Annotated in this window: 87 protein-coding genes, 9 pseudogenes and 1 riboswitch; of the genes and pseudogenes, 44 read left to right on the forward strand and 52 right to left on the reverse strand. The window is 69.3% G+C overall.

All coding sequences use genetic code 11. The features are described 5' to 3' along the window. Window positions 1-302 precede the first annotated feature (302 nt). Complete coding sequence (locus tag V2J85_RS23810; protein WP_330822663.1) at window positions 303-527, reverse strand: hypothetical protein; 225 nt, start codon at window positions 525-527, stop codon at window positions 303-305. Between the two features lie 391 nt (window positions 528-918). Here V2J85_RS23810 and V2J85_RS23815 point away from each other — a divergent pair, with 391 nt between their 5' ends. Further along, a complete protein-coding gene (locus V2J85_RS23815) occupies window positions 919-2994 on the forward strand; it encodes a HelD family protein (protein WP_261956196.1) in 2076 nt (691 codons plus the stop codon). 76 nt (window positions 2995-3070) lie between these two features. On the opposite strand, the gene V2J85_RS23820 is transcribed toward V2J85_RS23815, so the two are convergent. Then, entirely contained in the window at window positions 3071-3451 is a 381-nt protein-coding gene (locus tag V2J85_RS23820; protein ID WP_330822664.1) for an ArsR/SmtB family transcription factor, read from the reverse strand. Window positions 3452-3640: 189 nt separating this feature from the next. Here V2J85_RS23820 and V2J85_RS23825 point away from each other — a divergent pair, with 189 nt between their 5' ends. Next, entirely contained in the window at window positions 3641-4909 is a 1269-nt protein-coding gene (locus V2J85_RS23825) for an MFS transporter (protein WP_330822665.1), read from the forward strand. A gap of 168 nt (window positions 4910-5077) precedes the next feature. Here V2J85_RS23825 and V2J85_RS23830 read toward each other — a convergent pair whose 3' ends face one another. After that, window positions 5078-5806: a copper homeostasis protein CutC gene (locus V2J85_RS23830; RefSeq protein WP_330822666.1), complete on the reverse strand. Its 729-nt coding sequence runs from the start codon at window positions 5804-5806 to the stop codon at window positions 5078-5080. Window positions 5807-5924: 118 nt separating this feature from the next. On the opposite strand from V2J85_RS23830, the gene V2J85_RS23835 reads away from it, so the two are divergent. Beyond that, window positions 5925-6632 carry an HD domain-containing protein gene (locus V2J85_RS23835; protein ID WP_330822667.1) on the forward strand — a complete coding sequence of 236 codons (708 nt, stop codon included), beginning with the start codon at window positions 5925-5927 and terminating at the stop codon, window positions 6630-6632. Between the two features lie 141 nt (window positions 6633-6773). Beyond that, window positions 6774-8099: a Cmx/CmrA family chloramphenicol efflux MFS transporter gene (locus V2J85_RS23840; protein ID WP_330822668.1), complete on the forward strand. Its 1326-nt coding sequence runs from the start codon at window positions 6774-6776 to the stop codon at window positions 8097-8099. Window positions 8100-8305: 206 nt separating this feature from the next. On the opposite strand, the gene V2J85_RS23845 is transcribed toward V2J85_RS23840, so the two are convergent. Then, window positions 8306-8581, reverse strand: coding sequence for a DUF4031 domain-containing protein (locus tag V2J85_RS23845; RefSeq protein WP_030810488.1), 276 nt, complete (start codon window positions 8579-8581; stop codon window positions 8306-8308). An 8-nt stretch (window positions 8582-8589) separates the two neighbouring features. Then, window positions 8590-8952, reverse strand: coding sequence for a hypothetical protein (locus V2J85_RS23850; RefSeq protein WP_261956202.1), 363 nt, complete (start codon window positions 8950-8952; stop codon window positions 8590-8592). A gap of 132 nt (window positions 8953-9084) precedes the next feature. On the opposite strand from V2J85_RS23850, the gene V2J85_RS23855 reads away from it, so the two are divergent. Genes V2J85_RS23855 through V2J85_RS23865 form a run of 3 tightly spaced genes read left to right on the forward strand, consistent with a single transcriptional unit; the run spans window position 9085 to window position 12733 of the window. After that, a complete protein-coding gene (locus V2J85_RS23855; RefSeq protein WP_030810494.1) occupies window positions 9085-10017 on the forward strand; it encodes a MurR/RpiR family transcriptional regulator in 933 nt (310 codons plus the stop codon). A 56-nt stretch (window positions 10018-10073) separates the two neighbouring features. Further along, the gene (gene murQ / locus V2J85_RS23860) at window positions 10074-11021 is read left to right on the forward strand and encodes an N-acetylmuramic acid 6-phosphate etherase (protein ID WP_261956203.1); all 948 of its coding nucleotides are present in this window, start codon (window positions 10074-10076) and stop codon (window positions 11019-11021) included. Between the two features lie 38 nt (window positions 11022-11059). Then, on the forward strand, window positions 11060-12733 hold the full coding sequence (locus V2J85_RS23865) for a PTS transporter subunit EIIC (RefSeq protein WP_330822669.1): 1674 nt from the start codon (window positions 11060-11062) through the stop codon (window positions 12731-12733). On the opposite strand, the gene V2J85_RS23870 is transcribed toward V2J85_RS23865, so the two are convergent. The 6 genes from V2J85_RS23870 to thrC all read right to left on the reverse strand — a co-directional run bounded on the left by V2J85_RS23870 (window position 12730) and on the right by thrC (window position 18753). Continuing rightward, on the reverse strand, window positions 12730-13008 hold the full coding sequence (locus V2J85_RS23870; protein WP_330822670.1) for a hypothetical protein: 279 nt from the start codon (window positions 13006-13008) through the stop codon (window positions 12730-12732). The two genes, V2J85_RS23865 and V2J85_RS23870, sit on opposite strands and share 4 nt — an antisense overlap. 357 nt (window positions 13009-13365) lie before the next feature. After that, window positions 13366-14064, reverse strand: a complete 699-nt coding sequence (locus V2J85_RS23875; protein ID WP_330822671.1) for a DUF998 domain-containing protein — start codon at window positions 14062-14064, stop codon at window positions 13366-13368. A gap of 417 nt (window positions 14065-14481) precedes the next feature. Continuing rightward, window positions 14482-16104, reverse strand: coding sequence for a chaperonin GroEL (gene groL / locus V2J85_RS23880; protein ID WP_030810521.1), 1623 nt, complete (start codon window positions 16102-16104; stop codon window positions 14482-14484). A 320-nt stretch (window positions 16105-16424) separates the two neighbouring features. Continuing rightward, the gene (locus V2J85_RS23885) at window positions 16425-16628 is read right to left on the reverse strand and encodes a cold-shock protein (RefSeq protein ID WP_003986833.1); all 204 of its coding nucleotides are present in this window, start codon (window positions 16626-16628) and stop codon (window positions 16425-16427) included. A gap of 499 nt (window positions 16629-17127) precedes the next feature. Then, window positions 17128-17406: a MoaD/ThiS family protein gene (locus V2J85_RS23890; protein WP_261956207.1), complete on the reverse strand. Its 279-nt coding sequence runs from the start codon at window positions 17404-17406 to the stop codon at window positions 17128-17130. Between the two features lie 54 nt (window positions 17407-17460). Next, window positions 17461-18753 carry a threonine synthase gene (gene thrC / locus V2J85_RS23895; RefSeq protein WP_261956208.1) on the reverse strand — a complete coding sequence of 431 codons (1293 nt, stop codon included), beginning with the start codon at window positions 18751-18753 and terminating at the stop codon, window positions 17461-17463. 17 nt (window positions 18754-18770) lie between these two features. Then, window positions 18771-18915: riboswitch (SAM riboswitch) on the reverse strand. Between the two features lie 186 nt (window positions 18916-19101). Here thrC and V2J85_RS23900 point away from each other — a divergent pair. The 4 genes and pseudogenes from V2J85_RS23900 to V2J85_RS23915 form a co-directional block, all read left to right on the forward strand. Next, a complete protein-coding gene (locus V2J85_RS23900) occupies window positions 19102-20064 on the forward strand; it encodes a glucosyl-3-phosphoglycerate synthase (protein WP_330822672.1) in 963 nt (320 codons plus the stop codon). Between the two features lie 47 nt (window positions 20065-20111). Then, window positions 20112-21554, forward strand: coding sequence for an alpha,alpha-trehalose-phosphate synthase (UDP-forming) (locus tag V2J85_RS23905; RefSeq protein ID WP_330822673.1), 1443 nt, complete (start codon window positions 20112-20114; stop codon window positions 21552-21554). 117 nt (window positions 21555-21671) lie between these two features. Next, window positions 21672-22358 (forward strand): hypothetical protein, encoded by a 687-nt coding sequence (locus V2J85_RS23910; RefSeq protein ID WP_261956211.1) that lies wholly within the window; start codon window positions 21672-21674, stop codon window positions 22356-22358. 154 nt (window positions 22359-22512) lie between these two features. Next, window positions 22513-22734, forward strand: a pseudogene (locus V2J85_RS23915) (leucine zipper domain-containing protein); the annotation flags it as partial. Here V2J85_RS23915 and V2J85_RS23920 read toward each other — a convergent pair. The 3 genes and pseudogenes from V2J85_RS23920 to V2J85_RS23930 all read right to left on the reverse strand — a co-directional run. Beyond that, a pseudogene (locus V2J85_RS23920) lies at window positions 22696-23190 on the reverse strand (IS701 family transposase); the annotation flags it as partial. The pseudogenes V2J85_RS23915 and V2J85_RS23920 overlap by 39 nt on opposite strands. A gap of 23 nt (window positions 23191-23213) precedes the next feature. Continuing rightward, window positions 23214-24854 carry an ISAzo13 family transposase gene (locus V2J85_RS23925; protein WP_419836826.1) on the reverse strand — a complete coding sequence of 547 codons (1641 nt, stop codon included), beginning with the start codon at window positions 24852-24854 and terminating at the stop codon, window positions 23214-23216. A gap of 85 nt (window positions 24855-24939) precedes the next feature. Further along, a pseudogene (locus V2J85_RS23930) lies at window positions 24940-25311 on the reverse strand (transposase); the annotation flags it as partial. Between the two features lie 2 nt (window positions 25312-25313). On the opposite strand from V2J85_RS23930, the pseudogene V2J85_RS41405 reads away from it, so the two are divergent. Further along, a pseudogene (locus V2J85_RS41405) lies at window positions 25314-25918 on the forward strand (IS701 family transposase); the annotation flags it as partial. Between the two features lie 134 nt (window positions 25919-26052). Here V2J85_RS41405 and V2J85_RS23935 read toward each other — a convergent pair. Next, window positions 26053-27591: a hypothetical protein gene (locus V2J85_RS23935; protein ID WP_330822674.1), complete on the reverse strand. Its 1539-nt coding sequence runs from the start codon at window positions 27589-27591 to the stop codon at window positions 26053-26055. Then, window positions 27591-28772, reverse strand: a complete 1182-nt coding sequence (locus V2J85_RS23940) for an FAD-dependent monooxygenase (RefSeq protein ID WP_261953860.1) — start codon at window positions 28770-28772, stop codon at window positions 27591-27593. Before V2J85_RS23940 ends, V2J85_RS23935 begins: the two co-directional genes overlap by 1 nt. Window positions 28773-29473: 701 nt before the next feature. On the opposite strand from V2J85_RS23940, the gene V2J85_RS23945 reads away from it, so the two are divergent. Together V2J85_RS23945 and V2J85_RS23950 are read left to right on the forward strand one after the other, a co-directional pair. Continuing rightward, window positions 29474-29815: a DUF6191 domain-containing protein gene (locus tag V2J85_RS23945; protein WP_330822675.1), complete on the forward strand. Its 342-nt coding sequence runs from the start codon at window positions 29474-29476 to the stop codon at window positions 29813-29815. A gap of 59 nt (window positions 29816-29874) precedes the next feature. Beyond that, the gene (locus V2J85_RS23950) at window positions 29875-30321 is read left to right on the forward strand and encodes a DUF3995 domain-containing protein (protein WP_330822676.1); all 447 of its coding nucleotides are present in this window, start codon (window positions 29875-29877) and stop codon (window positions 30319-30321) included. Between the two features lie 503 nt (window positions 30322-30824). Here V2J85_RS23950 and V2J85_RS23955 read toward each other — a convergent pair. Then, entirely contained in the window at window positions 30825-31361 is a 537-nt protein-coding gene (locus V2J85_RS23955) for a helix-turn-helix domain-containing protein (RefSeq protein ID WP_261953856.1), read from the reverse strand. Window positions 31362-31460: 99 nt separating this feature from the next. Between V2J85_RS23955 and V2J85_RS23960 the strand changes: the two genes are divergently transcribed. The 3 genes and pseudogenes from V2J85_RS23960 to V2J85_RS23970 form a co-directional block, all read left to right on the forward strand. After that, entirely contained in the window at window positions 31461-32141 is a 681-nt protein-coding gene (locus V2J85_RS23960) for an AzlC family ABC transporter permease (RefSeq protein WP_330822677.1), read from the forward strand. Continuing rightward, window positions 32138-32473, forward strand: a complete 336-nt coding sequence (locus V2J85_RS23965) for an AzlD domain-containing protein (RefSeq protein WP_330822678.1) — start codon at window positions 32138-32140, stop codon at window positions 32471-32473. Before V2J85_RS23960 ends, V2J85_RS23965 begins: the two co-directional genes overlap by 4 nt. Before the next feature lie 31 nt (window positions 32474-32504). Continuing rightward, window positions 32505-32791 (forward strand): annotated as a pseudogene (locus V2J85_RS23970) (VOC family protein); the annotation flags it as partial. A 7-nt stretch (window positions 32792-32798) separates the two neighbouring features. Here V2J85_RS23970 and V2J85_RS23975 read toward each other — a convergent pair. Then, window positions 32799-32948: a hypothetical protein gene (locus V2J85_RS23975; protein WP_261953853.1), complete on the reverse strand. Its 150-nt coding sequence runs from the start codon at window positions 32946-32948 to the stop codon at window positions 32799-32801. Window positions 32949-32986: 38 nt separating this feature from the next. After that, a pseudogene (locus V2J85_RS23980) lies at window positions 32987-33226 on the reverse strand (IS5 family transposase); the annotation flags it as partial. 352 nt (window positions 33227-33578) lie between these two features. On the opposite strand from V2J85_RS23980, the gene V2J85_RS23985 reads away from it, so the two are divergent. Together V2J85_RS23985 and V2J85_RS23990 are read left to right on the forward strand one after the other, a co-directional pair. Continuing rightward, entirely contained in the window at window positions 33579-34025 is a 447-nt protein-coding gene (locus tag V2J85_RS23985) for a hypothetical protein (protein ID WP_261953852.1), read from the forward strand. Window positions 34026-34561: 536 nt separating this feature from the next. Then, window positions 34562-36502, forward strand: a complete 1941-nt coding sequence (locus tag V2J85_RS23990; RefSeq protein WP_474064968.1) for a tetratricopeptide repeat protein — start codon at window positions 34562-34564, stop codon at window positions 36500-36502. Between the two features lie 182 nt (window positions 36503-36684). Here the strand turns inward: V2J85_RS23990 and V2J85_RS23995 are convergent, their stop codons facing one another. Beyond that, entirely contained in the window at window positions 36685-37551 is an 867-nt protein-coding gene (locus tag V2J85_RS23995; RefSeq protein WP_330822679.1) for a LysR family transcriptional regulator, read from the reverse strand. A gap of 149 nt (window positions 37552-37700) precedes the next feature. Between V2J85_RS23995 and V2J85_RS24000 the strand changes: the two genes are divergently transcribed. After that, a complete protein-coding gene (locus tag V2J85_RS24000) occupies window positions 37701-38528 on the forward strand; it encodes an EamA family transporter (protein ID WP_330822730.1) in 828 nt (275 codons plus the stop codon). A gap of 612 nt (window positions 38529-39140) precedes the next feature. Here the strand turns inward: V2J85_RS24000 and V2J85_RS24005 are convergent. The 3 genes from V2J85_RS24005 to V2J85_RS24015 form a co-directional block, all read right to left on the reverse strand. After that, entirely contained in the window at window positions 39141-40427 is a 1287-nt protein-coding gene (locus tag V2J85_RS24005; RefSeq protein ID WP_330822680.1) for an MFS transporter, read from the reverse strand. Further along, window positions 40424-40963: an ArsR/SmtB family transcription factor gene (locus tag V2J85_RS24010; RefSeq protein ID WP_330822681.1), complete on the reverse strand. Its 540-nt coding sequence runs from the start codon at window positions 40961-40963 to the stop codon at window positions 40424-40426. Before V2J85_RS24010 ends, V2J85_RS24005 begins: the two co-directional genes overlap by 4 nt. 99 nt (window positions 40964-41062) lie before the next feature. After that, window positions 41063-41380, reverse strand: a complete 318-nt coding sequence (locus V2J85_RS24015; RefSeq protein ID WP_261953846.1) for a phage terminase small subunit — start codon at window positions 41378-41380, stop codon at window positions 41063-41065. Window positions 41381-42306: 926 nt separating this feature from the next. Here V2J85_RS24015 and V2J85_RS24020 point away from each other — a divergent pair. Next, a pseudogene (locus V2J85_RS24020) lies at window positions 42307-42517 on the forward strand (TraM recognition domain-containing protein); the annotation flags it as partial. Here the strand turns inward: V2J85_RS24020 and V2J85_RS24025 are convergent. The 6 genes and pseudogenes from V2J85_RS24025 to V2J85_RS24045 form a co-directional block, all read right to left on the reverse strand. Beyond that, window positions 42515-42739, reverse strand: a pseudogene (locus V2J85_RS24025) (transposase); the annotation flags it as partial. The pseudogenes V2J85_RS24020 and V2J85_RS24025 overlap by 3 nt on opposite strands. Before the next feature lie 1070 nt (window positions 42740-43809). Then, a complete protein-coding gene (locus V2J85_RS41410; RefSeq protein ID WP_419836827.1) occupies window positions 43810-43968 on the reverse strand; it encodes a DUF7196 family protein in 159 nt (52 codons plus the stop codon). Window positions 43969-44822: 854 nt separating this feature from the next. Then, complete coding sequence (locus V2J85_RS24030) at window positions 44823-46337, reverse strand: ice-binding family protein (RefSeq protein ID WP_261953845.1); 1515 nt, start codon at window positions 46335-46337, stop codon at window positions 44823-44825. Between the two features lie 1524 nt (window positions 46338-47861). Next, entirely contained in the window at window positions 47862-48452 is a 591-nt protein-coding gene (locus tag V2J85_RS24035; protein WP_330822682.1) for a DUF5994 family protein, read from the reverse strand. Between the two features lie 289 nt (window positions 48453-48741). After that, window positions 48742-49107 (reverse strand): YjbQ family protein, encoded by a 366-nt coding sequence (locus V2J85_RS24040; protein WP_330822683.1) that lies wholly within the window; start codon window positions 49105-49107, stop codon window positions 48742-48744. A gap of 162 nt (window positions 49108-49269) precedes the next feature. Then, window positions 49270-49821: a GNAT family N-acetyltransferase gene (locus V2J85_RS24045; RefSeq protein WP_261953842.1), complete on the reverse strand. Its 552-nt coding sequence runs from the start codon at window positions 49819-49821 to the stop codon at window positions 49270-49272. A gap of 210 nt (window positions 49822-50031) precedes the next feature. On the opposite strand from V2J85_RS24045, the gene V2J85_RS24050 reads away from it, so the two are divergent. Then, complete coding sequence (locus V2J85_RS24050; RefSeq protein WP_261953841.1) at window positions 50032-52668, forward strand: NACHT domain-containing protein; 2637 nt, start codon at window positions 50032-50034, stop codon at window positions 52666-52668. A 676-nt stretch (window positions 52669-53344) separates the two neighbouring features. Here the strand turns inward: V2J85_RS24050 and V2J85_RS24055 are convergent. The 3 genes from V2J85_RS24055 to V2J85_RS24065 all read right to left on the reverse strand — a co-directional run bounded on the left by V2J85_RS24055 (window position 53345) and on the right by V2J85_RS24065 (window position 55245). Continuing rightward, the gene (locus V2J85_RS24055; RefSeq protein WP_261953840.1) at window positions 53345-53683 is read right to left on the reverse strand and encodes a hypothetical protein; all 339 of its coding nucleotides are present in this window, start codon (window positions 53681-53683) and stop codon (window positions 53345-53347) included. A gap of 139 nt (window positions 53684-53822) precedes the next feature. Then, complete coding sequence (locus V2J85_RS24060; RefSeq protein WP_330822684.1) at window positions 53823-54497, reverse strand: SDR family NAD(P)-dependent oxidoreductase; 675 nt, start codon at window positions 54495-54497, stop codon at window positions 53823-53825. 274 nt (window positions 54498-54771) lie between these two features. Further along, window positions 54772-55245 carry a cupin domain-containing protein gene (locus V2J85_RS24065; RefSeq protein WP_330822685.1) on the reverse strand — a complete coding sequence of 158 codons (474 nt, stop codon included), beginning with the start codon at window positions 55243-55245 and terminating at the stop codon, window positions 54772-54774. Window positions 55246-55311: 66 nt separating this feature from the next. On the opposite strand from V2J85_RS24065, the gene V2J85_RS24070 reads away from it, so the two are divergent. After that, window positions 55312-56271, forward strand: a complete 960-nt coding sequence (locus tag V2J85_RS24070; RefSeq protein WP_330822686.1) for a DUF5937 family protein — start codon at window positions 55312-55314, stop codon at window positions 56269-56271. A 158-nt stretch (window positions 56272-56429) separates the two neighbouring features. Here the strand turns inward: V2J85_RS24070 and V2J85_RS24075 are convergent, their stop codons facing one another. Further along, window positions 56430-56903, reverse strand: a complete 474-nt coding sequence (locus tag V2J85_RS24075) for a MarR family winged helix-turn-helix transcriptional regulator (protein WP_261953836.1) — start codon at window positions 56901-56903, stop codon at window positions 56430-56432. Window positions 56904-56978: 75 nt separating this feature from the next. Here V2J85_RS24075 and V2J85_RS24080 point away from each other — a divergent pair, with 75 nt between their 5' ends. Then, the gene (locus V2J85_RS24080; protein WP_330822687.1) at window positions 56979-57791 is read left to right on the forward strand and encodes an alpha/beta fold hydrolase; all 813 of its coding nucleotides are present in this window, start codon (window positions 56979-56981) and stop codon (window positions 57789-57791) included. On the opposite strand, the pseudogene V2J85_RS24085 reads toward V2J85_RS24080, so the two are convergent. Beyond that, window positions 57779-57928: pseudogene (locus V2J85_RS24085) on the reverse strand (IS5/IS1182 family transposase); the annotation flags it as partial. The gene V2J85_RS24080 and the pseudogene V2J85_RS24085 overlap by 13 nt on opposite strands. Before the next feature lie 143 nt (window positions 57929-58071). Here V2J85_RS24085 and V2J85_RS24090 point away from each other — a divergent pair. Further along, complete coding sequence (locus V2J85_RS24090) at window positions 58072-58383, forward strand: hypothetical protein (RefSeq protein WP_261953834.1); 312 nt, start codon at window positions 58072-58074, stop codon at window positions 58381-58383. After that, window positions 58373-58900: a hypothetical protein gene (locus V2J85_RS24095; RefSeq protein ID WP_330822688.1), complete on the forward strand. Its 528-nt coding sequence runs from the start codon at window positions 58373-58375 to the stop codon at window positions 58898-58900. The genes V2J85_RS24090 and V2J85_RS24095 overlap by 11 nt, the downstream gene beginning before the upstream one ends. Window positions 58901-58927: 27 nt before the next feature. Here V2J85_RS24095 and V2J85_RS24100 read toward each other — a convergent pair whose 3' ends face one another. The 4 genes from V2J85_RS24100 to V2J85_RS24115 are packed head-to-tail and all read right to left on the reverse strand — an operon-like array spanning window position 58928 to window position 62521. Beyond that, window positions 58928-60124 (reverse strand): ABC transporter permease, encoded by a 1197-nt coding sequence (locus V2J85_RS24100; protein ID WP_330822689.1) that lies wholly within the window; start codon window positions 60122-60124, stop codon window positions 58928-58930. Beyond that, window positions 60121-60807, reverse strand: coding sequence for an ABC transporter ATP-binding protein (locus V2J85_RS24105; RefSeq protein WP_330822690.1), 687 nt, complete (start codon window positions 60805-60807; stop codon window positions 60121-60123). Before V2J85_RS24105 ends, V2J85_RS24100 begins: the two co-directional genes overlap by 4 nt. Next, window positions 60804-61883, reverse strand: coding sequence for an efflux RND transporter periplasmic adaptor subunit (locus tag V2J85_RS24110; protein ID WP_419836828.1), 1080 nt, complete (start codon window positions 61881-61883; stop codon window positions 60804-60806). Before V2J85_RS24110 ends, V2J85_RS24105 begins: the two co-directional genes overlap by 4 nt. After that, window positions 61880-62521 carry a hypothetical protein gene (locus V2J85_RS24115; protein ID WP_330822692.1) on the reverse strand — a complete coding sequence of 214 codons (642 nt, stop codon included), beginning with the start codon at window positions 62519-62521 and terminating at the stop codon, window positions 61880-61882. The genes V2J85_RS24110 and V2J85_RS24115 overlap by 4 nt, the downstream gene beginning before the upstream one ends. Window positions 62522-62655: 134 nt before the next feature. Between V2J85_RS24115 and V2J85_RS24120 the strand changes: the two genes are divergently transcribed. Genes V2J85_RS24120 through V2J85_RS24130 form a run of 3 tightly spaced genes read left to right on the forward strand, consistent with a single transcriptional unit; the run spans window position 62656 to window position 65277 of the window. Continuing rightward, on the forward strand, window positions 62656-63345 hold the full coding sequence (locus V2J85_RS24120; RefSeq protein WP_330822693.1) for a response regulator transcription factor: 690 nt from the start codon (window positions 62656-62658) through the stop codon (window positions 63343-63345). Between the two features lie 7 nt (window positions 63346-63352). Beyond that, window positions 63353-64783, forward strand: coding sequence for an ATP-binding protein (locus tag V2J85_RS24125; RefSeq protein WP_261953827.1), 1431 nt, complete (start codon window positions 63353-63355; stop codon window positions 64781-64783). Then, window positions 64780-65277 carry a hypothetical protein gene (locus V2J85_RS24130; protein ID WP_261953826.1) on the forward strand — a complete coding sequence of 166 codons (498 nt, stop codon included), beginning with the start codon at window positions 64780-64782 and terminating at the stop codon, window positions 65275-65277. Before V2J85_RS24125 ends, V2J85_RS24130 begins: the two co-directional genes overlap by 4 nt. Window positions 65278-65423: 146 nt before the next feature. On the opposite strand, the gene wrbA is transcribed toward V2J85_RS24130, so the two are convergent. Next, window positions 65424-66035 carry an NAD(P)H:quinone oxidoreductase gene (gene wrbA / locus V2J85_RS24135; protein WP_330822731.1) on the reverse strand — a complete coding sequence of 204 codons (612 nt, stop codon included), beginning with the start codon at window positions 66033-66035 and terminating at the stop codon, window positions 65424-65426. 278 nt (window positions 66036-66313) lie between these two features. Here wrbA and sigJ point away from each other — a divergent pair, with 278 nt between their 5' ends. Next, on the forward strand, window positions 66314-67297 hold the full coding sequence (gene sigJ / locus V2J85_RS24140) for an RNA polymerase sigma factor SigJ (RefSeq protein WP_261953825.1): 984 nt from the start codon (window positions 66314-66316) through the stop codon (window positions 67295-67297). 121 nt (window positions 67298-67418) lie between these two features. On the opposite strand, the gene V2J85_RS24145 is transcribed toward sigJ, so the two are convergent. The 3 genes from V2J85_RS24145 to V2J85_RS24155 form a co-directional block, all read right to left on the reverse strand. Then, window positions 67419-67694: a helix-turn-helix domain-containing protein gene (locus V2J85_RS24145; RefSeq protein WP_261953824.1), complete on the reverse strand. Its 276-nt coding sequence runs from the start codon at window positions 67692-67694 to the stop codon at window positions 67419-67421. Between the two features lie 49 nt (window positions 67695-67743). After that, on the reverse strand, window positions 67744-68088 hold the full coding sequence (locus tag V2J85_RS24150; RefSeq protein ID WP_330822694.1) for a hypothetical protein: 345 nt from the start codon (window positions 68086-68088) through the stop codon (window positions 67744-67746). Between the two features lie 416 nt (window positions 68089-68504). Next, complete coding sequence (locus tag V2J85_RS24155; protein WP_261953822.1) at window positions 68505-69242, reverse strand: VOC family protein; 738 nt, start codon at window positions 69240-69242, stop codon at window positions 68505-68507. A 502-nt stretch (window positions 69243-69744) separates the two neighbouring features. Between V2J85_RS24155 and V2J85_RS24165 the strand changes: the two genes are divergently transcribed. Next, the gene (locus V2J85_RS24165) at window positions 69745-70188 is read left to right on the forward strand and encodes an SMI1/KNR4 family protein (protein WP_261953821.1); all 444 of its coding nucleotides are present in this window, start codon (window positions 69745-69747) and stop codon (window positions 70186-70188) included. Between the two features lie 20 nt (window positions 70189-70208). On the opposite strand, the gene V2J85_RS24170 is transcribed toward V2J85_RS24165, so the two are convergent. Together V2J85_RS24170 and V2J85_RS24175 are read right to left on the reverse strand one after the other, a co-directional pair. Further along, a complete protein-coding gene (locus tag V2J85_RS24170) occupies window positions 70209-71852 on the reverse strand; it encodes a pentapeptide repeat-containing protein (RefSeq protein WP_330822695.1) in 1644 nt (547 codons plus the stop codon). Between the two features lie 442 nt (window positions 71853-72294). Then, window positions 72295-73962 (reverse strand): NACHT domain-containing protein, encoded by a 1668-nt coding sequence (locus tag V2J85_RS24175; protein ID WP_330822696.1) that lies wholly within the window; start codon window positions 73960-73962, stop codon window positions 72295-72297. A gap of 27 nt (window positions 73963-73989) precedes the next feature. Between V2J85_RS24175 and V2J85_RS24180 the strand changes: the two genes are divergently transcribed. The 4 genes from V2J85_RS24180 (at window position 73990) to V2J85_RS24195 (ending at window position 78666) form a co-directional block, all read left to right on the forward strand. Continuing rightward, window positions 73990-74238 carry a helix-turn-helix transcriptional regulator gene (locus V2J85_RS24180; protein ID WP_330822697.1) on the forward strand — a complete coding sequence of 83 codons (249 nt, stop codon included), beginning with the start codon at window positions 73990-73992 and terminating at the stop codon, window positions 74236-74238. Beyond that, entirely contained in the window at window positions 74235-74399 is a 165-nt protein-coding gene (locus V2J85_RS24185) for a hypothetical protein (protein WP_330822698.1), read from the forward strand. Before V2J85_RS24180 ends, V2J85_RS24185 begins: the two co-directional genes overlap by 4 nt. Window positions 74400-74994: 595 nt before the next feature. After that, entirely contained in the window at window positions 74995-75798 is an 804-nt protein-coding gene (locus V2J85_RS24190) for a hypothetical protein (protein WP_330822699.1), read from the forward strand. Window positions 75799-76014: 216 nt separating this feature from the next. Beyond that, the gene (locus tag V2J85_RS24195; protein ID WP_330822700.1) at window positions 76015-78666 is read left to right on the forward strand and encodes a KAP family P-loop NTPase fold protein; all 2652 of its coding nucleotides are present in this window, start codon (window positions 76015-76017) and stop codon (window positions 78664-78666) included. A 34-nt stretch (window positions 78667-78700) separates the two neighbouring features. Here the strand turns inward: V2J85_RS24195 and V2J85_RS24200 are convergent, their stop codons facing one another. The 3 genes from V2J85_RS24200 to V2J85_RS24210 all read right to left on the reverse strand — a co-directional run bounded on the left by V2J85_RS24200 (window position 78701) and on the right by V2J85_RS24210 (window position 98774). Next, window positions 78701-88555 (reverse strand): Tc toxin subunit A-related protein, encoded by a 9855-nt coding sequence (locus V2J85_RS24200; RefSeq protein WP_330822701.1) that lies wholly within the window; start codon window positions 88553-88555, stop codon window positions 78701-78703. A gap of 88 nt (window positions 88556-88643) precedes the next feature. Next, window positions 88644-96188: a SpvB/TcaC N-terminal domain-containing protein gene (locus V2J85_RS24205; protein ID WP_330822702.1), complete on the reverse strand. Its 7545-nt coding sequence runs from the start codon at window positions 96186-96188 to the stop codon at window positions 88644-88646. Between the two features lie 561 nt (window positions 96189-96749). After that, a complete protein-coding gene (locus V2J85_RS24210; RefSeq protein ID WP_330822703.1) occupies window positions 96750-98774 on the reverse strand; it encodes a phosphocholine-specific phospholipase C in 2025 nt (674 codons plus the stop codon). 330 nt (window positions 98775-99104) lie between these two features. Here V2J85_RS24210 and V2J85_RS24215 point away from each other — a divergent pair, with 330 nt between their 5' ends. Together V2J85_RS24215 and V2J85_RS24220 are read left to right on the forward strand one after the other, a co-directional pair. After that, window positions 99105-99665 (forward strand): hypothetical protein, encoded by a 561-nt coding sequence (locus V2J85_RS24215; RefSeq protein ID WP_261953811.1) that lies wholly within the window; start codon window positions 99105-99107, stop codon window positions 99663-99665. Between the two features lie 112 nt (window positions 99666-99777). Next, window positions 99778-100356 carry a hypothetical protein gene (locus V2J85_RS24220; protein ID WP_261953810.1) on the forward strand — a complete coding sequence of 193 codons (579 nt, stop codon included), beginning with the start codon at window positions 99778-99780 and terminating at the stop codon, window positions 100354-100356. A 289-nt stretch (window positions 100357-100645) separates the two neighbouring features. Here V2J85_RS24220 and V2J85_RS24225 read toward each other — a convergent pair whose 3' ends face one another. After that, a complete protein-coding gene (locus V2J85_RS24225; protein WP_330822704.1) occupies window positions 100646-101923 on the reverse strand; it encodes an MFS transporter in 1278 nt (425 codons plus the stop codon). Between the two features lie 55 nt (window positions 101924-101978). Between V2J85_RS24225 and V2J85_RS24230 the strand changes: the two genes are divergently transcribed. Then, on the forward strand, window positions 101979-102989 hold the full coding sequence (locus V2J85_RS24230; protein WP_330822705.1) for an ArsR/SmtB family transcription factor: 1011 nt from the start codon (window positions 101979-101981) through the stop codon (window positions 102987-102989). Window positions 102990-103442: 453 nt separating this feature from the next. Here the strand turns inward: V2J85_RS24230 and V2J85_RS24235 are convergent, their stop codons facing one another. Continuing rightward, window positions 103443-103925 carry a hypothetical protein gene (locus tag V2J85_RS24235; RefSeq protein WP_261953807.1) on the reverse strand — a complete coding sequence of 161 codons (483 nt, stop codon included), beginning with the start codon at window positions 103923-103925 and terminating at the stop codon, window positions 103443-103445. Window positions 103926-104608: 683 nt separating this feature from the next. Here V2J85_RS24235 and V2J85_RS24240 point away from each other — a divergent pair. Beyond that, window positions 104609-105739: a hypothetical protein gene (locus V2J85_RS24240; protein ID WP_330822706.1), complete on the forward strand. Its 1131-nt coding sequence runs from the start codon at window positions 104609-104611 to the stop codon at window positions 105737-105739. 257 nt (window positions 105740-105996) lie between these two features. Here the strand turns inward: V2J85_RS24240 and V2J85_RS24245 are convergent, their stop codons facing one another. Beyond that, on the reverse strand, window positions 105997-106641 hold the full coding sequence (locus tag V2J85_RS24245) for a hypothetical protein (RefSeq protein ID WP_261953805.1): 645 nt from the start codon (window positions 106639-106641) through the stop codon (window positions 105997-105999). A gap of 418 nt (window positions 106642-107059) precedes the next feature. On the opposite strand from V2J85_RS24245, the gene V2J85_RS24250 reads away from it, so the two are divergent. Both V2J85_RS24250 and V2J85_RS24255 read left to right on the forward strand, forming a co-directional pair. After that, window positions 107060-108010: a C40 family peptidase gene (locus V2J85_RS24250; RefSeq protein WP_330822707.1), complete on the forward strand. Its 951-nt coding sequence runs from the start codon at window positions 107060-107062 to the stop codon at window positions 108008-108010. A 194-nt stretch (window positions 108011-108204) separates the two neighbouring features. Next, window positions 108205-109377: a hypothetical protein gene (locus V2J85_RS24255; RefSeq protein WP_330822708.1), complete on the forward strand. Its 1173-nt coding sequence runs from the start codon at window positions 108205-108207 to the stop codon at window positions 109375-109377. Between the two features lie 914 nt (window positions 109378-110291). Here V2J85_RS24255 and V2J85_RS24260 read toward each other — a convergent pair. Further along, on the reverse strand, window positions 110292-111464 hold the full coding sequence (locus tag V2J85_RS24260; protein ID WP_261953801.1) for an epoxide hydrolase family protein: 1173 nt from the start codon (window positions 111462-111464) through the stop codon (window positions 110292-110294). 103 nt (window positions 111465-111567) lie between these two features. On the opposite strand from V2J85_RS24260, the gene V2J85_RS24265 reads away from it, so the two are divergent. Further along, a complete protein-coding gene (locus V2J85_RS24265; RefSeq protein WP_330822709.1) occupies window positions 111568-112143 on the forward strand; it encodes a CGNR zinc finger domain-containing protein in 576 nt (191 codons plus the stop codon). Between the two features lie 148 nt (window positions 112144-112291). Here V2J85_RS24265 and V2J85_RS24270 read toward each other — a convergent pair whose 3' ends face one another. Continuing rightward, entirely contained in the window at window positions 112292-113257 is a 966-nt protein-coding gene (locus V2J85_RS24270) for a phosphotransferase family protein (protein WP_261953799.1), read from the reverse strand. A gap of 210 nt (window positions 113258-113467) precedes the next feature. Here V2J85_RS24270 and V2J85_RS24275 point away from each other — a divergent pair, with 210 nt between their 5' ends. After that, window positions 113468-113839 carry a hypothetical protein gene (locus V2J85_RS24275; RefSeq protein WP_330822710.1) on the forward strand — a complete coding sequence of 124 codons (372 nt, stop codon included), beginning with the start codon at window positions 113468-113470 and terminating at the stop codon, window positions 113837-113839. Window positions 113840-113908: 69 nt separating this feature from the next. Beyond that, window positions 113909-115096 carry an FAD-dependent oxidoreductase gene (locus V2J85_RS24280; protein WP_330822711.1) on the forward strand — a complete coding sequence of 396 codons (1188 nt, stop codon included), beginning with the start codon at window positions 113909-113911 and terminating at the stop codon, window positions 115094-115096. Window positions 115097-115343: the final 247 nt, after the last annotated feature.

Below are 115343 nucleotides of genomic sequence, written 5' to 3' on the forward strand. Positions count from 1 at the left end.
GGTGGGGGTGGGGGTGGTAGGGCTTGGGTTGGGGGTAGGGGGCGGGGTTTCGTCGGTTCTGGTTCGGGGGCCCCTCCCCCACCCCCGCCCCTCCCCCTTCGTTTCGGTCTCTTCGCTCCCCGTCCGCGTACCGTCGGCGGAAGACACCCCGTTGACCCCTCTCGTCGCCTCGCCTCGCTGAGCGCGCACTCCGCGCCGACGCTAGTCGATCGGGACCGGCAGGCCGTAACGGTTTCCGGTCATCCGGATGTCGCCACGGCGTCCACCAGGACCAGCCCCGGCCGCGGCTCGGCCCACGGGGCTCAGCCCTCGGCCCGGCGGCCGTCCGCGTACTCGCCGAGGACGGCGACGCTGAAGGCCGCGGCGGCGAAGACCCTTATCGCGCGAAGGGCGTTGCCCACGGGGTGTCGGCGCCCGGGAGCCGAGGCGGCGCCGGGGGCCGGGGCGCCCTTGGCCGGGTGGAGAGGGGCGGAGGCGAGGGAGGAGAAGGACGGGACGGATGCGGGTGGAATCGTTGCGCTGGTCATGGGTCCATGATGAATTTCACGCGATTGCCGCACATCGGTCCACGGGTCGATCCTCGGCGGGGCCGGCGTCAGCCTCCAGACCCACTCCAACCCCTACGGGAGACCCACAGTTGTAGGGGTCGTCAACCCGGAGTACGGCGCGGACCGCCCGCGGCCCCGGCCTCGCCCCGACCCCGCCGATAATTCGTTGGCGCCGCCATCCACCCCTGACTACAATCGCGCGTCTTCCTGCCTCCCGCCGAGGAGTGCCGCCGACCGGTCGGAAACCGGCCGGCCTCCGCTTCACGCCGCTGACCCGCGCATCGCATGACCTGCGCTACGCACCGACACCGGCCCGCCGCGCCCGCGACCATGGCGCGTCCGCCGCAGTACCGCCACCGGAGGCAACGCCGTGCCCTCGCACGCCCACGACCTGTCCGACGACGAGCCCCTCCAGCGCGAACGCGCCCATCTCGCCGCTTCCCGCGCCGCGCTCCGCGCCATGCGCGCCGACGCCGAGGCGCTGAACATCGCGGACGTCACCGCGAACTGGGTCAACGCCGAGGTGCTCCAGGGCGAGATCGAAGCCCGGATCAAGGCGCTCGCCGATCTCTCCCACACCCCGTTGTTCTTCGGCCGCCTCGACTACCTCCACGCCCCGGGCCTCGACCTCGCCGAGGGGGCGGACGGGGAGAACTTCTACATCGGCCGGCGGCACGTCCACGACGCCGACGGTGACCCGATGGTCATCGACTGGCGCGCGCCCGTCTCCCAGCCGTTCTACCGGGCCTCCAAGAAGGACCCGATGGACCTCAGGCTGCGCCGCCGCTTCGGTTACACCGGCGGCGAGTTGACCGCCTACGAGGACGAGCACCTCACCGACCCGGCAGAACTGGAGCGGACCAGCCGGCTCCTGCAGTCGGAGATCGAGCGGCCGCGCGTCGGCCCGATGCGGGACATCGTCGCGACGATCCAGCCCGAGCAGGACGAGATCGTGCGCGCCGGCATCGCCGGTTCGGTGTGTGTGCAGGGGGCGCCGGGCACCGGAAAGACGGCGGTCGGTCTGCACCGGGTGGCGTATCTGCTGTACGCGCACCGCGAGCGGCTGGCGCGGGCGGGCACCCTCGTCATCGGGCCGAACCGTTCCTTCCTGCAGTACATCGAGCAGGTGCTGCCGGCGCTGGGCGAGCTGGAGGTCAAGCAGGCCACGGTCGACGACCTGGTGGGGCACGTCGAGGTGCGCGGTACGGACGAGGCGGCCGCGGCGACGGTCAAGGGCGATGCGCGGCTGGCGGAGGTCCTGCGGCGGGCCGTCCGCTCGCACATCACGCTGCCGCAGGAGCCCTGCGTGGTGGTCCGCGGCTCCCGCCGCTGGCGCGTACCGGCGTACGAACTGCAGGAGATCGTGCAGGAGTTGATGGCGCGCGACATCCGTTACGGCGCGGCCCGCGAGGCGCTTCCGCAGCGGATCGCGCACGCCGTCCTGGTGCGGATGGAGCAGGCCGGGGAGGCGCCGGACGACCGGGTGCAGAACGCGGTGGCCCGGAACGCGGCCGTGAAGGCCGTGGTCAAGGAGGTCTGGCCGCCGGTCGATCCGGCGAAGCTGGTGCTGCGGCTGCTGGGCGACGCCGAGTTCCTCGCCGAGCAGGCCGAGGGGATCCTGTCGCCCGAGGAGCAGAAGACGATCCTGTGGGCCAAACCGGCGCGCAGTGTGAAGAGCGCCAAGTGGTCGGCGGCGGATGCGGTGTTGATCGACGAGGCGACGGACCTGGTGGAGCGCACGCATTCGCTCGGCCATGTGGTGCTGGACGAGGCGCAGGACCTCTCCCCGATGCAGTACCGGGCGGTCGGGCGGCGCTGCACGACGGGTTCGGCGACGATCCTCGGCGACATCGCCCAGGGGACGACGCCGTGGGCGACCGACACCTGGGAGGAGGCGCTGGCCCATCTGGGCAAGCCGGGGGCGGCGGTCGAGGAGCTCACGCAGGGCTTCCGGGTGCCGCGCGAGGTGATCGGGTACGCGTCCCGGCTGCTGCCGGCGATCGCGCCGGATCTGACGGAGGCGACCTCGATCCGTGAGTCGGCGGGCGATTTCGCGATCCGCCGGGTCGAGGTCGGGGAGCTGACCGCGGCGACCCTCGCGGCCTGCGACGATGCGCTGACGAAGGAGGGCTCGATCGGTCTGATCGCGGCGGAGGCCCGTATTCCGGAGCTGCGTGCGGCCCTGGAGGCGGCCGGGGTGACCGTGCTGGCCCCGGGTGAGGAGACCTCGGCGGGGTCCCGGCTGACGCTGGTGCCGGCCACGCTCGCCAAGGGTCTGGAGTACGACTACGTGGTGCTGGACGAGCCGGCCGCGATCGTCGACGGTGAACCGGACGAGCGGACCGGCCTGCGTCGCCTGTACGTCTGCCTGACCCGCCCGGTCTCCGGCCTGACGGTGGTCCATGCGGCGCCGCTGCCGGAGCAGCTGACGGACGGGCCGGCCTGAGCCCGCCCGGTGGCCGGCCCGGCGGCGATCCGCGGGGCCGGCCTCCGCAGTACCGACGATCCCCCGCGCCTCCCGGTCAGGCCCCGTCGCCGCCCGACCCCAACAGGTCCTCCCCCTCGACGGAGTTGAGCAGCGCGTCCAGGAGGCCGGGGAAGCGCGCGTCGAGGTCGGCGCGGCGTAGTTGCACATAGCGGTTGCGGCCGACGACCGAGGTGGAGGTGATCCCGGCCTCGCGCATGGTCCGCATGTGGTGCGAGACGGTCGACTTGTGCAGATGGCCGAGGCCCAGCCGTTCCGACGAGCAGTCGTACTGCTGCCCGCTCGCGTAGATCCGCAGCAGATGCAGCCGGGTCGGGTCCCCGAGCGCATGCAGCACCTTCACCAGCTGGATGTCCGCGGTCTCCGGCTGCGCCAGCAGCGCGCCGTCACCGCCGTCCGTACCGACGCCACTCTCCACGGCCGTCCGGCCTCCTTCCGTCGCTCGCTCACGCCCCACTGTATTTCCCCGCGGAAACTGTTTGACATCCACCAAACAATCCATATTGTTTGACGTACATCAAACACACACCGCACCCGCGTCCCAACGAGGTGCGGCTGCTGCGTAGTTGCGCCTCACCCGTCCCCGCTCGTACCGGGAAGGACACCCGTGCGTCTCCGCCTGCTCCTGCTCGCCCTCGGCACCTTCGCCATGGGCACCGATTCCATGGTGATGGCCGGCATCCTCGGACTGATCGCCCGTGACCTGGGCGTTTCCGTACCGGCCGCCGGCCAGATGGTCACCGTCTTCGCCCTTTCCTACGCCGTGCTCGCCCCCGTGCTCGCCACCGCCGCCGCCCGGTGGCCGCGCCGCCGCGTGCTGCTGACCGCGCTCACCGTCTTCACCGCCGCCAACGCGCTGAGCGCCCTGGCGCCCAACTACCCGCTCCTGCTGGCCACTCGGGTGCTGGCCGCGGCCGGCGCCGCCCTGTACACCCCGACCGCCAACGCCGTGGCCACCACGCTCGTACCCGCCGAGCGGCGCGGCCGGGCGCTGGCGACCGTGCTCGGCGGCATGACGGTGGCCACCGCGCTCGGCGTCCCCCTCGGCACCTACATAGGGCGGACGGACTGGCGGCTGACCATGTGGCTGGTGGTCGCACTGGGCGCCGCGGCGTTCCTGGGCCTCGCCCTGCTGCTGCGCGACCTGCCGGCGCCGGCCACCGCGCCCGGCCTGCGCGCCCGCCTCGCACCGCTGCGCAACACCAGCGTGCTGGCCGCCGCGGCCACCACGCTGGTGTTCTTCCTGGCCGTCAACACGGTCTACATCTATCTCGGCACGGCGGTACGCCCCGCCACCGGAGGCGATGCGGGCCGGCTCAGCCTGATCATGCTGGTGTCCGGCCTCGCCTCGATCGCGGGCAGCTGGCTGGGCGGCCGGGCGGTCGACCGGCTGGGCGTCCGGGCCGTGCTGCTGGCCGGTGGCTCACTGGCCGCCCTCGCCTTCCTCGCGCTGCCCTGGATCTCGGCGACGATGCCCGGCGCGCTGGCGTACGCGGCGCTCTCCCCGCTCGCCGGATGGGCGGTCGCGGTGGCGCTGCCGCACCGTCTCGCCTCTCTGGATCCGCGCAGCGCGCCGCTGCTGATCTCCCTCAACAGCAGCGCGCTCTATCTGGGCATGGCCGCCGCGGGCGGCGTCGGCAGTCTCGCCCTCACCGTGCTCGGCGACCGCTGGTTCCCGCTCACCTCGACCGCACTGAGCCTGGTGGCGATCGCCCTGGCGGCGGTCACGACCCGCCGGCGGCCGGCCGGGGCGGCCGGAACGGCCGGCATGACTGGATCGGCCGGCATGACTGGAACGGCCGGCGCGGCCGCGTCCGCTCCGTCCCCCGGTTCCGCCCTCGTATCGGAGGCGGGGGCTCCGGCGGCACGCCCCTGAGGGCCACGCCCGCAAGGGATACACCCCTGAGCGGCACGCCCGCACGGCCGCACGCCCGTAAGAGGCACATCCACGAGGGGCACGCCCGTAAGGGACACGTCCGTAAGGGACACGTCCGCAAGGGGCACGTCCGTAAGGGGCACGTCCGCTCGCCCCGCCCCCCTCCGGTCACCCCAGCGGAACCGGCCGCTCCGCCTCCTGGTCCAGCGCCTCGCGCCACCGCCGTACCGCGGCCGCGTCCACCGGTGCGGACCAGCCGTCGGGGCGGGCGGCGGCGCCGATGTGGAAGGCGTCGAGGCCGGCCGCCCGCAGCGCCGGGACGTGGTCGAGGCCGAGGCCGCCGCCCACCAGGATGCGCGGCGCGTACCCGGGCTCGCCCGCGGCCGTACGGGCCTGCTCGGCCACCAGGACCGCCCGGCCGGCCGCCACGCCCCGGGGATCACCGGCGGTCAGATACGTGTCGAGCCCGGCGCTCGTCATGCCGGCCAGCTCCTTGCGCAGCGCGTCCCGGTCGGCGGCCCGGTCGATGGCCCGGTGGAAGGTCCAGGAGCAGCCGTCGATCACGTCGGCCAGCGCCGTCACCGCGGCGAGGTCCGGCCGCCCGTCCGGGGTCAGGAACCCGAGGACGAACTCCTCGGCCCCCGCCTCCCGCAGGGCCGCCGCCCGGCCGCAGAGCGCCGGGAGATCGCCGGCCGCGAACCCGTCGGCGGACCGCAGCATCACCCGCAGCGGCAGATCGACCGCCGCCCGGATCGCCGCGAAGGTGGCCGTCGCGGGCGTGAGCCCGTCGGCCGCCATGTCGGTGACGAGCTCCAGACGGTCGGCACCGCCTTCCTGGGCGGCGACCGCGTCCTGCGGGCCGAGCGCGATCACCTCCAGGAGCGCGCGCTTGCTCATATGACCCCAATCCTTCGGCGACAAGTGGCGCGGAAGCCCTGCATCCGCACACCACCAACAGGTCTAGTCCAATATTCCCAGCCTACGGGGTCGCCAGGCGCAAGGCACAATGATTCGCATGACGTCCGTGTCCCGTACGGCAGGCAGCACCATCGACCCGGTACCGGAGCTGCGCACACGCTGGGCCGCCACGGTCGCCGCGGCCCGCGGCACGAGGAGGTCCGCCGCGCCCGGAGGCTCCCCGGCCCCCGACCCCGCCCCGTATGCGGAAGACCTGCTCTCCCGTTGGAGCGAACCGCAGCGGCGGTACCACACCGTCGCGCACCTGGCCGCGGTCCTCGACCGGATCGACGAACTCGCCGAGCACGCCGATGACGTACCCGTCGTCCAGTTGGCGGCGTGGTTCCACGACGCGGTCTACCGTCCGGACCGCTCGGAGAACGAGGAGCGCAGCGCGGCCCTGGCCGAGCGGGCCCTGCCCGAACTGGGCGTCGGCGCGGCCCGTACGGCCGAGGTGGCCCGGCTGGTGCGGCTCACCGTCACCCACGACCCGGCGCCCGACGACCCGGACGGCGAGGTCCTGTGTGACGCCGATCTCGCGGTGCTCGCCGGTTCGCCCGACGCGTACGCCGCCTACGCCGCCTCGGTCCGCGACGAGTACGCCTTCGTGCCCGACGCGGACTTCGCGGCCGGCCGCTCCGCCGTCCTGCGCCAACTCCTGGCGCTGCCACGCCTGTTCAGGACCCCTCAGGGCTACGACCGGTGGGAGCACCTGGCCCGCCGCAACCTGGCGACGGAGCTGGACCTGCTGTCCGGCGGCGGCTGACCGGACGGGCGCCGCGGCGCCGGCAGGCTGCCAGTCAGCCGATCACCGACAACGGGCATGCATCGACAACGGGAACGCACCGGTGGCGGGAATGTACCGGTGGCGGGAATGTAAGGCGTCCTATCGCTGTTAGTAGCTGACATGCCAGCTCCCGCACCATCCGACCGTGCCCGTCTGCCCGTCGCCGTCTACGTCCTCGGCCTCTCCGTCTTCGCCCTCGGCACGTCCGAGTTCATGCTGTCCGGGATCCTCCAGCCGCTGGCCCGTGATCTGCGGGTCTCCATTCCGCAGGCCGGGCTCCTGGTGTCCGCCTTCGCGATCGGCATGGTGGTGGGCGCGCCCGTGCTCGCCGCGGCCACCCTCCGCCTGCCGCGCCGTACGACGCTGATCGCGCTGCTCGCGGTCTTCGGCCTCGGCCAGGTGGCGGGCGCGCTGGCCCCGTCGTACGGCGTGCTGTTCGCCTCCCGGGTGGTCAGCGCGCTCGCCTGCGCGGGCTTCTGGGCGGTCGGTGCGGCGGTGGCCGTCTCGCTGGTGCCGGTGACCGCGCGGGCCCGGGCGATGGCCGTGATGGTCGGCGGGCTGAGCATCGCCAACATCGCGGGCGTCCCGGCCGGCGCCCTGCTCGGGCAGCACGCCGGCTGGCGGGCGGCCTTCTGGGCCGTGGCCGGGCTCGCCGCAATTGGGCTGCTGGGTGTCGTCGCGCTGGTGCCGCGGACGAGCGTGCCGACCGGCGACGACCGCCCGCAGCTGCGCCGCGAGCTGACCATCTACAAGGACAAGCAGGTATGGCTGGCGCTGACCGCGACGGCCATGAACGCAGCCGCGGTCTTCGCGCTGTTCTCCTACCTCTCGCCGCTGCTGACCGACACCGCCGGGCTCGCCGAGAGCTGGGTGCCCACGGTGCTGGCGCTGTTCGGCGTCGGCGCGCTGATCGGCACCTTCATCGGCGGCCGGATCGCCGATGCGCATCTCTTCGGGACGCTCTTCGGCGGCATCTCCGCATCCACGGTCGTCCTGGCCGTACTGGCGCTGACCGCCCACAGCCCGGTGGCCGCGATCGCGCTGTCGCTGATGCTCGGGGTGACCGCGTTCACCACGGCCCCGGCCCTGAACGCGCGGATGTTCAACGTGGCGAACGCCGCGCCCACGCTGGCCGGCGCGACCACCACCGCCGCCTTCAACATCGGCAACACCGTCGGCCCCTGGCTCGGCGGCCTGGCCATCGGCGCGGGCTGGGGCTACCCGTCCGTGGCCTGGACCGGTGCGGTGCTGGCCGCGGTCGCGGTCCTCACCACCGCCGTCGCCTTCCGGCTGCACCGCACGACGAACCGCTCGCGACTGATCGCGTCGTCCGGCACGACGGGCACATCCGGCGCGGCGGGCACATCCGGCGCGGCGGGCACGTCCGGCGCGGCGGGCACGGCGGCCGTCACGACGACCGCGCCGGAGACCGCCAAGCGGCTCTAGGCACGGCGAAGCAGCCCTGAGGACAGCGAGGCAGCTCCGGATACCGCAAGGCGACTCCGGAGACCGCGAGAAAACTCCCGACATCTGCGGCAACGGCCCGGCGCACCGGCAGGCGCGCCGGGCCGTTGCCGCAGCGGCTCGCGTCCGTACGGGTCACGTCCGTACGCCTCGCGTCCCTACGGCTCGTGTCCGTACGGGTCACGTCCCTACGGCATGCGCGCCGGCCGGTGCTTGGGCCGGCGCAGGCCGGCGGCCGTCAGCCGGCGCAGCAATTCCTTGCTGCCGACCTCCACGGCCCCGGCGCGCACCGCATCGCCGTACCGCTCGGCCGGCAGGTCGTAGTGGTCGCGCTCGAAGGCGCCCCGGGGCACGCCGATGCGCGCGGCGAAGGCGTGCAACTCGGCGAAGGACACATCGCTGACCAGGTGCGACCACATACGGCCGTGCCCCGGCCAGATCGGCGGGTCTATGTAGATCGCCAACGGCCACCTCAGCCTTCCGCCGGGGCACGGAGCCGGCCGACGCGGGCGACCGCGACCGCCGTCTTGGGGCAGACCCAGTGCGGGTCGGGCCCCAACTCCGGCTCCACATCGAGGGCATGGGGGTCGCCCGACTCCGTACACACCGGGCACAACGGCCAGCGGCCGTACCGCTCCAGGAGGGCGTCCTGGACGTCCTGCGCTATCAGTCCCGCGACGAACGCCGCGCCTTCAGGCCATTGCTCCACCCACCACCGGCGGTGGACGACCGCGTCCTCCACGAGCGAGACGATGTCGGCGTCGGCCACCTCGTCCGCCATCAGGTCGGCGAGCACCAGCGCCCGCGCGGCGTGCAATGCCTGTTCCAGCTCCATGCCCCCCATTGTCTCCCGCGCGCCGGACGCCGCTCGACGTTGTCCACAGGCCCGGCGGCGGAGGCCGTGCGTTGTCCACAGCCCTCACGGAGGGTATTGACGCGACACCGGCGATGAAATTACTTTTCAAGCGTGAGCAGCAGCCTGAAGGAAACTTTCAAGGACGTGGCCGTCGAGACCCGACCGGCCCCGGCCCCACCCGCCCCCGCGGCGCTGGCCGCCAAGGTCCGCACCCTCGCGCCGACGATGACCCGCTCCATGCAGCGGGTCGCCGAGACCGTCGCGAGCGACCCGGCCGGCTGCGCCGCACTGACCGTCACCGGCCTCGCGGAGCGCACCGGCACCAGCGAAGCCACCGTCGTACGCACGTCGAGACTGCTCGGCTATCCGGGCTACCGCGACCTCCGACTGGCGCTCGCCGCGCTCGCCGCGCAGCAGGCGGCCGGCGGCGCGCCCGCGGTGACGGCCGACATAGCGGTCGACGACTCCCTGGTCGACGTCGTCGCCAAGCTGGCCCAGGAGGAGCAGCAGTGCCTGGCCGACACCGCGGCCGCGCTGGACGTCACCCAGCTCGAAGCGGCGGTCGCCGCGCTCGCGTCCGCCCGCCGGATCGATGTGTACGGCATCGGCGCGTCCAACCTCGTCGGCCAGGACCTCGCCCAGAAGCTGCTGCGCATCGGCCTGATCGCGCATGCGCACGCCGACCCCCACCTCGCGGTGACGAACGCCGTGCAGATGCGGACCGGTGACGTCGCCCTCGCGATCACCCACTCCGGCCGCACCACCGACGTCATAGAGCCGCTGCGGGTGGCCTTCGACCACGGCGCGACGACCATCGCCATCACCGGCCGCCCGGACGGCGAGATCGCCGCGTACGCCGACCACATCCTGACCACCTCCACCGCGCGTGAGAGCGAGCTGCGCCCGGCCGCGATGTCCTCCCGGACGAGCCAACTGCTGGTCGTGGACTGCCTGTTCATAGGCGTCGCGCAGCGGACGTACGAGACCGCCGCCCCCGCCCTCTCCGCCTCCTACGAGGCGCTGGCCCACCGCCACCAGCCCTGACCGCCGCCCGCCGCACGGGGGCGGCGTGCGCCCGACCCGGAAAGAGCCGCCGAGCCATGACCTCCACCGCCGACCACCCCCACTACGCCGATCTGCGCGCCGAGTTGGACGGCCTCACCACCGAGGCGTTCCGTCCCGACCTCGCCGAGATCGACCGCCGCGCCACCCTCGACATCGCCCGCACGATGAACGACGAGGACGCCACCGTGCCCGCCGCGGTCGCCCGGCGGCTCCCCGAGATCGCCGCCGCCATCGACGCCACCGCCGCCCGGATGGCCCGTGGCGGCCGGCTGGTCTACGCCGGCGCCGGCACGGCCGGCCGGCTCGGGGTGCTGGACGCCAGCGAATGCCCGCCGACCTTCAACACCGACCCCTCCGAGGTCCTCGGCCTGATCGCCGGCGGCCCGTCCGCGCTGGTCACAGCCGTCGAAGGGGCCGAGGACAGCAAGGAGTTCGCGGCCGAGGACCTGACCGCGATCGGGCTGACCGAACGGGACACCGTCGTCGGCGTCTCGGCCTCCGGCCGCACCCCCTACGCGATCGGCGCGGTCGAGCACGCCCGGGCCCGCGGCGCACTGACCATCGGCCTGTCCTGCAACGCCGGTTCGGCCCTGGCCGCGGCCGCCGAGCACGGCATCGAGATCGTCGTCGGCCCCGAGCTGCTGACCGGCTCGACCCGGCTCAAGGCGGGCACCGCGCAGAAGCTTGTGCTCAACATGCTCTCGACCATCACCATGATCCGGCTGGGCAAGACCTACGGGAACCTGATGGTCGACGTCCGCGCCTCCAACGACAAGCTGCGGGCCCGCTCGCGGCGGATCGTCGCGCTCGCCACCGGCGCCACCGACGCCGAGATCGAGACCGCGCTGGCCATAACGGACGGCGAGGTGAAGAACGCCATCCTCACCCTGCTCGCCGGCGTCGACGGCCCGACCGCCGCCCGCCTCCTCAGCGCCTCCGACGGCCACCTGCGCGCGGCCCTGGAAGCAGCCCGAGCCCGCTGACCCCCGCCCCGGTTCGTCCGCACAGCAAGGCACCGCACATGCCCGAAGACGCCCACCGCGCCACCGCCGCCGCGCTCCTCCCGCTGGTCGGCGGCGCCCCCAACGTCACCTCCGTCGCCCACTGCATGACCCGGCTCCGCCTCGGCATCCGGGACCGCTCCCTGGTCCGGGACGAGGACCTCAAGGCGCTGCCCGCCGTGATGGGAGTGGTCGAGGACGGGTCCACGTACCAGATCGTGCTGGGGCCCGGCGCGGTCGCGCGGGTCGCCCCCGCGTTCGAGAGCCTGCTGGCACAGACCCGCGCCGCGGAACCGGAGACCGCGAAAGCGACAGCCACAGCGACCGCCCAGACCCCGGCCCCGGCCCCTGCCCCGGCCGACGCAGTGCCCGCCGGCACCGCACACCCCGCCACCCCGGCCCCGCCCACCACCGCCGAGCAGCTCGCCGCGCAGGGTGCCGCGCTCAAGGCGCGCCAGAAGGCGCGGAACGCCACCCCGGTCAAGCTGTTCCTGCGCCGGGTGGCGAACATCTTCGTCCCGCTGATCCCCGCGCTGATCGGCTGCGGCATCGTCGCCGGGATCAACGGCCTGCTCACCAACCTCGGCTGGCTGCCGTCCGTCGTCCCCGCCCTGACCGCCATCGCCTCCGGCTTCATGTCGCTGATCGCGGTGTTCGTGGGCTACCACACCGCCAAGGAGTTCGGCGGGACACCGGTGCTCGGCGGTGCGGTCGCCGCGGTCATCGTCTTCCCCGGCGTCACCCACATCACCGCCTTCGGCCGGCACCTCTCCCCGGGCCAGGGCGGCGTCCTGGGCGCACTGGCCGCCGCGCTGCTCGCCGTCCAGGTGGAGAAGCACTGCCGCAGAAGAATCCCCGAGGCACTCGACGTCCTCCTCACCCCCACCCTGACCGTCCTGATCACCGGCCTGGTCACGCTCTTCGGCCTGATGTACGTCGCCGGTGAGGCCGCCACCGCCTTCGGGTCCTTCGCCACCTGGCTGCTCGCGCACGGCGGCGCGGCGGCCGGCTTCCTGCTGGGCGGGCTCTTCCTCCCCCTCGTCATGCTGGGCCTCCATCAGGCCCTCATCCCGCTGCACACCACCCTCATCCAGCAGCAGGGCTACACCGTCCTGCTGCCGATCCTCGCCATGGCAGGCGCGGGCCAGGTCGGCGCCGCCCTCGCCGTCTACGTCCGCCTCCCCCGCAACCGCTCGGTCCGTACGACCATCAAGTCGGCCCTGCCCGCGGGCTTCCTGGGCGTCGGCGAGCCGCTGATCTACGGCGTATCGCTCCCCCTCGGGCGGCCCTTCGTCACCGCCTGTCTCGGCGGCGCGTTCGGCGGCGGGTTCATCGGCCTGTTCCACCAGCTCGGCGACACCGTCGGCGCCACCGCCATCGGCCCTTCCGGCTGGGCACTGTTCCCCCTGGTCCAGGGCAACCACGGCATCGTCACCACGCTCGCCGTCTACGCGATGGGGCTGGCCGTCGGCTATCTGACCGGCTTCCTGGCGACGTACTTCTTCGGCTTCAGCAAGCAGATGCGCACCGACCTCAACGCCCCACCGCACACGCCGCATACGCCGCATACGCCGCATACGCAAGCAACGACGGAAACGCCGGCCCCGGCGGAAACGGCGGAAACGGCGACGGCGACCCACGCCGCGCCGCCCTCCGTCGCCCGGGCACCGGCCGGGAGCCAGGGCGCCGCCTAGGCCTCCGACCCCTCGTGCTCGCGGGTGGACACCGCCTCGACGTGGCCGCAGAACGCGCAGACCCAGACGGGCCCTTCGGTGTCCCGCTGCTGCCACATCGTGCGGCGGCAGCGGGGGCAGCCCGTCGTGCCGATTCCGTCCGCACCCATCAGCGGCGGCTCGGGGGTCGCGTCGGCATAGGCGATGATCTGCTTGCGCAGCCGGTCGTCCGTGGTGTTGGCCATTTGGAGCAGGCGCACCACACGGGAACGGACTTCTTCGACAAACTCGGTCATCGTCGGAGCAGCGTACGCGTCCGGCGGGCGGCCATCGATCGGTTCGGTCAAATACCCGGACCTCCGGACACCCGCCACCCTCGAACGGGTGGGGACGCCCCCTGCGGTTGACGCCCGGCACCATCCGCCACCCGCCGCCCGCCCGTCCGGTCCAGCACGCCAGCACGCCAGCACGCCAGCACGCCAGCACGCCAGCACGCCGCCGAACTGCGGCGCACCCGCCGTCGATACGTCCGCCGCCGACGGGGAGAGGAAGAGAAAGAGGCAGAGAAAGAGGCAGAGGAAGCGGAAGCCGTCGCCCTACCCGTTGATGCCGCGATGCCCGAGTGGCTCTCCCCCGAGTCGTGTGACGACCCCTCAGGGAGTGTGCACGGGCGCCGGGATCTCCGCAGGGGCTGTCGCGGACGCCCGGGCCGCCGCGGCCGACCGGCGCGATTCGGCGGCCAGCAGCGCGAACCACACGCCCACCAGCACCAGATGGACGCGCTGCGGGACGCCGTGCCAGCCGGGCCGGCCGAACAGCGGGCCCACGGTGCACACGGCGGCCGGCAGGGCCAGCGCCAGCACCCGCGGCCCCCAGCGGCGGATCAGCCGCCGGTGCGGGCGCTCGACCACGGCGGCGCGACTGAGCAGCGCCATCGACGCGAAGAGGAAGAAGTGGGCCAGGGCGCTGGTGGCCGTGTGCCAGGGGTGCACGGCCTCGCACCCGGGCTCCAGTGAGGGCGCGCAGCGCATCGGCAGTGCCACGTCGGCCAGCGACGACAACCCCATTCCGGCCAGCGCCACCCACCCGGCACGGGACCAGCCGCCCGCCGCCGGGCCGTACGCCAGCAGCGCCCCCAGGACGACGAGGGCGGCGCAGACGCACTCGATGCCGCCGAAGAGACCGCGCAGCGGCTGGTCGGCGGCGTACAGCTCACTGACGTACGAGTGCCGGGGATCGAGGCCGGTCGGCAGCACGAACTCCAGCAGCCAGCCGTTGTAGAGCACGGCGGCCACGGCGAGCAGCCGGGCCGCCCAGGTGTCCCGGCGGCCCGGATCGCCGGACCGGCCCACACCCCGTTGCGTCAGCTCCCCTGCCCGCCGCGGACGCACCGCCCGGTCATCGCCTCGCGCCCGTCCCGCCGGCAGGTTCGGGTTCCGCTCTTGCCCGGACATGATCAGTCGCCGCCCGCATCGGACCTGAGCAGACCCCTACGCACCCTGGCTCGCACGAACACTCCTTCGTTTGCGATCACAGGGGGCGCGGCCACCCCGAGACCCTCGACCGTGACTGTCCATAGCCGATTCGGTGCACAGCGTAACCATCATGCCGTCCTCGCCTCGGGAGGCTCAGGGCACGACGGCGGGCCGGGGGAAAAACGCCGCCGGGGCGGCACCCCCTGGGAGGAGGGTGCCGCCCCGGCGTTCAGGACGGGTGATCCGGGAGGATCAGCGTTCTGGTCCAGCGGGCCGGAGGTCCGGCGCGGTGGATCAGAAGTCCATGTCACCGCCCGGCATGCCGCCCGGAGCGGCCGCGGCGGCCTTCTCCGGCTTGTCGGCGATGACGGCCTCGGTGGTGAGGAAGAGCGCCGCGATGGAGGCGGCGTTCTGCAGCGCGGAGCGGGTGACCTTGGCCGGGTCGATGATGCCCTCGGCGACCATGTCGACGTACTCGCCGGTGGCGGCGTTCAGACCGTGGCCGACGGCCAGGTTGCGCACCTTCTCCACCACGACGCCGCCCTCGAGGCCGGCGTTGACCGAGATCTGCTTCAGCGGGGCCTCCAGGGCCAGCTTCACAGCCGCGGCACCGGTGGCCTCGTCACCCTCGAGCTCGATCTTCTCGAAGACCGAGGATGCCTGCAGCAGGGCCACGCCACCGCCGGCGACGATGCCCTCCTCGACGGCCGCCTTCGCGTTGCGGACGGCGTCCTCGATGCGGTGCTTGCGCTCCTTGAGCTCGACCTCGGTGGCGGCACCGGCCTTGATGACGGCCACGCCGCCGGCCAGCTTCGCCAGACGCTCCTGGAGCTTCTCGCGGTCGTAGTCCGAGTCGCTGTTCTCGATCTCGGCGCGGATCTGGTTGACGCGGCCCTGGACCTGCTCGCTGTCACCGGCACCGTCGACGATGGTGGTCTCGTCCTTGGTGATGACGACCTTGCGGGCGCGGCCGAGCAGGTCGAGACCGGCGTTCTCCAGCTTGAGGCCGACCTCCTCGGAGATGACGGTGCCACCGGTGAGGATGGCGATGTCGCCGAGCATGGCCTTGCGGCGGTCACCGAAGCCCGGGGCCTTGACGGCGACGGACTTGAAGGTGCCACGGATCTTGTTGACGACCAGGGTCGACAGGGCCTCGCCCTCGACGTCCTCGGCGATGATCAGCAGCGGCTTGCCGGACTGCATGACCTTCTCCAGGAGCGGCAGCAGGTCCTTCACGTTGCCGATCTTGGAGTTGACGATGAGGATGTACGGGTCGTCGAGCGACGCCTCCATACGCTCCATGTCGGTGGCGAAGTACGCCGAGATGTAGCCCTTGTCGAAGCGCATACCCTCGGTGAGCTCCAGCTCCAGACCGAAGGTCTGGGACTCCTCGACGGTGATGACGCCTTCCTTGCCGACCTTGTCCATGGCCTCGGCGATCAGCTCGCCGATCTGGGTGTCGGCGGCGGAGATGGAGGCGGTGGAGGCGATCTGCTCCTTGGTCTCCACGTCCTTGGCCTGCTCCAGCAGGGCGGCGGAGACGGCCTCGACGGCCTTCTCGATACCGCGCTTCAGGGCCATCGGGTTGGCACCGGCGGCGACGTTGCGCAGGCCCTCGCGGACCAGGGCCTGGGCCAGGACGGTCGCGGTCGTCGTGCCGTCACCGGCGACGTCGTCCGTCTTCTTCGCGACCTCCTTGACCAGCTCGGCGCCGATCTTCTCGTACGGGTCCTCGAGCTCGATCTCCTTGGCGATGGACACACCATCGTTGGTGATCGTGGGGGCGCCCCACTTCTTCTCGAGGACGACGTTGCGGCCCTTGGGGCCGAGGGTGACCTTGACGGCGTCGGCGAGCTGGTTCATCCCGCGCTCGAGACCGCGCCGTGCCTCCTCGTCGAACGCGATGATCTTGGCCATGTGAAGTGGTCCTCCCGGACTGGGGTGGATTGCTCCGGACCGCGCTGGCGCCCGCGACGGACGACCTGCAGACCTGCTGTGGTTCCTTGCCCCACCCGGCCCGCGGGCCTCACCGACCCGGTCCTTCATTGTCACTCTCACTCGGAGAGTGCTAACGCCAATGATTAGCACTCGGGGCATGCGAGTGCAAGCCGCCCGGGGGCCCGATCCGCCCATCGAGGGGGCAGTCGGAGGCCCGTCCGTCCGTCGAAGCGCACGGCAGAAGGCCCGTACCCCCTTCAGGGGTACGGGCCTTCACAACGCAGCAGTCGGTCGGCGCCTCAGCCGGCCACCCGGACCATGTCCGCCTGCGGCCCCTTCTGGCCCTGCGAGATCTCGAACTCGACCCGCTGGCCCTCCTCAAGGGTGCGGTAGCCGTCCATCTGGATCGCGCTGTAGTGGACGAATACATCCGCACCACCGTCGACCGCGATGAAGCCGTACCCCTTCTCCGCGTTGAACCACTTGACGGTGCCCTGAGCCATGCCTAACTCCCCTATTACTGGCCCTTGCGCAGGACCGCACTCCGCGGACCCGGGTCAGACCTCACCCCGCGAAAGGCCCGTGGGGTGTGCGCCGGAACGCGTCGACCGCCGCTGAATGTATCTGGACCGATGCCCAGCGCAACAGGTCAATCGGACGAGAATTCTGGCGCCGGAGAATCGGCTATATGCGGCGAAATCGCGATTCTCCCGGGCAAGCCGGGCCGGGCATAGACGTGCCTAACCGACAAATGCCGCACACACTTTGAGCACAACTCAGCACGGATTCTTATGCGCTCGGCATACCCGGGGACATATACAGCGAGGAGATCGCCACAATGCTATCCCCTTTCACGAAACGGAATTGCCCCGTCCGATTTCGATGGACGGGGCAATTCCGGTCAAGCGGGGGGAGAGATGGCGCAAATCCACGCCTGTTCGATCACCATCCGGACGGTGCCGCGCGCCAGGAAGGGACACGCGGCCGGGCCCGGACGGAAGGTCAGCAGCCTCCGGCGACCGCGGGGATGATCGAGACGCCCGCGCCGTCCGGCGTCGGCGTCTCCAGGCCCTGCTCGAAGCGGACGTCGTCGTCGTTGACGTAGACGTTCACGAAGCGGCGCAGCTTGCCGGCGTCGTCGAGCACACGGGCCGCGATGCCCTGGTGGTTCTTCTCCAGGTCGGCGATCACCGCGGAGAGGGTCGCGCCCTCGGCGGTGACCTCGGCCTCGCCGCCGGTGTACGTGCGGAGGATGGTGGGGATGCGGACCTTGACGCTCATGGTTCTGCCTTCCGGACGGGGATTACGGAGTACGGGTTCGGAAACGGCGCGGGCTCAGCCGGCCAGGCCGGCCGCGCGGAACGCATCCAGGTTCGGACGGATCGTGGCCGTGGGCCCGGTGGTCGGCGCGACCGCGTCCAGCGTCTTCAGACCGTCACCCGTATTGAGGACAACGGTGGTCAGCGCCGGGTCGAGCACACCCTCCTCGATGAGCTTCTTGGTCACGCCGACGGTCACGCCGCCCGCGGTCTCCGCGAAGATGCCCTCCGTCCGGGCCAGCAGCTTGATCGCGTCCACGACCTGCTCGTCGTTGACGTCCTCCACCGCACCGCCCGTCCGGCGCGCGATGTCCAGCACGTACGGGCCGTCCGCCGGGTTGCCGATCGCCAGCGACTTGGCGATGGTGTTCGGCTTCTGCGGGCGCACGACGTCGTGCCCGGCCTTGAAGGCCGTCGACACCGGCGAGCAGCCCTCCGCCTGGGCGCCGAAGATCTTGTACGGCTTGTCCTCGACCAGCCCGAGGGCGATCAGCTCCTTGAGGCCCTTGTCGATCTTCGTCAGCTGGGAGCCGGACGCGATCGGGATGACGATCTGGTCCGGCAGCCGCCAGCCGAGCTGCTCGCAGATCTCGTAGGCCAGCGTCTTGGAACCCTCGCCGTAGTACGGCCGCAGGTTGACGTTGACGAAGCCCCAGCCCTCGCCGAGCGGGTCGCCGATGAGCTCCGAGCAGAAGCGGTTGACGTCGTCGTAGTTGCCCTCGATGCCGACCAGGTCACCGCCGTAGACCGCGGCCATGACGACCTTGCCGGCCTCCAGGTCGTGCGGGATGAAGACGCAGGACTTGAAGCCCGCGCGGCGCGCCGCGGCGCCGACCGCGCCGGCGAGGTTGCCGGTCGAGGAGCAGGACAGGGTCGTGAAGCCGAAGGCGCGGGCGGCCTCGACGGCGATCGCGACGACGCGGTCCTTGAAGGAGTGGGTCGGGTTGCCGGAGTCGTCCTTGACGTACAGGCCGCCGGTGACGCCGAGCTCGGCGGCGAGCCGGTCGGCCTTGACGAGCTTGGTGAAGCCGGGGTTGAGGTTCGGCTTCTCGGCCACGTCGGTGGGGACCGGGAGCAGCGGGGCGTAGCGCCAGATGTTGTCCGGGCCGGCCTCGATCTGCTTCCTCAGAGCCTCGGGGTCGCCGCTCGGCAGGTCGTAGGCGACTTCGAGCGGCCCGAAACAGCTGGCGCAGGCGAAGATCGGACCGAGATCGAAGCGCTCACCGCACTCCCGGCAGGACAGCGCGACGGCGGGGCCCAGGGCGACGGGGGTCGTGTTTGCGGCGGTTTCGGTGACTTGCACAGCCATGGAGGCGAGGCCCTTTCTCCTCATCTTCCTCGCGGCGCATCTCGTCGCGAGACGGATTTGGCACCTTCCCTAGCCGGGAGCCTCGCGCGCTGTACGCGGAGACCGACTGGAGGGTTGCCGGGGCTTCAACGGGCCGTATCCCTCTGCCCCTCTGGATGAGCGGTATGGCGCTGGGCCGAAACCCAGGCGTTTGTCGCGTGGCGACCCCGACATGCGAGGGTCATCCGCGTTGTTCAAGACTGTAACCGAAGGCACTGACAGTTGAGATAGTCGTCCGAACCGCGAGATGGATCACACAATGGATCACATAGCGACCGCTGCACCGGCGGCCACCGAGGAGTCGTAGACGTGCTGGAAGAGGTGGAGCGCTGGCTGCGCAGCCGCTCCTGGTCGGCTGCCGATCGCCCATTGGAGCAGCTGCTGGCGGCCAAGCGTCAGTCGGGCCGTACGGTCAGTGTCGTCCTGCCCGCGCTGGACGAGGAGGCCACGGTCGGCACGATCGTGGCGACGATCCGTGCCGAGCTGATGACCGAGGCCGTCCCGCTGGTCGACGAGCTGGTGGTGCTGGATTCCGGGTCCACCGACCGGACGGCCGAGGTCGCGGCGGCGGCCGGCGCCAAGGTCGTCCACCGCGACGCGGTCCTGCCGCGGATCCCCGCCGTCCCCGGCAAGGGCGAGGTGCTGTGGCGCTCGCTCCTCGCGACCACCGGCGACATCATCTGCTTCGTCGACGCCGACCTGCGCGAGTTCTCCGCGACCTTCGTCTCCGGGATCGTCGGCCCGCTGCTGACCGATCCGGACCTGCAGTTCGTCAAGGCGATGTACGACCGCCCGCTGGAGGCCGGAGCCGAGGGCGCGGGGCCGGGCCAGGGCGGCCGGGTCACCGAACTCGTCGCCCGTCCGCTGCTCAACCTGCACTGGCCGCAGCTGGCCGGTTTCGTCCAGCCGCTGGGCGGCGAGTACGCGGCGCGCCGCGCCCTGCTGGAGCGGCTGCCCTTCCCGGTCGGCTACGGCGTCGAGCTCGGCCTGCTCGTCGACGCACTGCACACGGTCGGCCTGGACGCCCTCGCCCAGGTGGACGTCGGCGTACGCAGGCACCGCCATCAGGACGGCCAGGCCCTCGGCCGGATGGCCGCCGCGATCTACCGCACCGCCCAACTCCGCCTGGCCCGCGGCCACTTGGTACGGCCCCGGCTCACCCAGTTCGACCGCGGTGAGGCGGGTTTCGTGCCCCGCACCACGGACGTGGACACCGAGGAACGGCCACCCATGGCCGACATCCCGGAATACGCGGCCAGGCGGGCGGCCTGACCCGCGTCGCACGTTTGCACGGATCTGTCACTGGTTAATCTCGCGACATGGTCTCCGAGCGCAGTGTGGTGCACGCAGGTGCCGAGGTTCTCGTCGCGTCCAACCGCGGACCGGTCTCGTACGCCCTGGGCGAGGACGGGGCGCTGACCGCGAAGCGGGGCGGGGGCGGGCTGGTGTCGGGGCTGTCGTCGATCGGGCCCGAGACCGACGCGGTCTGGGTGTGTGCCGCGCTCGGTGAGGGCGACCGGGAGGCGGTGCGGCGGACCGGGGACGCGCTGGACCCGGCCGACACCGGCGGACAGCGCGTCCGGATGCTGGACATCCCGTCTCATGTGCACGCCGACGCCTACAACGGCATCGCCAATTCGGTGCTGTGGTTCGTCCACCACATGCTCTACCAGACGCCGCTGGAGCCGGTCTTCGACGCGGAGTTCCGGCGGCAGTGGGGGGCGTACGAGGCGTACAACCACGCCTTCGCCAAGGCGCTCGCCGACGAGGCGGGCCCCCACGCGGCGGTACTGGTGCAGGACTACCACCTGGCGCTGGTGCCGGGGATGCTGCGGGCGCTGCGGCCGGACCTGCGGATCGCGCACTTCTCGCACACCCCCTGGGCGCCGCCGGAGTACTTCCGGATGCTGCCGGACGGCATCGCCGAGCAGCTGCTGCGCGGGATGACGGGCGCCGACCAGCTGGGGTTCCTGACGCACCGCTGGGCGGACGCGTTCCGCGCGTGCTGCGCCGAGGTGCTGGGCGGCACCGGCGGCGCCCGGCTCGGGGTGTACGGCCTGGGGGCGGACGCCGGGTTCCTGCGGGAGCGGTCGCGGCGGGCGGACGTGGACGAGCGGCTGGCGGCGCTGCGCGAGCAGATCGGCACCGGTCCGGACGGGGCGGCGCGCCGGAGCATCGTGCGGGTGGACCGCACGGAGCTGTCGAAGAACATCGTGCGCGGGCTGCGGGCGTACCGGGAGCTGCTGGTGGACCGGCCGGAGTGGCGGGAGCGGGTGGTGCACGTGGCCTTCGCGTACCCCTCGCGGCAGGACCTGGCGGTGTACCGGGAGTACACCGCACAGGTGGGGCGGCTGGCCGAGGAGATCAACGCCGAGTTCGGCACGGCGGGCTGGCGGCCGGTGGTGCTGCACGTGAAGGACGACTTCGCGCGGTCGCTGGCGGCGTACCGGCTGGCGGACGTGGCGCTGGTCAATCCGATCCGGGACGGGATGAACCTCGTCGCGAAGGAGATCCCGGTGGTGTCCGAGGAGGGCTGCGTGCTGGTGCTGTCGCGGGAGGCCGGTGCCCACGAGGAGTTGGGGGCCGCGGCGCTGACGGTCAATCCGTACGACGTGAGCGGCACGGCGCGGGCGCTGCACGAGGCGCTGTCGATGAAGGCCGGGGAGCGGGCGGAGCGCACCGAGCGGCTGGCCGCGGCGGCGACCGCGCTGCCGCCGGCCCGCTGGTTCATGGACCAGTTGCGGGCGTTGCAGGCGGGGTGAGCGGGGGCGGCGCGGGGCGCGGTCGGACGGCGGTGTCCGGGCCCGCGCCACGAACTGTTCGGGTCCGCGCCACCGGGGCGCGGGCTGTTCCGGCCCGCGGCGGGGTAGTTCTTGTCCATGCCGAACTCCGCGCGGGCCCTGCCGCTTTCCGTCCGTACGTCCACGTTGGCGGCCGTCGCCGTGCTGGCCCTCGCGGCCGGCGGGTGTTCGTCCGGCCGGACCCACTCCGACGCCAAGGGGGGTTCGGGCCCTTCGGGGACGCCGTCCCCCGCCTCGCCCTCGGGGGCGATAGCCGTGGGGCCCGGCCCCCAGGGTGCGTACACCGTGCAGCGGCAGCCCGCCGCCGGTAGCTGCCACGTCCGCCACACCGCCGACAAGCAGCCGCTGCCGGACCCGACGTGCACGCCGGGCGCGACGAACCCCAAGGTGACCCCGGCGACCCTCAAGTCGACGATCTGCCGGAGCGGCTACACCAAGGACATCCGGCCCCCGGTGAACATCACCGGCCGCGAGAAGAAGGCCAACGCCGCGTCGTACGGCTACCGGGGCCCGCTGCACGACGCCGAGTACGACCACCTCATCAGCCTCCAGCTGGGCGGCGACCCCAACGATCCGCGCAACCTCTGGGTCGAGCCGCCGTCGCCGGGGCACCGGCCGGGCGCCGGTCCCAACAACCCCAAGGACGTGGTGGAGAACCGCCTCAAGGCCGCGATCTGCTCGGGCAAGGCCGACCTGACGAAGGCTCAGCAGGCCATCGCGAGGGACTGGACGACGGCGGAGGCGGTACTGGGCCTGAAGAGGTAGCACCACCGGCCGCCTCGGGGCGTGGTGCCCGGGGGTCCTGGGGGCTCCCCTAGGTGTATTGATCACGAGCGTTGTTAACAGCCGCTCGGCTTGATCAATGGCGAAGACCTCCGATGTGGTGGAGGTGTCTACGCTTCGCCACACGGAGGTCTTCGTGTCCCACCGTAATGCCCGGCTGACCGTTCACGGCAGGCGGCTGCTGGTCGAACGGGTCCGCTGCGGACGGCCCGTGGCCCACGTCGCCGCCGAAATGGGCATATCGCGGCCCACAGCCCACAAGTGGATGCGACGGTGGCTGGCAGAAGGCGACGCCGGCCTGCAAGACCGCTCCAGTCGACCGCACAGGACCCCACACCGCACCGCGCCTGACGTCGAAGAGGGCGGCGCGGGCCCAGTGATAGATCCGCTGGCCGTGGGCGCCGGCTCCCGCCGAGAGCGGTTTCCAGGCCTGCTTCGGGCGGGTGGCGATCAGCTCGTCGACCCGGTACTCCCAGCCGTCGAGACCGGTCACCGTGTCGTTGACCTTGGTGGCCACCACATAAGCCACCTCCCGCTCTTCCAGCCAGGACCGAAAATGGCGGACTTGTCCGTAGGCCTCGTCGGTGGTGACCCAGGCGAAGGGCACGGCCGCGTCCAGGGCGCGTTGCAGCATCCACTTCAGGTGCTCGATCTTCGTGGCGAAGGGCACCTCGTCGCCGATCTTGGCCGCCCGGCACCGGGCGCGGTCGTCCGTCCAGGAGGCGGGCAGATACAGCTCGCGGTCGATCAACGCCCGCCCCCGGGTGGAGGCATAGGCCAAGAACGTGCCGACCTGGCAGTTCTCCCTGCGTCCGGGGGCTTGTGCCTAAATAACTGTCAGAGTTGATCTGTGCAGGTGTCGTCGCATGACGGTAGGCGGGCTTGTAGTTGGGCGAGGGTGCGGGCCGGGGTTCCGGGTAGCGGGGTGACCGCGACGCGGTGCAGGTCCAGGAGACGGTGGCCGTCTTGGAACTGGTTGGACAGGTTGGTGCGGCCGACATTCAGGAGCTGGGCCAGAAGTGTGCTGGTGACGGCTCTGCGGCGGCGTAACAAGGCAGTCAGTAGGCGGTGGTAGTGGTCGAGGCTGCTGGTCTGCGGGTGGAGGTAGCTGCGCGGGCGGTGGAAGCGTCGTTGGAATGCCGCCTCGGCCAAGGCGTCCCAGTACGGTTCCGAGATGGCGACCAGGTGGTCGAAGGCGGCGCGTGACATGCCGGTCAGGGCTGGCTCGGTGAGCATCGCGGTCAGGGCGGGATCGATTTGTCGTCGGCTCGGTGCCGGCTCGGGGTGCCGGGGTGCGACCGGTGCCAGGGTGTAGTTCCAGTCGCCGTGGAAGGCGTGGGGTGTGATTGGCAGGGCATGGAACTCGGCGGGTGGGACTGTGGCGCCCAGGGCATATCGGCCGGTGTCGAGTTCGGCTCCGATTCTGAGCCCGGTGCGAGTGGTCGTGGCGGCGATGGTCTCGATAACGACCTGGTAGCTGGTCAGGGGCCTGCCACGCCAGTTCGCGGTGATGTGGCAGAACATCCGGTGTTCGATCTTGTTCCATTTCGACGTTCCGGGTGGGAAGTGGCAGACCGTGATCTCCAGTCCGCTTTCCAGGGCGAAGACGGCGAGGTGCTTCTTCCATGTCCAGCGGCGGGGGTCGTTGGAACCACCGCAGTCGGCGGTGATCAGCAGCCTGTCGGCATCCGGGTGGTCCTTCCGTCCGCGCTGCCGCCACCAGCGGCGGATGGATTCCACCGCGAACTCGCCCGTGTCGTGGTCGGTCCCGACGTTGACCCAGCCGGTGTTGCGAGCGATGTCGTAGATCCCGTACGGGATGACCACGGGCTGGTCACTGGTGGTGAAGGTGTGGCAGTCCACACGGATGGGGTTCTTGCCCGGCCGCCAGACGCGTCCGGGCCGGTCGCGGTTGCCAAGCCACTCCTTGGCCTTGGTATCCACGCTGATCACCGGCTGGTTGCCTTCGAGGAAGGCCTCGGCGGTGGCGTTGATGTGGGTGAACTGAGCATCCCGGTCCGGATGACTGGCGCCTTCCGTGGTCTTGGCGGTGCCCTGCAGGCTGTATCCCAGGGTGTGCAGCAGGCGTCCAACGGTCGTCGCGCTGACCGGGTGGCCCTGAGTGGTCAGAGCTGAGACCAAAGACCGCAGTGAGAGCGTGGTCCAGCGCAACGGCGAGACCGGATCGCCCCGGGTGTGCGGCTCGATCAGGGCTTCAAGCGCCGGCAGCAGACCGGGATCGGTGACCGTCACCGGCTTACGGCCGGCTCCTGGAGCCCGGATCCGCCCGGCCGGCAAAGGGCGCCCGGACAGCTCGGATATCCCACGTGCGATGGTGGCCGCACTGGCGCCAGAAGCGGCGGCCACCAGCGTGATCCCGCCGTGACCAAGCGCGGCGGCCTCGCTGGCCAGGTAGATCCGCCGACGCCGCTCATCGAGATGGGGAAGGAACTGATCGAACTTCGCCCTCAAAGCCACAACTGAAGCCCGAGCGGCCGTACCCGCAGTCACACCTCATTGTCCCGCCAACGCCCATGCACCGAGCGGTAATTGAAATACAGGCCCCGGCCGTGCCCAAGTACTGCCGCTGGACACCGGCCGACGTCGTGCCCTTCTTGAGGAAGCCGGTGTCGTCCACGACCAGCACACCGTCCGGACAGCCGAGTTGGTCGGCGATGTACTGCTGCATATCGTCCCGGAGAGCATCGGCGTCCCAGGATGCATCGTTGAGCAGATGCTGGAAGCCGGCCGGTCCACGGTGACCTGCATACTCAGCCAGGTGCCAGCCGTTCCTCCGCTCCACCGGGGCCAGCAGGCCCCGCAGGTGGTCCCGCATCCGCCACCGCAGATCCACTCGCGAGAACCGGCCGGCCACCCGTCCGAACATCGACTCCAGCTCGGCCGCCCACAGACCGGCCTCATCCACCCCCACCATCCCTGGAGGAAGCCGGTGTCGGCTACCTCCTGGCCGTGCCGAAGTCCCCGCAACTGCACGCTCCCTTCGGACGGATCGACCAGGCCATCGCCGATGCTCCCGACGAAGCATGGGAACGACGATCCTGCGGTGACGGCGCCAAGAGTCCGCGGGTCTATAGCTGGGCTGTCGCCCGCCTGCCGGCCATCGACGCCTTCGACGGCCACACACCCACGCACCAGCGGTGGATGCTGGCCAGCCGCAGCCTGACCAGGACCGATGAGATCGCCTACTACCTCGCCTACGCGCCCAGCGGCACCACGGTCACGGGTCTGCTCCGGGGCGCCGGATCCCGCTGGCCAATCGAGGAAGCCTTCCAGGCCGCCAAGAACGAGTGTGGCTTGGACCAGTACGAGGTCCGCCGCTATCCGCGTTGGTATCAGCCCATCCCCTGGCCATGCTCGCCCACGCTTTCCTGGCCGTCCTGGCAGCCCAGACCACCGAAAAGGGGGCAGCAGAAACGACACCACCAGCACCATCCCCATCACCGTGGCAGAGGTCCGGCGACTCCTGGACGTTCTCCTTCCCCGCCCCAGACCCGACGATGACCCCATCGTCCACGCATTGAACTGGTCCCACTGGCGCAGACGCCACCAAGCCACCGCCCGGCACTGCCACTACCGAAGAAGAACCAGCTCAGGCAACGATTTCATCTCCGACCTGCTTCACTTCACAAAGTCCACAGTCACGGCTGCCAGCCCGTCAGTCCTTCGGCCGCGCCGATGCCCTGGCGCAGAGGTAGGGACGCGCGAGCAGCAGGCCGGTGCCGGTCATGGCGATGCCGAAGTAGACCGGCGCGAGGTGGATGAAGTCCAGGTAGTGGATCGCACCGTGCACTACGACAGCCGGCAGGAAGCCGGCGGCCGCCGCCGCAACCAGCGTCCAGAACACCCAGGCTTCACCCCGCCGCCAGCCCCACGCGCTGAGCAGGACGATCGCTACCGCGGCGGCCATCAGGGCGCCGCCGAACCCCGCGCGGTCGTGGGCGATGAACGGCACAAGCCGAGGGCTCACGGTTTCCAACGTCTGCGCGCTGGTGCCCAGGAAGGCCAGGTCGGTCGGGACGAAGACACCGGTCAGACCGACCACCGAGATCACCGCTCCGCCGACGAACAGCCCCGCTCCCGTGACGATCAGCAGCAACTGGCCGACCAGCGCCCGTCGGCGCTCCGGCTCCGGCCCCTCGGGCGCCAGGCGCCACCGCGGTGCGTGCGGGGTCCGCCGGACCGCGGCCACGAACATCGGGAACAGCGCGATGGTGGTGGCCGTGTGCAGGGGCTCCACGAAGCCGGTGGCCAGGAAGTAGAACAAGGTGGGGAAGCCGATCACCCCTGAGAGCAGATACACCTCACGGGCCCAGGGCCAGCCGCGTCTGATCCCGCCCACGGCAAGGCCGGTGTAGAGGGCGCCGATCGCCACCATCGTGCCGGCCATGGTGATCCGGTCGTGCTGGAGGAAGTGCACGAGGTGATGGTTCGCGGCATGCAGGTCGTGCAGCGTCATGCCGAGGTAGTCACGGTCGTACCAGAGCAGCACCGGCCCCAGCGTGATCGCCGCGGCACCGAGTCCGGCGCCCGTCATACCGAGCCCGACGAGCAGTGCCCACCACCAGGCGGGCCAGCGGCGAGGATCGCGGCCGACGTTCCGTAGCCGCGGGGCGGGCGCGGTGGGCGTGGCTGCCTCGGTGACCCGTGCGAACCAGCCGGGTCCGGCCTCGACGAGCACTTCGGGCCGGGCGAGCACGATGGCCCCCGGCCCCTCGAGCGCGGCGGCCGCGGCGGTCACGGACGGGTCGGACACCTGCACCACGTGCGGGTCGCCGCTGCTGGTGAACCCGTCGACATGGGACGTGAGGGCGGCCTCCGCCTCCGGATCGCACACGCGGGCGACAACCGGGATCGAGCGGCCGGCGGCGGCCTGGCGTACCGTCTCGGCGTCGGCCGCCGAGACGGGAGCCACCTCGACGACACCGGCCCCGAGCGGGTGCATGGCGCGCACCGCCTCGCGGGCGAGCGAGGGCGGGACGGATATGCCGAGCCGGACGGTCACGGGCACGCCGGCGATCTCGCCCGCGAGCCGCTCCGGTGGATGGCGATGGCCGAATCCCCGGGCGATCAGCCGCGCACCGGCCGGACGGGAGCCTATCGACGCCAGCAGCCGCAGCGCGGTTCGCTGCGAACGGCGCCGGCCGACGGCGGCGGCCGCCAAGCCGCGCAGCGGGTGATACGTCCAGTCCGGCATCAGTTGCTCTCGCTCTCCGTCGCGGTCACCGGGTCACCGGGTGCCGTCCAACTGAGCACCGGCGTCATGGAACGCAGCGTCGCCCACATCGGCGTCAGCCGGGCGGCCGTGTCGCGCAGCAGCACCGCAGGCGGCCACGACAACTGGCCGACCGCGCCGAGCCGGGCGGAGCGGCGGGTGATGGCCTGCGTCCGCGGGCGGCGCAGCAGGTCGTACGAGCGGAGCGCGGCGGCCACGTCCGGGGTGCCGTCGAGGCAGTGGGCGAGGGTGACCGCGTCCTCCAGTGCCTGGCACGCGCCCTGGCCCAGGTTGGGGGTCATGGCATGGGCCGCGTCGCCCAGCAGCGCGACCCGGCCGCGGACGAAGGAGGGCAGCGGCGGCAGGTCGTACAGGTCGTGGCGGAGCACCGCGTCCGCGGGGACGGCGGCCAGCAGGGCCGGGACGGGAGCCGGCCAGGATCCGAATCGGCGCAGCAGTTCGGCGTACTCCGACGAGCTGGAGGCCGTTCCCGCCGGTAGCGACGCGGTCGCAAAGCAGTACATCCGGCCGCCCGGCAGCGCCGTGTAGCCGAACCGCTCCCCGCGTCCCCAGGTCGCCGCACCCTCGGCGGGCGGCTCGGCGAGAGGCTCGGTGACCATGCGCCAGGCGGTGTAACCGGCGTACCGGGGGCCGGCCGCGTCGGGCCACAGCGCGCGTCGTACCGCACTGCGAAGGCCGTCGGCGCCGACCACGAGATCGGGCCGGGACGCGCCCCCACGGTGTTCGACGACCAGGCTGTGGTCGTCGTCGCGGACCACAGTCACCTCGCTGCCCGACCGCAGGCTGTCGGCAGGCAGCGCCTCGGTGAGCACCCGCAGCAGATCCGCGCGGTGCAGGACCACCAAGGGATGGCCGAAACGGCGGGCCAGCTCCGCGTTGTCCGTACGGGACAGCCAGCGGCCCCGGCGATCTCGTACGCCGCCCGTGGCCTCGACAGCACCGAGCGCCCGGACGGCGTCGGCCAGGCCGAGCATTTCGAGCGCGTGCAGCGCGTTCGGCCACAGGGAGATACCGGCGCCGATCTCGGTGAACTCCGTCGCACGTTCCAGCACTTCGACGCGCCAGCCCCGGCGGTGCAGGGCGATGGCTGCCGCGAGGCCGCCGATCCCACCGCCGATGATGGTCGCGGCGCGCTGCGGCATGGGTCCTCGCTCTGGGTTCGGGGGGCGCCGGCCCCGGTCAAGTGGCGGTCGATCCGGTGCCTGGCGGCATGCAATGCGACGCAGGTCCAGCCGAGCAGCGCCCCATAGCAACATGTCGACAGAAGCCTGTCAACGCGCCGACGGGCGAACCTGCGTTGGGAGTACTGCCGGAGCGTCTTGCGTTCGTCTTTCGCGGCACGTCACCGTCGCCGCGATCCGGCTGTGGATTCGTCAGTGTTCCGGCGGACAGCCCGTAGCTGTGCTGTCCGGCAGGCCTACCGAAGCCGGCCTGCTCCCACGGCACTCCGCCTTACGGTGGATCTCCATAGCGGCGCCTCCGCCTCATGGGGGAAGCGGATCATGCGCCGGTACGATCCCCACGCGCCGCGGAGCCAGAACAGTGATCCCATGGCAATCAGCGAGACGAGTCCAACGGCGGCGGTCGAGCGGGCCGAGCTGCCTGTGCCGCTCTGGGCAGAGCGCACCGGCCGCGAGATGGGAAGCCACCCTCACCCGTTGGCATACGAGGCTGCTGGGCTGGATGCCGGGGTGTCTGTGCGAGCGGTCCACGCGGACCGATGGCTGGAGTCCCGAGATCTCCCGGTCCGCGCGTCCGATGAGAACGACGCCAAGCCCTTCGTCGTTTTCCGACCGTCAACTGCGTTGAGGACGATGAGGGACCATCTGTGATGGTTTGGCTTGTGTCGTTCCCGGCATTCGCATGTCAACTGGTCTTGTTCGCCCTGATGGAGAGCGCGTGGCGATGGGTCACGGGGCTGGGCTTGATCCCGTGGCTACGCAGGCGCGCGGGGCGGTCGTTGTCGAATACCGCCTTCGATGAATTCACGGCGGTCGTGAACGGAAACAAGACGGTAGAGCTGGAGCAGCGGCGGGTGGAACTGCTGCGGCGGGACGACGAGAGCGACGGTGCGCCGCCCCGCTCCAGCATCGACCTGACCAAGGGCACCGCGTTCATCGTGGTGCCGCAGCAAGCGGACGGCCCGTGCGCTGACAGGCGCGATGCCCCTGAGGGCCGACGGTGAAACGCGAACCGGAGAGAGCGGGTGCAGAGCCGTCCACGCTGTGGGGGCGTATCGCATGCTTGTGGGCAGCGGCGTTCGCCGGGTTGCACTTCTACTGGGCCGTCGGCGGCGATGTGGGGCTGAGCGTCTCCGCCGGTCCGCTGGCCACCGAGCGCCCGCTGTGGTTCGTCGTAGCCGGTTTGTGGGGTGTGGGTGCGCTCTGCCTCCTCGGCGCCCTGCTGGCATGGCTGCTTGCCCGGTCCAGGCTCCGGGGCGTTCCCGCTCTGCTGGCAAGGTGGCTGGGATGGGGTGTCAGCGCCCTCCTACTGGCCCGTGGCATCGGTATCGAAATGCTGCTGCTGACCAACACAACGCACCTGGACACCTCCGTGAGCGTGGGACAGCGGACCTGGACGCTGGCCCTCTGGAACCCCTGGTTCATCGCCGGAGGAGTGGCCTTCGGCCTCGCCACCCTTCGGGCCCGCAGGCATACCGACGCAGAACCGCCACCCACGTCCCGACGCTGATTCTCCGCCATTGAGCCCACAGCGCCCGCTACTGCAACATCGGCAGGTCACACGCCATCAGACAGGGTGGCTCTCACATTCACCACGGTGGGCAGGGCGCCATCGTTCATTGGCCCCTGCGCGGCCAATCGACGGTGGATGCCCCCGTCACGTACGACCTTGTCCACGACGTGGCGGGCGTAAGCACGCGGGTCCTTGATGCCGGCGCGTACTGGAGCACGCGGTCGGCCCGGGCACGGTCGATGCCGCAGTCCTCGAGGGGATCGCGGGTATCGCCCAGTTGCACCTCGCCCGCGGAGAGGTCTCTTGTACGCCGCGTGCTTGCTCAATCACCTCCTGACTGGAATCGATGCCGATCGCCCCCTGGAAGGGGTGACCGCCTTGGCGAAGGTGCTGAGATCTCTGCCCGGTCCGCAGCCCAGGTCGAGCGGAGTTTCGCCGGACTGGGCAACCAGTGCGTCGAGCGTGGAAGTCGGCCTGGCAGCTGTGGAACTGACGGAACATCAGAGGTACTCGGAGGCGAGGAGAGCCCGGGTCGCCGGTTCCCTCGCCTCGAAGACGTGTGCCTGGTCACCCGGGTAGGCCACGTAATCACCCGGGCTCAGTTCCACAGGGTCGTCGGCCGGGCCGACCAGGGCCCGGCCGGCGGTGAGCAGGACGTGCTCGACGACTCCGGGCGCGTGCGGGACGGAGGTGTGTGGTGTGCCCGGTTCGGAGTCGATGCGGTAGAGGTCGCGGCGGGCGCCGGGCGGGCAGGCGGAGAGCAGGGTGGCGCGATAGTCGGCCTGGGCCGAGATGACTGCCTCACCCTCGTCCGCTCTGATCACCTGAACCCGGGGCCGGGGCGGATCGAGAAGCCGGGAGAACGGCAGCTCAAGGGCCGTGCACAGCGCCCACAGCGTCTCCAGGCTCGGATTTCCCTGCCCGGCCTCCAGCTGGGACAGGGTGGATTTTGCGATGCCTGCTCGATGGGCGAGCTCGGTCAGGGAGAGCCCCGCAGCCTGGCGGCCGCGGCGCAGGGTGGCGGCGATGGAGTTCATAGGGGGCTTCGCGGTACTGCCTGCTTGGGTCATTCGTTCGCTCCAGAAGTCATTCGTTCGCCTTGACGAACACCGTCCAGGGTGTTCATTCTATCGATCATGCATTCGCTATGGAGAACGCTCGATCGGCCACTGCTGCGCGACATCGCGCTCGTGTGTCTGGCCGTGGGCGTGATCGGCCTCTCGTACGGCGCGATCGCAGTGGCCTCCGGCTTCCCCGTTTGGTTCCCGGTGGTACTGGGCCTGCTCGTGGTCGCCGCGTCGTCGGAGTTCCTGTTCATCGGGATCATCGCGGCCGGCGGCAGCCCGGTGGCCGCGGTCCTCGCCGGACTCCTGGTCAATGCCAGGCATCTGCCCTTCGGGCTCGCGGTGCCCGACGTCCTCGGACGCGGCGCGTGGCGCTTCCTCGGTACCCACCTGATGAATGACGAGACGGTCGTCTTCGCCCTGGCCCAGAAGGACACCGCCCAGGGGCGCGCCGCCTACTGGGGCTGCGGCCTGGGCATCGTGGTCTGCTGGCCGGCCGGAGCCGCAATCGGCGGCCTGGCCGGCACCGTCATCGACGACACCGGCGCCTTCGGTCTCGACGCGATGTTCCCGGCCATCCTGCTGGCCTTGATCCTCCCGGCGCTGCGCGCGGACAGGGACAAGCGGCGCGCCGCCCTGGCCGGTTCGGCCATCGCGCTCGCCGCCGTCCCCTTTCTGCCCGCCGGCCTTCCCATACTCCTCGCATTGGCCGGACTGTCGCTCACCACGGCGCGGAAGAAGGCCGTGCGATGAACTCTGCGATGCACAGCCCGGGCACCCTCATCGTCGCGATGCTCGTGCTCGCCGCGGGGACATACGGCTTCCGGTTCGCGGGCCCGCTGTTGCGCTCCCGCCTGACCTTCCCACCGCGCGCCGCACGGTTGATGGAGACGTCCGCGATCGTGCTGCTGGCCGCACTGGTGGCCACGACCGCGCTCACGGAAGGGCACGGGGCGGCCGGTTTTGCCCGGCCGTTCGGGGTCGCGGTGGCGGGCGTGCTCGCCTGGCGCAAAGTGCCGTTCCTGGTTGTGGTGCTGGCCGCGGCCGTGGCGACCGCGGGGCTGCGCCTGGTCGGGGTCGAGTGAGCGGTGCGATTACCCGTCCTCGACACAAGGGGAGGAGACCTTCGCCCGTGCCCTCCACCACGCCTCCCTCCTTGCGGACTCGAAAGAGGACCCGGCGGGCGCTGCGAAGGTCATCGACCGGGTGCTTCACCTTGAGGACGAGCGGCCCGCGCCCGTACAACTGCTCCGCCTCCTCGTGTTGCGAGTGGACGTCGCTGGGCGTCTCGGTGACGAAGGGACCGCGACGACGGCGCTCGCCAAGGCCGCCGCAGTCCGCCTCACCGCTGAGGAGAGTCGGTTCACGACGACCTCGACCGTCTTGAAGAGCTGCGCAACTGAGGTCTTCTCACAGCCACTTGTTGAGGACCGCGATCAGCACGGTCGCCTCGTAGCGGACGGCGAGCTTGTCGTAGCTCGTGGCGACCGCTCGGTGGCGCTTGAGCCGATTGATGCCGCACTCGACCGCTGCCGCTGCTTGTAGTCGGTCTTGTCGCACTTCGGCGGCCGGCCGCCGCGAGAGCCGCGGTTCTTCCGGTTGCGGACGCGGTCCGCCGGGACCGGGATCGTCGCCTTGAAACCGCGTCTGCGGAGGCAGGCGCGATTCTCGCGAGAGCCGTACGCCTGGTCGGCCCGCACCCGGTCCGGGCGCTCACGGGGTCGCCCGGGTCCCCGCCGCGGCACCGGGTCACTTCCAGGACGGGGGGCGCACTGCGGGGAGTCGCCACGCTGTCCGGCTGTGATCACGACCGACAGGGGCTTCTGTTCCTGCTCCACCGCAAGGTAAATCTTGGTCGCCAGCCCGCCCCGGGAGCGTTCGAGTCCGTGGTCGGCCGGCTCGACGGCGATACCGCCGGGCGGTTCCTTTGCAGGCCCCTTTTTCCGCCGCTCCGGCGGCGTGCTGGTGGGCCCGGCAGACGGTGGAGTCGACGTTCACGTCCCAGGTGATCAGGCCCTCGGTGTCCGCCCGGGCCTGAAGCCGGGTGACGATCCGCGCCCAGGTGCCATCCCGCTGCCAGCGCCCACACGGAACCGATGCGCGTTGCGGAGCGTACTTACGGGAAGACACTGAGCGTGATGTGTTGAGCGCTACGTCCACGGAATCTCGGCCGGAGAGGGTGGGGGAACGTTGGCAGAGGCACTGATGGCGCTGGCTGCTGCGGGCGGCGCCGCAGTGGTGCAGGCCGCGGGCACGGACCTGTGGGCGGGTTTTCGCCAGCGGGTTGCGCGGCTGTTCGGCCAAGGAGACGCCCAGCGCGAGCAGGCTGAGTTGGAGCGCTTGGACCGAACCGCCACCGTCGTGAGGACGGTGGGGCAGGACCCGGAAGAGCGGGCCCGCATTATCGAGGAAATTTCCTGGCGGACCCGTTTCGAGACGTTGTTGGAAAGCTTGACTGCGGAAGAACGTGAGCTGGTAGCCACCGAGTTGAGGGCGCTGCTGGCCGATGCGACACCGTCAACCGCGGCCCCGGCGGGCGGTTTCGCTGTCCAGGGCAAGGTCGACATCCATGCCGAAGGTGGAGCGGTCGCAGCTGGAGTGATCAACGGGGAGGTGCGGGTCGGCACCCCTCAGTAACCCGGTCCGTCCCAGGGCTGAGCGGACCGGCTGCCCCCAGCCCACCTCACGCGGTACACGCGTTTCCGGCGGAAGGCTTGAGGGTCCATGCCGCTGGCCGTGACAGTATGGCTGTCGGCTTCGCCGAGCAGATCGTCTACGCAGCTCCGCAACGGGGATCAGTGCGGTGGCCGCACCAGACGGGTGTCCTTCCGCGGCAAGCTGACGGTTTCCGGCACCGCGCCGACCTCGCTGAGGTCCTCGACGCCGCGACCGACGGCGGGACAGCAGGGCGGTGCCAGGTCTTATCCGGCGTCGGCGGGGTCGGCAAGACTCAGCTGGCCGCCCACCACGCCCGCTGTATGTGGCAGGCCGGTGAGGTGGACCTGTTGGTGTGGGTCACCGCCTCCAGTCGGGAGTCGATCCTCGCGGCATACGCCCAGGCGGCGGGAGAGACGCTCGGTGGGCCATTGTCTGCCCCAGAACGGGCAGCGTCCGCATTTCTTGCCTGGCTCCATCCGAGACCGCCCTCAGACGGCAGCGGCTGCCGTTGGCTGGTGGTCCTGGACGACGTCGCCGATCCCGGCCACCTGCGCGGTCTGTGGCCGCCGAGCAGCCCCAGTGGCCGGACCCTGGTCACTACCCGCCGTCGAGATGCGGCTTTGACCGGCCCTGAACGCAGCCTTGTGGAGGTCGGCCTGTTCACTCCATCCGAAGCGGCGGCCTATCTCAGCGACACATTGGCCGTCCATGGACGCCACGAGTCCCCCGAGCAACTCGCTGCCCTTGCCATGGATCTGGGATGCCTACCGCTGGCCCTGTCCCAGGCCGCCGCCTACCTCATCGACGCCGACATGGACTGCGCCACGTACCGCACGCGGTTGGCCGACCGGAACACCGCCCTCAACACCTTGCTGCCCGACCCGTCCGGACTGCCCGACGATCAGGCCGTCACAGTGACCGCCGCCTGGTCGTTGTCCCTGGAGCAGGCCAACCGGACACGACCACGGGACCTGGCCCGCCCCATGCTCCAGCTGGCCGCGATGCTCGACGCCAACGGCATCCCCGCCGGCGTCGTGACAAGCCCGCCAGTCCTCACTTACCTCGCCGCCCAACGCGCCGCCACATCACCGAGCCATGCCTCCGAACCGCCGCAGACCACAGCCGAGGAGGCCACCGGCACGCTGCGTACCCTTCATCGACTGAACCTGATAGACCACACCCCCACTAGTCCTCACCGGGCCGTACGCGTCCACCAACTCATCCAACGAGCCGTCCGCGACACCCTCCCGGTCGGCCATATCGAGTCCTGCGCCCGGGCTGCCGCTGACGCTCTGATGGCCGCCTGGCCCGAGGTCGACCGCGACATCGCGCTAGCTCAAGTGCTCCGTGCCAACGCCGAGACCCTTCGCAGTCTCGCGGAGGACGCTCTGTGGCGGCCCGGCCCCCACCCCCTGCTCCTCCGTTCCGGCCAGAGCCTCGGCAAAGCCGGACAGGCCACCGCTGCGCGCGACTACATGCGCCGCCTCGTCGACACCTCGCAAAGCCGCCTCGGCGCCGACGATCCCCACACCCTCAACGCCCGCCGTAGCCTCGCCTGGTGGCAGGGAGAAGCGGGAGACCCGACCACTGCAGTGGCCACACTCACCAGCCTGCTACCTCACCAGCAACGACTACTGGGCCCGGACCATCCCGACACCCTGAGCACCCGCAGCGACCTCGGCCACTGGCAGCGCTACGCCGGAGACACCGCCGGCGCGGTCACGACCTTCGCGCTTCTCCTGACAGACCAGCAAAGACTGCTGGGACCGGATCACCCTGACACGCTCATCACCCGCCACGATCTCGCCCACTGCCAGGCCCGAAACGGCGACTTCGCGGCCGGGGCAAACGCGCTCGCGGAACTCCTTCCCCGCCTCAAGGAAACGCTCGGCGCGGAACACCCCACCACGCTGCTCACCCGCCACGACCTTGCCTTCTGGCAAAGCAAGGCAAGCGGAGACACCGAGCACGCCGTCAGAGCTCTCGCCCAGTTGCTGCCCGACATGGAGCGAGTACTTGGCCCCGAACACCACCACGCACAGATCACCCGGAGTAACCTCGCCAACTTCCAGGGCGAGGCCGGAGATGCTGCTGGCGCCGTGACCACTCTCACCGCGCTGCTGGCGGACCGCAAACGGGTCCTGGGCGCGGAACACCCCAGGACGCTGCTCACATGCAGCGACCTCATCCGCTGGCAAGCCCGCACAGAAGATCGCGCCACAGTTACCAAGGCGTTTACCGACCTGCTGGAGAAGATGCAGCCGGTCCTCGGCCCGGACCACCCGACAACGCTCAAGACTCGCAGCTACCTCGCCCGCTTCTGGGACGAGACCGGGAACGCGGCCGACGCCATAAGGGAACTCACCGCACTGCTGGCAGATCAAGAACGGATCCTCGGGCCGCAGCACCCCGACACCGTCACGACCCGGGACCAACTCGCCCACCGACGTGGGTAACAGCCCGTAGGGCGTCCCCGGCTGCTACCGGCAGCGCGCCGGTCAACGCACAGTTCCTGCCCTGCCATCGGCACCCTGGCATCGGCACCCTGGCATCGAAGGGAGGAAAGGACCTGGCCTGTGAACTTGCTGATGCGCCGTCGGATGGCCGCGAAGATCTCGGCGCGGTCCTTGTTCGCTTGTCAGGTGCCGTCACGGTAGAGGTCGGCCAGGAGGGCGGTGGCGGCGTGGGTGGAGGGGTGGGGGGCTTGCCGGTGCCAGATGAGGTGGACGGGGACGGGGTTGGCGTCGCGTAGGGGGCGGTAGGCGATGCCGTCGCGGCGGTACTGGGTGGCGGTTGCCTGCGGGGTGATGCCGACGCAGCGTCCGGTGGCGATGGCGGCAAGCCAGTCGTCGACATCCTGGGTGTACTCCACGATGGGGCGGGCGCCTTCGGGCCACAGGTCCAAGCTGGTTGTTCCGGTGCGGCGGTCCACCACGAGGGTGCGGTCGCGCGTCTCGGCCAGAGGGATGCTTCGGCGCTTTGTCCACGGGTCGTCGGAGGCGAGAGCGAGGTACCGGGGTTCGTGGCCGACGCAGTGGTGGGCGTAGCGGCGAGTGTCGATGGCGGTTCGGACGATGGCCATGTCGCACAGCCCCTCGGCGAGACCGCCGGTGGGTGAGTTGTGGCGGACGAGGTGGAGTTCTGTGTCGGGGTGGAGGTTGTGCCAGCGGCGTTGGAACTCGGCGGTGTGGCGGCCCATTGCAGACCAGGCGTGCCCGATGCGCAGCCGTGTGCGGCCGGTGGTGGCCTGGCGGACCAGTTCGTCGGTCTCGGCGAGTAGGTGTCGGGCGCGTGCGATGACCTGCGCTCCAGCGGTGGTGGGGCTGACCGTGCGGCTGGTGCGGTGCAAGAGCGGCGTACCGAGGATCTGCTCCAGTGCAAGCAGTGTGCGAGAGGCCGTTGCCTGAGATATGCCCAATTCGATCGCTGCGTCGGTGAAACTGCCGGCGTCGACGATCGCCACCAGACACCGCAAGTGCTTCAGCTCCAAGTTCCCACGGTCCATGCAGCCAGCGTATAGATCGTGCACGGGATGCATTATGCGGACGCGGTGGCGTGCCAGATGGTGATGGCATGACAATCGATGCTCGGGCGCAGACCATCAGGGCCGATGCCACGCCTGCGATCGCACCGCGGTGGCCGGGTCTGGCACTGATGATGGGCAGTGGCCTGTCCAATCAGGCCGGGGCGGCGGTCGGCGCGCTTGCCTTCCCGGTCCTTGGGCCGGTGGGAGTGGTGGCGGTACGCCAGTGGGTCGCCGCGGCGATTTTGATAGCCGCCGGCCGGCCCAGGTTGCGATGCTTCACCCGCGCGCAATGGCGTCTCGTGGTGGGGCTGGCCGCGGTTTTCGCGACGATGAATGTCACGCTGTATGCGGCGATCGATCGCATTGGCCTCGGTCTCGCCGTCACCCTCGAGTTCCTTGGTCCGCTCACCGTGGCCTTGCTGGGCTCCCGCCGTCGCATCGACCTGGTGTGTGCGCTGGCTGCCGGGTGTGCTGTCGTCGTCCTTACCCGCCCCCAGCCCAGCACCGACTACTTCGGCATCGCCCTGGCACTGCTCGCGGCTGGCTGCTGGGGCTGCTACATCTTGCTCAACCGCACGGTGGGTAAGCGTCTTCCGGGCCTGGAGGGATCGGCCGCGGCAGCGGCGGTCTCAGCCGTGTTCTACCTGCCCGTCGGCGCCGCCAGCTTGCTGGCCCACCAACCCACCGTCGAAGCCTTGATGTGTGCGCTGGCTGCTGGTGTTCTCTCTTCTGCGGTGCCGTTCTTGTGTGACCTCCTGGCACTGCGCCGGGTTCCCGCGAGCTTCTTCGGGGTCTTCATGAGCATCAACCCGGTATGCGCCACGTTGATCGGCATGCTGGTCCTCGCTGAGCGCCTCGATCCGGCCTCGTGGCTGGCGATGGCCGTCATTGTCACCGCAAATGCGGTCACCGTGGGGAGCTCGGCGCGCCGCGAAAGAAGCAGCCTCGCGGCGTGAGGAACACTTCCGCTGTGCGATCGGGCTGAACCATCATGTGGGGCTCCGCTGAACAGGGCGTAGGCGCTCTGGATGAGGACCGCCCAGCGCTCCTCCTGTGCCCGTTCCGCGGCCTTTTTCTTCGCCGCCTGGTCGTGGATCTTCTGGGTGCCGCAGGCCTCGCGTACGGCATCGAGGGCTGCGCGGGCGAGCGCGACAGCATGCTCATAGCGCTGGTCGCGGATCGCGGTCCTCGCCTCACGGATCCGGCGTGCGGCGGTGGCCCGGGCCTCCACTGTGGTGATCGGCTCTGAGGGGCTCGACGGTCAGGCGGTTCCCCTTCAGATCGAATATGGCCATCGTCCTGTTCGTGCGGAGACGCAATACCTGCCATGCCTGAGCCGTTTGATACGCGAGGCGACGTCGCTGGCCACCGACACTCACCATCTTCCCGACGGCCCGGGCCGCCGCCCTCCGGAACCCGGAGGCTGTCCAGGACGACGAGGATTGACGACGGCGCACCCGGCCCGCTGGGCGACTCGTTGCCCCCGTGGAGGCCAGGCGCCCGACGCTCCCGGGCCGAGGCGAGGAGGTTGGGCCTGCCGTGCGCTGGCTCAACGACCTCGCGGAGCCCTAAATGGCACGCTCCTGAACGGGGTCCCGGGATTCCGGGTGATCTGGATCATCGGCCGGGGCGGCGGCACGCAGCGCCGCCTCAACCCGGCGGTTGCTGGTCATGGTCGCGGTGACGGTGGTCATGGTGAGGAGGAGGCCGGCGGCGGCGTAGAGCGGGGTGCGTACGTCGTAGGTGGTGGCCAACCAGCCGCCGAGGAAGGCGCCGAACGGGGCAGCGCACATGGCGAGCATGCGGGAGGTGGAGGCGACCCGGCCCATCAGATGGGCGGGAACGATCGCCTGTCGGAGGGAGGGGCCGAGCACCATCGTGGCGCCCATACCCGCTCCGCAGACGGCGAGCGCGAGGCCGGCAAGGTACGGGTTCGGGGCGGCGGCAAGGCCGAGGATGGCGAGTCCCTCGACTGCGGCCGTGCAGGTCAGCGCGGTGCCGGTGCCGAGTCGTCGGCCCAGGAAGGAGGCGATGCCCGCGCCGAGCAGACCGCCGGTGGCCTCCGCCGTGAGGAGCAGGCCGAAGCCGAAGGTGTCGATGCCGAGACGATCGTGCGCGAACAGGGCGAGTACGGTCTCCACGGCAAGGAAGGCGATGTTCCCGACCGCCGGACGCAGCGCGAGCCCGAGCAGCAGCTGATCCCGGAATACGTACGAGGCGCCGGCCCGCGCCTGCCGCAGCAGCGACTCACGGGCCTGCGGTGCGGGCCGGGGTGCGGCGGGCAGTGACCGTACGAGCAGTGCGGAGAGCGCGAACGAGACCGCGTCGGCGAGCAGCGGAACCGCCCGCCCGAGCGCGAGCAGGGCACTGCCCGCGGGCGGCCCGGCGAAGCCCGACGCGGCGGTCTGGGTGCCGCGCAGGCGGGAGTTGGCGCGCTCCAGGAGCGCGGGGTCACGGCCGAGCAGATCCGGTAGATAGGCCGTGGCGGCCGTGTCGAAGAAGAGTCCGCCGAGGCCGAGGAGGAAGGCGACGGCCGCGAGCAGTGGAATGCTCAGCACGTCGAGCGCGGCCGCTGCCGCCGGTATCGCGAGCAGCACCGCACGCACCGCGTCCGTGACCCACATCGTGCACCGACGGTCCCAGCGGTCCACCAGCGCACCGCCGAGCACCCCGAAGAGCAGCCACGGCAGCGTTCCGGCGGCCGTGACGACGGCGAGCGCCATCGGATCCCGCGTCAACGTCAACGCGAGCAGCGGCAGCGCGGCATGCGACACCCCGTCACCGAGCGAGGACACCGTCTGCGCAGTCCACAGCCGTCCGAACCCGGTCGGCAACTTCCGGACGTCTGAGGTCACTTGGCGTCCCCTTCGGCCTGCTCGCGCGAAGCCGGGTGGAACAGTGCGAAGACGAGCGACGCGTCCGGCAGCGACGGATCGGACAGCTCCCGGTACTCGTCCGCCAGTGCCTCAAGCCGCGCCCCCAGCTCCGCGAACTGCTCCTCGGTGAGCCGCAGATGCGCCATCCGCACGTGCCGCTCGCCATCCGCCGGCGCTGCCTCCAGGTCAGCCACCGCATGCCGCATCAGCACATCAGGGCCTCCCTCGCCCGGATCCGGCAGCACGATCGCGCGCGCGGCCATTGCGTAGTACCGCTCAGTGACCCCCCGGACCTTCCGCGTTCGTACCACCTTCACCAGGCCGGCCCGTTCGAGCAGCCGTACGTGGTAGCTGGAACTCCCCTTCGCAAGGCCCACTCGCTCGGCGATCTGCGTAATCGTCGCGGGCTCGAAGCGGAGCACGGCCATGATCCGGTGACGCGTGAGATTGGAAACGGCGCGTAGCTGCTCGTCAGTGGTGACGTGGAACGTCTCGGGAAGATCATCGGTAGGCATGCCCTCAATGGTCAACACTCCTTGACCATTGTGCAAGGGAATTTTTGTTCGGGCTTCGGAATCGACTTTCCAGTACGTGATGCGTTCGCTCCGGGCCTGTCAGTCGTTGCCGTCCGAGCGGCCCGTACCGCTCACGTGCCGACGGCTCGCCCGACCGGCCGCGGCGAGGGCGGTGTCGAGTAGGTCCTGCCAGCCGGACGACCCGAAGTGCTCGGCCTGCGGGGAGTCGATCCACCTCCGCCACCGTTCGCGAGCCCGCTCGGGCCACCCGAACTCGACGAGCGCGCCGTCGCGCTCGATCCGGAACTCGGGCAGTTCGGACGCCTCGGCGCACTCGAACCTGAGCACGGTCTGCGGCACGGGGTCGGCGTTGCGGCGTACCTTGCGTGCCTTTGGGGGCGGGCCGTTGCCTGCCATGACTGCGCCCCTCCCCGATGCACTGACGCACGCTTGTCATGAGTCGGTGCCCAATTGGTAACTTCTGCCTGTTGATCAGCAGTTACCTGCTATAACCGCGGTATGTCGCCTATGACACTTGCCGCCGGATGGCCAGAGCAGGTAACAGCAGTTTCAGCGGTAATCGGCTTAGTGTTGACCTTCGTTGCTGTGCACGCAGCACGTGCCGCCATACCTCGGCGCAAGTTGGTTTACTCGATCGAGTTCACACCGCTGCTGTCATCTACGCACAGCGGACTCACCGTTAGTCTCAGCGGCGAGCGCATTAATGAGCCTCAGACAGCGACACTCAAGTTGACCAACACTGGCAACCGAGAGATCAGAGTCACCGACTTCAACGACGAAACAATCGAATTCCAGCTGCACGCCCGAGTAGTTGCTGTACTGTCATCGAGCAGCACGGACAACCGTCGAGAACCACTGGTTAGACCGCTTGGGAACACGCTAGAAATGCCGGCTCACGTAATTGGTAGACGGCAAGAGGTAACGTACAAGCTGCTACTCGACGGCGATAATCCAAGTCTTCAGCTCAGGCATTCACTGAGTGCCAGCCTGAAAAGGGGGTATCCCCCAAGTCCAACGGAGCGGCAAGCCTGGTGGACGCTGGGCGTCTCCTACCTGGCACTGGCGCTGATTCTCAGCCTCGGATGGTCAACGATTCACGGAACGGGGAAGCCTCCGTCGAATATGCCCAAACCTACTCCGAGTTCAAGCTGAGCAACCAGGCGAGCACGTGTGGCAGCTCGTCGAGTCGCGGAGGCGCGCCTCCTCGCCTATCACCCGTTACGGCGATGTACCGGCCGGTGCCGTACGGCTCGACCGAACCGCCGCCGACCGTGATGCGCCTGCCGTACGGCAGCTCGCCGTACCCCGCTCTCAAATCTCACCTGCAGTCCTACCGGCAGGGCCAGAAGGTGTGGGGGACGCGGGCATGGACGCGATGTGGTCGGCGTCCACCATCGAGGTCGTCGGCCCTGGCATCGACGACCTCGACTTCGCCGACAAGCTGTCCCGGTGATCAGCGATCACGACGTGGAGAGCACGTCCATCTCGCACGCCGAGTCCGGCAAGTCCACCAACGTGTCCATGCGGCAAGAGATCCAGACGACCGGTAGCCCTCAGCTCGTCCAGCGGCATCTCGTGCAGCCGCTGCCACACTCCGGCATTGTTCCAGTCCCGCAGCCGCCGCCAGCAAGTCATCCTCGAGCCGAACCCGAACTCACCGGGCAGCCACTCCCACTGGGTGCCGGTGTGGAAGACGAACAAGATGCCGCACAGCACCTTGCGGTCCTCCAGTGCCTTCTTCCGCCCCGGCCGCCGCTGACCATCGGGGGGGCGACGGCAGCTACGGCTCGATTACGCGTGTCGACCTGAGCGTCGCCCGCCACAGCCCGCACCGCGTCGAATGACATCACGTCCGTTCGCGGTCCGGGGACGCAGCTCAAGGACAGGGCAGCAGCGAGCCGTCGAGCATCGCACACAACGCATTCGAATAGTTCGAACCAATGGGGAAAATGCCACCCCATGGCGCCCAGGCCACAAAGCCACGAAAACCGCGGCCGTCTGGGGTCAGTGACGGCCGCGGGCTTCCTGAGGCTCCGCCGAACTGCCGGGCGGCGGCACGGCTACCCGACAGCGCCGGGCGGCGCTTGTCGCGGGGTACACAGTGACGCTCTCCGCTTGCCGTGCTGCGTTCGGGCGTACTGGTGGAGCACACGAAGTCTGTAGCGCGGGCCTCGCCAGGGACAGATCGCGAAGACGGCGCCCGGGGGTAACGGCCCTGGTGAGTTCGCCGTCGTACGCCGCGCTTGCGCATCGGCGCGCCGAGAGAAATCAGCCAGGTCCGGCCGCGGGCACCTCACCGGCTGCGAGTGGCGGCTGACTGATCAGAGGCCATTCCGCTCGTTCCACGTCTTCCTCCCCTCGTCAGTCCCGCGCCGTGCACTACCAGTACTGGCGGCCGGGCTTCAGTAGCGTCATGGCCAGTCACGCCGTCTCGTCTCCGTCCCCGTCGTCGCCGGGCCGCCCGGGGTCGGGCCCGGCGCCCGTCACGAAACGGCCAGACGCAGACGCACTGCCGGAGTCCCTGCGGGGTCCGTCGGCATGCTGCACTTCCGGACCTGGGCCGATTGCCACCGGCACGGTGTGAGCCATGCAGCCCCAGGTCGCGAGCGTTCCAGCAGAGTCAGGCCGCTGGGGAGCCACGGGCGCTGCTGGGAGTATGCCGATTGCCTGCGCGCAGGGCCGTGCCGCTCGAAGGCGGTGAACATCCGGCGGACCAGCGGGCCCACACGCCGCCACGAGCGCAAGCCCGAGCACTTCATTGGTGCGACGTGTTTCGGCGGTGCCCGCGGCTGCAAGGCTGAGGGGCCCTGACCACCGGGCAGGCGTCACTGCATCACGATAGTGATCGACCCAGTGCCACCTGCTCGTTGATTTGCAGCCTCGGCTTCCTGGTAGGTGACGTATTGACGGAATGTGCCGTCGGGCAGGTTCAATTGGTAGCCGATGACGGTCTGAGGAGTTCCCCCGCCGCAATTGCATGGCATGGCTGCGATCCTTTCAGGTTTCGGTTCGTCAGCGCCGAATCGTGGCCGGAATCATCTGGGGCTCCGAGGCTCCATGGAGTGCGTCTGACCGGGAGGCGCCGCGCAACGGACAGGTATGGAGGGGCTGGTCAGTCCAGCCACCGTGAAGCGAGTCCCGCCAGGTAGGAGAGTGAGAGAGCGGTCGCCGGCGCCTGGAACCATGGAGAGCCTCCCAAGCAGGAGGCGTACAAGGCTGTGGCGGTGGCGACCCAGATGCTCGTGCACCATCCGCAGCTGACCAGATATGCGGCCCGGGAGTCGTCACCGAAGTGAGCGCCAATCCATGATCTGAACCCCGCCGCCAGCGTGTCCTTGGTGATGAAACGGGTGATGCGACACGTGACGCCGAGGGCGAGAAGGAACGCGGCAAGGCTCATGGAAACCGTCCACTCACTGGCTGGGTTCACTACGGGGTGGTACGGGCTCGGCGGGCGCTCGGGATGTCGCTGAAAACGTCTTACCGGCCACCTGGCGGCGCCACGCCGGGTCCTGGGATGCGAGAGCCGCTCCGTTGTCCCGGACCGATGCCCCAGGAAAGCACCGGCCCCGGTCCTCACCGATGAGCCGTCCACGCACCGGCAGCCGGGGCTGATACACCCCCGGTCCCTGTCCTGCCGACATCGTGGAGCCGGCTGGCCCACCGGTAAGTCTGAGGGGGCTGTCCCCTGTCCTTCCACGACGGGGGACAGCCCGTGCGGGACGGGCCGCTTACCGGAAGGCCCTCAGGTCAGGGGCGGCACTGCGTGGACCAGACCTGTGCGCGAGTACCGTCACAGGACCCGTCACGCCACCCCGGTCGATCGGGCGCAGGCCGGTCACGCCGGCGGGAAGCAGGGCCTCAGGGCGCCGGTGGCCTGGACCGGGACGCCGCCGACGGTGGCGGTCGCCGTGTAGCTGTTGGCGCTGATCTGCAGGATGGACAGGCCGGCGTTGAGGGTGGCGATGCCGTTGGCATTGGTCACCGCGGATCCCACCGGCAGCCCGGAGACGTAGAAGGTGACCGTGACTCCCGCTTGGGCCGGCGTGAGGGTGGCCGTCAACGTCGCCACGAACAGGCTCGGAATCGGGATGGGCAGGTTGACGTGCCAGCAGGCGGGCGCCAAGCTCAGCGGGCCCGTCGCCGGAGTGACGGGGATGGTGAGGGGCGCGGACGCGACGCCGGTGCACGCGCACCCGGTGCCGGCCGCGGTGACCGTGGCAGTGACCGTGGCGGTCCCGGCCGTGTTGAAGGTCAGCGTTCCGGTGGCGACACCGGCCGCGTTGGTGGTGGCGGTCACCGGGACCGCACCACCGGTGAAGGTCACCGACCCACCGACGACCGGCAGACCGTTGCAGGTCACCACAGCGGAGACGGGGGTCGGCTGCCCGACCACCACCGGCCCGGCCACCGGCTGGATCACCACCAGGCAGGACGGCTGCGGAGTGACGGTGATGGGGAGGGGCGCGGAGACGACGCCGGTGCACGCGCACCCGCTGCCGGCCGCGGTGACGGTGGCAGTGATGGTGGCGGGCCCGGCCGTGTTGAAGGTGAGCGATCCGGTGGCGATGCCCGCCGCGTTGGTGGTGGCGGTCACCGGGACCGCACCACCGGTGAAGGTCACCGTGGCACCCGAGACCGGCAGGCCGTTACAGGTCACCAGAGCGGACACGGGAGTCGGCTGCCCGACCACCACCGGCCCGGCCACCGGCTGGATCACCACCTGGCAGGTGGACAGGGGCGGCACGGTGACCGCGTTCGAGTCCAGCGTGACGGCGGCGCCGAGAGCCAGCAGCCGGCCGTCCACGGTGGCCCCCGTGGTGGCGGTGATCGAGGTGAAGGCGAGGATGCTGCCCCTGATGGTGGAGCCGGCGCCGAGCGTCGCGGAACTGCCGACCTGCCAGAACACGTTGCTGGACTGCGCCTGGTTGATGAGGTTGACGTTGCCGGCGGCTCCCGTGATGAGCGTGGTGGTTGTCTTGAAGATGAAGACGGCGTTGGGGTTGCCCTGAGCGTCCAGGGTCAGTGTCCCGTTGAGGGAGAACGTGCCCGAGGCGGCGTTGTACACGCCGGGGGTCAGGGTGGTCCCTCCGAGTTCCGTCGCGACGGTGCCCGTGACCGGTTGGGAGAGTGCGTTGGCATACCCAGTGAGCAGGTCGGCCTGGGCCTGCGCCGCGGCAGCGTCGTTCACGTGGATGGTTCCGGTGACCGTTCCGGGAGGAAAGCCGGTCACCGCACCGGCGGGGCTCACTCCGAGGTCGCCGGCGACCACGGTGGGGCCGGTGTTGGTGATCGCCGTGTTGGCGAGCACCCCGTAGGTGGCGGCGGTACCCAGAGGTACGGATGTTGCCATCGTGGATTTCCTTTCCAAAGGTTCCAGGGCAGCCCTGATGCCGCCCCGGAACGGTGCGAGTGCGGTGCGCTTGCACCACTGCGACCGGCGCCTTGGGTGCGGGGTGAGCCGTGCCAATTGCTGCGCGCCGGGAGGAACAGGAAGGCTTCGACCGAGCGTGGTGGGCGCACTCTCACAGCTGCCTGAGCGCACTCAGGCGTCGGCGCTCGTACCGCGTGCTCCTGGTGACGCCGCACCGGAGGCCGCCTCATGCCGGGCCGTCGCCCGTTCCGGACGCAGAGGACGTCCGGCATCCAGGCCTGACGGAGACTGAGGGAGCCTGGAAACCGGCGGACTTGCCGTCCGAGCTGGTCACTTGGGCGTGCTAGCGGTCCGTGGAGCTCAGCTTGAGCGGGGATCCGCCGATACCGGTATGGCCGAATTCAGCGGAGTCGGCGGCGTGAGCTGATTTTCCACACCCCACGACTCAAAGCAGTTGATGCCTTTTCGGCTGACAAACCTTGCCCATGTTGAGCCCTCGCGATCTAGGTCTGCGTGGATCTAGTTCGGGGCTCCTCAAGGACCGACTGGCAGTCACATAACAGCCGGGAGGGGCAACTGACCAGCCGTCCAAGGAGCGCCCATAAGGAAATGCCGCTGGCCGCTACCGGCCAACCGGCAAAACATGAGCCCCGAGAGGGATGGGCGACCTCCGGACTCACTATTGCTATTTAAGGCATCACCGGCGGTCCTGGATAGAGGGAGGACCCAGATGTCGCCCGAATGGCGCAGCGCTTACCCAGGGCCACTGCCTCGAGCATGCGTGGACATCACGCCTTGACAGCCGAGCGAACTCACGGCCAGCACAAAAACGCGGGCTGGAACCGTTCGTGCACGGATGTCCCTGGGGGCAGTGGCACTGCTGGGCGTTCTGGTGCTGGTGGTGCCAGTGCGCCGCCGACGGCGGCGCATGGCGGCGTATCAGGGGGAGTTGTGGTGCGATCCGCGCAACGGGAACGAACGTCGTCAGCCGCTGCGAATCCGTCCTGGCTTTCGGCGGCTCGTGCCGCAGCTGCTGCACCGTCACCGGGAGGCCCAAAGCGACGGCGCGGGCGACCTTTATACGGACCGACCTTCGGCGGCATCTCGACTGGTATGCGGAGAAGGGCCCGGACGTAATTGGGCAAGCAGCCCCGTGCGACGACGGTAACCGGCCTTCTCCCTCAGCCAAGAGAGAAGGGAGGCGGCCGAGATGGCCGAGAGATAGGGGCATGAACGGCGGCGAGATCCGGTCCGACGAGCAGTCGGCCCGGCCCGCACCGTTGCCGGCCGGGTCTGGGCAATGGAATGGGAGTCGTGGGTGCGGCGCTGCCGCCTATCCAGCACTATGTGCCAACGCGGCACTGGTGGGCATGTTGCGGCGCGCGAACGGCGCACTGTGGGAGACAGTCCGGACAAGAGATCAGCCCCAGGCTGTTGGCCTGGGGCTTGTCTCCGGAGCGGGCTGCGGGTTCGACGTCGCGCTCGCGACGACCGAGACGACGCTCAGATACCTTCCGTCGCATCTGATACCTGAGCAATGACTGCTCGGGCGGGTGAACGAGAGGTCGGCAGGCCTGCTCCATGGCCGCCTTCGGAGTCCCAGACCGAGACCAGGGACAGTTCCGTCTCCTCCGCGATCCGGCGTTGCTCCGCTTCGTTCATCAGGGCGCTCGCGGTGCGGATGCCCAGTGGATCGGCGGCCTCGATCATGAGCCGCGCGGCGGTGGCCGGGCTGGTCTCCGGAGGGATGACCAGCAGGTCCCAACGGCCGACGGTGTAGGAGAACAGCAGCAGCTTGTGGGGATCTTGCTCGGCCTTGAACCAGCCGACACCCACCACATGCCCGTCGACGGGCACCTTTCGTGGGATGACCGGCCAGAAGGTGGGGTTCACCGTGACGCGCGTGATCCGCCCCCACAGGGGATCGAGGACGGCCGTCAGCGCGGGAAGTTCCACCGTGAGGTCACGGGAGCGGGGCCACCACGCACCGTCGAGCAGAGCCGGAGCGGTGCCGGCCGGCGCCAGCATGAGTCGGAGGGGTAGCGAAGCGGTCCGGTCCTCGACCGCAGGCGTGTACGGAATGGTCGTGGTCATGACGCGGACCCTGCCCCGGGCCCACCGTATCCGGCCCGGTGTCGTGAATCGCCGAAAACGACACGAGCGTTGAGGCTGGTGTACGGAGTGCCCTCGGTGGTTCCAGCTTACTCCTGGTAAGGCTCGCCGGACCGATCCGGAGCGGGCGAGTGGAGGCGCAGGAGACCATGGAGCAGGCAGCCCGCGAATTGCGAAGAGGCAGCGCCGCCCGCGGGGGCAGCCGGACACTCTCGTGCGTCATCGGCTGCCAACGGGGGCCGTCAGTCGCACGACCGCGTGGGCCGTCCGGTCAGCTGAGGAAGGACAGCCTGACTGCGCGCTCGGAGCTGTCCCGGTCGGAGTTCACCAGTACGACGGACTGCGAGGGCCCCAGCTCCAGCGCGCCATCGACCACGGGCAACGTGGCGTGTGGCGGGACCAGAGCCGGGAGCACATGGCCGCTGCCGCGGCCTGGACCGCCGTGGCGGTCCTGCCAACGACCGTCCGCAGGAAGGATGTCGCGAAGCGCCGCCAGCAGGTCGTCGTCACTGCCCGTGCCGGTCTCGATGACGGCCAGGCCGGACGTCGCGTGGGGGGTGAAGACATTCAGCAGTCCACTTCGCCCATGAACGGCCTCCCGGAGGAACGCGGAGCATGCGTTCGTCAGGTCGTGCACGGTGCAGGGGTGCGGATGCACGCCGTTCGGGAGGGGCTGCTGGGCCGGTCTCCCCAGCCCACCCTCCGGCCCCTCAGGCCCTCGAACGCTTCCTTCCAGCAGACAGGGTCTGCGCTGTGACCAGCGGCCACCGCAAGATCGTTGGTCTTCACACACCGTTGATCAGCGGTGGCCGCGGCCTTCCCGCAGCCGGTCCTCAGGCAACATCGCGCTGTACGGCTGGATCACCAGGTCGCGCTGATACCAGGTGCCTGGCTCACCGCTGAGATGGGCCGGATCGGCCGGGCCGACAGGGACGAACCCTGCTTTGGTCAGCACCTTCTGAGACGCGACATTCCGGAGGGCCGTGGCTGCCCGCAGCCTACGCAGCCCGTGCTGGGCCGCCGCCAGCTGGCACAGCTCCCGGACGGTCGCGGTCGCGACGCCGCGGCCGGCGATGTGCTGCGCGACCCGGTATCCGAGTTCCGCAGTGTGGTCCTCGATGTCGACCAGATTGAACCTGCCGAGTACCGAGCTGTCCTCGGCGACGAGCACGTGGAAGGCGCAGATTCCGGCCTCCTGCTCAGTCAGCAAGGCGTTGTACCGGTCGGCGAACTGGTCGAAGAAGTCGTCGCCGCGGTCCGGGACCGAGGCAGCGAAGTAGGCGCGGTTCGTCAGCTCGAAGGCCAGGACCGCCGGGGCATGGCCGGCATGCAGCGGCTTCAGCTCAGGCATTGCCCGACCTTACCCAGATGGTCCGCTGAGGCCACCTGGTTTTGCAGACAGCTCCAAGACCAGGGCACATGACGATCTACCAGGCACCCTGGCAGCGATTGGCCGCTGACCACCGCACTTGGGCTGTTTCCCGGACAGCCCATCGCTGCATCTCCTAAGCTGCTGCCGGGTCGACGGTTGGCTGCCGTCCTCACACCAACCGGGGAGTAAATGGAAGCCGCTGCCATTGGCGCTCGTCTCGCCTCAAGCGTTGTAGCGCCGCTGATCAAGAGGCTCTTCGTAGCAGACGGCCCCGGTGCTGGTTTGGTCGACCGGCCGCTGCGCGTCTCGAAGCTCGTTTCGTTCAAGGGCGAGAAACGAGTCCTGTCGGACGAAGATCTGCACAAGATTGCCGAGGAGCTGGTGAACCGCGCGGCGCAGTCCACCGGCGTCGAGGAACGTCTGCCGGCATACGAACAGCGCGCTGTGGCACATGCCGTAGCGGACTCGCTGAGGTCGCTGGGCTACATCGACATGGACGATGTGCAAGCCGTGCAGCTCGGACACCTTGCGCTCTCCCGGCATTTACGGTCGCAGAGCCCCTCGGCCACTCTCGGTTTATCCAGCGACGCAGTGACACTTCATGCGAGCGTGCTCGACACTGCGTGCCTCCATATCCTGCACTTCTTCACCCAGAGATCCACTTTTGTGGCCCGTACGCTGATCGAACACAGCCGTCAGATCGAAGAGTTGTCCCTGAAGATCGACTCCCTGATCGCCCGCACTCCCTCGCCGGCCGACGGGCCTTTCGAGGAGCGCTACGCCGAGTACATTGCCGCCAAGCACGGAAAATTAACCATTTTTGGGCTCGATCTGTCCGAGGCGCCTGAGAATTGGCCGCTCGACGCCGCCTATCTGAGCTTGGACGCAGCGGGCGGCAGAACGCATGACCTCCCCACACTCCTCCCCGCCGATCACATCTTGGCCGGTCGTGACCGAGTGTTGCTCCGGGGCGTTGCAGGGTCAGGGAAAACGACGCTCGTACAGTGGCTGGCAGTATCCACGGCGCGGAAGGCTCTCGACGAACGACTCCTGTATCTCTACGGCCTCGTGCCCTTTGTACTGCCGCTGCGCACCCTGACCCGAGGCGGCGCCAAACTCCCCACACCCGATGGATTCCTGGCCGCCGTTGACTGCCCCATCGCCAGCCTCCAGCCCACAGGGTGGTTTGACAGGGTGTTGAGGTCAAAGCGTGGGTTGATCCTGGTCGACGGGATCGACGAAATTCCGGAAAGCGAACGCCAAGAGGCACGCCGTTGGCTGCAGGAGCTGGTCAGTGCCTACCCGCACAACCGGTGGCTGGTGACCTCTCGCCCTTCGGCCGTACGCCAGGACTGGTTGGTCGGTGACGACTTCGCAGAGCTCGACCTTGCTCCGATGAGCCGGGAGAACGTCGCCGAGTTCATCAGGCGGTGGCACAAGGCCGCGGGCATTGGTGATCGCTATGCCACAGATCTCCTGCAATCCGTACGAGCCAAACAAGACCTCGGCCGCCTCGCCACCAACCCCCTGATGTGCGCGCTGATCTGCGCCCTTCACCAGGACCGTCGTGGCTACCTTCCGGACGGCCGGAAGGAGGTCTACGACGCCGCCCTCTCCATGCTGCTTTCCCGGCGTGACCGGGAGCGAGGAATCTACAAGCCGGGCACCATCCGCATCGGCGAGGAACATCACATCCAGCTGATCCAGAAGCTTGCCTACTGGATGATCCGCAACGGTCGTTCCGAGATGGATCGGACTGATGCCATCGAGCTGCTGGAGCACGCACTACCCGCGATGCCGAAGATCGCCGATCAGGGGACGGCTGAGGAGATCTATCACCACCTGCTGATCCGCAGTGGTCTCCTGCGCGAACCCAGTACAGGCTCCATGGATTTCATTCACCGCACTTTTCAGGACTATCTGGGTGCCAAGGCTGCGGTAGAAGGTCTTGACTTCGATTTCCTCATCGCGCACGCGCATCTCGATCAGTGGGAGGACGTCATCCGGATGTCCATTGCCCACGCTCGGACCATGGAGCGAACCCGGCTGCTGACCGGTCTTATAGAACGAGGTGACGCATCGGAGAAGGACAGCAGGCGTCTCCACCTGCTGGCAGCGGCCTGTTTGGAACATGCAACAGAACTGAGCCCGGACGTGCGGATGAAGGTGGAGCAGCGGGCCGCGGCGCTGATTCCGCCTCGATCGGCGGATCAGGCCCGCGCTCTGGCTGATGTGGGTCCGGTCGTTCTGGACCTGCTTCCCGGGCCGCAGGGGCTCTCCGAAGACGAGGCATACTTCACCGTATTGTCTGCTACCCGCCTTGCCACCGACGCCGCGATCTCCGTACTGGCGAAATATCGCGACCTCTCGGACCTCCGTGTCCGTTCGGAACTGGCCAGGGTCTGGAGTCGTTTCGAGTGCGATCGATTTGCTGAGGAAGTCATTGCTCACCTCAGAGAGGAAGATCTCTACTTCTGCGTCTCGAATGCGCAGGAACTGCATGCGCTCCGACGGTTCGGCGGCCGTTCTCGGATTCGGATAACAGGCACGATCACGCCTGAGGAGTTCCAATCTGGCTGCGACCGGACCCGCCTCACTCATTTGTGGGTGGAGGCTGACTCAGACGCCACCTGGGAGTGGCTGGCGTACTTCCCGAATCTCCACACCATCACGTTCGAAAGCCCGCTGGCCAGTATCGATGTGAGCAGTCTCAAGAAGGTCAGGTCCCTGCGCACCATTCGGCTCGCCGAGGAATCCGCATTCGTGGGATCCGAGGCTCTTCCATCACACACGCAAATTGTGCGAGCGTGCCTGACGACGACGTGATGGGTGCCGTCCGTACCACGCATGGCCCGCCGATCGCGTGCGCGCCCTCCCCCGCGGCGAGCCCTGCGTCCAGGTACTGAGCAGGTTTCAAAACCGCGCCCGTCTGGTGGAGGTGGTGCGGAGGGCCGAGCCTGGGCTGTTCGCACGCAGCGGGTGCTTCGTTCTGTGCCTACACCTCACGGGGCGTCGGGCGGACATAGGGCCGCCAACGGCAGCTGACTGAAGCGGATGCCTGGGATATGCGGCTCGTGGTGGCTGCGCTTGATGCGCTTCCACTGGTGTGCGCAGCGGCAGCGGATGCTGATCTCGCTGCGGTCGCAGATGACCATCCAGCCGCGACCGGCACCGCGCCGCCTGTTTCAGAGCGGCGGCCAGGGCATCCCAGTTGGCTTCGCACAGCACGTGGTCGGTGTGCTGGGGCAGGGTGGCTTCGATGGTGCCGGCATACCGCTGTCGAACGGGTTCGGGGATGCGACGGCCACCGGACGACCCCAGACACCTCGGGACACCCTGCGCGAGCGCGTTCGCCAGGCGCTGGCCGGAGCCCTCGGGCGAGGAGGCATTCTTCCGCCGCCTCGCCGAGGCCGGCCCCGAGGAGAAAAGCGTCTCGCCCCCTGCGGCGACACCCTCGGCTACAACGGGCCCTGTCCCCGCTGTTCTGGACCCACGTGAACCCCTACGGCCGGTTCGAGCTGAACATGAAATCCCACCTCGGCCTCGCCGCCGCCACGGCCATGGTGCCCGGCACCCGCACCGCGCCCGAGGCGGAAAGCGCACAGTCCGCTGCGGACGGTGCGGCCGGGTCGGCATCCTCAAGACCCGGCCGCCTGGCGTCGCTCCCGGGGTGAAACGCCGGGCCGGGGAGGGCCTGGCCATGGGTTGAGGAGGGGACCAGGAACGCTTCGGTCCTCTCCTTGGGAACGACGAAGGTGTTGGCCAGGACGATGGGCCCGGTCTTCTCCTTGAGCTGTGCAAAGACCGGCGTTGTCGGGTCCAGGCTCTCCAGCTTGGCCATCTTCCGTACTTCCTCTCGCTCTTCGTCAATCGCCGTCGGTTGTCCTACGGCGCCGCGGGCGTCCACCGCCGTACGGGCGGATCAGGGATCAGCGGTGGTGGGACGGGTCGGTCCTGGGACGGGTCGGTCCTGGGACGCGTCAGCGGGTGACGACGCGCTCAGCGTTGTCGCGTTGCGTGTGCAGGTCCCAGTAGAGGGGGGCGACTTCCTCGGCCGAGGCCGTCGGTACTCCGGGCGGGCCGTCCGTGCCGACCCACACGCCGATGGCGACGTGTGCGGCCTGGACGCCGGTGTCGGCCAGTTCCTTGTGCAGGCTGAGCACCCAGTTGCGCAGCGCGGCCTGGGCGGCGTTGAGGTTGCCGAGCATCGGGGTGGGGTCGACCGAGCCGGCGCCGTTGGTGTAGAGCAGGGTGCCCGTGCCGGCCTCGCGCATCGCGGGCAGCACGGCCCGTGTGGCGGCGATGGCCCCGTAGAGCAGGAAGTCCATCGCCCACTGCACATCGGAGGGGTTGGTCGCCGACGGAGCGGTGAGCGGCGTGGATTCGAGGCTCCCGGCCGGGGAGTACTCCAGGACGTCGATGCCGCCGAAGCGGGTGGCGGCGTCCTTGAGCGCCTGGGTGAGTGCGTCATGATCGAGTACGTCCGCGGGGAACGCGGCAGCGGTGATGCCTTCGGCTTCGAGCCGGCCGACCAGGTCGTTGAGCTTGTCGCGGTTGCGGGCGACGAGAGCGACGTCGAAGCCGTGGGAGCCGAAGGTACGAGCGATGGCCAGGCCCATACCGGGGCCGGCTCCGACGATGGCGATGCTGGGCACAGTGAATCCTTTGCTGGGAAACCCGTTGGGAAAGGGGTGGATCAGGCGACGGTGAGCGCGAGCTTGCCGAGCGTGCCGGCGCCGAACGCGGCGAACGCCTCGCCGGTCTGCTCCAGGTCGTAGGCAGAGATCACCAACACCTTGCGGGCCACTGCGGACGAAGTCGGCCTCCGGACCCGGTTGGCGGTGGTGAGCACGCGCGGGGGCAGTTCTACGAGCGCATTCCAGGTAGTGGGGTGGCTCGTGGGCGGGCCACGTGCCGTTGCCGGTGCCCTCACCGCTCGTGGTCGTCGACGAAGTGGTTGTCGTGGGCTTCGTGGAGCCGGCTCAGGTCACGCTCGTTCACAGTGGCGAGCTCTGTGAAGTACTCCTCCCGCGGTACGCCTGGCGAGAGTGCCATCAGGAGGGTGGCGGTTTCGGCGCGCTCCTTCCGGAGTGCGTGGACGTGGCCCACCGCGGCATGCGTGGTGTCGCCGAGCCGCAGTGTTCGCCAGGCCCGCCCATCGAAGTAGTCGATTTCGCCTTCTTCAACGATGAAGGTCTCGCTGAACGTCGTGTGAAAGTGCGGGGCAGGTCCCCGGCTGGACGGCGACATGCGCCACCGGTAGATGCTCACGATCCCGCTGGTCTCCGCCGGGCCGGCGAGGACTTCGATGGTCGATCCGCTGGCGCCCAGCCGGATCGTTCGCGTCTGTTGGGCTCGCTCGGGTTCCTTGGAACACCGGGCAGTCGACTCCGTGTCGGTCATGACCCGAGTCTCGGGGCTTCGCCGTTTTGCTCGCGCTCGATTCGGCGGTGGCCTAACAATGGTGGAGTGATCCGCTACCGATTGGGCGCTGGTGCTGCGAGTGTGCGGTGGGCGATGTCGCCGATCCACGAAGTGGTCAGTCTTGCCCGGCTCTTGACCGAACCGCAGCGTCACCCGATGTTCCACCCGTGGCTTCGCCGTCGCCGCAGTCTCTCGCTCCCCGACCTGGGGGCGCTCACGGTCTTCATGGCCGATGGCGCGTATCGACCCGACTTTCTTGACCCATCGCCGATGTCCAGTGAGCCAACGTTCGAGGAAGGCATGGATGCCCTCCTCGCCGCGCCGGCGGACCAGACCTACGCCGAGCTGGTCGACGCGACGGTGGGGCGCGGGGCGGAAATGGGCCGCCGACTGCTCGATGACCCCGACCGCGCCAGGTGCGAGGCCGCCGATGCGCTGCGCCGCCTCTGGAAGGCAGTTGTCGAACCGGAATGGCCGTCCATGCGGCAGGCGCTGCGTGCCGAGATGCTGGATCGGGCCATCCAGGTCAACCGCGAGGGGCTGCGCGCAGTCCTTCCGCGCCTGCACCCTTCCGCCGTGTGCGAAGGCGACACCATCACCGTCGAGAAGACCGTCGACATCGACGTCGACTGCCCTGAAGGACTCATCCTCGTCCCGTCGCTGTTCATCACCGATCGGATGCAGTGCACCACCTCGGACCACTGGACTCCGGCGATCTATTACCCGGCATCCGGGCGGTACCTCTGGGCGGCACCTCCCACTCCGAGGTCGCTTGACCGCCTTCTGGGGGTGACGCGATCGAGGATCCTGGCCGCGCTCGCCACTCCGCTGCAGACGACCGTTGTGGCCAGGCTGGTGGGCGTCACGCCCCCGACGGCCAGCGAACACCTGGCAATCCTGCGAGACGCCGGGTTGATCGACAGCAGCCGGGCCGGTCGCACGGCCACGCACGAGCTCACCAAGGCTGGACGTGCTCTCCTGGACGCGGCCTCGCCGCGGCCATGACAGGTCCGGGAGCTGCTGCTGGTCAGTCAAGCGCGGCGCCTACCGCAGCTTGCAGTCGGCGACGGCGTCGTGCGGGCCGCGCGGATCGAGCCGCTCCTGCCTGTGGGCACGTGTCATTGAGCCGCTCCCAACCTGGGCACTGGCGTACAGCGTGAAAGTCAGTTCACGTCTACGTGGTCGAAGAGTGCGAGCATCTGCGTGAGCACACGCACGCATGCGGTCAGGTCGGCGTCGGTCAGGTCGCCGCCGACCTGGCGCAGCAGGGCGTGCTCACGGATGGTTGCCGCGGTGATGGCCGCCCTGCCGTTGTCGGTCAGTCGGATCAGCGAGGACCGCTGGTGGGCGGGGTTGGGGGTGATCTCGACCAGCTGTTGGGTTGCCGCGTCGTTGACCATGCGCTGCACGAATTGTCGGCTCAGCGCCTGTGCGCGGCCCATCTGCGGGACGGTCATGGGCCCGTGCTCCAGGAGCAGGACCAGGACGGCGCGCACGCCGACGGAGAGCCCCTCGATCGGTGCGGCTTGTTCCACCTTGCGCTGCACGCGTCGGTACAACGGGCCGACCAGGGCGAACACTTCCGTGAGTCGGTGGGCGAGGTCATCGGGGGCGAGTGGTGTATCGGCATCGGTCACCCGATCAGGATGACACTGTGGTTGCCAACTCCGGAAGAAGATGACACCTTGGGTGTCATGATTGATGCTTCTGACATGTTCTCGTTCGACACCGGGGACGGCCACCTCGTCTACCGCGACGTCGGAGCAGGACAGCCGCTGGTGCTGCTGCACGGAGGCTTACTGGACCACCGCATGTGGGACGACCAGATACGGGTCTTCGCGCGGGACTACCGAGTGATCGCACCGGATGCCCGCGGACACGGAGGTTCCTCCAATGCGAACAAGCCGTTCCGTCAGACCGATGACCTCGCAGCTCTACTACGTCACCTCGACGTCGGTCCCGCGATCCTCGTCGGACTGTCGATGGGCGGAGCCATCGCCGTCGATACCGCGCTCGAACACCCCGATCTGGTACGTGCGTTGGTCGTCAGCGGCGTCGGCACCAGCGAACCCGAATTCCAGGATCCCTGGCTCGGCGAGATCGAGGCCGAGGAGGCCCGCGCGCTGGCCGCGGGTGACACCGAGGGCTGGGTCGAGGCATTCACCCGGCTCGCGGCGGGACCGCACCGCACGCTCGGCGACGTCGACCAGGATGTCGTTCGCAGGCTGCGGGAGATGACCCGGCGGACCGTCGCCAAGCACACCAGTGCCGAACCCATGCACATGGTGCCCGTGACAGACACCTGGGCACGGGCAGCGAAGATCACCGTCCCCGTACTGGCCATCAATGGCGGCGTCGACTCTGACGACCACATCGGCATGGCCGAACGACTCGTACACACCGTCGTCAATGGCCGTGCGACGACCGTCGAAGACACCGCTCACTACCCCAACATGGAACGACCGGATACCTTCAACGAGATCCTTGGGCGTTTCCTCCGCACCATATCCACTCAAGAGAGCTGACCCAGGGCCCTGACGCGTCGGAAAGCAATGGCGCGGCAGGCCGGCTTCAGGAAGGCTTCATGGATGTCGTCGCGGATCTCCCAGCGGATCCGCAGGCGCCGGAAGTCGTGGATCCACGCGTTCGTGCGCGCCAACATCACAAGCGCAGAGGGGCGATCCGCCTCATTGTGTGAGCTGCTGTTAGACGTCATCACCGAGCCACTGCCCGGTTCCTTCGGAGGTGACGGCGAAGGCGTAGGCCCGGCACGACGCACCTCGGCCCTGCCCATAGCCTTGGCCCATGTCAGTCAACATCGATCTTGAGCTGACCGTCACCGGGCCGAGCGCCCCGGAGCAGGCGGAGCGGATACTGAAGGCCCTTGAGGCAGTGATACGTGACGAGGGGATGGACCACTCGGTCCGCCTTGCGGTGGAGGAGTGGGAGGGGCAACTCCAGGTGGTGGGCGGCACCGACTACCCGTTGATCATCAGCGGCCTCGGCCGCTGGCAGCCGGAGTTCGAGAAGCGCGTCCACCAGGCGGTGCAGGAGGTGGCGCCATCCGCAAAGGTAGATATCGGGTGGGGGTATCCGGACGACGACGATGATTACTAGCCTCCAGCAGTTCGAGCAGGTCTTCCTCTACGCGTGGCGGGACGACGCCACGGCGGAGATTCCATCGATCCTTTCGGTGGTGTACGAGCCGTTGGAAGCGGGTCGGCGGTGGCTGCTCTGGGCCGGATCGCCGGCCTTCAGGGAGTTCGTGCCGTTCGAAGACGCCGCCCATGTACGGGAGTTCGCCCAGGCGTTGCTGGACCTGCCGACGGCGGCCGGGCCCTACAGCCGGGAGGTGGACCTCGCAGAGGACGAGACGGACGAGAGGGGCGAGGGCGATGGGATAGCGATGCGGGGCTCCACTTCGACGTCGGAATGGTGTTATGCCACCTTGACGGTCGGGCGGGAAGCGGACCGCGCGTGTTTGCCGTACCTCAACTACCGGTCGTACTACGTGGTTCCCGGCAGGCCGGACCTGACCTCCCCCGGATTGCAGGTTTTCTGTGGTCACGTGGACGTCGACCGGCTGCACGCCGAGGCCAGGGCCCTCCTCGCGGCATTGGACGACGAAGGCTGACCCGTCCCCTCCCCGCGCGGCCGGACATCACGTCGCATGCAGAGCCACCGTCGGATGGAGACCCGAAGCGCGGATCGCCGGGTAGAGGCCGGCCAGGATGCCGATGAGGAGGGTGGCGGCCAGGCCGCCGCCGAGTGACCACAGGGGTATGACGACCTCCCAGCCCTGGGCCATGGCGAAGGTGGACGTCGCCGCGGCGCCGAGTGCCGCGCCCGCGGCCCCGCCCAGTGCCGAGAGCAGGAGTGACTCGGTGACGAATTGCAGGCGGATCGCGCCCTTGGTGGCGCCGAGGGCGCGGCGGAGGCCGATCTCCTGGCGGCGTTCCAGAACGGAGATGACCATGGTGTTGGCCACGCCGACGCCGCCGACCAGGAGGGCGACCGCGCCGAGGCCGAGCATCAGACTGGTGAGTCCCTGGTCGGCGGCGGCCTTCGCCGCCAGTGCGTCGGAGGGGCGGGAGACCTTCACGGAGCCTTCGCTGCCGGGCATGACCGTCCGTGCGAGCACGGCGCGGACGTCCTCGACCGAGGCGTCCGGGGACCGCTCGAAGACGGTCGTTGGGTGGCCGTCGAATCCGAGGTACCGCTCCGCGGCCGGGAAGCCGATCAGGGCCACCCGGTCGAGGTTGGGGACGAGTTCGACGGACCGGAGAATGCCGATGACCACGACGTAGCGGTTGTTCATCATGATCTTCTCGCCGGGCCCGGTGATTCCCAGTCGCTCGGCCGCGACGGCGCCGAGGACGGTGACCGGGAGCCGCTCACTGGCACGGTCGAGCCAACGCCCCTTGGCTGTACTGGCGTTCAGCGTGGTCAGCAGGTCCGTCCGGGCTGCCTGTGCGGTGACGCCGGCCGGCTGGTCCTCGGGGACCACATCGCTGCGCCGGATCCGGGTGTCCACCTGTCCGATGGCAGTGGCCTGTTGCACCGGGCCGATGCGTTCGACCATGGGCTCCGCGTTCTTCGGGAGCTTCACGTCCTGGCCCAGGGCGTCCTTGCCGGCCTCGGCGGTGAGCAGGTTCGTCCCGAGGCGGTCGAGCCGGCCCATCAGGTCGGCCCGGCTGGACGTGGAGAGGCCGACGACCGCGACCATCGTGGCGATGCCGATCGCGATGCCGAGTGCGGAGAGCACGACGCGGGCACGGCGGGCGCGCAGCCCGACGGCGCCGATACGCAGGATGTCGGCCCCCGCGAGGCGGGCGGGCTGCAAGGCGGAACCGGTCATGAGGCGGCCTCGACGGAGCGGCGGTCGGAGACCACGGCGCCGTCCCTGACCCGTATGTGCCGGGGAAGTGCGGCGGCGATCTCTTGGTCGTGGGTGATCACGCAGATCGTGGTGCCCGTCGTATGGAGCTCGTGGAGGAGTTCCATCACGATCCGGCCGGACGCGGTGTCCAGCGCGCCCGTGGGCTCGTCGGCGAGCAGCAGATCGGGCTCGCCGACCAGCGCACGGGCGATGGCGACGCGTTGCTTCTCGCCGCCGGAGAGTTCGTGCGGGCGGTGCGAGAGCCGGTGGCCGAGTCGGACCTGCTCCAGCGCGAGGCGGGCCCGTACCCGACGTTCCTTGAGCGGTACGCCCGCGTAGAGCAGGCCGTCCGCGACGTTGTCGACCGCGTCCCGTCCCGGCGAGAGGTGGAAGTGCTGGAAGACGAAGCCGATGTGGCGGGCCCGCAGCGCGGACAGCTGGCTGTCGGACAGCGCGCCCACGTCGTGGCCGGCCACCCGGACCGTGCCCGACGTGGGCCGGTCGAGGGTGCCGATCAGATTGAGCAGGGTCGACTTCCCGGAGCCGGACGGGCCGACGACGGCGAGGAGTTCGCCCGGGTCGATGCTGAGGTCCACGCCGCGCAGGGCGTGGACGCCGCCGGGGTAGGACTTGGTGACGGCACGCAGTTCGATCACGGTCATTGCTTGGCCACTCCCACCGTCATGCCCTCGGAGATGCCGCTGCCGCTGACCTCGATCCGTCCGTCGGCGGTCATGCCGGTGGTGACCCTGACCATCCTGGTCGTGTCGCCCTGGACGATCTGCAGGCCGTAGCCTCCGTTTTCGCCGCGCAGGGCGACGACCGCCTCGACCGGTACGGTCAGCACGTTCTTGCGGCTCTCGCTGATGAACCGGACGCTGGTGGTGGCCTTGGGGTCCTCGGAGGCCATGGCGGACCGGGGGTGGTCGAGGGTGACCTCCACCGTGATCCCGTCCTGGCTCGGCTCGGCGGAGCCCTCCTGCGCCTCCGGTCTGACGGTCCCCGCCACCTTGCCGGCGGCGGTCTTCCCGCTGGGCAGGGTGACCTCGGCCTTGGTGCCCCGGACCGTCAGGCCCGTGTCGGCCTGGTCGAGCTGCGCCCGTACGACCGGTCGGGTGGAGGCGACGGTCAGCACGGTCTTCTCCGGGCCGATCTGGTCGGCGAGTGCGGCGTCCGCCGACACCACCCGTACCGTGCCGGGTTGGAAAACGACATCGCCCCGGCCGACCCGGCCGTCCGCGTTCTCGATGCCGATCGCTTTCTGCCAGCTCCTGACCGCGGCTTCGGTGCCCCTGTCGTAGCGGGTATCGACGTACAGGCTCGCACCGAATCCCAGGTCACGCAGGTTACGCTCCAACTGGAGGACATCGGGCCCCCGGTCACCGGTCTTCAGCGCCCGGAACGCCGGTGTCGGCCCGTACATGAGGATCACCGGCCGGGCGTCCCGCTCGTACAGCCGCTGCCCGGCCGTGACCGTTCTGCCTTCCTCGGCGGCCTTGGTGACGGTCCCCTCGACCGGCGACTTGATGGCGCGACGTTGTGCGTAGTCGAGGTGTCCGTCGACGGTCTTGCTCTGTACCAGGTCGGTGCGGGTGATCTCGGTGGTGGCGGGCGGAAGATCGCCCTTCTTCCCGTCCCGTGCGTCGTGGTTGCTCGCTGCCACAAGCCATGTCCCGGCGCCGAGCGCAGCGACGGCCGTCACCGCGCCGACTGCCACCAGTGTCCTGCGGCGCGTCACTGCATACCGTCCAGGCCGTCGAGCAGCTTGTCCTTGCACGCCTGCCGGGCGCGCTTGTAGACGGGGGATTCGGGGTCGATCGACGACGCGACGGGGTTGGCGTCGCCGCCGGGTATCACGTTGCCGCCGGACATCGTGGGGTTGGCGAATGTCGAGACGCCGTGCTTCCGCATGCAGGTGGCGTGCGACAGCAGTGATTCGTACTCCTTCTGTACGTCACGCTTCGGCTCCAGGCGCATGGCGGCGGACATCTCCTTGCCGCAGACACCGTTCTTGCCGCCCTTGGACGCCTCTTCGTTCCCGGGTTTCCGAGCGATCTCGTCGATCTTCGTCCAGTCGAGATAGCCGCTGATCTTCGGATCGGGAAAGTCCTTGATGCCGGCCTTCCCGCGCATGCACTGCACGTACTTCATCTGGGCGTCGTAGAAAGCGCCCTTGTCGCCCGCGCCGCCCTGATTGCCGGAACCCTTGCTGTCGGAGGGGGCATTGCCGGGATCCCCGGGAACGGAGGCGACCTCCTCGCCGGTTTTGAGCCCGCCGTCCTCTCCCCCGCATGCGGCGGAGAGGACCAGGACGGGGAGGGCGACGAGTGCGGCCAGGCGATAGCGGCCGGTGCGCGAGGGTGTGCGGATGTCCATGCCGACCACCCTCGGCCGGTCACATCATGAATTCTGGATGCCTGGATGATGGGGAGGTAACAATCGGCCGCGAGCCGCGCATCCCTCGCCCCACCCGGTCTGACATGGGCAAACGCTCCCGCATAATCAGAGGCATGCCGCATGTGCTGCTCATCGAGGACGACATCTCCGTACGCGACGGGATGGAACTCGTACTGCGCCGACACGACTACGTCGTATCGGTGGCCGGCACCGGAGAGGAGGCGCTGCCGCTGCTGGCCGGCCTGCCGGGAAAGCCGGTTGAGCTCGTCGTGCTCGACCTGATGCTGCCCGGTATGGACGGATTCGAGGTCTGCCGCGCGATCCGGGCCCGCAGCACCATCCCGGTGATCATGCTCACCGCACGCGGCGACGACCAGGACATCGTCACGGGCCTCGAAGCGGGCGCCGACGACTACGTGGTCAAACCGGTCACGGCCCGTGTGCTCGAAGCCCGGATCCGGGCAGCGCTGCGCCGCGCCGAGCCGCTACCCGGTCCCCGGACGGGAGAGCACCATGCCGGGCTCGTCATCGACCGGGCCGCCCTGACCGTCACCAAGCTGGACACGCCCATCCCGCTGCCGCTCATGGAGCTGCGGCTGCTGCTGGAGCTGTCGGCCGCACCGGGCCGGGTGTTCAGCCGGGAGCAACTCCTGTCATCGGTCTGGGACCTCGACTACCTGGGCGACTCACGACTGGTGGACGCCGCCGTGCGCAGACTCCGCACCAAGATCGAGGACCTTCCCGCCAGGCCCCGCTACATCCAGACCGTCCGGGGCTTCGGCTACCGCTTCGGCCCCCTGTGACGCACGGATGAATCGCCTCCGGATCCCCACGGGCGGGTTGCGCACACGCCTCGTGGTCGCCTTCGTCCTCGTCACCCTGATCACCGCGGTGACCGCGACCGCCCTCGCCTACCGCGAATCCCGCAACGCCGTGCTGGAACGGGCCCAGAACGCGATCCGGACCGACTTCCGCAACCGGGTCGGCGAAGTGGCCGCCGACCTCGACATCCCTCCGGACCGGGACACCCTGGCCCGGTTCTCGACGAGCGTCGCGCACGGGCTCGGTGATGCCGTCGTCGTGGCCCGGTACCACGACCTGACCGCCACCTCGGACTCCCACGCGGACCGGACCCGGATCACCCCCGAACTGCGGACCGCGGTCAGGACCACCGGCCGGATGCGCTTCCAGCGCGTCGAGTGGCACGGCGAACCGTTCCTGGTGGTCGGGGCGTCCGTGGCCTTCGACACCGGACGCACCTCGGATCTCGACGTCTTCACCATCGCCCCGCTGCGGGCCGAGGAAGAGGACATCGCCGTGCTGCTGGAGACCGTCCGCGAGGGACTGATACCGGTCGTCCTGTTGGCGGCGGCACTTGCGCTGCTCGCTGCACGTACCGTGCTCCGGCCCGTACGGGACCTGGGCCTGGCGACCCGGATGCTCGCCGCGGGTGAACTCTCCGCCCGTGTCGCGGTCAAGGGCCGGGACGAACTCGCCCAGCTCGCCGAGACGTTCAACCACACCGCCGAAAGCCTGCAGACCTCCGTCGCCGAACTACGGGCACAGGAGGAGCGGGCCCGCCGCTTCGTCGCCGACGTCTCCCACGAACTGCGCACTCCACTCGCCGCGATGACCATGGTCTCCACCGTGCTGGACGAGGACGCCGACCAGCTGCCGCCCGACTCCGCCCTGGCCGCCCGCACTGTCAGTACGGAGATCGCGCAGCTCACCCGCCTCGTACAGGACCTCATCGAGATCTCCCGTTTCGACGCGAAGACCGTCTCGCTCGAGGCCGCGGAGACCGACCTGGCCGAACTGGTCCGGTCCACGCTCACCCGGCGGGGCTGGACCGGTCAGGTGCACACGGACCTTTCCGACGGGGTACGGGCGCGGGTCGACCGCCGCCGGATCGATGTCGTGGTGGCGAACCTCGTCGGCAATGCGCTGCGGCACGGCGGCCAGCCCGTCGCCGTGGTGCTCCGCACCACGGACCACGAGATCACCATGGAGGTCACGGACCGCGGTCCCGGCCTGCCCTCCGAGGCCCTGCCGCACGTCTTCGACCGCTTCTTCAAGGCCGACACCGCCCGCAGCCGGTCCGAGGGCAGCGGCCTCGGCAGCGCAATCGCCCTGGAGAACGCCCAGTTGCACGGCGGCACCATCACGGCCGCCAACCGACCGGGCGGCGGCGCGGTCTTCACCCTCCGACTGCCCGGCAACCCTCCCCAGGACATCCCATGAAAGCCAAGCGCACCTTGACGTTCGGGGCCCTGCTTCTCTCCGTCGTTGCCGGCTGCGGAATCAGACCGACCGGAGTCATCGACGCCGGTGAGCCCGTCACGGGCCTCACCAAGGGAATGCGGATCTACTTCGCCTCGGACACGGGTCTCCGCGGTGTCTCCCGGCCCGACCTGAAGCTGCACTCCCTCGACGCGGTCATCAAACTCCTCGTGGCCGGCCCGAATGCATCGGAGCAGAAGAGCGGACTCACCAACCTCGTGGCGTTCGACGGGTCCTACCACGTCTCCGGAGACGCCCATCGCGTCACCCTCGACGCACAGGACACCTACCTCTCCCCTGACGCACGCCTCCGCAACGGGCAGTTGGTGTGCAGCCTGGCCCGCGCACAGGCAGCCCTCCACCCCAAGCTTCGCCCCGACGACATCCAGGTGACCCTGCGCGCCAGGGGCGATTCACTCGGCCCCTACGCGTGTTCTTACTTTCTGCGGAACTGAGGGACGTCGCGTGAGACCGGCGCCTTCGTCCAGGACGACCGGTACACCATCCACCCGGAAGACCGGCAACAACGGCCTCCGCGTGGTTCCCGTGCCTGGTGACGAGCCAGGGACCAGGCGAAGACCGCTCTCGCGTGCGTGCCGGATCAGGCGGCGCGGCCGACCTTGAGAAAGGCCGCGATGTCGACGACGCGACGGGCCTGGTAGCGGGCGGCCTGGAGGGCCACCTCACCGGGCGGGCCGTCGCCGGTCACGTGGGAGGTGCCGTAGGGGTTGCCTGACCGGAACTGGAGGGGGTCGGTGTAGCCGGGGGGAACGATGATGCCGCCCCAGTGATAGAAGGTGTTCGCCAGCGCCAGGAGGGTGGATTCCTGCCCGCCGTGGGCGGTGTTGGAGGCGGTGAAGGCCGAGTACACCTTGTCCGCGAGCTTGCCCTGGAACCACAGGGGGCCGGTGGTGTCGATGAACGCCCTGAGCTGACTGGCCGGGTTGCCGAAGCGGGTGGGGGTGCCGAACAGCACCGCGTCGGCCCACTCCAGGTCGTCGTGGCCGGCCTCGGTGACGTCGGCGGTGTCCTCCAGGTGTCCGGCCCACTCCGCCCTGCCGCTGACCGCCTCCGGCGGGGCCGTTTCGGCAACCTTGCGCAGTCGCACGGTGGCGCCGGCCTTCTCCGCGCCCTCAACGGCGGCTTGCGCCAAGGCATGTACGGTTCCGGTGGAGCTGTAGTAGATGATCGCCACGTTCACGGGTTCCATGATTGGTTTCCTTCCTGCGGGGGTCTGATCGAGTGCCGGGCTGTTGAGTTCCGGGCTCTTGAGTTCCGGACTGTCTGGTTCGGCCGGTCGGATCGAGTGCCGGTCGGATCAGGTGCGGCTTGATCGGATGCGGCCTGACCGGATGCGGCCTGACCGAATGCGGTCTGATCGGTACGACGACGCAGCCCAGGGAGATGTGAGGCGACGTGCCGACCTCACAGTTCGATACGCCGGCTCGTCGTAGGGGGTGAGGCAGCGCATCCAAGGGAGCCGGTGACACCATGAACAACCCATCCGAGCCCAATCCGGAGCAGGGACGATCCGACCCGAAGCAGGGACGACCCGATCCAGGCTTGAGCGTGATCACGAGCGAGCGGCGTCAGCTGACCAACCTCGCGTACCGGCTGCTCGGCTCCCTGGCCGATGCCGAGGATGTCGTCCAGGAGACCTACGCCCGCTGGTACGCCATGTCCCCACAGCAGCAGGCAGCCATCGACTCCCCCGGTGCCTGGCTGACGACCGTCGCCAGCCGTATCTGCCTCGACCAGCTCGGCTCGGCGCGGGCCAGGCGCGAACGCTACGTGGGCAAATGGATCCCGGAGCCGCTGCCCGACCGTACGGAGTGGATCAGCGGACGGCCGGGCGCCGCCACCGTCGACCCGGCCGACCGGGTCACCCTCGACGAGTCGGTCCACATGGCCTTCCTCGTCGTCCTCGACGCGATGACCCCGGCCGAACGCGTCGCGTTCATCCTGCACGACGTCTTCCGCTACCCCTTCGCCGAAGTGGCCGAGATCGTCGGCCGGACCCCGGCGGCCTGCCGCCAACTGGCCTCTTCGGCCCGCCGGCGCCTTCGCGCGTCGCAGCCTGACCTGGCGTCACAGCCCGACGCGGTCTCGGCAGCCCGGCGCGCCGACATCGTCAGAGCCTTCAAACTGGCTTGGGAGGCCAAGGACATCGACGCCCTCATCGGCCTACTGGCTCCCGACGCCACGGCCACCGGCGACGGCGGCGGAATCGTCACGGCTGCGCTCCACCCCGTCGAAGGCGCGAAGCAGGTCGCACGCTTCTTCGCCGACCGGGCTGGTGCGGCGGCGACCGCCGTGACGCTCCTGGAGCGTACGGTCAACGGTCAGCCTGGGCTGGTGACCCAACTGGACGGCGTCACCGTATCGGTGATGGCGTTCGACATCACAGACGACCGGATCAGTCACATCTGGGCCGTACTCAACCCCGACAAGCTCCGCTTCTGGACAGTGGGCTGACAGCCGCTCGACGACGGTGCGAAGGCATGCTCGGACACGCTCCGCGGGGCTACAGTGCGCGGCAGGCCATTCCCGAGTCGTTGAGCAGCCGCTCATGCGGTGAGAGCGAGCCTGGCACGCATCAGGCCCGTGGGGTCGGTGAGCTCGACGCCCAGGCCTTGCCGATCTGGTCGAGTCGACGGGCGACGCTGCTGTGGTGCAGGTGCAGGAGATCGACGGCCCGGTGCAGCGAGCCGCCGGCGCAGTAGGTGTCCAGGGTCGCCAGGTCTGCCGGGCTGCCGGGCTCAGGAGCCGAGCCGGTACGCGCCCTCCTGGATTGCGGACAGCGGGCCATTGTGAACTCCAGGCCGACGTCGCTGTTCGCCACCGATATCGACCCGTCCGGCGCCTCGTTCAAGGACCGCTCAGGGCATGTCGCCCGTCACCAACGTGCCGGAACAGCGCAACTAGCCGGCCGAGCCGACCAACGTCTCGAAGCCTGAGCTATCGCAGTAGGACACCGCACGACTCTCAGCCCCGGTGTCGCCGCCGACGGCATTGACGGTGTCATCGAAAATGTGGCTGCCGCCTTGTTCAAGGCCTTCCTGGGCAAGCCGTTTCGAGGCGTCGACGACCGCATGTCCTGCGGATTCGGCGATGTCGTGCCGGGCATTCTGTGCGTCACTGGAATCAGCATGTGCCGCGCTGGTTGCCACGGCGTGCTTGGCGTCCTGCCAGGACCCCAGTTTGGTGCAGTAATCCCGTTGCCACTCCTTGGCCTGCGCTGGATCGCCTGAGGAACAACTGCTCATCAGGACAGCGACAACGACAGCGGCCGCTGCTCGCCCGACCGCTCGTGCACTCCCCCGGCTGTGCCGCATGGACGTGCCCTCCCTCACTGCCGACACAGAGTATGGATCATGAAGCCGGTGGCCGGCGCGGCGCGCCCCGGCTGCTCGGCGACGTGGGTGCGGGCATGTCGAACGGGCGTGAGGGACACCGAGGAGATGATTGCCCAGCTGAACGCCCGATGCGCTCGACGGGAATCGTCGGTGTTCCTTGGGATCCCGACGCTCAGCCAGATGACGGCCCGGACCTCTGAGGGCACCTGAGAAGAGCTCTCGTGCCGTATGCGTGGGCCAGGCTGTCGTGGCTTGGTGGCCGGGGACGGCGGGGCCCGGCGCCGCGCCCTGCCGCACCGCCATGAGGGCGCGGACGGAGTTCCGCGTCAGCCCCGGCCGAGGACGCAGAACTCGTTGCCCTCTGGGTCGGCCAGGACGACCCAGGAGACGTCACCCTGACCCACGTCGGCCCGTATCGCGCCGAGGCCTTCGAGCCGGGCGACCTCCCTCGCCTGATCGTCGACGGGATCGGACATCAGGTCGAGATGGACGCGGTTCCCTACGACCTCGTCCTCGGGCGTGCGGCGGAACTCCAGGTACGGCCCCACGCCCTTGACGGAGCGCAGCAGGGCGCGGTCGTCGGTCAGCTCGTGGACGGTCCAGTCGATCGCCTCGCCCCAGAACCGGACCATGGCCCGCGGGTCGGCGCAGCTGACGACCACGGCGGCTATCGGCCCGGTGTCCCGGTAGAGCTCCCGGGGCTCCAGGACGCTGAACACGTTGCCTTCCGGGTCGGCCATCACCGTCCACGGCACGTCGCCCTGGCCCACATCGGCGGGCGTCGCCCCGAGCTCCTTCAGACGTGCGACCAACTCCGTCTGATGGGCATCGGAGGTGGTGGCGAGCTCGATGTGTACGCGGTACTTCACCGTCTCCGGGTCCGGGACGCGGACGAGATCGATGCAGACGGCGGACGGGTCCGGCCAGTCGAAGCCCACGGGTTCCAGATTGGTGACGCCGGGCCCCTCGCTGGAAAAACTCCAGCCGAGAGCCTCCGCCCAGAACTGGCCGAGTGCCGAGTCGTCCCGGGCCTTGAAGTTCACCTGAACAAGTTGCAGCGCCATGCCGCAAACCTTAGGCGATCACCCATCGGGCAGACGAGAGAAATTCAAAAAGCCTCTTCGCGGAGATTGAGGAACGGCAGCGCCCCAGCGGGTCCAGTCATGGCCGGATCTCCTGGCTCGTGGGCATGTACACCGACCTTCGCCGCTTCATCGCCTGCTCAGATGGTGAGGTGCGCGCACAGTTCAACGTCCGCTTCAGCGGCCGGCGATGGTGAGGATGGTTCCGAAAAACCGTCGAACCTACCCCGGTCGGTGTGAGGTGGGTTCGAGGCAGTCGAGCGAAGAACGGACGGGCGCTCCTGGCGGTCGCTGCGAATCCGGAGTGTGGGCCTTCGCGACGGTGCCAGGGCCGCCAAGGTCTGTCCCGCATTGCCTGTGGTCGGTGTGTGGCTGGCTCGGCCGGGGCCGTACTGTTCATTCGGTGATCAGTCACGCTGGTCGAGTCGCGGGCCCTGGCACATGCCGACGGGCCTGTGGGCCGTCTCGACCACAGGCCCGACTCGTGGAGGTCGAATCAACCGTGTGGACGGAAGCCGTTGCGGCCCTGCCCGGCACGGCCGTCTTCCAGCCCCCCGCCTCGCAGTCATCACTGACCCGCTGCGCCACGATCCTCGGTCACCCACTGCCGGTGGACCTCGCCGCCCTGCTCCGTGAGACCAACGGCATCGAGGGCGAGTACGGAGACGGGCTCATCTGGTCTGCCGAGCAGATCGCCTCCGAGAACCAGAGCCTTCGCGAGGACGCCGAGCTCGCCTCCCTGTACATGCCGTTCGACCCACTCCTCTTCTTCGCGGACGCAGGGAACGGTGACCTGTTCGCGCTCCTCCCGAGGATCGACAGGCCCGATGTCTTCGTCTGGAACCACGAGGACGACAGCCGCACCTGGGTGGCACCGAGCTTGGCCAAGTACCTCGACTGGTGGCTTACGGGGCAGATCAAGCTGTAGTAGGTCACGATGCTGCGACGTCAGCGTTTGACTCGGTTACGGATGGCGAGGAGGCCCAGACCGAGCAGGACGGGCTCGGTCAGCCGCGAGGCCATCTCGGCGTACGTGCCGAAGGTGGTGAGATCTTGACCGGAGGAACGAAACACCACCGAGTTGATCACCACACGCAGGGACTTCTCGAACCGATCGACTGACAGCCTCTCGCCGTACGGCCCACGGGGGTTTACCGGGGCGGACGGGACAGCGGTGATCACGAACCGGCCGGAGCCGGTCGACGTAGCCGTACTGGTCGGCTTCAGATCGTGCTGCGGCAGACCCCACAGCATCATCGCCAACACAGTGGCACTCATGGCTGCCATCAGCCACGTGAAGGCTCGGGAGGCCCGCAGCCCATAACCGGACACAGCCCAGTACGCGGTGAGCAGACTCCGCTCGGCCCAGGGGATGTCATCGGCGTGACGGCGCATCTCCATTTCGCCGTAGTAGAAGTCGGCAGCTCCCGGTTCATGCTTGCCGTCTTCGAAGCTCTTGCGCAGTTGCCGGTACACAGGCGCCAAGGCGGCCGGCTCCAGCACCTCATCCCCTTCGAGGGGAGTGGTCCAGCCGTCTGCATCCACGGTCCGCACTGCACGCCAATGGTGCTCTTCGACCAGCGTACGGCGCGGCGTCCAACGCACCAGTCGCATCCCGCGTCGACGTAGCCCACCGGGGGCACAAGCCAGGGTGTACACCCCTTCCAGCCGCAACTGATCGAGGTGGATCGTCCCCGCGAACCGACAGTCGCGGAGGTCGATGTCGCTCAAAACCAGGTGCGCCGCATCCACGCCTCGCAGCGATCGGACGCAAACGCCAGGGCTATCCAGGTCCACCTCGGGCAATTCCTCACCGGCCACCGTGAAGGGACGGGAGCGTGCCGCGATACTCACCGGGTGCTCAAGGACCGCGTCAGTCAAATCCACTGCGGCGTGGCGCAGCCGCAGCGCGGCAGTCGACGCCCACCGCGTTCGGCGGCAGTGCACGGCGTTCGCTGCCACCTCGATGGTCACGGGGGCTCCGAAAACTGCCTCCGACAGGTCCAGCGTCCCTGTGCACGCCAACGGCCCCATACTTGAGACGTGTTCGAAGACCCCCTTCACGAACACGGCGTCGTCGCGGAACTCCGTGCGGAACCAGGTGTCACCGTGGAACGCGGCTCCACCGAACCAGGCAACGCGGTGGAACTTGGCCCCGACGAAGGAGGCGTCGCTGTTGAACTTTGCCCCACCGAAGTCGGCAGGGCCGCCTAGTTTCGCCCCGACGAACCATGCACCGCCGTGAAATTCCGCTCGCTCAAAGGAGGAGCGGCCGGCGAAGTACGCACTCTCGAAGTGAGCTTCGTCGCCGAACTCGACCCCGTTGAACCGGGCGCTGTTGCCGAACCCCGCGCCTACAAACGAGGCAGTTCCGGCGAACTGTGCCCCGTCGAAGGTGGTGTCGCCCTCGAACTCTGCTCGGTCGAACCTGGCGTTGCCTAACCGGGGCCGGCCTGTGGCTGGGTCCGTCAGAGGGGAAAGCAGTTCGCTGAGCAGTTCGCCGGTGAAGACGGTGCCGCGGTGGTCGATGTCGTCTCCAGGCGACAGGGTGGCCAGGTAGGCGACGCGGTCCGACTCGTTCAGGTGGGCCAAGCAGGCAGAAAGAGTGGGGACTTGGATGCCTTGGCAGCCGTCCGGGTCGGTCGCGGGGGCCGCGCCGTGACCGCAGGCAGGCCAGTCCTGCGGAGGGGGAGATGGTTCGGGGTTCGGACGTGTCATACCTCGAAGACGTTCCGGCAGGGTCGGTCAGTTTCGTTCTCCGGCGCCACCGGCAGGTGGCGCTCAGCGTCGCGGCGGCCGGCTTGCCCGGGAAGTGGACGCCAAGGTGTCCGACTTCGACTCTCATTGCTCGACCTCGACCTCGACTTCGTGGCCTCGGCCGCGAAGTGCTTGGGCAAGAAGTTGTGTACGTCCCGGGACAGCACATCTAGGACGCGCGGGTTCGCGGAGGTGGACGCCAGAACCGGTGTGTTGCTTCGGGTGCTGCCGATGGGACCGGCACGTCGCGGCCGTTCTCGTCCGGCCGGGACGGCCGCTAACCGTCGGCTCCGGGCCCGCTGCGGGTCGTGAACGACTCCTCCAGACGATCCTGGAGTCGGGCGTGGCGGAACTGGAATACGGGTCCCACGGTCCGCAGAACGTGACGCTCGTGAGCATCGGAGAGAAACCGCACCAGGCGGATCGGAGCCTCGTTCCTCATGCGCAGCTGGAGGCTCGCGAGGAAGGTGCGCCAGGTCGCCGATCCCACCAGGCTCAGCGCCAAACTGAGCAGGAGGCCACCTTCCGTCACCAGCACGATCCCGGACAGGAATCCGTCGATGACCCCGAAGATGCGCTCGTTCGCCAATTCGGCGAGCAGTCCCAGGCATGATCCGCCAATGAGACTGCCGGCGAGGCCGCCAGCGATTCCGGCGGTGAGGGTGTACTGGCGGTCCTGTCTCCAGCAGGAGACGGGACCGATGGGGGTCCGGTTGTCAGCGCTGCGATTGCTGAGACCCGTGACGAATCCCCCCACCACACCGGCGAGGAGGCCGATCACAAGTCCTCCGAAAAGCATCACGAAGCGGTCATGGATGAGGAGGAGGGCGACGCCTATGGCCACCCCGAGCGCTCCACCGCCTGCGATCCCGAACAGGAAGTTCTCGCGGACAACGAAGTCCCTCCACTGCAGGCGGCCCAACAGCTGGGGCGAGTCCCCGGCACGCCCGTACGTGAGTGACATCGTCACGGAGAGACTCACCACCGCACCGGCTCCGAGGCCAGCGCGCAGCCCCGCCCAGAAGAAGCCCGCCACCCCGGCGAGGAATCCCACGAGGAGGCAACTGACTGCCGTCCTCGGCCACGCTGGCCGCCATCGGGGGACCTGCCACCAAGCCAGGTCGCGACTTCTCTCGCTGTTCATCTGGTGCGCGATGGCACCGAGCCAGCGCTCGGCCTGGCCGAGGCTGTAGCGACTGCGCGGCTGTCCGGGCCGGTCGTCGTTATAGGCGGCGGGCAGGACTCGGTCAAGGAGGTGGTCCTCTACTGCGGCTCTGTCCGCAAAGCGCTCAGGATCGAAGCGCTGATCCGCGCGATAGGTGTCGCGCATCAGCGTGAGCATCAACGGCGTGTCCAGTGCCTCCGCCACCGCGCCGGAAGGGTTCATACGGATGTGCCGCACCAGACTGCGCCAGGCCTCCGGGAGCGGCTGCGCCTGGCAGCGCGTCAGGTACTCCGCCGCGTCCTGAGCGCTGACCGGAAGCAGTTCGAGTCCGGCGGAGCCTGAAAGCGGTCCCTCCGCGGCCACAGCCGTAACAAGCTCATCAACGCGGCTCAACAGGACCAGACGGAAGTTCGCCTGCTCGTTCAGCGCCCGCAGAGCAGCCGGGCGTACGGCTTCGGGTATCTCGTCCAACCCGTCGAGAAGGGCGGCGACCCGACCGGTGCCGATGAGCCTGGAGACCACACCGCCCGCGTGTTCTTCGGACTTCCTGAACATGTAGTCCGTGGCCAGTCGCGTGGCGAGCCAGTCATGAAGCCGCTGGTTCAGCGGGTCCCATCCGCTCAGCGTCAGCAGCACTGGTACGGGAACTCTCGCGCGCGCGTCAGGTTCGAGCGCCTCGCGGAGGCCCGAGGGAGCGCCCTGTGGGCCCGCATCAACGCGTTCATCGAGCAGCATCTCGCCGACCCGGCCACAACCCCCCAGACGGTTGCGGACGCCCACCACGTCTCCCTGCGCTGTCTCCAGCAGATGTTCGCCGACCACGACACTTCGCCGGCTGCCTGGATACGCCACCGCCGTCTGGAACACTGCCGCCTCGACCTGACCAACCCGCGCCTCCACGCCCAAGCGGTCCAGGCCATCGCCGCCCGATGGGGTTTCACCGACCCGGCGCACTTCAGCCGCCTTTTCCGGGCCACTTACGGGATGCCACCGCGGGATCACAGGAACCTGGTGCCCGAGGCGTGCGCGAATCGTCAACAACCCTGCGCGGAATGACAGGGCCGGGAACTCTCGCCCTCGGCATCATCCGCGTCTGCTGGTACACCAGCCTGGCGAAGTGCGAAGCCGACGGTGAGAACTCCGCCTACAGCTACTGGTACTGCGATGGGAGCTCCAGTCGCCGCGCCTGGGGACTGTACGTGGACAACGACTCGTAAGCACGCGGTGATCGGGACCGTCTGGCCGGGCCGTGATGAATGGCGGAACACGTGCCAGGGCGGTCGGCGGTGCCACCTGCTGGGCCCACGGCTCGCCCACCTCCAGAGGCCCTGGGATTCCCAGGCCTCTGGAGGTGGCCTTCCGCGGCGGTCATGGAGCCGCTGACTGCGGGTTGATCGTCAACCTCTCACCCCTTCGTCGTCCTCCGGCACCGGACTCACCACTGTGGCCGCCGCACTGGCGTCGGCCACCGTGGTGTGCGGGTGACGATCATCTCCGGAACCGGCCCGCGTTGCCGAGCGATGTGTGATCTGTCCATGGCCGACGAGCGGGGGCAGAATGTGCTTCCGCGCTCAAGGTGATCGGGGGATCTGTATGGCGGCATTGGGGCAGCGCACGCGACGGGGTCAAGGGCTCTGGCTGGCTCTGGTGGGAAGCGCGTCCGTCGCTCTCGCTCTCACATCCGCGGCGCAGAGCCAGGCGAACATAGGTGTCGCTGACCTGCTGCCCGCCATACTCTGGATATCTGTCACTCCTGGTGTCCTGGCCTTGGCCCAGTCCTTGCTTCTGCGCAGGGGGCACCTTGATCCGGCGATGATCGGGGTCGCCGCGCTCAGCGCGGGCTTGATCGGAATGAACGGAGATGAAGGCAACGGGCAACTGTTGCTCGGGGTCCTTCTCGCGCTCGTCGCAGCCGTGGCCTTCGCCCTGCTCAGCAGCTACCTGACACTGACCGCCGGGTGGGGATACGCCGTGGTCTCCGCGGCAGCCGTTCTCCTCGGTGCGGACAAGCTCACTCCACTGATGGGGGCTGATGAGTTCACAGGTGTCTCCGCACCCCTCATCCAGGCCATGACCGGGACGGAACTCTGGCTACCGAAGACGGCCCTGATTGCTGCAGCCGCATTCGTTCTGGTGGGAGTCGTCCGACCGGTTCAGGAGGTCCGACTACGCGAAGGGAACGCTTCCGGGTGGGTGCGGCCTACTCTTCTGGTCTTCGTTCCCGCGTTCCTGCTGTCCGTACTCGCCGGACTGCTGCACACGGCTACTCTGCAAGCGGCTGACCCTCAAGGGGTGAGCGCCGAGATGGCCGATTGTCTGCTCGTCCTGACCGCCGGCGGCTGCAGCCTGAGAGCCGGCGAGGCCGATGTCATCGACGTGGCGGTGGGTACCCTGTTCCTTGGCGCATTCGACACATTCCTCAATGTCATGTTGCTGCCGGTCACACAAGAACTCCTGCTGACCACAGCAGCCGCGGTCCTGTTCGCCCTCATCGACCTGGCACGTCTGCGCCCCGTTCCGGATGACGATCCCCCACCGGATCCCCCGTCAGATCCGGCATCACAACCCGCACCTCCAGCACAGGCGGGTAACGACCCGACCCCGCCGGCAAGTTGAAGTCCCGCGAGGAGACTCACTCGTTTCGGCACCCGGGCGTCTTCACGCGGACAAGGCGTACGACGTTCCTCACCGACGGTGATGCTGCCAAGCCTGGATCAGGCCTAAACTGGCAGGCCTCGGCGCCGCATCCTCGGGATCAGTGCGGCCCGATCGTCGCGGGAGGGCGCTCAGTTGGGGAAACATTCGGACCAGTTCCGAGACGCATTACGTGCGTTGTACGAGGAGGCCGGAAGGCCGACCCTGAGGCAGCTGTCCAGGCAAAGCGAGAATCGTCTGGCGGCATCGACGATCAGCGGCTGGCTCAACGGCCGCGCCCTGCCGAGCGAAGCGCTGACGAGCGATTTCCTGGCGTTGGTCCACCTGCTGCAAGGGCGGGCAGGACAACTCGCGGGAAACACCCGAACACGGGATCAGCGCTGGTGGCTGGAACTGCTCAATGCGGCTCGCCGAGAGCGCGGAGTTCGCGTCGATTCCAGGGTGCCATTCGAATGGGCTGAGGTTGTCAAGAGCCCTGCCACGTTCGAGACACTGGTATCTCTGCTCATTCTGCGGCTTCGTCCTCATGCCCAGGTGGTCCAGGGCAATGGTAAAGACCGCGGATACGATGTATTTGAGCACTCGGAAGACGACGGCTTCGTCCAGTACGAGTTGAAAGCCTTCACCGGCCGTATGACGTCGGATCGCAGAGCGCAGATTCGTCGTTCGCTGCAGAGGCTCGAACCTCAGCCGGATCACTGGGATCTCGTGGTGCCGATCGACGCGACGCCCTCTGAGGAAGCATGGTTCGCCGACCTTCGCGATGAATTTCCGTTCGTCCGGCAGTGGAACGGCCTGAGTTGGTTGAATCGTCTGCTCGATGACCAACCCGACCTGGCTGGGGGTACACCAGACCTCCTGGGGAGGCGTCTGCGTGAAGCAATGGCCAGCCGCCGCTCGCTGCCAGGAATGGCTGCGCCAGACCCTCTGCGCGGACATGGTTCTGTCCGCTGCCGAGGTTTCGGCGATCGGCCCGCTGACGAGGACCTGCTGAACCGGGACGCGTTGGTCGCGGCTGTCGCCGACCTGCTGGTGACGGGCGAAGACAACGTCAGAACCATGGTGGAAGCCGGCGGCGCTTTCGTGGACACCACGGGCCCGACCGTCGTGGCCTTGGAAGGCCCATGGGGGTCGGGCAAGACGAGCATGATGCGGCTGATCGAAAGGGAAGTCCTTCGCAGACAGCCAGCACGCTGCGACAAGACCGGACCGCACCGGCGTTGGTGGAGGCGTTCGCCCGAGCATCTCTCGGTCATGGCCGCGCTTGTGCAGCTGATTCGGACCACCCCCGAGTCAGCCACGAACAGCGAAGTGTCTCGCACGGAAAACGCAGCATGGGCGGGGCAGCCTTCGACATCGATAACTGCCCACTTCAACCCCTGGGCGCATCAGACAAATGATCAGATATGGGCAGGCCTGACTCGGACGATCGTCGAGGCTGCGCAGCCTGCGCTGGGACCCCACGGGCGGAGCCGGGAGAGGTACTGGCTGCGTAGGAACTCGGTTCGCCTGGACCGCCATCAACTGCGTCGCACGATGCTGCGGCGGCTGTGCTCTCCAGTGCTGCGAGTAGCAGTCTTCGCACTGCTTGCTCCCCTGGTCGCACAGCTCGCCAAGGGAGGGCAGAACTACCACATCGCTGGGCATCAGATCAGTGCGGTTCTGCTGGCAGCGGCGTTGCCGACACTCCTGGCCGTCGTGGGGGTCATTCATACGGTGTTGCGCCTCGCGGGTGGGCGGGCGCGATCCTACCTGCCGGGCGAGCTCCTGGACGGCCCGGTGATGAGCGGTGTGCTCGCCCCTGGGGGCGGTGGAGGTGTTGGTGACGCCTTGCGAGACCCGTACTACCACGCCCGGTCCGGATACCTGTATCTCGTCCAGCACGACATCCGGGAACTGCTCGCGACCTTGCAGGAAGGCGGCCACGAGCTGATCGTCTTCATCGACGACCTGGACCGCTGCTCACCCCGGGTGACCGCCGACGTTTTCGAAGCAGTCAACCTGTTTCTGTCGGGCGCGCTGTACGTCCCTACGCGGCAGAGCGCCCAGGACCAAGCCCGATGCCGGTTTGTCCTTGGGCTCGACCCTGGAGTCGTCGCCGCGCATCTGGACCGAGCCTATGCGGATCTCGTGACTGCGGACCTGGCCGACTCGCATCAGGACCCCTCCGTCGGCTGGACCTTCCTGCGCAAGCTCGTCCAACTGCCGGTGGCCCTGCCGCCGACGTCGCAGGGCAGCGTCGAAACCGCTCTGACCGGGCTACTGGGCGAGGTTGCCCCGTTGGCGCCGCCGGCCGTCGTCGCCCTCGACGAGGCGGGCGAACAACAGTCTGTCGTGGCTCCTGCTCAGGCCCCGTCCTCGACCACGTCGTACGGCCGCACATCGGAGACCGAGGCACTTGTACGTGCCCTGGAGACGGACCACTCGGTCCGCGAGCAGCTCGGCAAACGCCTGCGCGCACAGAACGATCTCTCGCTTCGTGAAGTGAAACGGCTTTTGACGTTGTGGCAGTTCTATCTTCGGGTGCTGGGCCACAAGGAGCACGGACTGGAAAGACTGTCGGTGCAAGAGGCCGTTCATCTGGTGGTTCTTTCCGAGATCGCGGCCCGCTGGCCGGCGCTCCAGGCGTCCCTGCGCCGACGCTTCGATGGAGCGACGGGACTGGAGATTCTCGCGGAGAGCACCACGGACGACCACTCATGGGCCAGAGCCCTCCGGCGAGTCGGGCTGAGCGATGCGCGCCACGCCAAGTCGTGCGTCGCGCTGCGCTCGCTGCTCGCCGAGCATGAGGGAAAGTCGGTGGCCGAGCTCGCGGAACGGCTGTCTTGAGCCACCGGCAGGGACACGCCAGTCAGCGGCTCGTTCACGGGACGAGTTCATAGCCGCACAGGATGTACATCCGGGTGACCGAGCCGATCTCGGCGGGGAGGGTGAACCCTCCCAGCTCCCGGTCGCGGGCGCGACGCAGCGGCGCCAACGGCAGGTGCAGCTCACCGTGGAACAAGCCTGGATATTCGGCACTGGTCACGCAGGTGATGTCGTGGCCGCCGCACCGGCCGTTCTCGTCGGACCCGTGGGGCTCCTCGTACTCGGTCCGGAACCGCACCGCGAAGTGGCCGACGCCATCGCCGGCCGCGGTCTCGATGAACAACCCGAGCCTGTTGACCCGCAGGTCCTGATGACCGGGAAGGTACGGGAAGTGCTCCCGTCCCAACCGGAGCGGCAACTGCCGCGGACCGGTGGCCGCGGTCAGATGGTGCCAGTCGTCGGGGAAGTCGTGCCGCACGTCGAACAGCTGCGTGCCCCCGCCCGGCAGATGCCGCCGCGCGGCCGTACTCGCGGCCCTGCGCAGAACGTCACCGCCCTCCCTTGCCGTGTAGTGGAAGTGCAGCACGATGTCTCCGAGCGTGTCGAAGTCGAACTGGTTGTTTTCCTGGGGCATTTCGATCCGCCAGCGGCTCACGGCCCCGGCGAACTCGAAGGGGAGGTACCGCTCGTCGGTGAAGCGCAGCTCGAAGAGGCCCGAGTCGTTCTGGCCGCTCGACGTGGCGATCGCCTCGGTCGCGGCGTAGGTGCGCACCACGCGCCGGTCGTCGCCGACAGTCTGGTAGCCGTCGGAGTCGGGGCCGGAGCAGCATCCGGCCGGCGGCTCGGCCAGCGCGGGATCGATCCGGGTGCTGCTGGCCAGCAGAGTCAACCGGGCGTGTACACCGGTGTAGGGCCCCACCACGCAGGGAATCGTCACCATCACGCTCTTGATCCGGCGCAGGTAGTGCCCAGGGTGGTCGAGGTCGAACAGCCACTCAGGGATCTCGATTTCGGCCCAGCCGGCATGCTGGAGGTGCAGAAAGGCGAGCGGGAACTCCTTGCGCATCGAGATGTGCTTGGTCAGCTCGTACTCGCGGCAGTTGGCGTCGAGATAGGCCCCTTCCATCTGCCGCACCGCCAACTGCAACCGTTCGCCGGCCAGCAGACCCTCGTGCAGGCCGTCCCAGCCGGCTTCGGGCAGGAAAGCGCGGGCTGTGTGGCCGCGTTCGTAGTTGAAGGCGCGTTGCGCTCGGCGGCAGGTGTGCAGTGTCACCTCGTACAGGCCGCGGTAGAGCGCGGCGGTCTCTCGCTGGAGGTGCAGGTACAGCTGCGTGCCGGTGAATTTGTCCCGGAGGAAGTCGGAGACCTCGGCGCTGTTGTGGATCTGCTGCTGGTGGTTGTTGAGCTCGCGCAGTGCGATGTCGCGTCGCCGGTGGGCGGCCAGGATCTGTCGTTCGATCTGCTCGATCTCGATGCCGATGATCTCGACCTGGTGGTGCCATTCCCGCTCCCGGCGGGCCCAGCCGCCCTCGGTGAGGCTCAGACCCGCGCCTGTGTTGGCGTTGTCGGCGATCGCCATCATGATCCGCGCCGCGGTGGAGAAGCCGGAGGCGAGCTTGTTGCCGACCGGGAGTTGGTTGAACTCCAGCGGGGTACCCGCGATGCCCGCGATGCCGATCCACATGTCCGGGCTGATCCCGATTCCCTGCGCGACGCCATCCAGCACGTTGCCGGCGATCCGGGACGCGATCGAAACCCCGGTCAGCGCCGCATGGCCGGTCTCGCCGGCATTGAGCCCACCGGCGATCAGCTCCTGGTAGTACCGAAGTCGGGCGAGCGCGCCCTCCTTGGTCTTGTCCAGGGCCTGCACCTGCCAGTCGGCCTCCCGCCACTGGTTCTTCCTGATCTCCAGGGCCAGGTCCAGCAGTTGCCGCTCGTGATTGTTGCGCAGCGCGGCCAGGGCTTCGGCATCGCCCTTCTCGTAGGCCGCGAGCAGCGCCGTGCCCAGTTGGCGTACCTCCGCGCAGAGTTCGTTGGCCTTGGCCACGAGAAAGGTGAACCGGTACGGGCTGCCGCCGCACTTGCAGTCCTCCGCGCAGTCACCGGCGCACTGCTCGACGGTCTCCTGCCCCCCTTCCCGCGGCCCGGTCCGGCCGAAGGCACCGCGCTGGGGAAGCCGGTAGCGGTTGAGACAGTGGTGGATCAGGGCGACACGGTCCGCGGTGTCGTCGTAGAGGGCAGTCAGCCGCGGGTTCAGCGGCGCGGGACGGGTGACGAGGCCGCTCACGGTCATGGGCTCGCCGACGTGGTCGCGGGCCCGCACCACGGTGGGCCGATCGCCCAAGATCCGCTGTACGGCGGCGAGGAGGACGCCCGCTTGCTGTGCGCCCTCCACGGTGTTGCGGCAGGCGTGGGCTTCGGCCCACTGCACCAGGGTCTCCAAGTGGGCCAGCAGCACCGCCCGGTTCCTGGCCCGGTCCTCGCCGACGGGCGCACTCGGGCAGCACGGCAGGTCCTGCCCTCGTCGGCGTCGCTGGTTGTCCGTGGCGCAGGAGGCCCAGGTGTTGTCGCGGGCCTGAGGCCGGTACGCCAGCTCGTACCACTTCAGCGCGGACTCGTACCGGCAGTGGGTGCGCAGCGCGCCGGCCACGGTCATCGCCACGCTGAACGGCGAGGGCGGCAGCAGCGGAGCGCCCGGGGCGACGTAGACGAAGTAGGGGTAGGCGGCGAGCCCGCCGGGGAAGCTCGGCGCAGGGGCCGGCGTCTCGACCAACGGAAGTGGTACGGCGTTGTCCTCGGCCAGGTCGTAGCGGAACCCCGGTGGCGTCGGGTCGGCGTGGCCGATCACCGGCGTGACCGCGCCCACCACCTCGAAGCGCAGGGAATCCGCCGTGCGTCCGGAAAACTTCAGGGTGGCCGTCTCTCCGGTGACCGCGACGCCCTGACTGGACCGGCGCGGCGGGTCGAACTCGCCGTGCCGCACCCGGCTCCAGTACAGATGCACCATGGGTTGTGCGTCCCAGTCCAGCAGCGCGGGCAGCTTCTCCGGCCGGTGCCAGTCGGAGGTGTCGCGGTGCGTTCGGTCCGGCTGAGCGCCGACGTCCGCGTACTGGACCTGCGCCGAGTAGAACGCGGAATCGGCGAGCCAGAAGTAGTACTCGTCGACGTGGTGCCGTTCCTCGCCGCACTGCGCGCAGCAGTTGGTCTCCTCGTGCCAGGCATCGAAGGGCGTCCCGGCGGGCGGGAGCCCGGCGGCGGCGACCCGGACGAACCGGGTGCCCAGGCGGACCGCGGCGGACAGCCACAGCGGAAGTCCACCGTGGCTGTCCGAGGATCCCTCCTGGCGGTCGCGCGTGTCATTTTCGCGTCGGGGACGGTCGTCGTCCGGGGGGCGGACGTCGGGGGTGAGGCCGAGCACCGGCGCGAGCCAGGAGTTCCGGGCGGCCCGCTCGGGCGAGCCCAGCAACCTCAGCCCCTCCGGGGCCGGTTGCCGCAGCTGTATTCCGGAGGGTTCACGGGCCTGCAGTGGGGTCAACGACGGGTGCTCCGGCGGCCGTTGCCCCGGCCACCATTCCAGTCCGCCGGGTACCGGCACGGTCAGCGTCGACCGGCGCAGCTCGGACTCCAGGAACGCGAACGCCTCCGACTCCCGCGCGGTGCTCAGCTCGTCCCACTCGATCCAGTTCTCCCCGTAGGTCTCGCGGCGCCGGCACGCCTCCCACACCCGGTAGGTGGCCAGCCGCCGCTCCCACAACCGGACGAACTCCGGCCCCGGCCTCAGTGTGGGTTCGAGCCCGAGCCGGGCCCGCTGGACGAATGCCTGCACGGTCCGGATGGCCTCCTCGATCCGGCTCATCCGCTGGCAGATGCCCGTCTCGACATCTTGGACCAGGAGATCCGAGAGATCCTTCGGCGCGGTCGCGAAGGTACCCGGCGCCCAGGGCAGCGGCACCCGGTCCATCCCGCACAGGTACCCGAGCAGGGCCGTCCGGGCCCGCTCACGCAGGCCGTCGTTGAGCCCGCGCAGGTCCTCGTAGCGCAGCGGCTCGCCGTTCTCGAAACAGCCGTCCCGCACGAACCGGGTGAGGTTCGCGTTGCCTGAATCGGGTTGCGCCCCGGGGTCGTCGGCCGCCCACTTCCGCGGCACGGCATCGCCGATCCACCGGCCCGCGAGGTGGCTGCGCAGCCGGGTCAGCCATTTCTCGCCCTGCCAGACCCGCAGCGCCCACCGCTCATCGGTGAGGTCGTCGGCGTCGAGCGAATACGGTGGCGTCGCGAAGTAGGTGTGCAGCAGCGGCGAGTGCGCCAGATCGACGCCCAGATGTCTCAGCAGCTGCGCCGGGTCGTCGGGCTGCTGCTCGCGCACGTCGGCGAAGAGCAGCCAGACCGGGCGCTCCCGGGCGGACTCGGTCTGCGCCCGCAGCAGGCAGTAGTCGAAGAGCCGTTCCCACCAGTCGAAGAGTGCCGCCTGGCGGCGCGGGCTCGGCGCGGTGCGCTGATCCCCCACCGGTTGCGGCGGGTACGGGTCGGACACCGGCAGGAGGTCGAAGTCGAACCAGGCGTGGTGCACGCCGAACGCCGAAGGCCCGGTCCTGGGGTAGGACGTGCCGGCGAAGGATTCCGGATGCGTGATCAGGTGGCCCAGTTCGGACTGCCGGTATCCGGGCACGATCGTCGCGGAGAGCGCGAACCGGCGGGCGAGCAGCGCCGCCTTCACCGCCCGCTGGTAGGTGCGGCGGATGTCGCGCAGGGTGGCGCCGTAGCGCTGTTCCAGGTACTGCGCGGCGGCCTCGTCCGAGGCGTACAGGCCCTCGGACCCCACGAGGCCGTCGCCCAGCGTCCCGTTCTTGGCGTCCCGGAACAGCCGGTCGAAGCCGACCTCCGTCAGTACACCGTCGCTGTCCGGGCCGCGATACTTCAGCTGGAACCCGGTGTGCTCCGGACAGACCTCCTCGGCCCGCTCGAAGGTCGGATCGGACTGGGCGTACTCGATCGTGAGCCGGTAGGCGCCCCGGCGCAGCCGCACGCCCCGTGACGCGGCCGCCGGCGCGTCGTCGGAGGCCCAGTGGTGGTCCAGCATGATCCAGGTCTTCTGGCCGCGCCCCAGGGCGACCCGCCAGCGGTGCTCGCGGGCGCGGGCGAAGTCCGGTGCGGTGTCGCCCTCGGTGGGCGCGCCGGCGTGGAAGTGGTACTCCCCCGCCTCGTCCACCAGAAGCACACCGGTCCAGCGCGCGGTGAAGGGACTCGCGCCACCGAGCGGCTCGGCGTCCCCCTCCCTGACGGCAAACCCGTTGCGTACGCCGACCAGTCGGGACTGGGCCGGACTCGGCGTGAGGTTCATCGCCGGCAACACGGTGGGCACGGGAGCGTTGTAGTGATTGCGCACGGGGCCGAACGCGGTTGCCGGGCCGCGGGTCTCCCTCCAGACCAGGTTGCCCGCGCCGTCGTGCAGTTCGCCGAGCAGGCCGGTGCCGACGAGGCCCAGCAGCGCGGCGAACGCGCCACCGCTGGGCGGTGGGGCCCAGGTCACCTCGGGTGTCTTGCCATCGTCGGTTTCCCACGGCGTCGCCGCCGCGTTCTCGTCCGCCCACAGGGTGCGCAGCACCGTGGCTGCCGCGGCAGCATCGGCCGGGCAGCCGCTCACCGCGGCCACATGTGCCGCCAGATGGTCGACGATCACCTTGCAGCGTGCGTGGAAGCGGGCGAAATGCGCCTGGAAATAGGCGAATCTGGCCTGCTCGTCGGGTTCGGAGACCAGGGTGTCGATGGCCGACTCGGCGTCGTCGAAGATCGCCGCGAACGGGGCGAGCGCGGCCCGGGGCGCGAAGTACAGGTTACGCACGGCGACCCGCTCGGCCTCCCGCAGCGGCCGCATGTGGCTGAGCTCCTCGATCACCTCGGTGTCGGAGACCGGCAGCGAGGTCCACAGCTCCTGCGCGGTGCTGTCGTAGCCGAACGGCCCGTCCTCCGGTCGCAGCCACATCTGGGGCGAGGTGTCCGCGGCCGCCAGCGGCGTACGGTACTGGCGCCCCCGCACCTCGACCGGGCAGCCGCACCGCTCCAGCACGGCCGGGAAGAGGTGTTCCCCGAGCGCCTGCCAGGCGTCGGGTCCGCTGGAAGCCGGGACGTAGCCGAACTCGTCCCGCAAGGCCGCGGTCATCCGGGGCCACGTCCAGGCATCGGCGTCCTCCTCGGAAACGTGCACGGCCAGCAGGGACCGCCGCAGCGCCCACAGTGTCTGCGCCTCGTCGCACCCGGTCGATCCGGCCGGCTCGGGGAGTGACAGGGGATCGTCGGCCGACTCGTTGCGGTCCTGGAGAGCAAACGGGTCGTCACCGTCGCGGTGCTCTTCGACAGTGAAGAGCCACATGATCTCGCCAACGGTGAAGTCGGAGGCGTAGATCTTGCCGAGGACCTCCACGAACCGCAGCGTGTGCGTGGGCAGCGCGTACCAGGTATCGCTCGCGGTGTCGGGGGCGAACCCGGCCAGCCGGGACAGCACCGTCAGGTTCTCGGCGAGCGCCTTGGCGAAGCGCGGTTCCCGGTCCCCGCAGGAATAGCGGGCCCGTGCCAGATCGCCGATCCGGTCCAGCACGAGCTCGACGGCCCCGGCGGCCGGGGGCTCGGTGGCCCACAGCCCCAGCAGCGGCACTCTCTCGGCCGGCGACGCCGCGTCGGCCCGATAGGTGTCCACGAGAGGGAGACACAGCTCCGCGTGCAGGATGAGCAGCGCCGCGAGCTGGCGGCAGAAGTCCGCGTTGATCGCCGAACCGTGGAACAGCCGCAGCACCTCGCACACATCACGCAGCATCGCGAAGGAGATCCCCGGCGCCGCGCCCTCGCCCAGCCGACGCCACAGCCGGACGAAAACGATCAGCCGGCGCAACGCGGCGCGCGGGTCCTGCTCGTCGGTGGGATCGGTGAACCTGATGCGCAGATCGTCGAGACAGCACGGCTCGCAGTCGGGAAAGTCCGAGGCCGCCCCCTCCTGCGCGGCGTTGTGGAACTCCACGAAGCCGCTGCGCCACAGTTCGAGGAACTCGCAGTAGCTCAGGCCGGTGCGCTCCAGGAACTCGGGCACACGCAGCACCGTGTCGGTCCAGGACGATCCGCCGACGGACTCCTTGACGAACCCGTACACCTCGTACAGGCTCAGCCGTCCCCTCGCCTTCTTGAGAGCGATGTCCCGGGCATAGAGCAGGTCGTATTCCTCGGTGGAGATCCCCAGATACTCGCAGGCGATCTCCAGGCGGACCGGGTAGCGCCACCGGTGGCTCTGGAACCCGGCGGGCTCGTGCGCCGGGTCCAGCACCGGCTCGGTGATCTCCTTGCGGAACCGGCGCATCGCGGCGTACCGGCTGGTGCCCAGGAAACGCAGGTAGGACCTGTTCACGTCCAGCGGCTGGTGGTACGGCAGAGCGGGTGCGGTGAAATCCTTGCGCAGCAGGGCGTAGGCGTCGAGGTGAGCCTGGGGCAGGGCCTCGGTGGCCGGTGAGGAGTGCTCCGGCACCACGGCGAACAGAGTCGCCGGATCGTGCGGCTGCCCCAGAGCGTGCCCGGCGAGCCGGTCCGCAGCGGTGTGGTGAATCGCGCCCTGCGTGCCGCCGCCCGCCAGCTTCTCCAGACTCTCGTTCACCAGGTCGATCACCGGCAGGGGCGTGCCGAGATCGGCGGCCGTCACCTGCAGATCGCCGAGCGGGCCGCGGCGGTCGACGAGCAGTTCGCCGATCGATGCCACGTTGACCGGCGTGCTGGGGTGCTCGCAGGTCGACGCGGCCGAGACCCGCAGCAGATCATGCAGGTACTGCGGCGGACCGAACGGTGACAGGTGCTCCGGCGGCACACAGTCGGTCAGGGTTCCGTCCGGGTTGACCGGCGCGAAGCTCTCGTCCGGTGGGCCGGCCGGGTCGGCGGGTCCCCCCGCGGCCTGTTGGATCCGCGCGGCGAAGGGGTGCGCCACGGTGCCGACGAGCGCCGCGGCGAAATCGGCCGCCGGCAGCGCGCCCGGCTGCGACGTGCCGGTGAAGCCGGCCGAGTACAGCGCTTCCATCAGCGAGAACCGCAGTTCGTCCCCGGCCGCGAACGCGGTCAGTTCGTGCAACCCGTCGAGCACCGCGACCGCCTGCTCCAGCCAGCGCTGCGCCGCGACATCCGTGCCGAAGGTGTCGGCCAGCGCGGCCGCGAACGCGTCCTCGTCCCGGGGCGCTCCGAAGACGAAGGCGCCACCGCCGTGGTCGCCGTACGCCGCGATCATGCGGGCGAACACGTCCGAGACGGACCCGCCAAGCGTCGGGAGGGTACCGGCGGCGGGCGCCTCCGCGGTCGGGGGCGTGACGGGGACGGTGAAGAACTTGCGCAGGTGCCGGACGAAGGCCTCTGCCCGCTCCGACACCGTGCCCGGCTCGGTGAACGGCGGCAGCAGCGCGGGATCGCCCCGCAGGAGGGTGCGCCACTGCTCATCGGTGACCGCCACCAGACCGGCGACGGTGGTGACCGAGAGCGGCGGCTGCCCCACCGCGACCACCAGCGGATCGTGGTTTCCGGTGACCGCCCGCAGCACCAGTTCCAGGTACGGTCCGGGTGACGCGGCCGCGGCAGGGGCCCAGAACCCCGCGTCGATGGCCTCCGTGGCCCCGGAATGCGTGCTCCACGACCGCACCACGTCGGACACCGGCGGTGCCAGCGCCACGGTCGGCTCCGAGGTGGTGACCGAGCCCAGCGCGCGCAGTCGGCGGGCCGCGGCATCCGGACCGATCGCCGGTTCGGCGGGCCTGGTGAGCAGCGGCTCGGGCGCGGCGACCACGCCGTTCTCGATCGCGATGCGCAGTTGCGCCAGGGACTGCGCCTCGGTGGCGAAACGGGCCGCGTCGTAGCGGTGTTCGGGATCGACCGTCATCGGCAGTGTCGCGCCGAGCGCGTACAGGTACGCCGCCGGCACGGCGAACGTCGGGTCCAGAGCGGTCGAGCCGGTCTGGGGGACAACGGTGACCGCGGCGGGCCCGGTCTCCGCGCCGGTCAGGATCGGGAAGGTGAGCCTCGCCCGGGCGGCGTCCGCGGCCAGCCGTTCGCCCTGCACGGCCGCCGAGGCGGCGAAGACGAAGGTGGCCAGCCGTGCGGCCCTCGCGTCGACGGTGGCGTGATAGCCGGCCAGTTCCGCCTCGAACCGCTGCCGGTCGTTCTCCGCCTCCCGCACATCGAGGCCGACGACCACGGGCGGCTCGGTGTACATCTCACCGAGCGGGCGCGGCAGGTCCGGGGGTGGATACACCAGCCGGTCCCAGGTCAGTTCGGCTGCCACATGCCGGCTCTGCGCCGGGCTGAGCGGGGGGCGCTGCACGAGGGAGCCACCCGTGCCGGGATCCTTCGCCAGCACCTTGTCGATCTTCGTGACCAGGTCGGCGAAGTTCGGCGGGGTACCGTCCTTGGGCAGCTCGACCTGGTCTCCGCCGGGCGACGTCGCCGGCACCGCCGCGTAGGCGCTCGCGGGCATCGCGAAGTACGCCGGCTGAAGCACCGGCAGCGTGCCCACGCCGGTGACCGTGATGTTGAAGTCCAACTCCCCGTCGCCGATGGGCAGGCCGTCGCGGGTCAGCTCCAGCCGGAGGTCGTACGAGGAGGCGGTCGGGGATTCCGGATGACCCGCCGGTGGCGTCACCACGATCACCGCGGTGGCTATCGCCTCCTGGAACCGTGTGGTCACGGGCGGCAGACCGCCGCCGGCGATGTCCTGGTAGTGCTGGATGATCCCCGTGGCGGTCACGTCCACGTCGTGGGTGGTGACATCGGCGGGCGTGACGGCAAGTCCCTTCGCCGAGCCGATCGGTACGCCCTTCCTGGGATCGGCGAAGGTCAGGTCGAAGGCGGTCACGGTCAGCTTGTCCAGGGCTGCCCGGAAATCCGTCGCGGACATGGGCTTCGTCGGATGCAACCGAACGATGATCAACTCCGGCATATCAATCTTCGCCCTTCCGCCCCGATTCCAGCTGCTTCCACTACGGCTATTTCCAGTACGACTTGACGAATCCGATGCCGGCCCCGACCACCGCACCCACCCCGGCCCCGACCGCGGTACCCACTCCGGGCACGATGCTTCCGACCACGGCGCCGACCCCTGCCCCCGCCGCCGCTCCGGTCAACGTGGCCGCGGCCACCCCGGCGGTCTCACTGCCGGTCTTCTCGGTGACGACCTCGCCCACCTTGCCGCTGACGTACGCGGTGCCCTGAATGCCGACCGCGGCGACAGCCCCCGGCGCACCCGCGAAACCAACGGCCGTCGACACGACGCCGATAGCGGCGTCGGCCTTCTCAGCCGTGGTCTTCGCGGTAGCCACTTGGAGGGCGGTGGCAGCCACCGCCAGCGGGGCCGCCACCTTCCCGACCACCTTGAGCACCGGCGCGGCCGCCTGCAGGGCCCGCGCTCCCGTACCCAGCGCCTTGGCCGCGACGCCGGTCTCGGAGGCCACCTGCGCGGTCGTCGACACGCTCTTGGCGACTGCCGGGGTTTCCGTCACCGCCTGCGCGCTCGCAGCAGCCTGCTCGACCTTCGCGATGGCGGCTGCGGCGGTGCTCGCCGCGGCCTGCTCGACGTTGGCCGCCGTGGACGCGACGTCGTCGATGAAGTCCGCAGCCACCAGAGGACTGGCGTTCAGCGTCAGCAGCTCAGAGCCGTAGACGGCGTACTTCTGGGCGATCTGTCCGCCGCCATACTTGAAGTCGCCGATCGACTCGGCGACGCCACCGAGCAGGCTCTGCCCCTTCGTCAGCGTCTGACCGGCCTTGGCGACCACCACATCGAGGTTGTGCGTCCCCTTCGGACCGCCAGGTGGGACGCCGATGTCGGTGATGGTGCCGCCGATCACGCGCACATCGGCGTAGATCCGCTCGGCGCCTTGGACACCGAGCCTCTGCAACTCCCGCAGCACGCCGCCGACGCGAGCGTGCGCCGCGGTGCCGGCCGGGCTCGCCGCCTTGCTGCTGAAGTTCAGCGCCGTCCGGTTGATGGCGCCGGCGCTGGTGCTGGCGCCGGCTTCGAAACCCGCCTGAGCCCGAAGGAACTCCAAGACGTCGCCGATGGAGTGCGAGGGAGGCGCCGGATTCCTGCCGTCCAGGTCGACCAGCGCGACCGGATTGCCATGGGCGTACTCGTACGAGCTGGCCTGAGGCGTGTCGATCGGGTCGCAGCTGGTCCAGCGGCACAGCCACGGGGCGTAGTAGCGGGCGCCGTGGAAGTACAGGCCGGTCTCGGTGTCGCGCTCCCGGCCGGTGAAGCGGTAGCGCTTGGGCGTCTCGGTCTTGGCACGCACCGCCTGGTAGGCCGTGCCGCCGAAAGGGTGGTACTCCTCGTACGTGAGGATCCGGGCACGCTCGTCCAGTTCCAGCGTGGCGGATCCGAGATGGTCCGCCAGCTGATACCGGACCTGGTGCTCCGGACCGGAATCCGTGCCGCGGGTCCGCCGCTCCAGCAGCGCGACGCGCCGCGTGTCGTCCATCGCGTGCACCGTCTGGCGCTCCAGGGTCACCGCGCCGTCCGCGCCGTACTCCCGGTAGACCTCGAACGGGCCGATGTAGCGGCGTTCGCTGCTTCTCCTCGCCGTTTCACCCTCGCCGCAGGACGAGTCGGTGACCTTGCGGACGCGTTGTCCGGTGGCGTCGTAGGAGTAGTACGTCGTCTGTGGGGTTCCGGCGCCGCGGACCTGCCGGGCGGTGGCCTCCAGCTGGTCCTCGGGATCCCAGCGCAGCACCGGCAGGCCGGGCATCGCGGTGGTGTTCCCCCTGGCGTCGTACGCGAAGTCGCCGTCGCCCGCACCGCTCAGCCGGTTACCGGTGGCCTCCGGTTCCAGCGCACTGGGCTCGGAGTAGCTGAACCGGCGGGTCCAGCCGGGGGCGGTGGACGCTCGGTGTTCCAGGGCCAGCATGTTGCCGACCGCGTCGTAGACATACCGTTGCAGGTAACGCCCCATCGTTCCACCGTCGCCGGGGTGGGCGAGTCCCACCCTGGGCGCGTCACCGGTGTCACCGGGACCGGTCTGGCCGAGGTGTTCCCGACCGGTCGCCTCGATGAGCCGGTACACCGCATCGTAGGTGTAGTCCGCGCCGGGCTCGACGACCCGGTTGCGGAAGAACGTCTTCTGCTGCGCGGTGTCCCGGATCGAGACGATGTTGCCGACCGGGTCGTGGCAGTACGTCAGGTGCTGCACCGTCCTGCGCTCGCGGCGGGAACGCGACCGCTCACGGCGGGACCGCAGCGCGGTGAGTCGGAAGGTCAGCGGGTCGTAGGTGTAGCGGGTCCGCGCGCCGTTGCCGTAGTCGATCCGGGTGCGCTGCCCGCGGGCGTTGTACTCCACCGCCGCGACCAGCACGGTGTCCGTACCGTCGGACGTGACCACGAGACGCTCCAGGAGGTTCGCCTCGTTGTAGTACGGCCGGACCATGGTGCCGTCCGGGCTGGTGATGCTGATGGGGCGGTCCAGCGCGTCGAAACGGGTGCGGCCGGTGTAGACCTCCTCTTCGAGCGCGACCTCCTCCCGCCAGTCGGGCGCTCGCCGGTATTCCACCGGGAAGCGGCGCGTCGCCTCCAGCAGGTTGCCGCGGAAGTCGTAGGCCTCGTGGGTGCTGACACCGGAACCGTCGTGCCGCCGGAACACCCGGGTCCGCAGGTTGCGGGCCGGATCCTCGCCGTATTCGGTCTTCTGGTGCAGAGCCTCACCGGCGAGGCCCGGACCACTGACGTAGGCGCGTACCGGACGGTGGCCGGAGTCGTACTCGGTGCGGAACCGGAAGCCCCTGCTGTTCCAGGTACAGCGCGGGTTGCCGAGCACGTCCGGCAGCAGCGCCCCGGTGCCGGAGTCGATGCCGGCCCGGCTCACCTGCATGCCCACCATCGAGTAGTCGTGGCGGATCGTGGCGCGGCCGAGCGGGTCGCGCACCTCGCGGACGTTGCCCTCGACATCCGTGGTCGTCCGGGTCACCAGATGCTCCTCGACGAGCGTCCCGTCCTTGGCGTGCCGGTTGTGCGCCACGGTGCGGAACGGGCGGGCGAGGGAGCCGAGATGGGTGTCGGTGGGGGTGTCCGCGTGGCGTGCGGCCTTCTCGGCGGCGCGCCGCTGCTCGGGGCCGAGGGCGCCGTCGGCCCGTGCGGCATGCCATGTGGTCCACCCGGGCTCCGTGGCCAGCAGTCGGCGGACCTGGCCGCCGATGTCCGGATCCTGCCGGGGGTCGGTCAGCACGGTGTCGTTGCCGTCCCACACCCGCTGGCGCCACGGGTCGAACGCCGTTTTCGCATAGGTGTGGTCGGGATGCAGGGTGCCGATCACCCGCTCCAGCGGGTCGTAGAGAAGCACCGTGCTCACCCCGGCCATGACCGCGAACTCGAAGGCGTGGGTCTCGGTGAAGAACGGTTCGAAGGTACGGACCGGGTTGCCCTTGTTGTTGAAGATCGTCCATCCGGTCCCGGCCCAGCGGGGCTCGACGACCGGGCCGCCTTCGGACAGCGGCCCGGGTTCGGCCTGGACCTTGGACTGGACCTCGCGTCCGAAACCGTCGCCGTAGGCGATCGTGTGGGAGATCCCGCTCTGCTCACCAGGGGCGAGATCGGACTGGTGGGTGCGCCGGGCGAGGGTGGCGACCACGGCCGGTTCCCCGCGCAGCCGGAATGCCGACTCGTCGTAGCAGAACCTGGTCCCCGCCGACCTCAGCAACGCGGGTCCAGCTGCGAGCGGATCGGCGAGGTACCGGGCCACCAGCGCGGGTGACGGGTCGGGGTCGAAGCCGTCCAGCGAGTCCCCGAGGGATTCCTCGCGCTTGCCCATGGTCGCGGTCCCGGCGACCCTGGCATGCGCGTCGTAGGCCACCTGGACCCGGTTGCGGTTGGGGTCGGTGACGAGGGCCGGCCGCAGCACGCGGTAGTCGTTGCCCTGGCAGAGGGTCCTGCCGTCGGCGTCGCGTTCGCCCACCGTGTAGCGGTTGCCGAGCTGGTCGGTGCTGTCGACGAGGAGCAGGTCGTAGTCGTCGTAGGAGACCGTCGAGGTCTCACCGAGCGGATCGGTGAACCGGCGGGGCAGGAAGAAGTGGCGTTCGGCGTGGTCCAGTTCGCTCGTGTCCGCTGGCGCGTACGCGGTCCGTGCCGAGGGAATCCACCATCCACCCTCGTGCCGCAGATATCCGGCGGTCCGCAGCATCGGCTCGTCGACCCGTTCCCCGTACAGCGCGGTGACCAGTCCGTCGGGGAAGGCCAGCCGGTACTCCTGGTAGGGCAGCGCGCGGGACTGGAGCGTGCCGAGGGGCAGCGGCCCTGAGAGATCGTCGCTCCGGTACAGGGTGCGTACGTGCTCGGTGAGCCGGAGTGCCGGTTTCGGCGGCAGCGCGTCCCAGTCCTGGTAGGGAATCGTCTGGTCGATGCCGGCCAGCGCGCGGGTCAGCTCCGCGTGGGTGAACCGGGCCCCGGCGGTGGGGATCCCCCCGGACGGAGTCTTGGGGAGGAGCCCCAGCACTTCGAAGGCACGTGTCCGGCAGGGCAGGGGTGCCCGGTGGCTGTCGGGTTCCTCGACGGCGTTGGTGTAGTCGTGGTCGGTGAGCACCACATGCGTGCGCCGCTGCGGCCCCGCGTCCCGCTCATCGAGATCGAGGGAGGGGCCGGTACGGCCGTAGCCGACGGTCACCGACCGCAGCACGTTGCCGTATGCGTCGACGGCGAGGGTCAGTTCATGGCCGATCCGCGGGTCAAGGGTGCGCTCGTAGTGCCCGGTCAGGGTCTCCCTGGGATGTACGTCGAAGACCGCGTGCCGCATGCCGGACGAGTCGGCCTGCGGGGCAGCTGGTTGCACCATCCTGATCAGATGGTTGTGCTCGGTGACACGGTACGGGCGCCCTTCGGCATCACTGCCGTCGAGCGCGTACACCTCCGTTCGCAGCACCGATCCCTTCAGGGACCGGCATGCCTGCCGGGCCTCGTCGGCGGTCAGGCCGTCCGGCAGCACCGTGTCGGGGAGCAACAGGTCATCGCTGTGGTACTCGCGTGCGAACTGCCGTGAGATCCGCTGTCCGGGGAGAAAGGCACCCGTGTGGAACCAGGTCCGGGTGAGCGTGGGTGGCCGGTACGTGGCCTCGTCCACATCGCCGGCCTCGGCCAACGCCTCCAACGCCTCGGTATCGGTCTGCTCGACCATGCCGAAACCCCGGAACTCACGCTCCGGCCCGTCGAAATAGCCATGGTGGTACGCGTACCGGCTGACGAACCGGTGACGACCGATCGCGTCCACCGTCTCCACCCGCTCGACCACGTGCACGACGAACGGCAACCGGGTCAGCCAGGGGCGTCCGGCGGCGGCGTCCTCGGCGTAGAAGCGGGTCGAGGGGGCGTAGCGGATATGGGTTTCGGCACCCAGGTTGTTGCGCACCCCGGTCAGCAGATGGGGTTTGCCGCCGCGCATCAGGTCCAGATAACGCAGCTGCCGGCCGGAGTCGGCGGGCAGTGGCGAGGACCACACCAGACAGCCGGTGCCGGCGCCGAGCAGGTCGATCACGGCGACCTTGGACGCGTTGTCGATCCGGGGAAAGGCCACGGGCAGGGGGTGCGGAGCACTCCATGCGTTGCCCGAGCGGTTCAGGTAGACACGGACCCCGTCGCGGTGCAGGTAGATCAGGTCCGTCGGACCGGAACCGTCGACATCGGCCAGCCGGATCCTGGCCGGGTCGAACTGGTCCGGATGGTCGAGCCGGGGAGCGTTGTCCATGCTGACCTTGGCGCCGAACCGGCCGTATCCCAGGTTCGGCCAGTAGCAGATCTCGCCGTTGCGGATCCGGACCAGATCGGCGAGCCCGTCACCGGACAGGTCCGCCAGGTGGATCGACGAGGAGCGGTCGGCGAAGACCAGCCGAGGCCCGGCTTCCTCGTCCCTTGCCGGCCAGACCCGGCGGCCGGTGTCGAATCCCTCCTCGCCCAGCGATCGATACCAGGTCCAGCCCGGTTCGCCGGTGACGAGCACGTCCGCGCGGCCGTCGCCGTTGAGGTCCACGAAGCGCAGGTTCGGGTCGTCCCACGCCAGGTTCGGCCGGGACCGGAACGGCCGGAACACCTCCCAGTCCTGGTCGGACCGTTCGGTGAACCCCGGTGTGGGGCCACCGAAATCCACCACGGCCGGGCGTCCGTCGCCGTCCAGGTCCAGCAGCTCGGTCCGGCCGCCGGCCGGGTGGCTGCGCACCACGCGCATCGGCCCGAGGTGGCCACCGCCGAGGTTGGGCTGGTAAAACCAGGTCCCGGCCTGCTCGGTGAGTAACCCGGCCAGCCCGTCGCCCTCCAGGTCCGTCCATCGGTAGGCCGATCCGTCCACACCGATCGGCGCGTTCGCCAGGTCAGCCGCGTCGAGCGTGCGTATCTCGGTGTCGATCTCGGCCTTGGAATAGGAGAATTCCAGTGGCGGCAACGACCTGGTGAGATATCCACCGGAAGCCTGCCGCCGCCAGCCGCTGTGTGACACCGACTCCAGAAACGCGCCCGTCACCCCGCCCCGCTCGGCATCGCCGCGATAGGCCAGCTCGGTGGAGCGCACCAGGCAGTCACGACCGACATCGGGCTCGTCCGGGAAATGATGGAACATCAGCACCCGTCGGCAGAGCCGGTAGCCGCGCATCTCGAATCCGGCCCGGTAGGAGGAGAACGGGTCCAGCCGACAAGTCCAGGGCCGGACCTCGACCGTGCTCTCGTCGTGTTCTCCATAGTCGAACACGACCTCGAACAGGTAATCCGAATCATCGGAGACCAGCCGGGAAACCGTGTTTCCGTAGTGGATTCGCTTCAGATACCGGTTCGCGGCGCGACCGGCCGTGGTGCGGTTGCGTTCGCAGGCGGCATCGAGATCGACCCCAGCGTCGTCCTCGGCCTTGTACTCGTAACGGATCACGTTGCCGACATCGTCATGACTTTCACAGATCAGCCAACTGAAGACCCGGCGCGCGTCGGCCGGGTCGGTGATACGGCTGGCCGCATCACGCCCATAGACAGTGGTGACGTTGTCCCGACTGATCGAGCGCCAATGGACTTCGCCGGAATGTACGTGGGTCCACCGCTCGATTCGCGCATGGATGCCTTCCACGCGCGGTCGGTATCGGCGCACCACGTAATCCGCGCCGTCCACCGTGCGCGACTGATGATGCCGGGTCCACTCGCCGTCGCGTTCGACGAGGACGGGAACCAGGTCTTCCGCGCCGGCCAGGATGAACGTGTCCTCGACGTCGTCGGCATAGGCCGGGATGCCCTTGTCGGTCTTGCGAGTGATCGCCGGAAGCCCCGTCCCCCAGCCGATCCCGAACGGACCGTTGCCGGCGGCCGAGTCGTAACCCAACGTCAGAGACGGGCCGAACCCGGACCGTCCCGGGCTGAGTGCGAGGGGAACCGAGAGCCCTCCGGTGCCGGTGACCAGGTTCGCGGTGAACTTCTCCCCGATCCCCCGGATGGCGCCGCCGCCTTTGGGCAGTGAGATCGCCGGCCCGTTCCGCAGGCCCGGGGCGGTGTCGCCGGAGGGCTGCGGCGGCGTGGTGGCACCCACGACGGGTGCGGACCCGTTCGATCCAACTCCACCGAGCACGTCCGCCTCCCTGGGGGATGTGGCGTACCGGATACCGGACCAGCGGCTCGGCATAGGGCCGAGACGGCCGTCCGGATCACCATCACCGGCACAATGCACTGAGCAATGCTGTACACCACGTCCGTGGACGCGACCCGCGGCAGCTCCAGATCAGAGTTTGTTGAGCGGCATCCTAGGCACCTGAAGTCATGAGTGCTCGAAAGTTTCGATATTGACGTCTATTCGACAGAATATGAGCGAAATAGGGCTACCTCTTCGCCTTTGGTGTGGGCGCGGATGGTCGAGCTGAGCTGAGCTGGGCCGGTCCGCGGGTCCCGGCGCTCGCGCACGAGGCAGGCTGCGGACAGCAGACCGTGAGCCGCTGGTTGCACCGCATACCCGCATGGCATGCCCTTTCGGAACAGCCGCTGACGGCCGGCTCCTCCGTGCTGGCTGCCACCGACAAGGCCTCACCCGGCCCTCATCGGCGGCAGCCAGCAAGGTCATGCCCAAGTGCGCCCCGCCGCACCTGTATCGCCGGGATCAGCCGCTGACGCTGGCCGTGCCCGTCTCCACGTGCCCGGTGAAATGGCGCGACCAGGTCGCGTCGGAATCGACGGTCACCGTGAAGTCGTACCAGCCGTTCTGGTACGCGACGGCATTGAAGTAGCCCTCCGTCGAAGCGCCGGCGGCGACGGTGTAGGTCCAGGGGCCGTCGCCCCGGTAGCGGTTGGAGGTGATCGTGAACCTGACGGAGGACGAGCCGGTGTTGGTCATCTTGAAGTAGAGGGCGAGCTTGCCCGTACCGGGTTCCACGGCGTAACGGGTGCTCACCTCGGCGGACTTGCCCGCCTTGGTGGCGTCGCCCTGGAAGCGGCGCAGGAAGCGGTTGGGGCCGACCATCGTCAGGTCGTACTTGCCGTCACCGTAGCCCGAACCGATGTTGAAGTAGTCGGACGCCGCACCCCCGGCATCGACGGTGTACTGCCAGGGTGTGGTGTCCCGATAGGCGTTGGGGTGGATCGAGAAGTGGGCCGCCCGTGCTGCCGGGTCGCCCTGGTTGGCCATCGTGCACCACGCGAGGATCTTTCCGGAGGAGCCGAACTCCAAGCGGGACAGGTATCCGTTGGGCTGGTACGGCAGCGCGCGGGCCGGCCTGGTGCCGGGCTCCTGGCTGGGCAGGGCGTTGTTCGTCGGCGCCGGATTGGGCAGCGGAGCACAGGTACCGATGCCGATGACGCTGGTCGCGGGGAACGAGACGGGTCCGTGGACCGGATTGGCGAAGTTGAAGACACCGGTCAGGTCACCGCTCACCTTGCGCCGCCACGCGCTGATGTTGGGGCAGTTGGCAGGCTTGCCCAGAGCCGCGGTCCAGGTCTCCAGGAAGCGGAGCACCGAGGTGTGTTCGAAGACCTCTGAGGAGACCCAGCCGCCGCGCGTCCAGGGCGAGATGACGATCATCGGGACACGGAAGCCGAAGCCGTACGGGACCCCGTTGAGGTACTCGCCGTCGGTTCCGGCGGGTGGCACCGGTGGCGGTACGTGGTCGAAGTAGCCGTCGTTCTCATCGTAGTTGAGGAACAGGACGGTGGAGTTGAAGACGTCGGCGTCCGCCGCGAGGGCCTGGTAGACCAGGTTGACGAAGTGGGCGCCATCGCCGGGTGGGGCATAGGGGTGTTCGGAGAAGGCCTGGTTGGGGACGATCCAGGAGACCTGCGGGAGGGTGCCGGCGAGCACGTCGGCCTTGAGGGGGGCGGCGATGTCGTCGGGGGTCGAGCCGGTCACCTTCGGCACCGAGGACATGCCGCGGTCGTACAGCGGCTCGCCGGGCTTGGCGTTGGCGAAGTTCGTGAAGTACGCACAGCCGTTGTCCCCATAGTTGTCGGCCGCGTTCTGGTAGACCTTCCAGGTCACCCCGGCAGCCTGCAGCGCCTCGGCGTAGGTCTGCCAGGTCAGGCCCGACTCGTCGCCGCCGTCGTGGCTGGACGAGTCCACCTTGCCGCTCCACAGGTAGGTGCGGTTGGGGCCGGTCGCGCTGAGCGTGGAGCAGAAGTAGGCGTCGCAGATGGTGTAGTTGTCGGCGAGCGCGTAGTGGAAGGGGATGTCGGAGCGATCCAGGTAGCCGAGCGAGCGGACGTTGCCCACGCCCGTGACCCAGTTGTCGAGGCGGCCCATGTTCCAGGCAGAGTGCTGCGAGGACCAGGAGTGCGGCAGGTCGCCGTTGCACTGGGCGAGGGTCTCGCTGTCCTTGCCTCCCGCCGGCAGGGTGGAGCTGAGCTTCCACGGGTATTGCCGGCCCAGGCCGTTCGGCTGGTTGAAGACCGAATGGCCGCCGCTCAGGAGGATGCCGCTGCGGTCGTCGAAGCCACGGACGCCCTTCAAGCGCCCGAAGTAGTGATCGAAGCTGCGGTTCTCCTGCATGAGGATCACCACGTGCTCCACGTCCTTGATCGTGCCGGTCGCTGCGGCCTGGACCGCGTCTGCCGTGCGCGTGCCGGCGCCCAGCGTCACGCCCGCGGCCACAGAAGCGCCCAGCCCCACGAAACCTCTTCGGCTGATCGGTGTCATTCGCCCCGCCCTCGTCATCAGGAGTGCCTCTGTGGCACGTCGCGCGACAGGGTGCCCGTAGTCGTCGTAGCGGTCCATACCGAAGGGCAAGACCGAGGTGAAGAGAAGTTGTCATCTGCCCGCCTGGCCTGATCCGTACCCGGGACACCGCGTCCACCGGCCTGCTGGTCCCACGACTCAACCGTGGGAACGAAGGCCGGCGGGGCTCCCCTCGATCCAGCCGGTGTTCAGGAATGAGTGTCGACGCTGCCCCGATCCACCTGCGCTCCCTCCGGCGAACGCCAGCTCCCCAGTACAGTCTCCGCAAGCCGAACGGGTCCGGGGGGCGGCATGGGTAGCTCAATCAGCGAAGTCGCGGTCGCAGTTCTGGGCATCGGAGGCACGCTCGCGTCAGCACTACTCACGCAGCGCAGTGCTGACCGGGCCAGGGCACGTGATCTGGAGCATGCCAAGCAGCTCAAGGACCAGGAACGCGAGTACGCCACTCGACAGGCTCAGCTTGAGGCACGACGAACAAGCTACGCCGCCCTCAACGCCGGCGCCCGTGACTACATCACCGTGGTGACGAACTTCCTCCACGCCCTGCAAGCGGGAGAGGTGACCGAGGAATTACGGTTGGACCTGGACCGGGCCCGCCGGGACCATCGCTTGCGCCACGCCGAGGCCCAAATGATGCTGCCCGATGAGGTGATGGCTGCGGCCAGTACGGTGAACCGCGGCTTCGGCGATCTGTACGGCTTACTGAAACGGCTCGACAGAGGCGTCGCCGGACAGGAAGAGAGCGTGGCAGCCGCCCAAGAGGACACGCGAAGGCTTTGGGACGCCTTGTGGAGAATGCGCCACGTCATGCGGGTCGACCTTGGAATCACGACACCCGCGGAGGAAGGCTAGGCGAAGTCGTTGAGGGCGAAGCAGGCGACGCGGCACTTTCCGCCGTGCGGCGATGACCGGCACAGGCGCTACCTCCGAACTGCCCCGTCAGAGCCCCCTGTAGGGTCCACTCGTGCAGACTTCCGAATCACTGCTCGACCGGCTCAAGGCGGACCCCGAGGCCGCGCAACTGGCCGATTTCCCCTTCGAATTCGACACTCTCGTCGCGGCCTTCGGCCCTCTCACCCACGTGGAACCGGTACGTCTGGCCTCCGGCGCCCCGTTGGACCCGATCGCCAAGGACCACGGCGGCGGCACGTACTTCCTCTGCGGTGAAGGCGACGACGAGGACCGCCCGGTCCTCTTCGCCGACTCCGAAGGCTCCGCCGGGCTGATCGGAACCAACCTCCGTGACGCACTGCTCCTGCTGATCGGCCTGCCGTGCGCCGACGAAGCCCTGCACTGGGAACGGGAGGGCCGAACGATGGACGAACAGGCCCTCCGAGCTCTCCGCGACGATGACGACGCGGAATACATCGAGGCAGCCGAGCTGGAAGACTTGCCGGGGATGCGCGCCGAACTCCTCGACCGCCTCGGCCTGGCCCCGCTCCCTCCCCTGACCTGGCTGCTGGAACGCGCCCGCGCTGCGGCCGCCCTCGACCCCGAGTACGTGCTCATCAACGAGCACGGCAACGCCTACCGCCAGGATTGACGGCACCCGCCGACTCAGACCGTGTCCCATGAGGTGAGGCTCATCAGGCGTTGGTAGCAGCGCCGTGGCTCTCGTCAGAGCAGCCCGTGCGCCCCGGCGCCACCAGCCCCGAGGCTGACGGGGGTCCCAACAAAGTGAAGCCACGCGATGGTCCGCTCGACCACCCATCGGTGGGTTCCCAGTCCGGATCCTGGAGCCGGTCGCCGCTGCGCCGCGGCGGCTGGGCACGCTCATGGAAGCCACGCCGGGGCCGGCTCTCGAGCGTGCCTCCGTGCTGCACCTGCCCTGGTCACGGCGCGGGTGCCGCCGAGGCTCGGGAGGGTGGCGTGGTGGTTACCGGAAGCTCGCGCAGTGTGCGGACGGGGGAGCAGAAGACCGGGAGGAAGGCGCAGGCCATGCAGATCGCGCCGGCCCAGATTGCCATGTGTACGCCTGCCGTCTGGCCGATGAGGCCACCGAGGGCGGAGCCGATGGCCAGGGCGCCGGTGAGCAGGAATCGGAAGGTGGCGTTCATGCGGCCGAGCAGCGGGTCCGGGGTCATGCGCTGGCGCAGGGTGACGCCGAGGACGTTGTTGATGCCCGTCTTGGCTGTGGTGACGAGCCACCCAGCGCCGGCCACCCAAAGCCACGGCCCGTCGTCGACGAGCCCGACGGTGAGTGCGGCGGGTGAGAACCAGAGTCCGGCCAGCCCCAGGGTGCGACCGTGGCCGAGGCGGGCGGCGAGGCGGCGGGCGACGCCGGCGCCGAGCAGGGTGCCCAGGCCGCCGGCCGCCCAGTACGCCCCGAGTGCCCCGGCGGGCAGGTGCAGTTCGTGGGTGAAGAGCACCGGCAGCATGGCGTTGATCATCTGTGCGCCGAGGTTGCTGAGGGTCGCGGTGAGCGCCAGCGCGCGCAGCTCGCGGCTGCCGAGGACGTGGCGCAGCCCTTCCGCTATCTCGGCGCGCAGCCGCTTCCGGTCGGGCGGTGCCGCGGCGGGAGCGTGGCATCGGCCGATGCCCGTCAGGCCGGTGGCGGAGGCCACATAGGCGAGGGCTCCGCCGAGAATCGCCAGGGGCGCCGTGAAGAGCTGGACCAGGACACCACCGGCACCGCGGCCGGCGATGCCGGCGCCGGCCATCAGGCTCACCAGCGCCGTGTTCGCCGGCGCCAGGCGTTCGCGGCCGACCAGTTCGGGCAGGACGCTCTGCGAGCCGACGTCGAAGAACACCGTGGCGCAGCCGTTCAGCAGCACCACCGCGTACAGCTGCGGCAGTGACAGCACACCCAGCCACCATGCGACGGGGATCGAAGCGAACAGCACGGCGCGGAGGGCGTCCGCGGCCACCAGCACTCGGCGGCCGGGCAGACGGTCCACCCAGGCGCCCGCGGGCAGTCCGATGAGGAGGAAGGCGGCGGTGGACAGCGCGGCCAGCGCACCGGTCTCGCCGGGGCCCGAGCCGAGGGTGGTGACGGCGAGCAGTGGGATCGCCACATAGCCGGCATTGCTGCCGAGGTGGCTGAGGGCACTCGCGGCGAAGAGTATGCGGAAGTCGCGCAGCCGCCACGGGGAACGGGGTGCTTCGGTCATGCGCCGTACCGTGCAGGACCGTTGACGACTTCCCCATTGTTTTATCCTGAGCTAAATGATCGAGATCGAACTCGGCCTGGAGGACGTCGCCCGCACCCGCTTCGCGATCTCCCCGCTGTGGGAGGTGGTGGCCAGCATCCGGGTGCTCAAGGGCGTGGACGCACACGGCCTGCACCGCACCTGGGCCGACCGGGCACGGCAGCAGCTGGCGGCGGCGGAAGTCGACCTCAGCCCGTTGTTCGACCTCGTTCCGGTGCCGACGGGCTCGGCCCACAGCGGCCGCATCCCGGGGTTCATCTGCCCGCCGCCCACCACCCCGCTGCCATCACTGGACATGGAGCTGGCCACGGTCCGGGCCACCCCGTCGGCGCTGCTGCACACGACGGCCGAGGTACCGCCCGCGCGGATGGCGGCGCTGCGCGCGGACCCCACAGCCGAACTCGGGCGGTTGGCCGACGCGATCGAGACGTACTGGGAGCTGGCCCTGGCGCCGTACTGGTCGCGGATCCTCACCCTGCTGGAGGGCGACATCCGCTACCGCGCCGGCCGCTTGGTCGAAGGTGGCGCCCAGCACCTGTTCGCGGACCTCGACCCACAGGTCACCTGGGCGGGAGGCACCCTGCACGTGGCACACCGAACCGCGCACGGAGCGCGTCAGCTGGCCGGCCGGGGGCTGTTGCTGGTGCCGTCCGCCTTTGTCTGGCCGCGCGTCTTCTCCGTCCTCACCGAGCCGTGGCTGCCCTCGCTGCGCTACCCCCCGCGCGCCGTCGGCACGCTCTGGCAGGCGCGGCCCGCGACCGTCTCCGACGCCCTGGCAGGGGTGCTGGGGCGATCCCGCGCAACCCTCCTGACCGAGCTGACCGCCCCCGCCTCGACCACCGACCTCGCCCGCCGCACCGGGCTGACTCCCGGCGGTGTCTCCCAGCACCTGACGGCCCTGCGCACCGCCGGCCTGGTCAGCGCCCACCGTGCAGGCAGAGAGGTGTTGTACGCACGCACCCGGGCCGGAGAGATCGTCGTGGAAGCCGCGAGCACAGGATCACCGCCGTCTACCGCCCCCGCGTGAAACCAGCGGTCGCCGGTGCGATCGGGCCCCGTGGGCCAGCAACAGGCCAACTCAAACGCCAACGAGCCGACCCAAGCGCTCAACCACAGCAGGTCGAGTGCTCGGTAAAGCAGGCTCGCCAACCATCGCGCACATGCGCCCACTACGGCGAGTGTGACTGAGCACGCTGGTGGGCACCGCTCGCCAAGTAGAGCGCTCGGGGGTGCGGCGTGCATTCGGCTCGGACCTGAATGACCGGACGGCCTGGGGACCGGTCTACCAGCAGCCACCGGGGTACGTCGTCCGGTCGCCAGGATCACGATCCACCGCTGGAGTACGAGCCGCCGCAGGTAGGAGTCCAGTTCGGCGCAAGCCGTGTCCAGCAGAGCGTTAAGTCGGAGCCTGCACTGCGGGTAGGACCGGCTGCACGACAGGGACCGCGAAGGGAGTTGACGTGATCGCCCGCGGAAGGAATTACTTCCGGTCAGTGCCGGACCTGGCCAGCACAAGGGCCAGAACGAGCACGAAAATCAGGACCGGAAACGTCCAGAGAGTCACCTGCGTACTGAAAGAAATGGCAAGAAAGGCCGGGACGAGCAAGACGCAACCAACGGACTTGAGCGCCGACTTCTTGCGCTCCCGTCTCTGTTCCTCGGCCTCCTGTTCCTTCTCCCACTCAGCCTCCTGCTGCTGCTTCTGCTGAGCCCTTCTTCGCTGTTCAGCCGCTCGCTCGGCCTGCTCGGCCGCTGCAGCTGCCTCGGCCGCCCTCGTCGCCTCAGTAGCGGCGTAAGAGCGAGCGATCTCCTGCGCAAGGCGGGACAACTGGGTGTCACTGACGCCCCCCTGCATATGGACGTCTCCGTGAACATCCCCGAACTGCCCTACTACACCGTTGACATCGCCCTCGATGCGGTTGTGGACCCGCCCCGCACCGGACTCCTCAGAGAGCTCCCCCATGCATCTGAAGGTACGGCACGTCCCTTGCGGCTGTCACGAATGGCGGGGTCGTTTGCGGGCGACCGCTTGCGGGCGGATTGAACGCCCGGTTGGCAGGCCGCGGTGCGGCTCCGCAGAGCCCCGGGCCCCGCTGCGCGACGAGCTCCCGCTCACAGGTCACCACGGCCCGGCACCCGAAATCGAGAACTCTATCCGGCAGATGGAGGATGTTCCTCCGCTTGCCCGCGCCTACGTTGACGGTGCCACGGTGGTCCGGGCGCACGGGGTGGACCGGTGCTGCTCGGGGGCACCTGACCGGCCCGAAGAGCACAGCTCACCGGAGCGAGGACCAAGAACCATGACCGCTGAGATGCCCCAGAGGCCGGGGCCGCCAACGACCGTCGCGGTGCCGGCGGTTCCGGTTACGGCGCCGGGAATCGTGCAACAAGCAGCAGCCCGCATTTCACCGAATTGCATAGCCGCCTGCTGCACGGTCACCTCAGCGTGAGGTGGTCACCGTGCCGGAATCACGAAGAAGGACGAAAGGGAAATGGTTCATGCCCACTGAACAAGTCCCACAAAGTGCGACGCGAAGAATGCCTGCGCTCCTGGCGGTCGCACTCACCATACCGCTGTCACTGCTGGCTACCACGCCAGCTCATGCAGACGACCCCTCGTGTGACAAGAGTTCCCACACCGGGTGCATGACCATCGCCCGCGTGCAGCACGAGGTCACGGGGATGGCGCGTGCCGCGAACCCGAATGGCCCCGTCGATCTGCTCAATGACGGCTCATCGGACAGCAATGACGTCGTCCTGCGACCTGATGGCACGGCGATAAGCGATCAGTGGAGCTTCAAGCCCAACCCCAAGAACGACGGCAGCTTCCAAATCGCCAACAACATCCCCAGCAAGAGCGGCTGCGTCGAAATCGACGAAAATGGCTTCCTCACCATGACCGCCACCTGCGATGACACAGACCAGAAACAGCTGTTCTACGCCGAACCGGTCACCGACGTGGCCAATACCTACCTGATTCGGCGCGTCGACAACGACGAATGCGTCTCGTCGTATTGGGACCAGTACGCCTCCCCTTACGCCGGCGGTGCCGCCCTCCAGATGAATACCCGTGGCTGCACCGAGGGAGTGGGCGCCAGCGGGGGAGACACCACTGAGCAGTGGACCGTGACTGCGGCCCCCGGTGACAGTCCAAGCGGCCCGACCCTCGACGATCTGGCGACGCAGTACGCGCTGACCCAACGCAACAACGGATCCGGCGTCATCACGGCGAGTTCGTACACCATCACCGACGACTCCCAGCCCGCCCACCTCGGGCCCTACCAACTCGTTTCCACATCGAGTGACCAGCAGGGCTCCTCCCCCGTCTGCACGAACTCCAGCGGGCCTTCCGGCGGCAACTTGAGCTGCTCCATGAACTGGTCGCAGTCCAGCGCGAACATGGTCAGCCAAACAGACACCCTCGGCGTCAATGTCACGATCGGACCGGGATCAGAGGCCAAGAGCCCACTGAAAGCCGACGTCCAGCTTGGATACCAACACACCTGGACCGAGACTCAGACCACCACTGAGGCATCGGGCACCAGTTACGCGATGGAGGTTCCGCCCGGCCAGACAGCGTGGCTGGCGCGAGCCTTGGCTCTCAAGACGACCACCGGAGACTGGACATTCAGCAACGATGCCGGGTCGACGTGGACGCACCACATGACCGTCACCATGCCGGTGGAGGGGGTCGACAATGTCCACAGCGTCATCGTGAAATGCACCACGGACTCCACGGACCCCGGGTGCGCCTCCTCCAAGCCCGGTGGGGTGTAGTCAGCCGGAGCGAGTCGCCCGTGCGAAGCCGGCACAGTCACCCGTCGCCGGCGAATGCTGCGGTGGCTCCTTGCCCATCCGTACGGTCAGTGCACCGAAGGCGAGCTGAAGAGGCTGGTTGTGCCTACCGGGCAGGTGGTCTGTGGCTCCGCGGGCTGATTGATCCCGGCTGCCTCGCACATCCGAGGCAGCCGGGATCGGTGCCGGCGAGCCGCTCCCCCGAAACGCAGAAAGCGCCTGCCGCCTGGGCCGAAGGTTCAGCGGTACAGCTTCTTGGAGGAGGTGTAGATCATGCTTCCGACACCGGTCATGTTGCCGGCGTGGGACCAGCGTTCCTGGCAGTTGGACCACCGCTGGTAGCGCTTGATGGCCCAGGTCTGCTTCCAGATACCGCGCTTGGCGATGAACATGCTGCTGGCGGGGACGGTGTACTCGATGGTCTCGCCGTTGCTGATGTCGGCGGACAGCTCCAGCTCGAAGCCCAACATGGCGGTGCCCTGCTGCTTGTTCTTCTTGTTGATCTTCGCCCTCGCCTTGCCCTGCATGCTGGGCAGGGAGGGCAGGTCGCCGGTGAGCATGCCGCGGGCAGAGTAGGTGTGGGTGAAGGTGAACTGGTGCTTCTGCTCGGTGGAGGCGCCGTTACGCCAGGTGATCTTCTCGGGACGGCTGTCCCAGCCCTCGCGGATCAGGATGGGCGTCACGCGGTCGACGGGCTGGCAAACGTCGCCGCCCTGCTGCACCTTGCTACCGGCGAGGGCAACCTGGCCCGAGGTGCCGCCCTGGCCCGAGTCGGCGGTGAACACATCGGTGACCGAAGTGCCGGCGACAACGCCCGCGACCAGACCGCTGGCGAGCACAGCGATGATCAGCGGTCGGGTCTTGCGGTGTGTGACAGCAGACATGCGGATCTCCTTCGAGGAACGAGTCGGTGAGGTAGCCACCCCTGCGCGGACGCTGAGGGGTGGGCCGTGTGGACGACTGCTCGCCCCGGTCGTCGACACCGGCAGATGGCGAGAGTGGATGCGGCGGACCCGGAAGCGCCGTCGACGTCTGGCGCGGTCCGTGTGGGCCGGTCGATGGCAAGAGCGTGCCGGGCAGGTCAGCGCGGGGCAACACGTCATGGCGGACGGGACAGTCCAGCATTGTCTGTGCAGGTCAGCGGCACCGTCCGCGCCTACGCGGCCCACCGTTGTCAGGGGGCTGCCAGCACTGGACGGACCGGGACTGTCCCGGACGGGCGAAGATCTAGCGGGACACCTTTGAGACGAATCAACCTCCTTGCCGGGCCGCGAACTACGCGGTCTTTTCGAGGAGGTCGTCATGGGACAGCACACACTCCTGCCTCGGCGGCAGGCGCCGAAGAAGCAGACCGCGAGGAAGGGGCTCCGGTCGGTGCCGGTGTCGCACCGCAGGCCGCGCACCCCCGGCGTGGGCGCGAAGAAGATCCGCAACGGCATGGCCGCAGTGGCAGGACTGGCTGTGGGGTTCGTGCTCTCGGTGCTGGCGGGCGTGCTGCTGGCCGTGCACGGCCCGTCGGACTCCTCCGCGGCCGGCGAACCGTCACTCACGCTGCGGCCGGAAGCACCGGCAGTGCCCAAGCCCGCCAAGGCGCACCCGGCCAAGCCCGCCGAGCCGGACTCGGCCAAGGCCAAGCCCGCCAAGGTCAAAAAGATCGTGCTGCTGCCCGGTGCCACGCTGTGGGAGCTGGCGCGCACGCACGGCACGACCGTGAAGCAGTTGCAGCGGCTCAACGATCTGGGATCGTCGACCCTGATCTACGCCGGGCAGTCGCTGCGCGTTCCCGTGAAGCCGGACGCCTCCACCTCCACCCGGCCGGCGGCGACCACACCGTCGGTGACCGCGCCTGCGCCGGGCCGGCAGCCGGCCACGACGCCCACCGCCAGGCCCGCCAGGCCGACCAGGTCCGCGGCGGGCGCCGTGGCCTATGCCCGAGCGCAGTTGGGCAAGCCCTACGTGTGGGGCGGTGCCGGGCCTCGCGGCTTCGACTGCTCCGGCCTGGTGATGCGGGCCTGGCAGGCGGCTGGGGTGACGTTGCCCCGCACCACGTGGGGGCAGATCCACGCCGGGACCGCCACCACCCGAAGCCGACTGGTGCCCGGTGACCTCGTCCTGTCCTACGGCGGCGGGCACGTCGGGCTGTACATCGGTGACGGCCAGGTCATCCACGCCCCCCGGCCCGGCACCGTGGTCACCGTCGCGCCTCTCCCGGACCTCGCCCACGTGGTCGCATACCGCCACATAAACCAGTGAACGATCCGCAATCAGTGCGGATGGCCGGTCCCGGACAGCAGCCAACCCCGATGTTCGAAGGTGGCAGACAGATGCTGGAAAGAGCGCTCATCTACCGATCAACTCCCTTTAGGCTCCCTTGGTACTCACAAGACAAGGGAGTGGTGATGGGACAAGGGCCCGACCCGGCAGTGGCAGAGCGCCCTGCACAGTTCATGGAGCTGATGCGGCAGTTACGCCGCTGGGCGGACCTGAGTTACCGGCAGCTGGAACGCAACGCCACCGACGCCGGCGACGTCCTGCCGCGCGCGACCATCTCCGCCGCCCTGAGCCGCGACGAGCTGCCCCGCGCCGAACTCCTGGCTGCCTACGTTCGGGCGTGCGGCGGCGACGACGACACGGTGGCCGCATGGCTCGACGCCCGACGGCGCCTGTCCATCTCCGGCAGCGCCGCACCAGAGTCCGCCGGCGAGGACGCAGCGCAGACCGCTGCCCAGGAAGACGACGCCGCGCCGCACAAAACGGTGCCGGTTCCCGTGGGAGCAGCCGCCCAAGAGCACAACCCGGACACCGACCCGGCCGACGAACCGACCTCCGGCGACCCGGCCGATGGCACCACCGATCCTGCAAGCGCTCAGTCGAATTGGCGTCGTCAGGGACCGCTGGTCGCTATCGCCGCGTGCACCGTCGTGGGGATACTGGCGCTGGCACTGTTGCCGTCCAACGACGGTTCGGACGACGGTGCCGGCGGCGCACCCACGAGCACCCCGCACGGTAAGGCCTCGCCCAGCACACGTTCCAAGCAGCCGACTTCTTCGCCCACCGAGCACCGAACGAGCGACACCAGGCCCTCAGTCTCCCCCACTGTCTCGCGGGACGAACAGGACAAGACGGCCGCTCCCCGTCCCAGCCACAGCCCCACGCGGGCCTCCGCTCGGATGCCGGCTTCCGGCTGGACCCGCATTCACCCGGCATCCTCCCCCTCCCTCTGTCTCACCGAGGGACGCGAACGCAACGGTCGCACCGATCGGGAAATCGCCGTTCAGCACTCGTGCGCGGACGCCCCGCTGCCCCGCGTCTACCTCGAAAAGCTGACTGGGCAGACCTACCGCATCCAGTGGCACAACCCCGACCCGAGCAAGGGCATCGGCTGCCTGGCCGTCGACGGAGCCTCGACCGCCCCCGGAGCACTGCTCGCCCCCCGGGACTGCGAGGACAGCAGCAGCCAGAAGTTCCGCCTGGAGGCCTCCGGCAGCGGCCTTCGACTCCGGCCACTGCACAGCGGCCTGTGCGTGGGATTCCTGCCCCCGGTCACAGACGGCGCCGAAGCCGTGCAGGCCAACTGCACCGGAGCCTCCAGCCAGGAATTCGCCTTCACCGCAAGCTGAGACCGCGAACCACAACGCCCGGAGAGACCGACGGGGAGCAGCAGCTGCCGCGTAGTGGCCGGACCCGTCGCGGGCACTCCGCTCAGCCCGGCACCGCCGTGGCGACCGGTCCGTCGAGCCCGACTGCCGTGGCGAGACCGAGGCCAGACCGCGGCACCAGCCCGCTGATCAGCCCGGACACATCGTGGACCTGTCCCGGACAGTCCCGGACAGCCTTGTGCGCTGACATCCCGAGACTCAGGGGAGCAAGGTTGGACTGTCCGACCGACGGGAAATCCGGAGCACTGGTGACCCGTCCAACGCCCGTCATCACAAGTGGAGTTCACCTATGAGGATGCGCTTGGCCGTCGCGGCGGCTGTTCTGGGTGCTACCGCCGCTGTAGCCGTGCCGGCGACGGCGACAGCTGCCCCGTCAACAATCTCATCGTCCTGGTACGACACCGGAGAGACATACAACAAGAAGGCCGCGTGCGACCGCGGCGGTCAGTCGTGGAAGGACAGCAGCACCAACGTCATACGGTGGCGCTGCGACTGGACTTCGACCAGCCGGTTCCACCTGTACCTGTTGCTCCGCTGATCCAGGTACCTCGAACGGTCCGTCCCTCCCCAGGAGGGCGGACCGTCGTCGTGTTGGCGGCCGGTGAAGTAGTGGGCGCGCTGCGCCACACCGTCGCCGCCCGCGGCCGCGGACCGGCCCCGGCCGCCCTGCTCCTCCCCCCCCCGCGAACTACTCCTTCGACACCGTGGCAGTGTTCGGGGCCTTGCTGACCGCGGCTGCGGCCACAGCGTTCCGTCAGGGTGCGGGTCTGCGCGAGGGCGCAGAGGGCTTGGTCTCGATGAACTCGGTCCGGAAGCCGTCGGGCAACGCCTTGAGCCGGATCAGGCGGTGATCGAGTGCCGGCACCCATCCGCGTTCACCGATGAGCGGCCAGCACTGCCGCGAGGCCCTCTTGCAGATCCTTGACGAAATACTCGGGAACCTCCAGCGACGGGAAATGTCCCCCGCTTTCGGGCTCCCTCCATCGGACGATCTGCCGGTACCGCTCCTGCGCCCAGGCACGCGGACACTTCTCGACGTCGCGGGGATACATAGTGATCGCTGACGGGACGTCGACCCGAAGTTCGGGATCGAGCGAGTTGTGGCTTTCGTAGTAAATGCGGGCCGCCGATGCGCCGGTCCGGGTCAGCCAATACAGGGTGACGTCGTCGAGAATGCGGTCTCTGGAAATCGTCTCGAACGGGCTGTCTTCGGTGTCGGACCACTCGGCGAACTTGTCGAGGATCCAGGCAAGAAGCCCGACCGGTGAGTCGACGAGCGAGTAGCCGATGGTCTGCGGTCGGGTCGCCTGCTGCTTCGCGTACGCCGCGCGGTGGCGCCAGAAATAGCGGGTCTCCTCGGCCCACTTGCGCTCGACCGCCGTCAGCCCGTCCATTGTCAACCCGGGCGGGCCCTCCGCGAACGTTGTGTGGATGCCGAGAACGTGCGCCGGGAACCTGCCGCCGAGAACCGTGGTGATATTGCCTCCCCAGTCGCCGCCGTGGGCTGCGAACTTGCTGTAGCCGAGCCTTCCCATCAGTTCCACCCATGCGGCCGCGATCTTTTCGGTTCCCCATCCGGTGGTGGCCGGCCTGTCGCTGTAACCAAAGCCTGGAAGCGACGGGACCACTACGTGGAACGCCGGGGCGCCTGCGTCCTTCGGATCTGCCAGCTCGTCCACAACATCGATGAACCGAGCAATGCTGTCTGGCCAGCCGTGCGTCAAGATCAGAGGGGTGGCATCCGCGCGCGCGGATCGGCGGTGCAGGAAATGGATTCCCAGATCATCAATGGTCGTGCGGAACTGGCCGATCCGGTTAAGACGCTCTTCGAACGACCGCCAGTCGTACCCGGTGCGCCAGTAGTTCACGACATCGACGAGGTCGGCGAGAGGGACGCCCTGTTCCCATCGGCGAGGGCCGGGCGCGGCGCGATAGACCGTCTCAGCCTCCGGTAGTCGCGCCGCGGCCAGTCGCGCGCGCAGATCGTCGAGGTCAGCGTCGGTTGCGTGGGCTTCACATACTTGCACGTCGCTGGTTGGACGGGGCATGAGACCTCCTGGCCATCGCGGAACCGGCTACGACCTGTCGCGAACCGGCTAAGACGGTTCTAGCAGTTCCCCGAGCCACGCTGCAACCGGCTAAGGTGGTTCCATGCGTGCTGGATTCCCTGACTTCCGCCTCGGTACTGTGCTGGCGACCAGCTTCACGGGGACTCTGTCCGAGCGTCATGGCGACGCCGTGGAGCGCATCCCCACGCCGCAGCGACTCGTCGACTGGCTGACGGTGAACGGCCTCCCCGTGGGCTCCTGCACCACTGCCCAGCTCGACCTCGCCCGGGAACTGAGGGAGTCGATTCACGCCGCCGCGACAGCGGCCGCGACCCAGGAGGCTCTCCCGGCGTCTGCTGTCCAAGTCATCAATGACTGCAGCGCTCAGGGTCGGGCCGCAGCGATCCTGACGCCCGAGGGTGAGCGGCGATGGCGACTCAGCTCGGCTTCCTGCGTGGAAGATGCCCTCAGCGTGATCGCCGCCGACGCGATCAGCATCATCGCAGGCGAACGAGACGGAAAATTGGCCTTGTGTGCATCACCCACCTGCCAAGCCGCCTTCTTCGACGCCAGCCAAAGTCGCACCCGCAAATGGTGTGACATGAACACGTGCGGGAATCGTCAGAAGAAAGCGCGCTTCAATGCCAACCAGCGCAAAAAACCCAGATCAGCGGAGTGATCGCTACCCTCGCCGTCTCGATGAGCTCGGTCTGGAAGCGAACACATCGGCTGTGATCACTGCCACTCACGAGCCAATCGACCAACCAAGACGTGATCGCAGCCGGACCTGGCGCACACCGCCGGCCCGCACCTCGGGCTGCTTCGGCTCAGCCCAGCGTGTCCATCAGGGCGGTGACATAGGCATCCAGCCGCTCCTCCACAGCCCGCGTCGTCAGCTCTGTTCTCCCAGCCTCCCGCCATGGCTGCGCCACCTGCTGCACTTCTTCTGAGAAGGCCAGCCCGCTCCGCACCAGCCAGTACAGCCGCGCGCTCGCGTCCGCGGCCAGCACCCCGCCGGCCTCCTCATACGCCTCGGCGAACCGCAGACCCCAGGCCGGGCCGTGCAGCAGCGCGAGATTGGTGGAGCAGTGCGCCACGTCGAGATCCGCCGGGCCCCAGGAGGTCTGTGCCCAGTCGACGACGCCGGAGATCCGGGCATCTGCCGACCCTGGGGGCGACACGTCGAACAGCACGTTGCCGGGTTGGAAGTCCCGGTGCAGGAACCGTCCTTCATAGGGCGGCGCGGGCTTGCGGATCACGTCGATCGCCGCGGCCCATACCGCCGCGTCGGCGCCCTTTGGAGTCACGACGGTGTCGGCGGTCGTCAACGCCACATACTCCCGGGGCCGCTCGACAGGTCGCAACGCGTGGATCGCGACGAGTTGGTGGGCCAGCAGAGGGACGCGTGTCTCCAATCCCTCATCGTCGAGGACCGTCCGGCCCGCCAGATGTGTCATCAGGAGCGATGGATACTCGCAGTGCGCGGCGGTCGGATCAACCGCGATCAGTCCAGGAGCCGGCACGCCGGTCCCCGCGAGCAGGGTCAGGGCGCCGGTCTCCCTGTTCAGCAGGTCCTCGGCGTGCCCCACGTAGAACGGGTCGACGAAACTCCGCAGCACCAGGTGACGGGTGCCTCCGTCCCGCGCACCGATGGTCAGCCTCCGCATTTCGGCAGTGATGCCGCCGTGCAGCGCCTCGGTCCTGACGATCCGTTCGCCGACCTCCAGATGCCTGCTCACCCAAGCCAGGGTCAACGGTCGGACAGCCGCCACCTCATCGTGGTTGGTCACCATGCCACCTCAACATCGGACGGCGGCACGCACAAGAGGTTTTCCTTGAAGGTGATGGCGACACTGCCCTGTTCCTCTCGGAGCTGCCGCAGCCACCGTTCGGACACTCACATCCAGCCGTGGCCACTGCCTGGAAATTCCCCGTTCCAGCGGAGTCTGGCATTGGTCGCGGGGAGCCATCTCGCAGTGGGCCCGCGAGGCTGGTCGTCCGGTATGTATGCCACGGTCGCCTGGCATTCGCCCCAACGGCATCAGGTGACCCAGCCGACCGAGCACCAGTCGAACGAGTACCTCGACCGCGTGGCGATCGCGGAGTTCATCGGCCATGTCGATTCCGACCCCGGCGACGACACGCGCCGGTTTCACCTGGCCGCGTTCGCGCGCCTCAAGGACTCCGACTACACCAGCCACTTCGTTTTCGCCACGCCCGGACAAGCGATCGTGCCGGGCAAGGAACTCGGCCTGGATGGACCGTTCATGAGGAGCGGGTTGGGCTGTTGCTGTCGCCGGTCTCTGTCATGGTGGCCCATCGGTGCGCGAGGCGTCGACCGGCCTGGACGAGTTCGAGCGGGCGAACGTCAGTGAGTTCGGCATCGAAGGTGGCAAGAATGCCAGCGATCCCTGGCGGCGGGGTTGCGTCGTCGGGGTTTCGAGGTGGCGGCGTTCGACCGCGACACCGAGGTCGCGGCGACGAGCGGCTACCACATCACCCTGGACGAGCGGGCGCAGTCGGCGCTGCGGGAGCTGGTGGCGCCGGAGATCATGGAGCGTCTGCTGGCATCGGCCTCGGCGCTGCGGCTGCGCGACCGCGATGCGTTCTGGGACCGGCGAGGCCGGCTCCTCGGCCACGGGCCGGACCTCAGCAATGATGCCGGCGTCGACATCGACCGCATCACCCTGCGCACGCTGCTGGCCGAGGCGGTCGGCGATGACCTGCACCTGGGGCGGACCGTGTCCGGCATCGGCCACGGCGAAGACGGCACACCCCAGGTGCGGTTCACCGATGCCGCACCCGTCACGGCTGATCTGGTGGTGGGCGCGGACGGTACCCACTCCCTCGTCGCCCGGCACCTGGCTGGAGGCCCGACCAACCGACCGGCGGGCATCATCGGGTTCTCCGGCCGCACCTCCCTCGGAGACCTGAGCCTTGGTGAACAGCAGCGGCTCGGACCACGATCGGGGCTGGCAATAGGCCCTCGGGGCGCGGCGCTCTACGTCGGCTATCTCGACCCGGTCGGCAACGCCGTGCTCGATGCGCCCGAGCTGCGGATGTCCGTCACCACCGGACCCACCTACGTCTGGGGCGGCATGTTCCCCGAATCCGCCGCCACCGACGCCCTGCGTGGTCTGCGTGACGGCGAGTTGCAGGCCGCGCTGCTGGACCGGTTCCGTGCGCGGGGCTGGGCCGAGCACGCGCTCGAGGTCATTGCCCGCGCCGACCCGCACAGCGTGGCCGCATTCCGCTTCAACGCCGCCTCGACCCGGGCATCCGACCTCGCACCGTGGCCCGCAGGCCGGATCACCGCACTCGGCGACGCCGTCCACGCGACACCACCAACCGCCGGAATGGGCGCCAGCGCGGCCATCCGCGACGCCGCCAGCCTGCTCATGCGGTTGAGCGAAGCCGCCGACGGTGCCAGCACTCTCACCGTGGCCGTCAGCCGGTTCGAGGCAGGTATGCGCCAGCGCGGCAGCGAGATCCTCACCCTGGCCATGAAAAAAGTCCGCTGGATCCTGGCCACCGAAACCAGACTCGGTGCCGCTGCCACCGCCGCGACCACCCCGATCCTGGCCACGGCCGCCCTGCTGCGCCGACCTCATCGTCGTGGGCCGTCGCGGTGAGGCCATCACCCTGACAGCCCACGACGACCCCAGCTGGGACTCCGCGGCGCACTGAGACGAATCGGCCGGTGGTGGTGCGGGGAGCCCGCACCACCACCAACCGCGCCGCCCCGGCCCCGGCGGCCGACCCCGCGCTCGTCGAATAACGCGACGGGGAGCAGACGCTCAACGGGCCCCTCGGACGCGGTTGTTCGGCGCTCGACGGTGCCTTCGGTGGTGCGGCTGCAACTCCGACCGGAAATGGGGG

Origin of the sequence: Streptomyces bugieae (assembly GCF_036352915.1) — a bacterium.
Classification (GTDB): domain Bacteria; phylum Actinomycetota; class Actinomycetes; order Streptomycetales; family Streptomycetaceae; genus Streptomyces; species Streptomyces endophytica.

Bases quoted from the DNA above. Each gene is read 5' to 3' on its own strand.
- V2J85_RS24100 (WP_330822689.1), bottom strand. From the start codon at position 60,124: ATGACCGGTTCCGCCTTGCAGCCCGCCCGCCTCGCGGGGGCCGACATC.
- V2J85_RS24240 (WP_330822706.1), top strand. From the start codon at position 104,609: ATGACCATCGCCCGCGTGCAGCACGAGGTCACGGGGATGGCGCGTGCC.
- V2J85_RS24015 (WP_261953846.1), bottom strand. From the start codon at position 41,380: ATGGCAGGCAACGGCCCGCCCCCAAAGGCACGCAAGGTACGCCGCAAC.
- V2J85_RS24215 (WP_261953811.1), top strand. From the start codon at position 99,105: ATGGGTAGCTCAATCAGCGAAGTCGCGGTCGCAGTTCTGGGCATCGGA.
- V2J85_RS24180 (WP_330822697.1), top strand. From the start codon at position 73,990: ATGTTCGCCGACCACGACACTTCGCCGGCTGCCTGGATACGCCACCGC.
- V2J85_RS23850 (WP_261956202.1), bottom strand. From the start codon at position 8,952: ATGGAGCTGGAACAGGCATTGCACGCCGCGCGGGCGCTGGTGCTCGCC.
- V2J85_RS24065 (WP_330822685.1), bottom strand. From the start codon at position 55,245: ATGACCGACACGGAGTCGACTGCCCGGTGTTCCAAGGAACCCGAGCGA.
- V2J85_RS24090 (WP_261953834.1), top strand. From the start codon at position 58,072: ATGTCAGTCAACATCGATCTTGAGCTGACCGTCACCGGGCCGAGCGCC.
- V2J85_RS23865 (WP_330822669.1), top strand. From the start codon at position 11,060: ATGCCCGAAGACGCCCACCGCGCCACCGCCGCCGCGCTCCTCCCGCTG.
- V2J85_RS24120 (WP_330822693.1), top strand. From the start codon at position 62,656: ATGCCGCATGTGCTGCTCATCGAGGACGACATCTCCGTACGCGACGGG.
- V2J85_RS23830 (WP_330822666.1), bottom strand. From the start codon at position 5,806: ATGAGCAAGCGCGCGCTCCTGGAGGTGATCGCGCTCGGCCCGCAGGAC.
- V2J85_RS24035 (WP_330822682.1), bottom strand. From the start codon at position 48,452: ATGACCACGACCATTCCGTACACGCCTGCGGTCGAGGACCGGACCGCT.
- V2J85_RS23955 (WP_261953856.1), bottom strand. From the start codon at position 31,361: ATGAACTCCATCGCCGCCACCCTGCGCCGCGGCCGCCAGGCTGCGGGG.
- V2J85_RS24185 (WP_330822698.1), top strand. From the start codon at position 74,235: ATGACAGGGCCGGGAACTCTCGCCCTCGGCATCATCCGCGTCTGCTGG.
- V2J85_RS24105 (WP_330822690.1), bottom strand. From the start codon at position 60,807: ATGACCGTGATCGAACTGCGTGCCGTCACCAAGTCCTACCCCGGCGGC.
- thrC (WP_261956208.1), bottom strand. From the start codon at position 18,753: ATGGCTGTGCAAGTCACCGAAACCGCCGCAAACACGACCCCCGTCGCC.
- V2J85_RS24130 (WP_261953826.1), top strand. From the start codon at position 64,780: ATGAAAGCCAAGCGCACCTTGACGTTCGGGGCCCTGCTTCTCTCCGTC.
- V2J85_RS23840 (WP_330822668.1), top strand. From the start codon at position 6,774: ATGCCAGCTCCCGCACCATCCGACCGTGCCCGTCTGCCCGTCGCCGTC.
- V2J85_RS24050 (WP_261953841.1), top strand. From the start codon at position 50,032: ATGGAAGCCGCTGCCATTGGCGCTCGTCTCGCCTCAAGCGTTGTAGCG.
- V2J85_RS24255 (WP_330822708.1), top strand. From the start codon at position 108,205: ATGGAGCTGATGCGGCAGTTACGCCGCTGGGCGGACCTGAGTTACCGG.
- V2J85_RS24010 (WP_330822681.1), bottom strand. From the start codon at position 40,963: ATGCCTACCGATGATCTTCCCGAGACGTTCCACGTCACCACTGACGAG.
- groL (WP_030810521.1), bottom strand. From the start codon at position 16,104: ATGGCCAAGATCATCGCGTTCGACGAGGAGGCACGGCGCGGTCTCGAG.
- V2J85_RS23870 (WP_330822670.1), bottom strand. From the start codon at position 13,008: ATGACCGAGTTTGTCGAAGAAGTCCGTTCCCGTGTGGTGCGCCTGCTC.
- V2J85_RS23965 (WP_330822678.1), top strand. From the start codon at position 32,138: ATGAACTCTGCGATGCACAGCCCGGGCACCCTCATCGTCGCGATGCTC.
- V2J85_RS23935 (WP_330822674.1), bottom strand. From the start codon at position 27,591: ATGCCGGACTGGACGTATCACCCGCTGCGCGGCTTGGCGGCCGCCGCC.
- V2J85_RS24260 (WP_261953801.1), bottom strand. From the start codon at position 111,464: ATGCCCCGTCCAACCAGCGACGTGCAAGTATGTGAAGCCCACGCAACC.
- V2J85_RS24190 (WP_330822699.1), top strand. From the start codon at position 74,995: ATGATCGGGGTCGCCGCGCTCAGCGCGGGCTTGATCGGAATGAACGGA.
- V2J85_RS24245 (WP_261953805.1), bottom strand. From the start codon at position 106,641: ATGTCTGCTGTCACACACCGCAAGACCCGACCGCTGATCATCGCTGTG.
- V2J85_RS24225 (WP_330822704.1), bottom strand. From the start codon at position 101,923: ATGACCGAAGCACCCCGTTCCCCGTGGCGGCTGCGCGACTTCCGCATA.
- V2J85_RS24125 (WP_261953827.1), top strand. From the start codon at position 63,353: ATGAATCGCCTCCGGATCCCCACGGGCGGGTTGCGCACACGCCTCGTG.
- V2J85_RS24270 (WP_261953799.1), bottom strand. From the start codon at position 113,257: ATGGTGACCAACCACGATGAGGTGGCGGCTGTCCGACCGTTGACCCTG.
- V2J85_RS24055 (WP_261953840.1), bottom strand. From the start codon at position 53,683: ATGGCCAAGCTGGAGAGCCTGGACCCGACAACGCCGGTCTTTGCACAG.
- V2J85_RS24150 (WP_330822694.1), bottom strand. From the start codon at position 68,088: ATGAGCAGTTGTTCCTCAGGCGATCCAGCGCAGGCCAAGGAGTGGCAA.
- V2J85_RS24030 (WP_261953845.1), bottom strand. From the start codon at position 46,337: ATGGCAACATCCGTACCTCTGGGTACCGCCGCCACCTACGGGGTGCTC.
- V2J85_RS24235 (WP_261953807.1), bottom strand. From the start codon at position 103,925: ATGGGGGAGCTCTCTGAGGAGTCCGGTGCGGGGCGGGTCCACAACCGC.
- V2J85_RS24045 (WP_261953842.1), bottom strand. From the start codon at position 49,821: ATGCCTGAGCTGAAGCCGCTGCATGCCGGCCATGCCCCGGCGGTCCTG.
- V2J85_RS41410 (WP_419836827.1), bottom strand. From the start codon at position 43,968: ATGCCATGCAATTGCGGCGGGGGAACTCCTCAGACCGTCATCGGCTAC.
- murQ (WP_261956203.1), top strand. From the start codon at position 10,074: ATGACCTCCACCGCCGACCACCCCCACTACGCCGATCTGCGCGCCGAG.
- sigJ (WP_261953825.1), top strand. From the start codon at position 66,314: ATGAACAACCCATCCGAGCCCAATCCGGAGCAGGGACGATCCGACCCG.
- V2J85_RS23940 (WP_261953860.1), bottom strand. From the start codon at position 28,772: ATGCCGCAGCGCGCCGCGACCATCATCGGCGGTGGGATCGGCGGCCTC.
- V2J85_RS24265 (WP_330822709.1), top strand. From the start codon at position 111,568: ATGCGTGCTGGATTCCCTGACTTCCGCCTCGGTACTGTGCTGGCGACC.
- V2J85_RS24275 (WP_330822710.1), top strand. From the start codon at position 113,468: ATGTATGCCACGGTCGCCTGGCATTCGCCCCAACGGCATCAGGTGACC.
- V2J85_RS23905 (WP_330822673.1), top strand. From the start codon at position 20,112: ATGGTCTCCGAGCGCAGTGTGGTGCACGCAGGTGCCGAGGTTCTCGTC.
- V2J85_RS23910 (WP_261956211.1), top strand. From the start codon at position 21,672: ATGCCGAACTCCGCGCGGGCCCTGCCGCTTTCCGTCCGTACGTCCACG.
- V2J85_RS24210 (WP_330822703.1), bottom strand. From the start codon at position 98,774: ATGACACCGATCAGCCGAAGAGGTTTCGTGGGGCTGGGCGCTTCTGTG.
- V2J85_RS23960 (WP_330822677.1), top strand. From the start codon at position 31,461: ATGCATTCGCTATGGAGAACGCTCGATCGGCCACTGCTGCGCGACATC.
- V2J85_RS24095 (WP_330822688.1), top strand. From the start codon at position 58,373: ATGATTACTAGCCTCCAGCAGTTCGAGCAGGTCTTCCTCTACGCGTGG.
- V2J85_RS23890 (WP_261956207.1), bottom strand. From the start codon at position 17,406: ATGAGCGTCAAGGTCCGCATCCCCACCATCCTCCGCACGTACACCGGC.
- V2J85_RS24000 (WP_330822730.1), top strand. From the start codon at position 37,701: ATGATGGGCAGTGGCCTGTCCAATCAGGCCGGGGCGGCGGTCGGCGCG.
- V2J85_RS24250 (WP_330822707.1), top strand. From the start codon at position 107,060: ATGGGACAGCACACACTCCTGCCTCGGCGGCAGGCGCCGAAGAAGCAG.
- V2J85_RS23810 (WP_330822663.1), bottom strand. From the start codon at position 527: ATGACCAGCGCAACGATTCCACCCGCATCCGTCCCGTCCTTCTCCTCC.
- V2J85_RS23835 (WP_330822667.1), top strand. From the start codon at position 5,925: ATGACGTCCGTGTCCCGTACGGCAGGCAGCACCATCGACCCGGTACCG.
- V2J85_RS23995 (WP_330822679.1), bottom strand. From the start codon at position 37,551: ATGGACCGTGGGAACTTGGAGCTGAAGCACTTGCGGTGTCTGGTGGCG.
- V2J85_RS24115 (WP_330822692.1), bottom strand. From the start codon at position 62,521: ATGGACATCCGCACACCCTCGCGCACCGGCCGCTATCGCCTGGCCGCA.
- V2J85_RS24200 (WP_330822701.1), bottom strand. From the start codon at position 88,555: ATGTCCGCGACGGATTTCCGGGCAGCCCTGGACAAGCTGACCGTGACC.
- V2J85_RS24080 (WP_330822687.1), top strand. From the start codon at position 56,979: ATGTTCTCGTTCGACACCGGGGACGGCCACCTCGTCTACCGCGACGTC.
- V2J85_RS24155 (WP_261953822.1), bottom strand. From the start codon at position 69,242: ATGGCGCTGCAACTTGTTCAGGTGAACTTCAAGGCCCGGGACGACTCG.
- V2J85_RS24230 (WP_330822705.1), top strand. From the start codon at position 101,979: ATGATCGAGATCGAACTCGGCCTGGAGGACGTCGCCCGCACCCGCTTC.
- V2J85_RS23885 (WP_003986833.1), bottom strand. From the start codon at position 16,628: ATGGCTCAGGGCACCGTCAAGTGGTTCAACGCGGAGAAGGGGTACGGC.